Origin of the sequence: Peribacillus sp. RS7, assembly GCF_041956845.1 — a bacterium.
Taxonomy (GTDB): domain Bacteria; phylum Bacillota; class Bacilli; order Bacillales; family DSM-1321; genus Peribacillus.
Map to the genome: position 1 here is coordinate 4,727,736 of NZ_CP168135.1, position 115,343 is coordinate 4,843,078.

Annotated in this window: 108 protein-coding genes, 1 other RNA gene, 2 pseudogenes and 1 riboswitch (1 of these 112 only partly in view); of the genes and pseudogenes, 71 read left to right on the forward strand and 40 right to left on the reverse strand. The window is 38.4% G+C overall.

Features of this window, described 5'->3' with window-relative positions:
• Positions 1-319: 319 nt before the first annotated feature.
• The 5 genes from ACDZ29_RS23560 to ACDZ29_RS23580 all read left to right on the forward strand — a co-directional run bounded on the left by ACDZ29_RS23560 (position 320) and on the right by ACDZ29_RS23580 (position 5,587).
• Positions 320-1,459, forward strand: a complete 1,140-nt coding sequence (locus ACDZ29_RS23560; RefSeq protein WP_375088856.1) for a hypothetical protein — start codon at positions 320-322, stop codon at positions 1,457-1,459.
• Entirely contained in the window at positions 1,449-1,643 is a 195-nt protein-coding gene (locus ACDZ29_RS23565) for an Ig-like domain-containing protein (RefSeq protein WP_375088857.1), read from the forward strand. The genes ACDZ29_RS23560 and ACDZ29_RS23565 overlap by 11 nt, the downstream gene beginning before the upstream one ends.
• Positions 1,644-1,902: 259 nt before the next feature.
• Positions 1,903-2,778 carry a hypothetical protein gene (locus tag ACDZ29_RS23570; protein ID WP_241635997.1) on the forward strand — a complete coding sequence of 292 codons (876 nt, stop codon included), beginning with the start codon at positions 1,903-1,905 and terminating at the stop codon, positions 2,776-2,778.
• Between the two features lie 451 nt (positions 2,779-3,229).
• Positions 3,230-3,829: a hypothetical protein gene (locus tag ACDZ29_RS23575; protein ID WP_375088858.1), complete on the forward strand. Its 600-nt coding sequence runs from the start codon at positions 3,230-3,232 to the stop codon at positions 3,827-3,829.
• A complete protein-coding gene (locus ACDZ29_RS23580; RefSeq protein ID WP_375088859.1) occupies positions 3,830-5,587 on the forward strand; it encodes an ImmA/IrrE family metallo-endopeptidase in 1,758 nt (585 codons plus the stop codon).
• A gap of 365 nt (positions 5,588-5,952) precedes the next feature.
• On the opposite strand, the gene ACDZ29_RS23585 is transcribed toward ACDZ29_RS23580, so the two are convergent.
• A complete protein-coding gene (locus tag ACDZ29_RS23585) occupies positions 5,953-7,014 on the reverse strand; it encodes a DUF3900 domain-containing protein (protein ID WP_375088860.1) in 1,062 nt (353 codons plus the stop codon).
• Positions 7,015-7,560: 546 nt separating this feature from the next.
• On the opposite strand from ACDZ29_RS23585, the gene ACDZ29_RS23590 reads away from it, so the two are divergent.
• Together ACDZ29_RS23590 and ACDZ29_RS23595 are read left to right on the forward strand one after the other, a co-directional pair.
• Positions 7,561-8,967, forward strand: coding sequence for an amino acid transporter (locus tag ACDZ29_RS23590; RefSeq protein ID WP_375088861.1), 1,407 nt, complete (start codon positions 7,561-7,563; stop codon positions 8,965-8,967).
• 486 nt (positions 8,968-9,453) lie between these two features.
• Complete coding sequence (locus ACDZ29_RS23595) at positions 9,454-10,683, forward strand: protoglobin domain-containing protein (RefSeq protein ID WP_375088862.1); 1,230 nt, start codon at positions 9,454-9,456, stop codon at positions 10,681-10,683.
• A 402-nt stretch (positions 10,684-11,085) separates the two neighbouring features.
• On the opposite strand, the gene ACDZ29_RS23600 is transcribed toward ACDZ29_RS23595, so the two are convergent.
• On the reverse strand, positions 11,086-11,292 hold the full coding sequence (locus ACDZ29_RS23600; RefSeq protein WP_289316484.1) for a twin-arginine translocase TatA/TatE family subunit: 207 nt from the start codon (positions 11,290-11,292) through the stop codon (positions 11,086-11,088).
• Between the two features lie 343 nt (positions 11,293-11,635).
• Here ACDZ29_RS23600 and ssrS point away from each other — a divergent pair.
• The 6 genes from ssrS to ACDZ29_RS23630 all read left to right on the forward strand — a co-directional run bounded on the left by ssrS (position 11,636) and on the right by ACDZ29_RS23630 (position 17,652).
• Positions 11,636-11,823, forward strand: a non-coding RNA gene (gene ssrS, locus ACDZ29_RS23605) — 6S RNA.
• A 319-nt stretch (positions 11,824-12,142) separates the two neighbouring features.
• Positions 12,143-13,510: an aromatic acid/H+ symport family MFS transporter gene (locus ACDZ29_RS23610; RefSeq protein WP_289335362.1), complete on the forward strand. Its 1,368-nt coding sequence runs from the start codon at positions 12,143-12,145 to the stop codon at positions 13,508-13,510.
• A gap of 307 nt (positions 13,511-13,817) precedes the next feature.
• Positions 13,818-14,006 (forward strand): hypothetical protein, encoded by a 189-nt coding sequence (locus ACDZ29_RS23615; protein WP_289325029.1) that lies wholly within the window; start codon positions 13,818-13,820, stop codon positions 14,004-14,006.
• 1,036 nt (positions 14,007-15,042) lie between these two features.
• A complete protein-coding gene (locus ACDZ29_RS23620) occupies positions 15,043-16,026 on the forward strand; it encodes a family 43 glycosylhydrolase (RefSeq protein ID WP_370015010.1) in 984 nt (327 codons plus the stop codon).
• 121 nt (positions 16,027-16,147) lie between these two features.
• Complete coding sequence (locus ACDZ29_RS23625; protein WP_375088863.1) at positions 16,148-17,398, forward strand: MFS transporter; 1,251 nt, start codon at positions 16,148-16,150, stop codon at positions 17,396-17,398.
• A gap of 95 nt (positions 17,399-17,493) precedes the next feature.
• On the forward strand, positions 17,494-17,652 hold the full coding sequence (locus ACDZ29_RS23630; protein ID WP_375088864.1) for a hypothetical protein: 159 nt from the start codon (positions 17,494-17,496) through the stop codon (positions 17,650-17,652).
• Positions 17,653-17,764: 112 nt separating this feature from the next.
• On the opposite strand, the gene ACDZ29_RS23635 is transcribed toward ACDZ29_RS23630, so the two are convergent.
• The 3 genes and pseudogenes from ACDZ29_RS23635 to ACDZ29_RS23645 all read right to left on the reverse strand — a co-directional run bounded on the left by ACDZ29_RS23635 (position 17,765) and on the right by ACDZ29_RS23645 (position 19,922).
• Positions 17,765-18,352 (reverse strand): hypothetical protein, encoded by a 588-nt coding sequence (locus ACDZ29_RS23635; RefSeq protein WP_375088865.1) that lies wholly within the window; start codon positions 18,350-18,352, stop codon positions 17,765-17,767.
• 38 nt (positions 18,353-18,390) lie between these two features.
• Positions 18,391-19,419, reverse strand: a pseudogene (locus ACDZ29_RS23640) (IS1595 family transposase).
• Between the two features lie 176 nt (positions 19,420-19,595).
• The gene (locus ACDZ29_RS23645) at positions 19,596-19,922 is read right to left on the reverse strand and encodes a YnfA family protein (protein WP_375088866.1); all 327 of its coding nucleotides are present in this window, start codon (positions 19,920-19,922) and stop codon (positions 19,596-19,598) included.
• A 251-nt stretch (positions 19,923-20,173) separates the two neighbouring features.
• Between ACDZ29_RS23645 and ACDZ29_RS23650 the strand changes: the two genes are divergently transcribed.
• Positions 20,174-21,127 (forward strand): DMT family transporter, encoded by a 954-nt coding sequence (locus ACDZ29_RS23650; RefSeq protein ID WP_370015015.1) that lies wholly within the window; start codon positions 20,174-20,176, stop codon positions 21,125-21,127.
• A gap of 36 nt (positions 21,128-21,163) precedes the next feature.
• On the opposite strand, the gene ACDZ29_RS23655 is transcribed toward ACDZ29_RS23650, so the two are convergent.
• Complete coding sequence (locus ACDZ29_RS23655; protein ID WP_375088867.1) at positions 21,164-22,252, reverse strand: MBL fold metallo-hydrolase; 1,089 nt, start codon at positions 22,250-22,252, stop codon at positions 21,164-21,166.
• 294 nt (positions 22,253-22,546) lie between these two features.
• On the opposite strand from ACDZ29_RS23655, the gene ACDZ29_RS23660 reads away from it, so the two are divergent.
• Entirely contained in the window at positions 22,547-23,290 is a 744-nt protein-coding gene (locus ACDZ29_RS23660; RefSeq protein ID WP_375088868.1) for a type II toxin-antitoxin system SpoIISA family toxin, read from the forward strand.
• A complete protein-coding gene (locus tag ACDZ29_RS23665; protein ID WP_289316477.1) occupies positions 23,291-23,470 on the forward strand; it encodes a hypothetical protein in 180 nt (59 codons plus the stop codon).
• A gap of 281 nt (positions 23,471-23,751) precedes the next feature.
• Here the strand turns inward: ACDZ29_RS23665 and ACDZ29_RS23670 are convergent, their stop codons facing one another.
• Positions 23,752-24,711 (reverse strand): diguanylate cyclase, encoded by a 960-nt coding sequence (locus ACDZ29_RS23670; protein ID WP_375088869.1) that lies wholly within the window; start codon positions 24,709-24,711, stop codon positions 23,752-23,754.
• 611 nt (positions 24,712-25,322) lie between these two features.
• On the opposite strand from ACDZ29_RS23670, the gene ACDZ29_RS23675 reads away from it, so the two are divergent.
• Positions 25,323-27,893 carry a DEAD/DEAH box helicase gene (locus ACDZ29_RS23675; RefSeq protein WP_375088870.1) on the forward strand — a complete coding sequence of 857 codons (2,571 nt, stop codon included), beginning with the start codon at positions 25,323-25,325 and terminating at the stop codon, positions 27,891-27,893.
• Between the two features lie 84 nt (positions 27,894-27,977).
• Here ACDZ29_RS23675 and ACDZ29_RS23680 read toward each other — a convergent pair whose 3' ends face one another.
• Positions 27,978-28,184, reverse strand: a complete 207-nt coding sequence (locus tag ACDZ29_RS23680) for a YqaE/Pmp3 family membrane protein (RefSeq protein ID WP_370017037.1) — start codon at positions 28,182-28,184, stop codon at positions 27,978-27,980.
• A gap of 303 nt (positions 28,185-28,487) precedes the next feature.
• Here ACDZ29_RS23680 and ACDZ29_RS23685 point away from each other — a divergent pair, with 303 nt between their 5' ends.
• Positions 28,488-29,165 (forward strand): hypothetical protein, encoded by a 678-nt coding sequence (locus ACDZ29_RS23685; protein WP_370015021.1) that lies wholly within the window; start codon positions 28,488-28,490, stop codon positions 29,163-29,165.
• Positions 29,166-29,270: 105 nt separating this feature from the next.
• Here the strand turns inward: ACDZ29_RS23685 and ACDZ29_RS23690 are convergent, their stop codons facing one another.
• On the reverse strand, positions 29,271-29,585 hold the full coding sequence (locus tag ACDZ29_RS23690) for a hypothetical protein (protein WP_375088871.1): 315 nt from the start codon (positions 29,583-29,585) through the stop codon (positions 29,271-29,273).
• Between the two features lie 317 nt (positions 29,586-29,902).
• Between ACDZ29_RS23690 and ACDZ29_RS23695 the strand changes: the two genes are divergently transcribed.
• A complete protein-coding gene (locus ACDZ29_RS23695) occupies positions 29,903-30,289 on the forward strand; it encodes a DUF948 domain-containing protein (protein WP_289335355.1) in 387 nt (128 codons plus the stop codon).
• Positions 30,290-30,386: 97 nt separating this feature from the next.
• Positions 30,387-30,752 carry a DUF948 domain-containing protein gene (locus ACDZ29_RS23700; RefSeq protein ID WP_289325043.1) on the forward strand — a complete coding sequence of 122 codons (366 nt, stop codon included), beginning with the start codon at positions 30,387-30,389 and terminating at the stop codon, positions 30,750-30,752.
• A gap of 203 nt (positions 30,753-30,955) precedes the next feature.
• Here the strand turns inward: ACDZ29_RS23700 and ACDZ29_RS23705 are convergent, their stop codons facing one another.
• A complete protein-coding gene (locus tag ACDZ29_RS23705; protein WP_289316470.1) occupies positions 30,956-31,147 on the reverse strand; it encodes a DUF3934 family protein in 192 nt (63 codons plus the stop codon).
• 262 nt (positions 31,148-31,409) lie between these two features.
• Positions 31,410-32,741 (reverse strand): oligosaccharide flippase family protein, encoded by a 1,332-nt coding sequence (locus tag ACDZ29_RS23710; RefSeq protein ID WP_375088872.1) that lies wholly within the window; start codon positions 32,739-32,741, stop codon positions 31,410-31,412.
• A 399-nt stretch (positions 32,742-33,140) separates the two neighbouring features.
• Here ACDZ29_RS23710 and ACDZ29_RS23715 point away from each other — a divergent pair, with 399 nt between their 5' ends.
• Positions 33,141-33,407 (forward strand): hypothetical protein, encoded by a 267-nt coding sequence (locus tag ACDZ29_RS23715; protein WP_289316467.1) that lies wholly within the window; start codon positions 33,141-33,143, stop codon positions 33,405-33,407.
• Positions 33,408-33,783: 376 nt separating this feature from the next.
• Here ACDZ29_RS23715 and ACDZ29_RS23720 read toward each other — a convergent pair whose 3' ends face one another.
• The 4 genes from ACDZ29_RS23720 to ACDZ29_RS23735 all read right to left on the reverse strand — a co-directional run bounded on the left by ACDZ29_RS23720 (position 33,784) and on the right by ACDZ29_RS23735 (position 37,869).
• Entirely contained in the window at positions 33,784-35,220 is a 1,437-nt protein-coding gene (locus ACDZ29_RS23720) for an amino acid permease (RefSeq protein WP_375088873.1), read from the reverse strand.
• A gap of 373 nt (positions 35,221-35,593) precedes the next feature.
• A complete protein-coding gene (gene rocF, locus ACDZ29_RS23725) occupies positions 35,594-36,547 on the reverse strand; it encodes an arginase (RefSeq protein ID WP_289325048.1) in 954 nt (317 codons plus the stop codon).
• A 592-nt stretch (positions 36,548-37,139) separates the two neighbouring features.
• Positions 37,140-37,469, reverse strand: a complete 330-nt coding sequence (locus tag ACDZ29_RS23730; RefSeq protein ID WP_375088874.1) for a hypothetical protein — start codon at positions 37,467-37,469, stop codon at positions 37,140-37,142.
• Positions 37,470-37,626: 157 nt separating this feature from the next.
• Entirely contained in the window at positions 37,627-37,869 is a 243-nt protein-coding gene (locus tag ACDZ29_RS23735; protein ID WP_375088875.1) for a hypothetical protein, read from the reverse strand.
• A 215-nt stretch (positions 37,870-38,084) separates the two neighbouring features.
• Here ACDZ29_RS23735 and ACDZ29_RS23740 point away from each other — a divergent pair, with 215 nt between their 5' ends.
• The 12 genes from ACDZ29_RS23740 to ACDZ29_RS23795 all read left to right on the forward strand — a co-directional run bounded on the left by ACDZ29_RS23740 (position 38,085) and on the right by ACDZ29_RS23795 (position 49,774).
• Positions 38,085-38,969: a hypothetical protein gene (locus ACDZ29_RS23740; protein ID WP_375088876.1), complete on the forward strand. Its 885-nt coding sequence runs from the start codon at positions 38,085-38,087 to the stop codon at positions 38,967-38,969.
• Between the two features lie 329 nt (positions 38,970-39,298).
• Complete coding sequence (locus ACDZ29_RS23745) at positions 39,299-40,918, forward strand: amidohydrolase (RefSeq protein ID WP_375088877.1); 1,620 nt, start codon at positions 39,299-39,301, stop codon at positions 40,916-40,918.
• Positions 40,919-41,021: 103 nt separating this feature from the next.
• Complete coding sequence (locus ACDZ29_RS23750) at positions 41,022-42,254, forward strand: Zn-dependent hydrolase (RefSeq protein ID WP_375088878.1); 1,233 nt, start codon at positions 41,022-41,024, stop codon at positions 42,252-42,254.
• 136 nt (positions 42,255-42,390) lie between these two features.
• Positions 42,391-42,591, forward strand: a complete 201-nt coding sequence (locus ACDZ29_RS23755; RefSeq protein WP_375088879.1) for a DUF3311 domain-containing protein — start codon at positions 42,391-42,393, stop codon at positions 42,589-42,591.
• Entirely contained in the window at positions 42,588-44,072 is a 1,485-nt protein-coding gene (locus tag ACDZ29_RS23760; RefSeq protein WP_375088880.1) for a sodium:solute symporter, read from the forward strand. The genes ACDZ29_RS23755 and ACDZ29_RS23760 overlap by 4 nt, the downstream gene beginning before the upstream one ends.
• A 69-nt stretch (positions 44,073-44,141) precedes the next feature.
• Positions 44,142-44,378 (forward strand): hypothetical protein, encoded by a 237-nt coding sequence (locus ACDZ29_RS23765; protein ID WP_375088881.1) that lies wholly within the window; start codon positions 44,142-44,144, stop codon positions 44,376-44,378.
• Positions 44,379-44,401: 23 nt separating this feature from the next.
• On the forward strand, positions 44,402-44,842 hold the full coding sequence (locus ACDZ29_RS23770) for a hypothetical protein (protein WP_375088882.1): 441 nt from the start codon (positions 44,402-44,404) through the stop codon (positions 44,840-44,842).
• A gap of 18 nt (positions 44,843-44,860) precedes the next feature.
• On the forward strand, positions 44,861-44,998 hold the full coding sequence (locus tag ACDZ29_RS23775; protein ID WP_375088883.1) for a hypothetical protein: 138 nt from the start codon (positions 44,861-44,863) through the stop codon (positions 44,996-44,998).
• A 972-nt stretch (positions 44,999-45,970) separates the two neighbouring features.
• On the forward strand, positions 45,971-46,288 hold the full coding sequence (locus tag ACDZ29_RS23780; protein ID WP_289325054.1) for a DUF3870 domain-containing protein: 318 nt from the start codon (positions 45,971-45,973) through the stop codon (positions 46,286-46,288).
• Between the two features lie 192 nt (positions 46,289-46,480).
• Positions 46,481-47,641, forward strand: coding sequence for a DUF819 domain-containing protein (locus tag ACDZ29_RS23785; RefSeq protein WP_375088884.1), 1,161 nt, complete (start codon positions 46,481-46,483; stop codon positions 47,639-47,641).
• Positions 47,642-47,656: 15 nt separating this feature from the next.
• Positions 47,657-48,739 (forward strand): dipeptide epimerase, encoded by a 1,083-nt coding sequence (locus tag ACDZ29_RS23790; protein WP_375088885.1) that lies wholly within the window; start codon positions 47,657-47,659, stop codon positions 48,737-48,739.
• Positions 48,740-48,763: 24 nt separating this feature from the next.
• Entirely contained in the window at positions 48,764-49,774 is a 1,011-nt protein-coding gene (locus tag ACDZ29_RS23795; RefSeq protein WP_375088886.1) for an NlpC/P60 family protein, read from the forward strand.
• Positions 49,775-50,491: 717 nt separating this feature from the next.
• Here ACDZ29_RS23795 and ACDZ29_RS23800 read toward each other — a convergent pair.
• Positions 50,492-50,866 carry a DUF2294 domain-containing protein gene (locus tag ACDZ29_RS23800; protein WP_289316457.1) on the reverse strand — a complete coding sequence of 125 codons (375 nt, stop codon included), beginning with the start codon at positions 50,864-50,866 and terminating at the stop codon, positions 50,492-50,494.
• Positions 50,867-51,111: 245 nt separating this feature from the next.
• Positions 51,112-51,253: riboswitch (cyclic di-AMP (ydaO/yuaA leader) on the forward strand.
• Positions 51,254-51,922: 669 nt separating this feature from the next.
• Between ACDZ29_RS23800 and kdpA the strand changes: the two genes are divergently transcribed.
• The 5 genes from kdpA to ACDZ29_RS23825 all read left to right on the forward strand — a co-directional run bounded on the left by kdpA (position 51,923) and on the right by ACDZ29_RS23825 (position 60,562).
• Positions 51,923-53,596, forward strand: a complete 1,674-nt coding sequence (gene kdpA / locus ACDZ29_RS23805; RefSeq protein ID WP_375088887.1) for a potassium-transporting ATPase subunit KdpA — start codon at positions 51,923-51,925, stop codon at positions 53,594-53,596.
• A 22-nt stretch (positions 53,597-53,618) separates the two neighbouring features.
• Complete coding sequence (kdpB, locus tag ACDZ29_RS23810) at positions 53,619-55,658, forward strand: potassium-transporting ATPase subunit KdpB (RefSeq protein WP_375088888.1); 2,040 nt, start codon at positions 53,619-53,621, stop codon at positions 55,656-55,658.
• 25 nt (positions 55,659-55,683) lie between these two features.
• Complete coding sequence (gene kdpC, locus ACDZ29_RS23815; RefSeq protein ID WP_375088889.1) at positions 55,684-56,241, forward strand: potassium-transporting ATPase subunit KdpC; 558 nt, start codon at positions 55,684-55,686, stop codon at positions 56,239-56,241.
• A gap of 48 nt (positions 56,242-56,289) precedes the next feature.
• A complete protein-coding gene (locus ACDZ29_RS23820; protein WP_375088890.1) occupies positions 56,290-58,623 on the forward strand; it encodes a histidine kinase in 2,334 nt (777 codons plus the stop codon).
• Between the two features lie 139 nt (positions 58,624-58,762).
• Positions 58,763-60,562 (forward strand): S9 family peptidase, encoded by a 1,800-nt coding sequence (locus ACDZ29_RS23825; protein ID WP_375088891.1) that lies wholly within the window; start codon positions 58,763-58,765, stop codon positions 60,560-60,562.
• 45 nt (positions 60,563-60,607) lie between these two features.
• Here ACDZ29_RS23825 and ACDZ29_RS23830 read toward each other — a convergent pair whose 3' ends face one another.
• Positions 60,608-61,372, reverse strand: coding sequence for a class I SAM-dependent methyltransferase (locus tag ACDZ29_RS23830; protein ID WP_375088892.1), 765 nt, complete (start codon positions 61,370-61,372; stop codon positions 60,608-60,610).
• 175 nt (positions 61,373-61,547) lie between these two features.
• On the opposite strand from ACDZ29_RS23830, the gene ACDZ29_RS23835 reads away from it, so the two are divergent.
• Complete coding sequence (locus ACDZ29_RS23835; RefSeq protein ID WP_289325059.1) at positions 61,548-61,808, forward strand: hypothetical protein; 261 nt, start codon at positions 61,548-61,550, stop codon at positions 61,806-61,808.
• 278 nt (positions 61,809-62,086) lie between these two features.
• On the opposite strand, the gene ACDZ29_RS23840 is transcribed toward ACDZ29_RS23835, so the two are convergent.
• Positions 62,087-62,746, reverse strand: coding sequence for a formylglycine-generating enzyme family protein (locus tag ACDZ29_RS23840; protein WP_375091210.1), 660 nt, complete (start codon positions 62,744-62,746; stop codon positions 62,087-62,089).
• 200 nt (positions 62,747-62,946) lie between these two features.
• Between ACDZ29_RS23840 and ACDZ29_RS23845 the strand changes: the two genes are divergently transcribed.
• The 5 genes from ACDZ29_RS23845 (at position 62,947) to ACDZ29_RS23865 (ending at position 67,157) form a co-directional block, all read left to right on the forward strand.
• Positions 62,947-63,744, forward strand: coding sequence for a DUF2935 domain-containing protein (locus tag ACDZ29_RS23845; RefSeq protein WP_375088893.1), 798 nt, complete (start codon positions 62,947-62,949; stop codon positions 63,742-63,744).
• Positions 63,745-63,978: 234 nt separating this feature from the next.
• On the forward strand, positions 63,979-64,629 hold the full coding sequence (locus ACDZ29_RS23850) for a GntR family transcriptional regulator (protein WP_375088894.1): 651 nt from the start codon (positions 63,979-63,981) through the stop codon (positions 64,627-64,629).
• Positions 64,630-64,745: 116 nt separating this feature from the next.
• The gene (locus ACDZ29_RS23855) at positions 64,746-65,534 is read left to right on the forward strand and encodes an SDR family NAD(P)-dependent oxidoreductase (protein ID WP_370015063.1); all 789 of its coding nucleotides are present in this window, start codon (positions 64,746-64,748) and stop codon (positions 65,532-65,534) included.
• A 33-nt stretch (positions 65,535-65,567) separates the two neighbouring features.
• Positions 65,568-66,320 carry an SDR family NAD(P)-dependent oxidoreductase gene (locus tag ACDZ29_RS23860; RefSeq protein WP_289316447.1) on the forward strand — a complete coding sequence of 251 codons (753 nt, stop codon included), beginning with the start codon at positions 65,568-65,570 and terminating at the stop codon, positions 66,318-66,320.
• A 51-nt stretch (positions 66,321-66,371) separates the two neighbouring features.
• Complete coding sequence (locus ACDZ29_RS23865; protein ID WP_375088895.1) at positions 66,372-67,157, forward strand: glucose 1-dehydrogenase; 786 nt, start codon at positions 66,372-66,374, stop codon at positions 67,155-67,157.
• 249 nt (positions 67,158-67,406) lie between these two features.
• On the opposite strand, the gene ACDZ29_RS23870 is transcribed toward ACDZ29_RS23865, so the two are convergent.
• Positions 67,407-67,562 (reverse strand): DUF4021 domain-containing protein, encoded by a 156-nt coding sequence (locus ACDZ29_RS23870; RefSeq protein ID WP_289325084.1) that lies wholly within the window; start codon positions 67,560-67,562, stop codon positions 67,407-67,409.
• A gap of 220 nt (positions 67,563-67,782) precedes the next feature.
• Here ACDZ29_RS23870 and ACDZ29_RS23875 point away from each other — a divergent pair, with 220 nt between their 5' ends.
• Positions 67,783-68,430, forward strand: coding sequence for a lysozyme family protein (locus tag ACDZ29_RS23875; RefSeq protein WP_375088896.1), 648 nt, complete (start codon positions 67,783-67,785; stop codon positions 68,428-68,430).
• A gap of 89 nt (positions 68,431-68,519) precedes the next feature.
• On the opposite strand, the gene ACDZ29_RS23880 is transcribed toward ACDZ29_RS23875, so the two are convergent.
• From ACDZ29_RS23880 to ACDZ29_RS23895, 4 genes are all read right to left on the reverse strand, one after another.
• The gene (locus ACDZ29_RS23880) at positions 68,520-69,071 is read right to left on the reverse strand and encodes a DUF402 domain-containing protein (RefSeq protein ID WP_375088897.1); all 552 of its coding nucleotides are present in this window, start codon (positions 69,069-69,071) and stop codon (positions 68,520-68,522) included.
• A 220-nt stretch (positions 69,072-69,291) separates the two neighbouring features.
• Positions 69,292-69,792: a VOC family protein gene (locus ACDZ29_RS23885; RefSeq protein WP_375088898.1), complete on the reverse strand. Its 501-nt coding sequence runs from the start codon at positions 69,790-69,792 to the stop codon at positions 69,292-69,294.
• 306 nt (positions 69,793-70,098) lie between these two features.
• On the reverse strand, positions 70,099-70,512 hold the full coding sequence (locus ACDZ29_RS23890; protein WP_375088899.1) for a VOC family protein: 414 nt from the start codon (positions 70,510-70,512) through the stop codon (positions 70,099-70,101).
• A gap of 66 nt (positions 70,513-70,578) precedes the next feature.
• A complete protein-coding gene (locus ACDZ29_RS23895; protein ID WP_375088900.1) occupies positions 70,579-71,046 on the reverse strand; it encodes a DinB family protein in 468 nt (155 codons plus the stop codon).
• 152 nt (positions 71,047-71,198) lie between these two features.
• On the opposite strand from ACDZ29_RS23895, the gene ACDZ29_RS23900 reads away from it, so the two are divergent.
• Together ACDZ29_RS23900 and ACDZ29_RS23905 are read left to right on the forward strand one after the other, a co-directional pair.
• Complete coding sequence (locus ACDZ29_RS23900) at positions 71,199-71,459, forward strand: hypothetical protein (RefSeq protein ID WP_375088901.1); 261 nt, start codon at positions 71,199-71,201, stop codon at positions 71,457-71,459.
• Between the two features lie 438 nt (positions 71,460-71,897).
• Positions 71,898-72,278, forward strand: a complete 381-nt coding sequence (locus ACDZ29_RS23905; RefSeq protein WP_063233829.1) for a VOC family protein — start codon at positions 71,898-71,900, stop codon at positions 72,276-72,278.
• Between the two features lie 100 nt (positions 72,279-72,378).
• Here ACDZ29_RS23905 and ACDZ29_RS23910 read toward each other — a convergent pair whose 3' ends face one another.
• On the reverse strand, positions 72,379-72,699 hold the full coding sequence (locus ACDZ29_RS23910; RefSeq protein WP_289325090.1) for a 2Fe-2S iron-sulfur cluster-binding protein: 321 nt from the start codon (positions 72,697-72,699) through the stop codon (positions 72,379-72,381).
• 267 nt (positions 72,700-72,966) lie between these two features.
• Between ACDZ29_RS23910 and cdaS the strand changes: the two genes are divergently transcribed.
• The 22 genes from cdaS to ACDZ29_RS24020 all read left to right on the forward strand — a co-directional run bounded on the left by cdaS (position 72,967) and on the right by ACDZ29_RS24020 (position 98,279).
• Positions 72,967-73,587: a sporulation-specific diadenylate cyclase CdaS gene (gene cdaS, locus ACDZ29_RS23915; RefSeq protein ID WP_289327315.1), complete on the forward strand. Its 621-nt coding sequence runs from the start codon at positions 72,967-72,969 to the stop codon at positions 73,585-73,587.
• A 254-nt stretch (positions 73,588-73,841) separates the two neighbouring features.
• Complete coding sequence (gene map / locus ACDZ29_RS23920) at positions 73,842-74,588, forward strand: type I methionyl aminopeptidase (protein ID WP_289316415.1); 747 nt, start codon at positions 73,842-73,844, stop codon at positions 74,586-74,588.
• A gap of 246 nt (positions 74,589-74,834) precedes the next feature.
• On the forward strand, positions 74,835-75,587 hold the full coding sequence (locus tag ACDZ29_RS23925) for a helix-turn-helix transcriptional regulator (RefSeq protein ID WP_375088902.1): 753 nt from the start codon (positions 74,835-74,837) through the stop codon (positions 75,585-75,587).
• Positions 75,588-75,705: 118 nt separating this feature from the next.
• A complete protein-coding gene (locus ACDZ29_RS23930) occupies positions 75,706-76,953 on the forward strand; it encodes a GTPase (RefSeq protein ID WP_375088903.1) in 1,248 nt (415 codons plus the stop codon).
• A 116-nt stretch (positions 76,954-77,069) separates the two neighbouring features.
• Positions 77,070-78,212 (forward strand): acyl-CoA dehydrogenase family protein, encoded by a 1,143-nt coding sequence (locus ACDZ29_RS23935; RefSeq protein ID WP_289325093.1) that lies wholly within the window; start codon positions 77,070-77,072, stop codon positions 78,210-78,212.
• 239 nt (positions 78,213-78,451) lie between these two features.
• Positions 78,452-79,714, forward strand: a complete 1,263-nt coding sequence (locus ACDZ29_RS23940; protein WP_375088904.1) for an ATP-binding protein — start codon at positions 78,452-78,454, stop codon at positions 79,712-79,714.
• A 108-nt stretch (positions 79,715-79,822) separates the two neighbouring features.
• Positions 79,823-81,811: an acetoacetate--CoA ligase gene (locus ACDZ29_RS23945; protein WP_289325095.1), complete on the forward strand. Its 1,989-nt coding sequence runs from the start codon at positions 79,823-79,825 to the stop codon at positions 81,809-81,811.
• Between the two features lie 334 nt (positions 81,812-82,145).
• Positions 82,146-82,739 carry a TetR/AcrR family transcriptional regulator gene (locus ACDZ29_RS23950; RefSeq protein WP_375088905.1) on the forward strand — a complete coding sequence of 198 codons (594 nt, stop codon included), beginning with the start codon at positions 82,146-82,148 and terminating at the stop codon, positions 82,737-82,739.
• 110 nt (positions 82,740-82,849) lie between these two features.
• Entirely contained in the window at positions 82,850-83,173 is a 324-nt protein-coding gene (locus tag ACDZ29_RS23955; protein ID WP_289325097.1) for a putative quinol monooxygenase, read from the forward strand.
• 58 nt (positions 83,174-83,231) lie between these two features.
• On the forward strand, positions 83,232-83,774 hold the full coding sequence (locus tag ACDZ29_RS23960) for an NADPH-dependent FMN reductase (RefSeq protein WP_289325098.1): 543 nt from the start codon (positions 83,232-83,234) through the stop codon (positions 83,772-83,774).
• A 263-nt stretch (positions 83,775-84,037) separates the two neighbouring features.
• A complete protein-coding gene (locus ACDZ29_RS23965; protein WP_370015077.1) occupies positions 84,038-85,030 on the forward strand; it encodes a thiamine pyrophosphate-dependent dehydrogenase E1 component subunit alpha in 993 nt (330 codons plus the stop codon).
• Positions 85,031-85,051: 21 nt separating this feature from the next.
• On the forward strand, positions 85,052-86,086 hold the full coding sequence (locus ACDZ29_RS23970) for an alpha-ketoacid dehydrogenase subunit beta (RefSeq protein WP_289325100.1): 1,035 nt from the start codon (positions 85,052-85,054) through the stop codon (positions 86,084-86,086).
• A gap of 107 nt (positions 86,087-86,193) precedes the next feature.
• On the forward strand, positions 86,194-87,414 hold the full coding sequence (locus ACDZ29_RS23975) for a dihydrolipoamide acetyltransferase family protein (protein WP_375088906.1): 1,221 nt from the start codon (positions 86,194-86,196) through the stop codon (positions 87,412-87,414).
• 17 nt (positions 87,415-87,431) lie between these two features.
• Entirely contained in the window at positions 87,432-88,814 is a 1,383-nt protein-coding gene (lpdA, locus tag ACDZ29_RS23980; protein WP_375088907.1) for a dihydrolipoyl dehydrogenase, read from the forward strand.
• 255 nt (positions 88,815-89,069) lie between these two features.
• Complete coding sequence (locus tag ACDZ29_RS23985; protein ID WP_375088908.1) at positions 89,070-90,950, forward strand: sigma-54-dependent Fis family transcriptional regulator; 1,881 nt, start codon at positions 89,070-89,072, stop codon at positions 90,948-90,950.
• Between the two features lie 29 nt (positions 90,951-90,979).
• A complete protein-coding gene (locus tag ACDZ29_RS23990) occupies positions 90,980-91,999 on the forward strand; it encodes an NAD(P)H-dependent flavin oxidoreductase (RefSeq protein ID WP_375088909.1) in 1,020 nt (339 codons plus the stop codon).
• A gap of 1,086 nt (positions 92,000-93,085) precedes the next feature.
• Positions 93,086-93,433: a hypothetical protein gene (locus ACDZ29_RS23995; protein ID WP_375088910.1), complete on the forward strand. Its 348-nt coding sequence runs from the start codon at positions 93,086-93,088 to the stop codon at positions 93,431-93,433.
• 746 nt (positions 93,434-94,179) lie between these two features.
• On the forward strand, positions 94,180-94,503 hold the full coding sequence (locus tag ACDZ29_RS24000; protein WP_375088911.1) for a tyrosine-type recombinase/integrase: 324 nt from the start codon (positions 94,180-94,182) through the stop codon (positions 94,501-94,503).
• Between the two features lie 32 nt (positions 94,504-94,535).
• Positions 94,536-94,724 (forward strand): hypothetical protein, encoded by a 189-nt coding sequence (locus tag ACDZ29_RS24005; protein ID WP_375091211.1) that lies wholly within the window; start codon positions 94,536-94,538, stop codon positions 94,722-94,724.
• Between the two features lie 277 nt (positions 94,725-95,001).
• Positions 95,002-96,033: an acyltransferase family protein gene (locus ACDZ29_RS24010; protein ID WP_375088912.1), complete on the forward strand. Its 1,032-nt coding sequence runs from the start codon at positions 95,002-95,004 to the stop codon at positions 96,031-96,033.
• A 477-nt stretch (positions 96,034-96,510) separates the two neighbouring features.
• Positions 96,511-96,591, forward strand: coding sequence for a hypothetical protein (locus tag ACDZ29_RS24015; protein ID WP_375091212.1), 81 nt, complete (start codon positions 96,511-96,513; stop codon positions 96,589-96,591).
• Between the two features lie 626 nt (positions 96,592-97,217).
• The gene (locus ACDZ29_RS24020) at positions 97,218-98,279 is read left to right on the forward strand and encodes a nitrogen regulation protein NR(II) (RefSeq protein ID WP_370015089.1); all 1,062 of its coding nucleotides are present in this window, start codon (positions 97,218-97,220) and stop codon (positions 98,277-98,279) included.
• A gap of 84 nt (positions 98,280-98,363) precedes the next feature.
• Here the strand turns inward: ACDZ29_RS24020 and ACDZ29_RS24025 are convergent.
• From ACDZ29_RS24025 to ACDZ29_RS24090, 14 genes and pseudogenes are all read right to left on the reverse strand, one after another.
• Positions 98,364-98,507 (reverse strand): annotated as a pseudogene (locus ACDZ29_RS24025) (spermidine synthase); the annotation flags it as partial.
• A 269-nt stretch (positions 98,508-98,776) separates the two neighbouring features.
• Complete coding sequence (locus tag ACDZ29_RS24030) at positions 98,777-100,105, reverse strand: 6-phospho-beta-glucosidase (RefSeq protein ID WP_375088913.1); 1,329 nt, start codon at positions 100,103-100,105, stop codon at positions 98,777-98,779.
• Positions 100,102-100,437: a PTS lactose/cellobiose transporter subunit IIA gene (locus tag ACDZ29_RS24035; RefSeq protein ID WP_375088914.1), complete on the reverse strand. Its 336-nt coding sequence runs from the start codon at positions 100,435-100,437 to the stop codon at positions 100,102-100,104. The genes ACDZ29_RS24030 and ACDZ29_RS24035 overlap by 4 nt, the downstream gene beginning before the upstream one ends.
• Before the next feature lie 2 nt (positions 100,438-100,439).
• On the reverse strand, positions 100,440-101,342 hold the full coding sequence (locus ACDZ29_RS24040; protein ID WP_375088915.1) for an ROK family protein: 903 nt from the start codon (positions 101,340-101,342) through the stop codon (positions 100,440-100,442).
• A 16-nt stretch (positions 101,343-101,358) separates the two neighbouring features.
• Positions 101,359-101,595 carry a hypothetical protein gene (locus ACDZ29_RS24045; RefSeq protein ID WP_375088916.1) on the reverse strand — a complete coding sequence of 79 codons (237 nt, stop codon included), beginning with the start codon at positions 101,593-101,595 and terminating at the stop codon, positions 101,359-101,361.
• Between the two features lie 12 nt (positions 101,596-101,607).
• Positions 101,608-102,954 (reverse strand): PTS sugar transporter subunit IIC, encoded by a 1,347-nt coding sequence (locus ACDZ29_RS24050; protein ID WP_375088917.1) that lies wholly within the window; start codon positions 102,952-102,954, stop codon positions 101,608-101,610.
• A 32-nt stretch (positions 102,955-102,986) separates the two neighbouring features.
• Complete coding sequence (locus ACDZ29_RS24055; protein ID WP_375088918.1) at positions 102,987-103,298, reverse strand: PTS sugar transporter subunit IIB; 312 nt, start codon at positions 103,296-103,298, stop codon at positions 102,987-102,989.
• Positions 103,299-103,301: 3 nt separating this feature from the next.
• Entirely contained in the window at positions 103,302-104,771 is a 1,470-nt protein-coding gene (locus ACDZ29_RS24060) for a glycoside hydrolase family 1 protein (RefSeq protein WP_370015098.1), read from the reverse strand.
• Between the two features lie 121 nt (positions 104,772-104,892).
• On the reverse strand, positions 104,893-105,612 hold the full coding sequence (locus ACDZ29_RS24065; protein WP_289325119.1) for a MurR/RpiR family transcriptional regulator: 720 nt from the start codon (positions 105,610-105,612) through the stop codon (positions 104,893-104,895).
• Between the two features lie 390 nt (positions 105,613-106,002).
• Positions 106,003-106,920: a DMT family transporter gene (locus ACDZ29_RS24070; RefSeq protein ID WP_375088919.1), complete on the reverse strand. Its 918-nt coding sequence runs from the start codon at positions 106,918-106,920 to the stop codon at positions 106,003-106,005.
• Entirely contained in the window at positions 106,913-107,608 is a 696-nt protein-coding gene (locus ACDZ29_RS24075) for a GntR family transcriptional regulator (RefSeq protein WP_289325121.1), read from the reverse strand. The genes ACDZ29_RS24070 and ACDZ29_RS24075 overlap by 8 nt, the downstream gene beginning before the upstream one ends.
• Positions 107,609-108,357: 749 nt before the next feature.
• Entirely contained in the window at positions 108,358-109,170 is an 813-nt protein-coding gene (locus ACDZ29_RS24080) for a methyltransferase domain-containing protein (protein WP_375088920.1), read from the reverse strand.
• Positions 109,171-109,365: 195 nt separating this feature from the next.
• A complete protein-coding gene (locus ACDZ29_RS24085) occupies positions 109,366-109,821 on the reverse strand; it encodes a HEAT repeat domain-containing protein (protein ID WP_375088921.1) in 456 nt (151 codons plus the stop codon).
• Positions 109,822-110,148: 327 nt separating this feature from the next.
• Positions 110,149-110,976 carry a TrmB family transcriptional regulator gene (locus tag ACDZ29_RS24090; protein WP_375088922.1) on the reverse strand — a complete coding sequence of 276 codons (828 nt, stop codon included), beginning with the start codon at positions 110,974-110,976 and terminating at the stop codon, positions 110,149-110,151.
• A 140-nt stretch (positions 110,977-111,116) separates the two neighbouring features.
• Between ACDZ29_RS24090 and ACDZ29_RS24095 the strand changes: the two genes are divergently transcribed.
• Positions 111,117-111,746: a homoserine/threonine efflux transporter gene (locus ACDZ29_RS24095; RefSeq protein ID WP_370015101.1), complete on the forward strand. Its 630-nt coding sequence runs from the start codon at positions 111,117-111,119 to the stop codon at positions 111,744-111,746.
• Positions 111,747-112,096: 350 nt separating this feature from the next.
• Here the strand turns inward: ACDZ29_RS24095 and ACDZ29_RS24100 are convergent, their stop codons facing one another.
• Both ACDZ29_RS24100 and ACDZ29_RS24105 read right to left on the reverse strand, forming a co-directional pair.
• Positions 112,097-113,410, reverse strand: coding sequence for a (Fe-S)-binding protein (locus tag ACDZ29_RS24100; RefSeq protein ID WP_375088923.1), 1,314 nt, complete (start codon positions 113,408-113,410; stop codon positions 112,097-112,099).
• A 14-nt stretch (positions 113,411-113,424) separates the two neighbouring features.
• Positions 113,425-114,831: an FAD-binding oxidoreductase gene (locus ACDZ29_RS24105; RefSeq protein WP_375088924.1), complete on the reverse strand. Its 1,407-nt coding sequence runs from the start codon at positions 114,829-114,831 to the stop codon at positions 113,425-113,427.
• A gap of 115 nt (positions 114,832-114,946) precedes the next feature.
• On the opposite strand from ACDZ29_RS24105, the gene ACDZ29_RS24110 reads away from it, so the two are divergent.
• Positions 114,947-115,343, forward strand: partial view of a hypothetical protein gene (locus tag ACDZ29_RS24110; protein ID WP_370015104.1) — the 5' portion only. It continues 245 nt past the right edge of the window; the window shows 397 of its 642 coding nt (coding positions 1-397); its start codon is at positions 114,947-114,949; its stop codon lies beyond the right edge, outside the window.

Consider the following 115,343-nt stretch of genomic DNA (forward strand, 5'->3'; position numbering starts at 1 on the left):
TATCTATCGGGTACTTATCACTAATTTAATATTTTAGAGTAGAGCGGAATGTCTAAATTCCACCGCTTCAATGCTCTGAATGAAATTTTGATAGTGATAGATGAAATACCAAAGGTCGATTAATAATTTTTAGGTACTTATATCCATAATGGTAAAATAGTTGTAAAATGGATTTTAGATTAGAAAGAAATTACGGTTCGGAAATCTTATGCAAAGGATATGAATAACATAAACCATAATAATTATGAAATTCAAAAGAGAAAAGAAGAAAAATTTTAAATTCGAAAAGTAAAACAAGGAATGTAGGGAGGAGGTTTGTATGCTTAATATTTGTAACGGAAGCTCAAAAGGTTTTACTAAAATAATACATAATCTTTTGGACATAATTGTCCAGCATTTTCTTGAGGTAGGTAGTAACCTTGAATACGAAGAAATTTTGGGTTCTGTTTTTCCTCCTCATAGACAAGAAAATGAAGAGTTTGGAATGAAAGTATTAAATAAAATTTATAGAGATATTAATGATGATTTTGTTCATGAACTTACTCCTTTTGAGGAATACGTTCTATATCATATATTGCATTTTGTTTATGACAGCTCAGAAGATGGATTTTGTTTAAAGGATTCAGTTAAAACATTTTATTCAAAAATTGGTGACGGACAATTGGATTTTGACGAGTTAAAAGTATTATTGATAATTAAAACGCCTGAGGACTTAAAAGGAATATGTTTTGAAGACATTGATTTTCTTGATATAGGTAAAATTTTTGAACTTTATAAAACTAATCAAGAATTTGTGAATGACTTTTTGCATATTGACTTAGAGTATTTTACAGATTTAATGCCAGAAGACATTTTACTGGAGTATGAGAACATTAAGAAGGATTTGCAAGAAGTAGAAACAGAAATTAGGAAAGTTAAAGGAAGCATAAATGATAAAGAAACCTTCTATGAAATAGTTGATAAACTTATTAAAAGGTTTAATCATTATGTTGTACATAATAAGGTAAACACTGCATTAAATAATAAACTTGGAGAGATGGACGAAAAAGGTGTACAAGTGATTTTTCATATGTATGCCAATGAATTTCTAAAACCTTACAATATAGTTATACAACGTGAGTTAGATACTGGAAGAGGTATAGTTGATTTTCATCTATCTCAAGGGAGAGAGTATCAAGCCTTACTTGAGTTTAAGCTAGATAGTAACAGAAATATAGTCGAAGGTATTAATTATCAATTGCCAATTTACCTTATCAGTCAAGAAATTGAGTATGGTATTTTTGTTCTCATTTGTTATTCTGAATCATCTTATAATGACTCAAAGAAATTCCATGAAGAAGCTAAAAAGGTTAGTGAGAATTATCAAAAGATAATTCGCTTTTTTAGTATAGACACTAGTGGAAATGCAAAAACTGGTTCGAAGATAAAAACTGAAAATGAAATGAGACTTGGAGATTGATAGAGAAGGGTATACCTCCGTTCGTGTTTACAAGGGAAGTAAGAAGATAGGGCAAGGAATAGCGGATAGTCAAGGAAACTATAAAGTGAAAATCAAGGCACAAAAGAAGGGTTCAACATTAAAGTTATACGCTCAAGATAAATCAGGCAACAAGAGTAAGAGTGAAATGGTAAAAGTGAGTTAGGTTTATATGATAAAGTTGAAAATGAATGAGTAATATGACGTTTTTAATCCAGCGGTAATATTGAACCAAGTATTACCGTTTATTTTATAATAAAGATTAAATCTATATAAGGGGAAAAGATTGAAATTATAAGTTCACTTAGGTAGACGACAGAAAGGTCAGATTGGATATATGGATAATAAGGGGAATAATCATTAGTGGTGAATATTCCTTTTTAATATCTGTTACTTCTCTAATAAGTAATGAAAGGCTGATATTTGTGTACGATGTATTTAAAAAATGGGTACAGACTAAGTTAAATGATATTGGAAAGAACCTGAAAGAAAGATGGATTATTAAGGATGGAGAGATTAGTAGAAAAAGGGAATTAGTTTGGAATTTAGTTAAAAAGGATTTAATTTCAGGTTTTCAAAAAGGCTACATAGAGAGAATTTTTAAAATTAAATACAAATATTGGAAAATAAATGTATTTGGTGACTTACAAGAATTTAAATATGAAATGGCGAAAATAAAAAGCGAAGTATTGAGATTAATCTCTTCAGTTTTATTATCTTTTCTCACTATATATATTCTATTATTGGTTTTATATCAGAATGAATCATTTAATATTAGTGATAAAGTTACTTTTAAAAAGGCAATTATATTCTTTGAAGTAAATGAAACAACAGGAATAAACAAAGAAGAAATTATGAAAGTTTTAGCAGATACATTCACAGCATTAGGAGCAGGATGCTTTGGTTTATTAGGTATTATGATGGGTGCAATAGCTGTAGCAACCAGTGTAATAAATAAGTTTTTAGAGAATAAGTCAATTGATATTAGAGAATTTGATTATGCAATAGAAGAATTTAAACGTGCAAGTAGTTTGTTGGTTTCTAATGTAATAGTATCTCTTTTGTTTTTTTTGTTTACCTTTACAAAAGTTGCTGTCACTCTGAATTTGGATTATGTTTTTTTTGCTTTACTTCTTTTCTTTATTTTATTTTTTATGGCTTTATTTTACACGAAAAAAGTTTTTACCTCTTGTTTTGAGTTTTTGGTTGTTGGAACTCCAATGGAAAAGAAATGGATAGAATATAAGGCGGAGAAAATCAGTGTAAGTAAGATGATGCATCGAAAAATCAAAAAAAAATAAGTGGTAGAAAAGTTGAAAATAGAAGAGATACAGAACATTCTTGACAAATAATCGTAACTATAAAATGAAGGTTTTTTTATAAATTTACAATTGCTTACTTATATTACCTTGATTATTATCAATTTCATTAAAGTGAAATTAGTTCCTGAATTATAGTGTTGAGAGTAAGGTTATGTTTGTGATTTCAAATTTTAATGAAATTAATATAATAAAGGATTCTAGTCAAAGTAGGAAAAAAATTAGGACCCGTTATCAGGCGGGTACATCAAATCTGCTACCAACTGGGAGCAGATTTTTAGAGTTGAAATAAACATATACACTTTTACTTCTAGCGACTAATTGAATAAAAGAAAAAATATATAAACTTGGTAAAATTGTCTAACAAGTAACAAATATATGATACAATTATCATGTTTATAAATGATTAAAGAACGAATGTTCTTATTTGGGGTTGGGTGATATGATGTTTAGATGTTCAAGATGTAAAGAATGGGGAAATCCACCGTCTACACACCTTCATAAAGAAGAAGAAATTGAAGGTATTCTTGAAATAACTGATATTAATAGAGATAGAGAAACTAGATTATCTGAAGATATGCAATTGGAAGATGGTTTGATTGTGTATCGATATTTATTATGGGAATCCGACTTATTTTTAATATCTTCTAGTCAAACTATGGCATCTAAAGCATTATGCCTTTGTAGAGATTGTTTAGAATATAGTTTATCTTTCATACCTCACTATGGTGATGGGGCATACTGTACTTCCAATGATTATCTTAAGAATGAGAATCCAAGAATTTTACATAGTCATGGTATTGATATAAGAGGAATGAATTTTAGAGTAGTAATGAAAGTTAGAGATGCATCTAATTTTAAGAAAGTAAAAAAAACAGCAGGTGTGATTAGAAGTACACCTATTGGGGAAAACCTATATGTGAATAAATTGGTATTTTCTGACAAAGAATCTTTAAAGATAATTTGTTACCAACAATGGAACGGACATAGTTGGGAAGATGTTTTATTGGATGATTTGAAAGGGGTGAGTTAGATGGATATTGATGAGATTGTGTTTAATCCTTACGAAGAAAATAATCTTGATGATGCAATTAACGCAATCGAAAGATATTTTGTTGAATCTCACCCTGAGCATGTGTTGGAAAAATTAGCGAACAGAATTTACCTAGATAATTCAGTTGAATGGAAAAAAATCTTACATATTCTATTTAGAAAGTATTCTCTCATGAATATTATACCTAATCATTATCATAGATTAGTTAATGAAAATAGGTATGATATTATTCCACAGTATACATATCTTATCGTTTCATTAATCTCATCTAAACTTTTAAGGGACGATATATTTAACGAAGATTTGTTAAAAAAACTAACTGATAATGAAGGGAAATATATTCTTTTTTCTTTTCTCTCGTCTTGGAATTTAGAAAAGGCACTAGAATTGGATAATAATTTTACTCTAAATAATTTCGGTCATCTGATAGATGTCAAAAACGTTCCAATAAAAAGTTTAATACTTAGCTCACGAGATGAAGCACTTTATAATGTTGTGCAAAAGGTTTTAGAAGATAGTATAGCACAGTATCATTTCAACCAAGAGATACAAAGGATAATAAAAAATAATCATCCGGAAGAATTAGATACATTAGAGTATTTTATAAATAAATGTAGTTGTGATAAACAGGAAAATGTGTTGGAATTTATTTGCGACCTCTTTGAGTTAACATCGATTCAACATTTTTTAAACAGTAGATGGAAAATTGATTTAACAGAAAGAATATACAAAAATTTCTCTAGAAATCAGAATTTAATGTCACCGATTGCTAAAAGAAACGCTCTCACTGCTGTAAACAGGTTCAAAAGTAGACTGGCACCTAACTTTTCTCTAGTGGCAAGGCATGAAATAAGCAGACTTTCTGAAAATGATAAGAATTTCATTATAAAAAAAGTTGGAAAAATATCTGAAGAAATCATTGGCGAATTTATTAATACACTGGTGCCTGTTGAAAAAAAATGGGATTGGAAAGAATATGCATATTTCTTAGTGAAATGGTATAAAGACTTAAATCCTCTTGAAGACGCAATCAATGTTGTTAAATTGGGTAAAGACTTAGGAATTAAAATAATTGTTAAAGAATTTGAAACTGAGAACTTTGATGCGTGTTTGGTAAGAGATAAAACTTTAAAATCTCCTATAGTGTTTATAAACTCTTTTAAAAAATCACGAGGTAGAATTAACTTTTCGATAGCACATGAATTAGCCCATGCAATATTACCGCATCACGCACAAAGCACTTTTTTTTGTTTTCTTGAAGACGTCACAGAATCGAATAAGTTCGTCATGAATAGAAAATTAGAAAATGAAGCTAATGCCTTTGCTTCTTATGTTTTATTACCGGATAAAATTTTCAAAGAGGAAATATCCAAACTTAACTACACTATCAAAAATGTAAATACACTTAGTAAAAAATATAATTCTTCACTAGTCCTTGTAGCTAAAAAATGGGTGGAACAAAGTAACTTAGAAATTGCAATGATATTTTCAACAAATGGAGTTATTGATTGGGCTACTACGTCAGAAAATTTCCCATTTTCATGGGTAGATTATATTGCCTCTACTTCAACAGTTTTTAAAGTAATTGAGTCTCAAGAAAGAAAAATTAAAAAGCAGAGGGTATCTTCAACTAACTGGTTTAATAAAGATTATCCTATATATAAGATTCACGAAGAATCTTATAAAATTTTTGATGACAAGGTACTAACCTTATTACAAATAATTGAAGATAATTAAAGTTAGGGCAACTAAATTTATGACAAAATATAAAATAAAAACTTTTTATAGCATTGGATGATAGAAAGAATATTGATATATCAACAAAAGACAATCGATATGCTTGAGAACGACGTCCGTCCTAATCGAATATATATTGAAAAAAAGACAGTAGGCTTGTATTTTAAGCCACTGTCTTTTTGTCTTGAAAATAAAATTGTAATTTTAAAGGAAACCTTTCACAGACCAAGAGCAGATTTTTTGGTCACTAATGCGGTCACTAAACGTGTAATAACCCTGTATTATCAGTATCTGTTAACTCCTTAGAGCGGTCACTAATTTGGTCACTAAATAGCGAAAACCCCTCAAATAGCCCCCTAAATCCCTCAAACCTTCCTACTAATCTTCTCCACAATCTCCATCAAATCATCCGGCCTGTGAAATTCAATCGGCGAAACGCCTTTATCGAACTCTATTGTATCGGATTCAATCATTAATACATACTTGCCGTTAATCTTCCCTAAATGGATGCTGTCGCCAAAATCAGCAAGCAATCCTTTAACAGATGTACTGCCTAGCTTCATTCGCAGTTCAGCTTCAGGTGTATGCTCGACAATCTGGGCAGTGGCTTCGACGACCTGGTGGGTTTCAAGACGTTCCTGGATTTCCCGCTTATCGCTTGTTTCCCAGATTTCCAGGTCCTGTTCGAATTTGTGCAGTTCATCACTGTTTTCTTCGAATTGAGCGGATACATGCTCATGGACCATATGGATGACCTGGTTTTTCATGATTTCAGGCATCGATTCGCCATATTCGACGAATTTCAAAAAGTCCTCGAAGTAGCGGGCATGTGAGGCCTGGTGGATTTTCAGTTCGCCTTCTTCGACCATTCCTTCTTCGGGCATGTAGGGATATTGAATCGATTTCATATTTTTAGTGGTGATGGCCATTTCAACGTGTCTGATCAGGGTCCGTTCATCCGAAATGGATGCAACCTTTGGCTCGAAATCACATTTTAATAAGAAAACGAATGGTTCATCGAGATATTTCGATAATTTAGCCGATGCGATTATGAAGACACCGCCGCGGACGGCACTAGTATCAATATATGACCGCGTGAATTGTTCATTTTCCTCTTGGAATTCTTCTTTCGTTTTAGCATATCGAACACGGTCAAATACATTGTAATTAGGGTTGGAATCAAGTGCATGTCCTTCTTCGACAATAAAAGAACCGATTTTCGTCGGTATTTGTTCAGTTTTTGGATGACGGTCCACTTTTCGTTTGGAAATCTTCATCAATTCCCCATCCAAAAAATCCTTTAGAGGACTTTCTTCGTATTCCTGGGTATCAAGAGTTTGAAAATGTTTAAAACGCTTATCAGCCTGATCGCCTTTTCCATCGACTTGGATTAAATAAAAAGACAGATAGGTAATCGTAAAATCCATGAATGTCACCTTCTTCAATTATTAAGCATGATTCCCGTACTTTTTTTAAGACTTAATAAGTATAGAGATGTACTTTGATTCCGTCAAACTATTGGTGCGTGAATGATCAGAATAATATTGATGTATTATTTCATAATAATACATATGGAAAAATGAATGTTAAATCCTTCTAGAATAAATAATGTTAAAACTCAATAAGACCAAAATACAGGATTACAGGGAACACTCCAGCATTTTGCTATTGATAATATTAAGATAATGAACGGTCGATTTAAAAAACTGCATGAACTACAAGGGTTACTACTGAATGTATTGATAATGAAGGATAATTCTGTTTAATGCTAATTCTTACATTCTGTAGAGGAATCAAAAACAGAATTTTACAATAATAATCCATTGACGATGGAAGTGTTAATACGTATAATTTGAAAGTCAGATAATTCAGTCATTGTAGGAATTTGTCGAAATTTCTCCGATATAAATAGCAAGTTAATTTATTCGTCTGCAATTTTCAGAATAGTTTTTAAAATTTATGGAGGAGATAGCATGAGTATTTTTAGAAAGAAGTCCATTGAGGACTTATTGATAAACGCAAGTTCCAGCGGTAAGGGATTGAAAAGGGAACTAGGCGCTTGGGATTTAACGATGCTTGGAATTGGAGCAATCATTGGTACAGGCATTTTTGTATTAACAGGTACTGGTGTAGTAAATGCTGGTCCTGCACTTTCATTATCGTTCGTCATTGCAGGTCTTGCCTGTTTATTTGCTGCACTCGCATATGCGGAATTTGCAGCATCCGTACCGGTTTCCGGTTCGACTTATACGTATGCTTATGCAACTCTAGGTGAATTTGCCGCTTGGATAATCGGCTGGGATTTAATCCTTGAATACTTATTGGCCGTTAGTGCCGTATCGGCAGGCTGGTCAGGCTATTTCCAATCATTTTTAAGTGGATTCGGGATTAACTTTCCAGAGAAATTTACGGCAGCACCGGGTTCGGTTGATGGTGTCACTACTTATATGAATTTGCCAGCCTTTTTGATAGTAATGGCGATTACTTTATTGATCTCCAGAGGCACGAAACAAACGACTAGGATTAATAACATAATGGTCGTCATAAAAGTGTTGGTAGTCTTGCTGTTCATCGTTTCTTCTATTTATTATGTAAAACCGGAAAACTGGCAGCCATTCATGCCATTTGGAATCGATGGGGTATTTTCAACTGCCGCATTAATGTTCTTTGCCTTCATCGGCTTTGATGCGGTTGCTTCTGCTGCTGAAGAAACAAGAAATCCAGGAAAGAATTTACCACGTGGAATACTCGGTTCTCTTGTCATTTGTGTTGTGCTATACATGGTCGTGAGTTTAATAATGACAGGTGTGGTACCGTATGCACAATTCAGCACGGCTCTCGATCACCCGATTTCTTTGGTCTTGCAAAGCGCAGGACAAAATTGGGTTGCAGGGATCATTGATCTAGGTGCGTTCCTCGGTATGACAACGGTGATTTTGGTGATGTTATATGGCCAAACCCGGATCATGTTTGCGATGTCACGTGATGGGCTGATGCCTAAATCCTTATCAAGACTTCATAAGAAATATAAAACACCATATGCTGCTTCATGGATGTTTGGTTTGATAGCGGCCTTACTGGGAGCATTCATACCGCTTGGTGAATTGGCAGAGTTGGTCAACATTGGAACATTGACTGCGTTTACGATGATTTCCGTAGCGGTCATCGTTTTACGGAAAACAAGACCGGATATGAAACGTGCTTTTTATTGTCCGGCTGTACCGCTCGTTCCGGGCTTAGCAATCGTTTTTTGCGTATTCTTGATGATTCAATTGGGAAGTCATACATGGATAAGGTTCTTGATTTGGATGGCTATCGGAGTCGTCATTTACTTCACTTATTCCCGTAAACATTCCAACCTTAACCAGCAGGAAAAATAATCATTGAAAAAGAAACTCTCTGTAGTGTCTCAGTTAGACGACAAAAGGAGGTTCGGAATGCTCTCACCCCGAACCATGATTTTAAATGAAAACTTGATTATCCTTCATGTTTTTTTACTTGATTATCCGGATGAAACCCTCTAGATTGAAGAAATTCGCGACACTCCTGCCGAATAACTGGCTAGGTGAGACCCCACAGTCGCTTGCGGTGAGGAGTCTTGGCTGACAGTCGGCGGAAAGGGAGCGAATTTCTGAAATCAACTGGAACTTTTTTTAAAGAAAAAATTGTAGGTAAACTGGCTCTTCTCTAATTTGTCTACAGTCTGAGACACTCTCTGGAGTGTTTTTTTGTTTTGGTCCATATAGTTCATAAGTCTTGTGTGATATTAGCTTGTTTAGAGGGAAAATTATCAAATTAGTTAAAGATTAACAGGCTTTATGTCGAAATAGTATATATGGGTAGAAAAAATTGGAGGGCAATTCATCATGAAAAGTTTATGGCGAAATAAACAAAAGATAGATTCAATAGACTATTTGCAATTTAAGGAACAAGTCGGTATCAATATCAGGGATTATCCGAGCGTATTGACACAAGTGGAGATGATTCATTTGACGATCGGGGATTTATGCATCATTCGTTCTTTACAAGAAGAAGTGAAAGGACATCTGACCCAAATTGTTGAAAATTTTTATAAAAATCTAGAAAATGAATCCTCTTTATTGAAAATCATTTCGGCCAATAGTTCTATCGATAGGTTGAAAAAGACACTGCATCGTCATATGTTCGAAATGTTTAGCGGTACCATTGATGATGCTTACATTAAACAGCGTTATGTTATCGCACAGGTACATGTGCGAATTGGACTGCAGCCAAAATGGTATATGAGTGCTTTTCAAGATTTACTGCAATCAATAATCATTCATGTGATGGCCAATATAAAGAATATAGAGCAATATCAGGATAACATTCTGGCAGTCACTAAAATTTTTAATTTAGAGCAGCAAATAGTTTTAGAGGCATATGAACTTGAAAATGAGAAGATTCGTCAACAAAACCTTGAAGAAAAAGAAACGATTAAACTACAGGTCAATCAAAATGCCGAAGAATTGGCAGCAATCAGTGAAGAGACAAGTTCAGCAACGCAATTAATGGCAAATAAGGTAGTCGAAATCCATGATTTCACTCAAAAGGGGTCAGAGATTGCGATACATGCAGAGGGGAAATCAAATGAAGGTGTAGAACTGTTACAAGGGTTAGAGAAAAGATTGGTAAAAACACAAGATCAAATGACGATCATCTCAAAAGATATGGAACAGCTATCCAATACATCAAAGGAAATTGAACGAATTGTCACGATTATCACTTCTATTGCCGAACAAACGAATTTGTTGGCATTGAACGCAGCGATTGAAGCCGCAAGAGCGGGTGATAATGGCAAGGGATTTGCGGTTGTTGCAGGTGAAGTAAGGAAGCTTTCGGAAAATACCAAGCAATCAGTTTCGGAAGTAGTGAAACTGGTTAGTGGCATTGCTCATTTTATCAATGTAATGAATACTTCAATTTCAATGGTTAGCGGGGAGATTACTAAAGGCACGAAGCAAGGGAAAGAAACGGGCAAATTTTTTACCGATATAGCAAAGGCCATGCTTTCAGTAAAAGAGCAAAATATTAAAATCACCAAGGAAATGACAGAACTGAATGATATTTTCGATTAAATTAATGAAGCGTTCAATCAAGTTGCCGTTTCATCGGATCAATTGACCCAAATGACGATGAACTTGTAGTGTAGTTCAAGGATTTGTTTGCAGAACGGGCTTAAAGGAGATTATTTGATTTTTTGTATTTTAATAATGAGCTCGATAGAATATATTAATAAAAAAACCTCAAAGCGGTTTATAAAATTTTAATCAACATTCAATTCCAAGGGATGCCGTTAAGCGGCCGTTTAATAAATCTCTTGAAATAAAATAGAATTAATGTTATATTAATAAAGCGATGAGCTAATTTGTGTAAGTCGAAGAACAAGCTTTTAGCTAAACGTCGGGATGTGGCCTGACGGTTCTGCGCCTCAAACGCATCAAAGACGCCTGCTGCGTGCAGGCGTCTTTTTCATTTTTTCATTTTATCGATTCTTTCCTTGCAGCTTGTACGTCTTCCTTGAATTCCTCTTGTATTTCTTCCGTTATTCCCTTGGTTGCATCCTTAAACTCTCTAAGCGAGGTGCCGACGGCCCGTCCGATTTGAGGAAGCTTATTCGGTCCAAAAACAACTAAAGCTAAAAGAAGGATTAAAATTAAGCCTGGAAAACCAATATTTGAAAGCATAACTAGTCACTCCAATCAAATCTGTTAGTTAATATTATAGACTCCTGACAAGTATTTGCAAAGGTTATTTAGTATTTATTGTCAGGTTCAACATCCGAAACTAGACATCCGTCAGATAAACACTTGCTATTCTGTCCTAATTTTATCTTGCACAATATTTCTAAAAATATATCTTACCTACCTTAGGAAACCCAATAAAGGGGGGGAGTAAGTACATGCCGCTTTGGTTCGGCCGTTTGATCATGTAACTAATTTCGATCGAATTATCATGTAACATGATAATTTTTTTGGTGCTTGGGATTATTAAACTTGCAAGATTGATGATATTTAGGTATTATAATTATACAAGCTGCGTTGTTCGTAATGATAATTAAGTTTTAACCTTTAAGCTGTAATAGGGAGTTTTACATCGAAACAGGAATGTTATGCCTCGTCACTGACTTGGACAACAGGATTGTTTCTGCAAACACCCACTTTGAGGAGTGGTGGTTTAAAACTTTCTTACTTGAATACGGCAATGGCGGCTTACCTTTTTTAAATTAGAAACCAGTTCCGTTAAGGGACTGGTTTTTTGTTGTCTATACGGATGTCCAGATACGTTATAGCTAGTTGCATTTAAGGATATTTCAAAAAACATATATCCCTTGTATTGTCTTGGATCATTTTAAAGCTTTAATTTATTATGAAAGTTTTTATTGAAATATCAGATAATTAGCCATTATAATAATAATTAGATAACTCAGTTCACTATTTGTATAAAAGATGAGTGTATCGATGTTTTTTTAAAGTATTACGTAAGCGCTGTCATTTTGAGAGAAGTATTGTAGTCACCTGGAGAGGAGAAAATTTTATGGCAAGAATTAATACGACTGAGGTAATTAGCAACAGTAAGTTCAACCGCTTTCATTTTGGATTGCTGGCATGGTGTTTTATCATTATCCTTTTTGACGGCTATGACCTTGTCGTTTACGGAACGGTCGTCCCGCTATTGACGGAGGAGTGGAACCTTACTTCCGTGGAAGCTGGGGCTATGGGCAGCTACGGTCTATTTGGAATGTTGTTCGGGGCCATCTTCTTTGGTACATTAGCAGATCGGATTGGCAGAAAAAACGTAATAGCGATTACACTGATTTTATTTAGTTTGTTTACGCTTTTATGTGGATTTGCGAATACGCCTACAATGTTTTCGACTTTTAGGTTTTTAGCGGGATTAGGTCTTGGGGGCATTATGCCGAACGTCATTGCCTTATTGACGGATTATGCACCGAAAAGGATGCGGAGCATGGTCGTTTCGATCGTTTTGTGCGGTTATTCATTCGGAGGGATGCTTGCACCGATACTGGGTATCCTGGTTATGCCGACATTAGGTTGGGAATCAATATTCTGGTTTGCAGGAATACCATTGTTATTTTTACCCTTCATGATGAAACGTTTACCAGAGGCTTCGACGCATCTGATCAGAGTTAACAGAAAAGAGGAGTTAATCAGGATATTATCCAGGGTCAGTCCGGAGAGTGAATTCGACATCAAGGACGAAATTGTAGATGTGAAAAAAACGGATACCAATATGCCGATTGTTGGATTGTTTAAGGATTCCCGTGCCCTGAGCACGTTGATGTTCTGGATCGCCTTTTTCATGTGCCTATTGATGGTATATGGATTGAATACATGGCTTCCAAAGCTAATGATCGAGGCAGGGTATGCGCTGAATTCAAGCTTAGGTTTCTTGATCGTTCTTCAAGGGGGAGCTATCATAGGCACGCTTATCATCGCTAAACTTTGTGATCGTTATGGATCCAAGAAAATGCTTGTGCCGATGTATGCGCTTGGGGCAGTCAGTTTGACTCTATTGGGGATGGGTGGAAGTTCCTTCGTGATTTACACATTGGTAGCGATTGCAGGAGCCTGTACCATTGGTGCCCAAAACCTAGTACAAGCCTATGTTTCCCAGTACTATCCACCAAATATTAGATCGACTGCACTAGGAGTGGCATCTGGAATCGGAAGGATCGGCGGTATGCTTGGACCCATTCTTGGCGGATTCTTATTATCCATCTCGCTACCCATCCAATTGAATTTCATTGCCTTCGCCATTCCGGGTCTCATTGCCGCGGTAGCTTTATCATTCGTTCCAGTGAAAATGGCTTATTACAAAAATGATCATAAGGAACAAACTGAAGAAATGGCGGTAGAGTCCAATAAAATGAATATCATGTAAAATCAAATGCATGAAATGTCAGTGAAGGGATACCTAGCTGTCATTTCATGTATAATTACCTTCTATTAGCGGAGTCATGGTTCCTATCAAAATTATGCAAATTGACAAGTCTTGGCGTTTGTCCTGCGCTAGAAGAAATCGATTGTAAGGATATAAATATGGATAACCCATAAATGTTCATAATTTCGCAATACGATTCACTCCATTATATAAAGAATAAATGTTAGAATGATGGTACGGATAATTAATTCCTCCTTAAAGTGGAGCGAAATAGAAATTACCTCATCTTTTGAGAGGAGTCATTACTTTGAAATTTTTAAAACATATTATTTTTTGGTTATGCATTATAGGGACATTATTTTCTATGATTTATTTCTTTGTAGCGGACGTTCCGTTATATATAAAATTAATAGGCGGAGCCATCATCCTTTATCTTGGTTATGATCTAATAACTGAATCAAAGGAAAGAAAGCGTAAAGAAGCCTTGGAAGCTTGATCCTATCTTAGGTAAAAGCCCTCTTTTGATAAGAGGGCTCAGACTGTAGTCAAACTCGATGAAAATCGAGTTTGACTACAGTTTTTTTATGGCTGGTACAATTTGAACGTTGATTGGAACGCAAGGCCTCGCTTTTCGCTGGCGGTCCGGGCACCTCCTCGGCTTGTGCCCGCAGGAGTCTCGTACCTTCCTCTCTAATCAACTTTTAGATAGAAACCCTACCTGAGGAGTTGAAGGTGTTGCTTTGAATCAGTTGTTTCGGGTACATCGCTTGATGAAAGATGCGTTTTCAGGGCCGCTTTCTCCTACAGTCATTTTAAGCGACGCTTTAAAGATACAGACCTGTCCGAAAAGATTTTCTATAGACTCTTAATGATAGCTGCTGGTTCGAAAGGAAACACGAGCGTATCAAGGAATCATGTATAAAAAGGATCCTCATCACCTCAAGTTCTGAACCCCTTTTGTCTACAAACTGAGCCCTCTTTTGATAAGAGGGCTTTTTGGCGTATCAAAAAGGGTGCAATCCTTAGTTTAATAGTATGACCATCGGAATTCGGAGGGGGAAAATTGTATGTCCCGAGTGACAGCAAACTTGTCAATAATGGGAAACTGATTACTGTTCACAAGTGTTTTTATAATTGCTTGGATCGTAGACAAGATAGGTAGCAAAAAGGTTTCGATTTAGAAATGGTAATTCTCAGTGTCATCCATTCACCATTCAAAGCTATACGTACAAATTATTCGATATATTACTCTGAAATTTCAAAATAATAACAAAAGAAAGCGTTGACATCCTCGAAACGACAACTTATTATTTAATTATACGGATGAATATTAAGAAAATTTGATATTTTCTAAAATTAGTCCGTATGAATTGTGAATCTATTTATCATTAAGATTATTGGGTCGGGGCAAAAAATTATTATAAACACAATAGGGGGTGGTGTTTTTTCTCTGCCGGCATGAAAAAATTCCATATCGTAGATAAATACAACTAGATTCAAAGAATAGACGTAAACAAAAAGGAGACTAAAATATGAATACAATGCAAACTTATAAGAACCCAATTGTTGAACAAAGAGCAGATCCTTGGGTATATAAGCATTCGGATAACTATTATTATTTTGTTGCATCCGTACCAGAATATGACCGACTTGAAATCAGGCGATCTAAAACTATTCAAGGAATAGGTAAAGCAGAGGCTATTACTGTCTGGAGAAAAAATGAGACTGGACCGCAAAACTCACTGATTTGGGCTCCAGAACTTCATTTTATAAAGGGAAAGTGGTACATCTACTTCGCTGCGGCGAGAACCGATCAACCAGTAAACGGAACGTTCGACCACCGAATGTTTGTACTTGAGAATGAAAGTCCTGATCCTTTAAAGGGAGAATGGATACATAAGGGACAAGTTAAGACAGAATGGGAAACTTTTTCTTTAGATGCTACCGCTTTTGAACATAATGGTATTTTATATTATGTATGGGCTCAAAGGGATTTGAATATTAAAGGTAATTCCAATATATATATTGCGGAAATGGAAAATCCTTGGACAATTAAGGGTCCGCAGGTAATGCTTTCAAAGCCTGAATTACCTTGGGAGACCATTGGTTTCCATGTTAATGAGGGTCCAGCAATGCTTAAAAGAAATGGAAAGGTTTTTATTACTTATTCATGCAGTGCAACAGATCATAATTATTGCATGGGTTTACTTACGGCTGAGGAAGATAGTGATTTGTTAAACCCTGCTTCTTGGACTAAATCCCCAATTCCCGTTTTTCAAAGTGCACCGGAAAATGGACAATATGGACCAGGTCATAATAGCTTTACCGTTTCAGAGGATGGGAGTGAAGATATTTTAATTTACCATGCTCGTAATTATACCGAAATTGAAGGGGATCCCTTGTATGATCCAAATCGTCATACACGGGCACAAGTATTTAACTGGAACCAGGATGGCTCTCCAAACTTTGGGATCCCAGTACCGGATGAGGTGAATAAAAGTAAAAGTAAAAGCTAGAGATGAAATATTAAAATTCAGCTTGGAATCTTTCTACAATGCCGTGGAAAGATTCGCTTGCATTTTAGTATGGTTAAATTCATTCAAATGCATGTCTTATAATAAGTAAAGGGGACTTTATATGAATGTTTCTAAAGGTTTTTGGAATTTTGGAGGACTATTTTATTTTTACTTTATTATTTGGGCAATCGTTCTTGGTTTCCTCCCATTATGGTTAGAAGATGTTGCCGGACTTAACCCAAGTGAAACAGGCATTGTTTTTTCATCGATGTCATTAATTGCACTATGTTATCAACCTTTTTTAGGAATCATTTCAGATAAATTGGGATTCAAAAAAAACTTATTTTGGGTCGTCGTAATCCTTTTAATGTTCATGGGGCCTTTCTTCAGCTTCCTTTATGCCCCATTACTTAAAGCGAATATAGTTATAGGAGCAATTATAGGAAGCGTATACCTTAGTGCAGTATTCAACGGCGGGGTGGGGGTTGTTGAATCCTATATAGAAAGAGTGAGTCGTAATAATGGTTTTGAATATGGCAGGGTAAGGTTATTCGGATCTATAGCAGGGGCTACGGCCTCATTGATTGGGGGAGTAATGTTTGTAAAAAACCCAAATTCAATTTTTTGGTTTGCATCAGGTGCTGCAGTTTTTTTAGCTGTCTTATTATTTACGGCTAAAATAGAAGGTCAAGACCATATCAAGTCAGGAGGCTCGAAGGTTAAAGGAAATGAAATTAGTAAAAAAGCTGTTCTTTCGATATTTAAAATAAAGAGCTTCTGGTACCTTTCATTCTTAATAATCGGCACGGCCGCCATATATGATGTGTTCGATCAACAGTTTCCTAACTATTATGTACAATTCTTTTCTTCTAAAGAATATGGAACGGATATATTTAGTAAGCTAGTCTCCATTCAAGTTGGACTTGAAGCCATATTAATGATTTTTACCCCTGTGATCGTAAATAAAATGGGTGCTAAAAATGGGCTCATTCTTTTCGGTGTATTAACTTTCGTTCGTATTTTTGGAAGTGCAATAGCTACGGGCCCTGTTCTCTTATCAATATTCAGGTTGATTGCAGCTTTTGAAATGCCCTTACTCTTAGTTTCCATTTTTAAATACATTACAGGAGTATTTGATACTAGACTAAGCGCAACCATTTATTTACTGGCATTTAATTTTGCGAAACAGAGTGCCATTACTATTTTTTCTTCCGTAGCGGGTAGTATGTATTCATTCATGGGTTTCCAAAATACATATTATTGCTTAAGCGCAGTTGTTTTACTTGTTACCCTTATTTCTTACTTTACTCTATCAAATGACAAAAAAATGCAAATGGAAATTAAACCGCCCCTTTATAGTGCTACTAACTAATAAACATGAGTTGTATTTCAATTTGGAACCAGTTAATGAAAAGATTATCATGAATTATGTATGCGTTTTCAAATATATATTTAAAGGAGGGGTTTATGGGAAAGTACAAAACATTTTCAGTATTGATTTTTACTTTATTCATTACTTTTTCAGCAGGTAACGCTGCATCAGCGAGTAATTGGGCATTAATCGGTGGCAGACAGTCGGCGGAAAGGGCGCAGGTTTCTGAAAGGCTGGAACGTTTTTTAAATTAAGGTTCTGTTATATGTTAATGTTGAAATTTGAATATTAAATAGGGGAAACCCCTTTTATCAGGCTTGCCCCTATTATTGTTAAACTACGGGTGCGATTGTTTAACAAGATAACTTAATCTTCTTTCACAACTTTTAACTTTTCAGGAAGAACAGCAATCAATTCATCCATATTTTTCAATTGGTTTGTTACCAAATAGGTAGAGGGGATATCGTATTCCAATTTACAAAAAGTTGTAGATTCATTCATATTCAACTTTACGCCGTCCTCTTGGTCAAACCTTTCACCAAATGTTACATTATTCTGATTTGAAATTATAAAGAGATGATATGGAATAAGGGATTTAAAAATAATTTCAGATAGTTGATTTTTATCTTTAACCTCGACACTAAAAATCAATATATCGAAATGGATTTCTCCATATTTGGTCATTTCATATGCTGTTTTTTGAGGGACGAACTTATGCGTATAAATTACCCCAAGTTTATCTAACTGGTCTCTCATTCCATCAACATCCCAGTCATACCATTCAAAGGTAATAAACAACGGAAACTGATTTAAGCTGGAGAAAAATAGGATAAAGAATTCCTCAATCCCAATGTCTTCTGCATCAATTTCGTATACTGTCTTAGGTGAAGGATTTACCAAAAAGTCGTGTTCTTGATTAAAAGAATACACTTGTTCTCTAATATATATTTCCACTTTACCACTCCAAATGTACTTCGTTAGTCGAATATGGACTACAAATTGAATTTTGACAAGCGTAAACTATCATAAGTATCTGTCATTTCAAATACAAATGATTTTAATAAAAATTCTTTGATATTATGTCTCGTACTTTCGTTACTACGACTATCAATAAACAAGAACCAAGCGAGGTAATTATCGAGGTATTTGGTAGCCACACCTTTAAATCGGTCTATCCATTGTTTCATACGAGAATGGAGACCATTGACATTTTGAATGTGATATAAGCCTGTGAGAACGTACTTACCATCAGTGGATTTAATTCTATAATGTTCTAATCCTTTTTCTTTCGCATACGTTTTATAGGCTCTCCAAGCATCTGTTACAAGTACGTTGTCAGCGGTTAACTTAGAACCAATCATTTTATCTACTTTATCTTTCACAACTCGCCCCATACAAGCAACTTTAGAAACAGTTGCTTTGGTACGGTCTCTGGCAACAAGAACGCAAACTTGCTCGTGGCTGATACCTCTATGTTTAGATTTTCCGCCACGCTTTCGAGGTTTTCGGTCTGTAATGCCTCGTTTTCCTTTTTCAGAGTATAGGAAATAGGTCTCGTCAATTTCAACGATACCTTCAAAATGTTCAAAATCCATTTGTTTGAGAGCGTTTAGCAACTTGTGTCTCCAATAGAAAAGTGTAACCCAAGTAACCCCTACAATTTCAGCCGATTTTCGTAGGGATTAACCTTTAAACATACATTCAACAAATGTAATCCACTCGTCTCCTTTTCGGGTGCGATATAAAACAGTGTTAGTCGTATCAGTAAAGGTTTTACTACAACATTTACAACGATAACGTTGGCGACCATTATATTTTCCGAACCGAACAACGTGTTCAGATGCACAATGAGGGCATTCAAACCCTTCTTTGAAACGAGTTTCTCTCATTTCGTTGATTAGACGACCACCGACAGAGGAAGAAGGCTGAACATAGCGTTTTACCCATTGATATACTTGTTCTTTTTTCGTATGTGGTAATTTATCAATGTGCTTTAGTAAATTGCTAAACGCTTTGCTCATTTTTCGTTACCTCCCGAATATTTGTTCTTATATCCATAATACTAAGAATTCGGGTAAGTATCAAATAATCAACATTTTGCTTTAACAGAGCCTAAATTAAAAAAACTGCAGGCTAACTCGCTTTTCTTTGAGTCTGTCAACAGTCTGATTAAAGGGCATAAGGCCCTTTAATTTTTTTACTGTCTAGGTCCCCATATCATGATTGAAACCCCGGCTAGACAGATTACTGCTCCAATCCAATCATATAAATCAGGAGTTTTCTTATCAATGCCCCATCCCCATAAAACCGATAAAACAATGAAAACCCCGCCATATGCAGCATATACACGTCCAAAAGTAGGGAACGTTTGGAAAGTTGCAATGATACCGTATAATACCAACCCGAAACCTCCGGCTAAACCAAGATAAATGGATTTACCTTCCCTTAACCAAAGCCAAATAAGGTAGCCACCACCAATTTCCGCCAGTCCTGCCATAAGGAATATTACTGTAGTAACTAACATATATGTATACCTCACTTTCTCGTTGAAATTTTACCATATTTGAAACTGTACATGATCATACTTAACGGTGTTCTTAATCTATATCTTTTGAAAAAAAGTGAAAACCGCATGAACGTTAAAAGCAGCACTTTAATTCAAAGGAGGAATTTATGCCAACTTTATCTTTTAACTCTAACTTGGGTTGCAATACAGATGCAAAGGGTACTATACCTAAAAAGGAAATATAGTAATCTAGTTAAGGAGTTGCATCCATGAAATCCCGAACTTTTGCATATATGTTAGCCATCTTTCATGCAAGTATTGTCGGCCTATCTTTCTTATTCACCAAAATGGCCATTGCAGAATCGAATCCGCTTGATACTTTGGCGTTCCGATTCACCGTTTCTTTCGTCATCATTTTATTCCTTGTTGCCGTTAAAGTCATTAAAGTGAACTATTCATGGGAGTCGGTTAAAAATCTGGTCCCGCTATCCTTGTTATTCCCAACTCTTTTCTTTGCCTTTCAAACTTTCGGACTTAAGTATTCACAATCCACAGATGCTGGAATTCTATCTGCAGTCACTCCAATTCTAACATTGATGATAGCTGGATATTTCCTGAAGGAGAAAACATCTTTATATCAAAAGCTTTCGATTATCTTGTCTGTAATTGGGGTCATTTTTATTTTCGTGGTGAAAGGGAGTACGATCAATTTTTCTGACATGCTTGGGATGGTGTTGATCTTGCTATCCTGTATAGCAACCGCATGTTATACAACGATGACCCGTTCACTTGCCAAGGATTTTACACCTGGTGAAATGTCCTTTTTCATGATGGGAACAGGATTTGTCATTTTTAACGTGGCCGCACTTTTCACCCATCTAAAACAAGGAACGATGCCGGAATTTTTTACACCATGGTCGAGCATGGAATTCATCAGTTCCATTTTGTATCTGGGAATATTGGCTTCATTGGTCACTTCGTTATTATCCAATACGATTTTATCAAAGATCAAAGCGTCCCAAATGAGCGTATTTGCAAATCTTTCCACAGTTGTCACGATTGCTGCAGGAGCTCTCATTCTTGATGAAAAGATTACGATCTACGATATATTGGGGTCGATACTAATCATTTTAGGTGTAATAGGCACGAATTATTTTGGCGGGAAGAAAGAGCATTCGATAAAAGTGAATCTTGAATATAAAGGGGAACAAAGTGCGAAATGAATAAAAATGGTCCATCCCATTCGGGAAGGACCATTTTTATTTCCACCATTTTGTTTGAGGGAAATCTGTTGTCCCAATCATTACTGGCTCGCCTAGTTGAGGTGTGCAGACCTGTACGGCATGATCATTGGCCGCTTTTGTTACCCGTTCTATCGGGTCTGTCCAGTCATGAAAAGACAATGTGAAACCTGCCCAATGAATGGGGATCATCAGTTTTCCTTCTACATCGATGTGTGCTTGAACAGTTTCTTCAGGCATCATATGGATGGTTGACCAACGCTCATCATATTGGCCGCATTCCATTAAAGTTAAATCAAAAGGACCGTATTTTTTGCCGATTTCTTTAAAATGGCCACCATATCCACTGTCGCCGCTGAAAAATACCTTTTCTTGTTTGCCATTAATTACCCAAGAACACCAAAGTGTCGTATTGCCATCGTTTAAACTTCTTCCAGAAAAATGCCTTGCAGGCGTACAAACAAATTGCAACTCTTTGAATGAAACTTCATCCCACCAATTATGTTCCTGAATCAGTTCTTTTTTCACGCCCCATCTTTCAAGATGTCCACCGACACCGAGTGGAACAATGAACTGACCGACCTTATCTTTTAATTTCTTTATTGAGAAATAATCCAAATGATCGTAGTGGTCATGTGAGAGTAAGACGGCATCGATAGGAGGCAGCAAATCCAAATCGATAGGCAACTCCCCGCTAAAGCGCTTGTTTCCAAACCAAGGAAAGGGAGTGGGGGCTTTTCCAAACATTGGATCCACTAAAATGGTTTTACCATCCAACTCCAACATGAATGCAGAATGACCAAACCAGGTGATTTTATTGGAATTCACAGATGATGCAGGTTCTTTTGCTCCTATTACGATTGGATGGTCGGGCCTTCTTTTTGGATTGCCTTTTATGTAATCCCTTAAAATGGAACCAGTATGTTTAAGGCTCATCGCTTGACCAGCAGGAATCTGATTGTGGAATTTACCCTTGGCAAAATTCTCTTTTGTAGTGAATGCTCTCACTTTTTCTTTGTTTGTCCGCCTCCCTAGCGGAGGATAGAGGTTAAGGAAAAGTAACAATAATATAAAAAAAGAAATGATGATCTTTATAATTTTCAGCATGAATATGTTCCTCCCATATTAATCAGACCTTTTCGTTAACTTATCATATCACAGAATATATAAGGTTATTTAATGCGATGTCCCACAATGGAAATGATATGGATTTACCCTTCAGGTCTATAGATGTGAACCGATGATTCATTAACTCGAAACTCACTTTGGGAGTCAAGTGAAAACTTGGTTAAGTTTCACACGCCCTAGGCAGGGAATAGAGGTATATATAATGAATAATATAGAGTACGGAATAAGAAATGTAGCAGCAGGATGAAGGGTAGGGTGATAAATCGATTGTTAATGTTTTTCAGAGTCTTTGTATGGGTAGTATTTTTTGCTTTATTGGCCTATGTCATTCTTTCTTGGAAATATAAAGACAAGGTAACTAAAAGGATTGAAGCGATTCGAAAAACCTGGTATGTCATTTTTATACTGGGAGCATTGATTTATTGGAATTTCTATCCGATGAGTATATTTAATGAGTGGAAAAATTTTTTGATTATGGCTATCGTATTTATCCTGATTGATATGTTTGTGTTCTTGAGCATGTATATATCCAAAATTGGCGATAACGAACTGTCCTATGCAACAAAAGCTGTTGCGGAAAGTGACAAACTTTTAACGGATAATAGGGAAAAGGTCAAGAATATGTTTCATCTCCTAAAGAAAGAAGGGATTCCTGAGTATTATCAAACGAATAAGGAATACTTGGCTTATTTGAGCATTCTCCTTCAAGCTTATGCAGCAAAGGAAGGGATGGACGTAAAAATTCTTCCTTTCAAAACGGAACAGGACAAGCAATTGGTGATAAATGGGCATCCGAACTTGAATGGCAGTACCATTCGTGCTACATTGGAAAGAGAAGATACGTATTATAATGATGAAGAGAAAATGGCTCTGCAGCCTGTAAGCATTTTGATGGAACCCTATATCCTTGACGTGAAATCAGAAAGCTTCGTTTCAGAAGTCGATTGTTTATTAATAGCCTTATTAATCATGATGTTCGATATGGTCATAAAACATAACCCAGGTGGTGAAGGATAAATGAGTATTTATGATAAAGCTGGCAGCGAAGTGTCAGTTGCCGTAATCAAACCACAGGTGAAAATACCCGATGTAGGATTAAGTCCCCATACTAAAAAGGTGATGAAACAGAACGAACGCATTATCCTGAAACAAAAAGAAAAAGCTGATCGCTTCAGCCGGTTAAAAAATGTTTTATAAGAAACGGGGCAGGGGTTTTTCCTTTGCCTGATGATATTTAATGGAAAACCCGCATATACTATTCAAAATAAAGAATAGGAAGGGTCTTTCAGAATATGAACAAAAAACCCGAGAGAGTTAACATCCCGGCCCCCTCCGCTTCACCATCCGAGAAACGGATACATAAGGGAAATGCTGATCTGCTCAAGCTTTTGCAAAGGTTGAAAGCTAAACGTTGGATTTTTTTAAGGTAAAAGAAAGCCAGTCTCTAAGGAGAACTGGTTTTTTGAATTTTCGGAAAATCACAGCGGGTGGTAGTATTGAATATTCTTACGACCAGATTCTTTAGCCTTATACATCGTACGATCCGCTTTTGTCAAAAGTGACTCCATTTTCGTACCATTATGAGGATAAAAGCTTATCCCTATGCTAGCCGATACAAAATGATCATTTCCATTAATTTGAATGGGCATGGTGGATAAATGGTTCAATAATAATTCAGCGCTTTGCTGTGTGCTTTTCATTAAATCCTCACAATGGGATGGATGTAATAATACAATGAATTCATCTCCACCGATTCTAGCCACATGACTGTCACCAGGTACGGTTTGCAAAAGACATCCAGCTGCCTGTTTAATAACCTCGTCACCAGCATCATGACCAAAGGAATCATTGAAAAATTTAAAGTGGTCAAGATCGATGTAAAGAATGGCCATTTCATCGTTTTGTTTATTCTTTTGATAATCAAAATAATTATAAATGAAGTGCCTATTATAAAGACCTGTCAAAGGATCCCTGATAATTCCATTTTCAAGAATGATGGTTTGACTAATCAAAGCTGCCAAAGACTTAATGAGTATCAGATCATACTCTTTAAAATCATAGGGTTTAATGTCGAATGCACATAATGTACCAATGATTTCACCCTCATTAATAAGGGGGGCCCCCATAAAACAACCGTTTCCAATAAACTTCGTCGCAGGGTGTCCACTAGTCAAATCATGTTCCTTTAAATTCGGGATAACAAGTGGTTCCAAGCCATTCTCAACAACTAATTTGCAATAAACCATATTATAAGGAATGATGTCACCTTCACAAATTAACTTTGCATTTCTATTGAAGGATTTGATTATAAAACTCTGTATGGGATTCAATATCGAAAGGAAGAATGTATTCACACCAATGCTTTGAGCTAATAGTGTTAATACTTCTTTAGCGATTGAGTCCAAATTTTTAAAATAATTGATATCTTGTTGAATCATTTTAAGGCTCCTCTTTTATCTACAGTCTTTTTAGGTTTCCGGATGTTATTTCTCATATTGAACTAGAAAGACACGAAAGTGGAATCTGAATACCGTGACAGTCGTCCGGATTTCCACTAAACTCAATTAAGAGGTTGGATTCGTTTTATTGGATATTGTAATCGAGAAGTAGCCGATCGTGTAATGGGCTGTTTCTATTTTTCTTGGTTCAGTACGAATGTCAGTCAGTTAAAAATTGCCCTTTACCTTAATATCGGTTTTTTTTAATATCATTAAATTTTCATGCGCCTGATGACCAAATAGCTAAATCGTGGATTGTTTTCTGAATGCGGGATAGACTTCACTTTCTTAAAGTCGATAATCAGTCTATCTAATATCTATTATACTGTACGTGAAATGGTAAGAGTACCTTAAACGTACATACTTGGATTGGAATTAACCCGAGCGCGTCCGGAGGTCATGCAGCTTGGCATTTCTGCTTTTTATCATGATTAACGAAACACATGAATTATATAGATAAAACGAATGTATCTCGCTCATTTAAAACAATGTTTTGGAGAGGATAATAGGTAAGAATTAGTACATAACGGATAATTCAAAAGGGGATCATTATGGGAAAATTAGAAAGTATATATCCTATTGCTATAGAGAATACAAAGGAAAAAATAATCCAGGATATGGATTTTTATTTCGAGAATCAAGAGTCAATGCCTTCATATGCAACATATTTATCTGACAGGATGTCTTTTATTGAGCAAATTTGGATTAATGTTTGGTTAAATAAAGCATCAAACGATGTGCCGAGAAAGGAAAAAAAGGTGTTTCTTAGCGAAAGGGGATTTGTTACGGAAGGCTCAGATCATAAGCTGATCAATAGCATGTTCCGGAATGAATTAAAGAAGTATCGCCCATTTGATGCCTTGTCGTGGATTAAAAAATCCTTTGCTGAAAATCCAGATGATTGGGAGAAGAGATATAAAAATGCGAGGGAAAACTTCTTTAAACGACAAGAAGAACAGCGGATAGCTAAGCAGCGTTGGAAGATACGCGTAAGGCTACAAGAAGAGGCCAATACATTTTTTGAAAAAAACTCACTTCTTTTATATTTACATGTCAGGTATCATATTGCCGGAATTTTGGCAGCGGATCTTAATAATAAACCTAAATTCCAATATGTCGATCCATACTTGCTTGAAGAACAATTGGTTGAAGAAGGTGGATTTCAACCTAACGAATACCTAATGGTCACCGACTTTTTGGAAGAGCTGACAGGGGATATTCACACGTTACTCGATTGGGGAAAAAACCATTATGAATATGAAAATTATTTTTACCGGTATGAAAGGTTAGTTTCGGATTTCATTATGAAATTAGCACCTAAAAAATACTTGAACCATTTACCTGTAGCACTGCATCATGATTTTTTGGAGTCATATGGTGAGAGACTGACGGTTGAAGCCCTTCAAGGTATACTACGGGATGAATTGACTGATTTGTCTCAGGCCTGTTTTGATGAACTTCAGGAAGAATACCTTTCTGATTTAATGAACCTCGAAGGAATACCTTTTGATGAAACATTGCATGAAGAAATATTTGAAAAGGACGAGGCGAACAGAGAAAGAAGAAAAGCTGAAGTATTGGCAGAGGAAGCAAAAAAGCGGGCTGAAGAGCAAAGGATGATTGATGACATCATAGGTAAGGCCTATACTCCATCATTAGGGAAAAAGGTTAGGTATGTTTTGCATATCGGAGAGACTAATACCGGGAAGACTCATAGGGCTCTACAAAAAATGAAGGAAGCGGAGAGCGGTTTGTATCTAGCTCCCCTAAGACTGCTGGCCCTCGAAGTGTTTGATAAATTAAATGCGGATGGTGTTCCTTGCTCATTAAAAACCGGTGAAGAAGAAAAGGCAGTTGCGGGTGCCAATCATGTCTCGAGCACCGTTGAAATGTTTCATGAAAAGGACTACCATGAAGTAATCGTTATAGATGAAGCCCAAATGATAGCCGATAAAGATCGAGGCTTTTCTTGGTTTCGGGCAATCACGCAAGCAAATGCGAGAGAGGTCCATATCATCGGAAGCAAGAATATCAAAATGATGCTTCTGAACCTTTTGAATGAGGCAGATTTAGAACTCCACGAATACAGACGGGAAATACCGCTTGAGGTAGAACAAAAGGAATTTGGATTGAAGTATACCAAAAAAGGAGATGCCCTCATTTGTTTTTCGAGAAGGCAGGTACTGGAAACCGCGTCCCGTCTAAAAGAGAGTGGACATAATGTCAGCATGATATACGGCAGTATGCCTCCAGAAAATAGAAAACGGCAAATAGAGTTATTCAATCGCGGTGAAACATCAGTTGTCGTTGCCACAGATGCGATTGGGATGGGATTGAACTTGCCAATCCGCCGTATCGTCTTTCTTGAAAATGAAAAATTCGACGGGACACGAAGAAGAAGATTGACTTCTCAAGAAATCAAACAGATCGCAGGGCGGGCGGGTAGAAAAGGTATTTACGACACTGGCAAGGTAGCATTTACAGCAGAGATTAGAATCATGAATAAGTTGCTGGAACAAGTGGATGAACCCGTTCAAACCTTCACCATTGCCCCAACCTCTGCTGTATTTGAACGTTTTCAAAAATATTACCGGAACATGGGAACATTTTTCGAAATGTGGGAAAGGTTCGAGCCTCCTAAAGGCACGAAAAAGGCATCTCTATCGGAAGAAAGGGAGCTTTACGAGCTGATACGGGATACTGAAATCGAAGCGCGTTTTTCCTTAATGGATTTATATGGTTTCCTGCATATTCCTTTTTCAGCCAAGGAACCAAGTCTGATCAGGCAGTGGCTGGAAACGGTCGAAGCGATTGCCGAGGGCAGTGATCTTCCTGAACCGATCATCAAGACTAGAAACCTGGAGGAATTGGAGCTTTCTTATAAAGCGATAGGGCTTCATTTATTATTCTTGTATCGGATGGGCAAGAGGACTGAAGCTGTTTATTGGGAGCGTATCCGTGAAGAAATCAGTGATGGCGTTCATGATCAGTTAAAAGATGAAATGTTGAATTATCAAAAAAAATGCAAGCGCTGTGGAAAAAGGTTGCCGAATGACTCACGTTTTCATATATGTGATGCATGTTACCATAGAGGGCCTAGGAAGTCGCACAGGTTCAAGTAACGAATTCTTTCTGATGTTAAATACCCAAATAACGTACACCTTTGGTGTACGTTATTTGGGTTAAAAGTGGTTGTATATATTCACTTAGTCATTTCGTTTCGATTTAGCAATAAGTGCTGCTTGCCGCTTCATTCGTTTATCAGCTTGTTTATCATGCACCACTAAGATGGCATGAATTAAACCGGGAACATAGAAAAATAGTGTGAGGATTAAGTTAAGCACTGCCTGAATAGGTTTACCCACTAATAATACGGCTAAGGGAGGGAAAAGAATCGCGATTAAATATAGAATAATGAACACTCTCCATTTAAAAATTTCATCTGACCATTTCCTTTTTGATCATTCATGATATTCATTTAGATGATCCTTATATTCAAACACTAATACTTGCGTTGGTATCGCCTTGATAAATATATGCTTTAAGTCCCGATTCATACCCAAGCGAGCAGCATTCTGTCTAAAGGGTATATTTTTCATCCGATTATAGCAGGAGTGGGATGGCTAAGAATTAGAAATTATCGTTTTGGCCGGTAGTGGGCAAAGTAACGCCGTTTTTTATGTTAGAATAATCAGAAAACCAAAAGTGAAAGCGGGATGTTTATGAGAAAAAAGATAGGCTGTTTGCATGCACACTACACAAATATAGAATACATAGAAAAAGCATTCTCGAAATTTGATATTGAATGGCTTCATTTTGTAGATCCAGGAATGATGCACCGGGTGGCAACGGATGAAAAGTTTAAGTATTCGGATGCTCAAAAAACGGTTAAAGAAAAAGTTGAATGGATTGCCAATTGTAAAGTGGATGCCATCCTGATAACCTGTACGAACTACATCGCCTTTTTAAACGAAGAACAACTATCCTTACCCATGCCTATCATTAAAATCGATGAACCGTATTTTGAGCAGATTTGCCAATTGCAGCAGCCGCAAGTCATATTATTCACGAACCCTGCTACAGTTGAAGGGACAGTCAAACGTTTAAATGCCCATTCTGAAAAATATGGGGGTGTGGATTTTGAAGTTATCATCATCGACAATACCTTTGAATACATTATGCAGGGATTGGGTGAGAAATATAGCCAGGAAATCGTGAAGTTCCTGCATGACTTTAATAACGAAAATAAACTGCTGTCGGTTGCTCAACTATCAATGGTTGACGCAGCCAAGAGATATGAGTTTCAGACAGGAAGATCAATTTTAAATCCATTGCAAGCATTAGTGGATTCAATGATCGATCAACTAAAACTAAGTTCATTGAACGGTATTTGAATCGAAGGTTCCTGGTGCTTCATGAACGGCATGAACTTTATATTCAATAATATATATATAATGAAAGAAGAATTCCCTGTAGTTAATCCCCATGCAGGGATTTTTTTATTTTTCCTTAGTGCGGATTTGTTCACGGATGGTTTCAAGTTCTTCAAGGGATAGATCTGTCAGGGAATTTTTTATTTCTTCTTCGACCCTTTTTCGATCTAGCTCCCTATATTGGCTCCACCAATCCCGCAACCCTTCTGTGTTTTCAAGAAGATATTCTATATCAATTTCTTCTTGCTCATCATCTGATAAATATCTCATGACCGCACCTAATAATCGGTTGAGTTTGACTATTTCACTTTCCTTATCAGGTGTAGCAAGAGTATCTTTCTCTTCTGAATCATTTTTAGCTGGAACGTTCCGAGGTGTCATGGTATCCTCCTGTTTTTAATAGTAGTGTGCCTAAAAAGGGCGGATTTCAATATAAGATTTTGGTATATTAAAAAATTTCATTTTTTAATACTTTTGTAAGTGAGGACATCAATATGATTAATTATAATTCCAACATATACCTCGTTAGAATATATGTGTATATCGTCACCTTTTAAAAGATTAAAAAAAGAATGGGTAAGTAGGGGTTAAGCCTGATGGGGGAAAAAGTCTGTAAAGTGACCTGACAAGGGACGGACTTTAGGGAATGAATGGAAGGACCAGTGCATAAATTTAAATGAAGGGAGTGGAGAAATGAAATGTTCATGAAATTAAGTGTGGCCAGTGTCTCCGGAGCTGTCGTGTATTTGATATATAATGTCAACCAGACGCTGCGTAAAGGAATGGGGACGCTCGAAGAAACAAATAAGACACTGGAAGAGGTTAGAAACGCAGTACATGGATTGACGCAGGAGTCCAAACAATTGATCCACTCTGCGAATCAAGTTACAGCAGATGTAAAAGGGAAGATGGAAAATGTCGATCCTTTGCTAGAATCCGCCCAAGATGTTGGGGAAATGATTCATAATGTGACCAATTCCATGAAAGAAGCCAGCTTGGATGGCCGCCAAAAAAATGATTTATCCACTCCGACAGCTCCTTCAACTCAAACTGAAGCTGAGGGCATACAAATCAAAATCAAATAGTGCTATTGGTCATCTTTAAAAAAACATGCACCCCGGGATCCACTAACATATTTGGATTAATCGTTTCTACTTTTAAATTTAGAGGGGGAGCTTTAACATGATTATTCAATATAGTGTGGCTGCAATCGCTTTAGCCTTCATTTGGTTGGTCGTTTTTTTGATCAGTACACTGCAAAAGGGAATGGCCACTATAGGAGAAGCCAATCAAACATTGGTTGAAGTGAGAAGTGCCATCCACGATTTATCCGGAGAATCGAAACAACTGTTGCAAACCGCAAATGAAATCACCGACGATGTAAAAACTAAAATGAAAACGGTTGAACCTTTATTGGATTCTGCTCAGGATGTTGGTGAAGCGATACATTCAGTTACAGACTCTGTTAAAAAAGCCACTAACGGCTTCCGGACAGAGTTTACCCCGAAAAAAATCAATGCTATCAAACCCAAAAGCCAATTTAGATAAAAAGAACATAAAAAAAGTGAAAGACACTACCGGGATTGGGAGTGTCTTTTTTGATGGTATGTATAATAATAGCCGCATTCTTAGCTTATTTGGATATCGCCCGTGAATATTATATCTATTAGACCCATCTCTCTCATACAGATTCCTTAACACCCTGTATGAGAATATGGAACAATATTAATTTTTGGATTCAGAACAAGTTATTATTTTTCAGACTTGTCACCTGCAGGTTGGCCTGAAGTTTTTGATTCATTGGAATGTTTGACGCCTTTACTTACATATGGTTTTGCGCTTTTTTTCTTGTTGGCACCCGTTTTCCAACGATTCCAGCCCTTCTTGCCCGTACCTGTGCCCGTACCTTTACCCGTTCCACTCTTAGCCTTAGCTTTACTCATGAAATCACTCCATTACTATTGTATGGTTAGTATAAACCATTTTACTTGATTATTACCCAAGTATGTTGAAATATACAGGAACCAAGCTGATATGTACAGGGAAAGGCTCAAAATTTTTAATCCAAATCATTACAAACCAACAACAGCAAGGGATTTGCTGGATGGAACTTGTATATAATTGGTTTGCTGTGTTTCCTCAAAATAAAAATGAAAGTGAAATAAGGTAACTTGGTGCATCAGGGGGATGAACATGGTCCTTGCTTCACTTTATCGATATGGATCTCGATTTCGTCAGTAAAATGCTTATCCCAATTTTTTTGCAAATGGTCAAGTAGTGCATGAAAGTCAATAATACAGCGCCCGTATTCATTCCTAAAATGATGCCTCCCATATTAAGAGAAGCTTGAGACCCAAGGATATACATCATTAAAAATGCAACGATATGGGACCAAACTGTATGGATGAAGGCATCTTTCACTAAGCCCAGGCCGATGAGGTAGGCTTGCATTGGAATGACAAAAAAGTGAAAAAGGAAATAAGGGCATAATAATTTTAAATAGTATGCGGCAGATGTTGAAGAAAAAAAGAGGGAGGTCAAAGGTTCCGCAAAGAAATAAATGAAGATTACGGCTGGAACTCCATACAATACGGTAAAAGACATCGATTTTTGCAATAAAACCCTCAATTTTTCCTTATCCTGTTTCTTGTAAGCATTCGAAACATTCGGAATGAGCATGATCATTAAGGAATGCGCGATAAAGGCCGGAAAGAAGCCGATTGTCATCGCAACCCCAGTGAGCATCCCAAAATGCTCTGTTGCCACGACAGCACCGAATCCTGCCGAGAGAAGGGCCGTATGGATCAAAAAGGGTTGAATGGCATTTGTTATGGCATGAAAAATCCTTAACCCCATGGTGGGCAGCGAAACAGCCAATAATTTTTGCCGTGCATGTTTACCGGTGGTTCGCGAGTTCGTACCGCGTTTCATGATTCGCATTTGAAGAATCAAAAGGTTGATCAAGTATAGAAAAACGAGGAACTCACTGCCAATTAAAACAAAAAAGGCCATCAAAAGTGACTTTTCCTGGTTAAAATGAAATAAGTTAAAGATGAGGAAAAGCAAACCAAACTGAATGATATCTTTCAAAAAGTTTGAAAAAGCAATCTTCCCCATTTGCTGTACACCCATGAAATAACCTCTTGCAATCGATGAAAATGCAACGATTGGGATTAGTGTGATGAGCAGCCATTTAATATAGGGATGATATTTGTCCATTATGGATGAGAAGGAAAGTATGAAAGGCATGACCACACACATGACCAACACGACGACAGCAGCCATTTTAAGTGCATGAACGATAAGATTATAATGCATGGTCTGTTTATTTTCTGCGACGAATTTTGAAATGGAAATATGTAATTCAAGGCTGGCAATCACATATATTAAAAAGAAAATTGGCAATATGGACATATAAAGCCCCATGCCCTCTTCCTGTAATTCCCTGGCTAGGATCATGTTCACTAAAAATTCGATACATTCACCAAAAAACGCTGCGACAATCAAAATGAGCGTTCCCTTATAAAAAGACTTCATGTTGGCCAACTCCTAACAAGGTGTTTGTATAAAGATATGAGACATGCCATGGAATATTCATAAGGAAGTCCATATTGAGGGGATACATCATGCAGATATGGCTATGGATATACTGATTATGGAAGATGAAAAATTAAATCAAACAAGGATAGGAAATTAGATGAAATCGATTGGTTGAATGAAATTTCTTGTGGAGATCATCATCAAAAGACATCATTCATGTCAAGGTTTGTATTCATTTCTTGATTTTAGGTTTTTGCACTGGTAAAAAGATAAGTCAGGTTCCCATTGGGCAATTGTGTCAGATGAATCATGATCATGAAACATTAGCTGCTGCTTTGATTTTCACTTTGTAATTCATGCTTTATTTTGCTATCCTTTAGCAGAGGGGGGATCAATATGAAATTCACATCTATTAGTCAATCAAATATAGATGAATTGTGCATTGCGTTTGAAAGTTGTCTTACGAAACATGACATTACATTTAAGTATGTAGATATGACCGAAGAGAACGGAATCATATCGTTTATTTTTTGTAATGACCCGGAAAAGGCGAGATCGGTCGAATTGGAAAGTGAACGCTTCATCGGATTGGATACTGATTACATAGCCAAGGAAATTTTAGAGCCAATCCTGCCTAGATTAAAAGAATATGCACAAAAATAAAATCATCGATTAAGATGATTTTATTTTGTGATGCTTGTTAAATGTCATAAGATTCATTCTATAGCTTAATTCGAGCTGAATTATCCAGGCGTTAAAACTGAAATGTAACTTCCTATTATATGCTTTTTATCATGGACAGAGAGTAAATATTTCTTTGATCAGAAAGTGTATATTTTAGGGGATCTAAAAAAGCTGGAAGGGAAAAAGAAGAATTTATAAAGCGGTTTACCATTGGATAGGTAGGCAGGAAATGGTGATTAAATAAAAGAAAAACCCTAGGTGTGAAAACATCCAGGGTTTTTCTTCTTTGAAAAGCAATCTTTATGGATTGTAAAGATCGCTTTTCACTACTTACTCTACTCCGCAGCGTTCAGGATCAAATGACCATTTTTTTACCGGCAGTTAATTCAACTTCCTGCATTGGAGATTCGACTTTCTTGTTTTTCTTCACTCTAAAGTGATAAACCGCATAACATCCAATGAAGAATGTCCCCCCGCAATAAAGGGCCATTCGCTGCTCAGGAACAAAAGCTAGACTGATCATGACGATGCAGTTTGCTATCAAGGCAAGAATGGGGATGAATGGATATAGCGGTACTTTGAATTTCAAGTTTTCCACCTGTCCACCTTTGCGGATATATGATCTTCTGAAAGCAAGAAGACAAGCCGCGATGGCAATCCAGCCAATTTGTGCTCCTAATCCTGCAAGGGAAAGAAGAAAGACAAACACTGTTTTGGCGGCTACTACACTTGAAAGTAAAGACAAACCAGCTATTGCAAGGGTGATAAGCAAGGCATTAAGCGGAATTCCTCGCTTATTTACCATACCGAGCTTTGGACTTGCCATGCCTTCCTTAGAAAGCGAGTAAAGCATACGTGTTGCCGCATAAAGGCCGGAGTTTGCAACGGACAAAAGCGCTATTAGAATGATGAAGTTCATAATGTCAGCCGCATAAGGAACTCCGATACTATCCAGTACAACAACGAATGGACTTTCAACGATTCCTGCCTGTTCCCTTGGAATCATCGCTGAAAGAACAGAGACAGAGAGAACGAAGAAGAAAAGGGTACGCCAAACGGTTTGTTTGATCGATTTAGGTATGACCTTTTCCGGGTTTTCACTTTCACCAGCGGCAATTCCGATTAGCTCTGTGCCCTGGAAGGAAAAGTTCACTGTAATCATTGTGATAAGCAAGGCCGATATTCCATTCGGGAAGAGGCCCTCACTGAAAAAGTTGGAGAAAAATGGTGCTTCTTGTCCACCTTTCATATCAATAAGCCCAAACATGGCAGCACCGCCAACTCCGATAAACAGGATTATGGCCAATACTTTTATGCTTGAAAAAACAAACTCAGATTCGCCAAATGCCTTTGCTGATAATGCGTTCAGTAAAAATATGAGTAAAGCAAAGATTGCACACCACATCCAAACAGGTGATTCAGGGAACCATCTTTGCATAAGCTGTCCAGCTGCCAAAAACTCCAAGGCAACCGTAACAGCCCAACCTAACCAGTAAAGCCATCCTATGGCAAAGCCAGTTCCAGGACCGATGAATTTAGTCGCATATGTCTGAAACGAACCGGAAACAGGCATGGCAACCGATAGCTCCCCGAGACAAAGCATCGTTAAATACATGATAAAACCGCCGACTATGTAAGAGAGGATAGCCCCGATGGCCCCAGCTTCATGAATGGTGTAGCCTGAACCAATGAAAAAGCCTGTACCAATACATCCCCCTATCGAAATCATAAATAAATGTCTTGCTTTCATGCTCCGTTTTAATTCATTTGGTTGATTTTCTATTGTCTTCATTGAAAAACTCCTTTACCTGATGGGTGCAAACGGTTTCATTTATGTCTGGACGTTATTAGGGAATTTGTGTATTTTACTCACAAATGTAAAAGATTTGATTTGAATCTTAGATGTTGTTGAATTCCCTAGAATAAGAGATTATTTCTGCATTTAGATATATATAGGTTCCAATGCAGAATTAATTTCAGGTAGCGCCGCTTATAAAGAAAAGGAAGCCAAGCGTCAGGAAACTAGGGATGAATGGATTCATGTGGACCATCCTTCAATGGGTATAAAGCACCCTGTTGAAGTAGGGGCTATTTCCACTGGGCCATCTATTTAACGAAATCTCTCATAATTTCTTACAATACCAGTTTTCTAAAAAGATGTACAACTATTTAACATCAACCAGTAAATCAGCAGTATTAAATTGGTCTTCCGCTCCATAAAGTAATTTTTCACCAAGCAATGAGCCCATTAATGCGACAGCAACTTCAGCCGTTTTATTATGCTCGTCCAATATTGGGTTTATCTCTACAAACTCAGCAGATGTAATGATATTAGCTTCGGCTAGCATTTCCATGGCAAGATGGCTTTCACGGTAACTAATACCTCCCATTACAGGTGTTCCAACCCCAGGTGCGTCATCTGGATCAAGACCATCAAGATCAAGTGATAAATGTACAAGATCCGTACGTTCTTTCAGATAAGCAATCGATTCTTCCATCACTCTTGTCATACCCATTCTATCAATCTCATGCATCGTAAAAACTTTAATTCCTTTTTCCCTGATTAACTCTTTCTCACCTTGGTCTAAGGAACGGGCACCAATAATGACAACATTCTCTGGTTTGATTTTTGGAGAATATCCGCCAATGTTAGTCAGTGCAGGGTGGCCAAGGCCCAAACTAACTGCTAGAGACATACCATGTATATTTCCTGATGGGGAAGTTTCGGCTGTGTTTAAATCGCCATGTGCATCATACCAGATTACCCCTAAGTTATCAGAATGCTTCGCTAAACCAGCTAATGTGCCGATTGCTATGCTGTGATCTCCCCCTAATACTAAAGGAAACCGATTTGATTGGATGACTTCATCCACTTTTTGACTCAATTTTTCATTACCTTCTGCTACATCCTGCAGATTCTTTAAATTTGTGTCGCTATCACTTTGTGCTCTTTCTTGTATTTCTACTTTAATATCACCTTCATCACGGACAGTATAGCCAATGTTTTCAAGTCTTTCACTCAATCCTGCATATCTGATGGCACTAGGCCCCATATCCACTCCTCTTCTAGTTTGACCAAGATCCATTGGAACACCAATGATTGAAATTTCCTTCTTCATGTATAATTCTCCCCTTTCAATTTTTCTTCCCTAGTATAAGGGTAAAAGTATAGATGACTCAACTCGACATTTTTTTGAATATTTATACGATTGGGAAAAGGGAAAAAGTCTTGGGTTAATATTCCTATTTTTAATTTTGTGAAAATGCCGAATTTTTTACCGGATAGGGTATATTTTATGATTAAAAAGTGCGTTAAATACAATAAAACCCCCACTCCTATTGATCTTGAAAATTCAATAGGAGTGGGGAGGATTCTTCCATTTAACGTTTATCGTTAACGGTATTAAGAGTTAGTGAATATATTTCACTAGGTACATTTATTCATAAAATGAGGCTGTAACTCAGATGCTAGGATTAATAATTTTCATAATGAATAATAAGGAAGACTAAAAATAGATGATTTTACACTTCATTTCACTTTGTTAGCATAATATATTTTCTGAAATATAATGTACTTTTTACAAGTAAGGATGAAAACAGTGGGAAAACGGCCCAAAGGATTGAAATTATTCAGTATTTATCGAACAGCTGGTCTAGAAAAAATTGATGGAAATTTTTGCTGTGTATTTTATTTAAAAAAATCTCAAACCTTTAAAATGATTTACTCCATTCCTCATCTTCGAGAAGCACACCATTGTTGCTGATATATTCTACAATCATATTTCCATTTTTAAGCACCCTATCTTTTTTTAGGGAAGTGATAATTTCAGTAAATCGGTCTTCATCTGCATCCTGTTTTTTACGTGAAAGGGTAATCCGAATGGTTGGGGCAACTTCGTAATCTTTATAGCTAGCAGCTTTATTTGGATCAATCTTTAATTCTTTCCCGATCCTCTCATCAAAAACCAAGAGTAATTGATTCGAATCGCCTATTTCTTCTTGAATCTCTTCCCAATCATCACTTTCAGCAATATCTCCCATATCCTTGGATATCAATACGTCCCCCAGTTCATTTTCTATATAAGGCCTTATTTCTTTTTAGCATCATTTTGCCATTTATCAGATATGAATGTGTCCTCCATTTCCCCTGTTTCCTCATTAAAGAAAACTAAAAATTGAGTACCATATTTTTCATGTTTCACTTTAGCTGCATAGTCAAAATAGCCCCAGTTACCCATATTATCGTGTAGGACATCATATATTTCCGTTCATCTTCAAAGTTTTTCTCTAAGTATCGTTCAGCTTGATGTTTAACCTTCTTTTCTTCATCCAGATCTGCTTTCATGCTCTGTGTGAATGAAAACACAAGTATCACGACACCGGTCAAGATAATTAAAAAAACACCAAGTAAAGTCAGTAAAATCTTTTTTGTTTTGCTCAAGGAACACCCTCCTGTTATCTCTGCTTTCTTTCAATATTTCCCATATTTATTCTAACATTTGCCTAGCTTATTTAACTATTGAAATTTAGAAATCTGGCTTTAATCTAAGTAGCGAACCTTATCCAGCTGCGAAATCAAAATGACCTGCCCTCTACAATATCGGGATACTTTGTTACAATAATTAAATGGATAGTACCCTAAAGGGAGAGATTTACTTGGAAACCTTTCAAAGAGAAATCAATCATAATCGAGAAGAATTCAGAAAGATGAGGTGGAAACAGCATCGTTTAAAAGTTACAGGGTTATTCGATGCCGCTTTTTCGAAAAGAGAGAATGTTGATAAAGTGGCGATTGTTGGTGCAGGCAATTGCGATGATTTGGATATTGAGTATCTGGCAACTAAATGCAACTCCATATATTTATTTGATATTGATATGGAAAGCATGGAAAAGGGTACCGAGAATTTGCCTGAACGGACTCGGAAAAAAATTCAACTTGTTGAAATCGATGTAACAGGCCTCGATAAAATGGGTTTTGATCACCACCTAACTTCCATGCTGAAGCGTGGTGAAAAGGCAGAGGGAATCATTCAGTATATAAAGGATACCGAGAATCGGTTAAGTCAGCTTTCTGATAGAATTTTTGCTGATTATCATAATGGTTTTGATATCGTGGCAACCTCCGCCATTTATACCCAACTTTTTTATAATTGGGCCAAGGAACTGCTTTCTGATTATGGTAAACAATATCAGAAAAAAGACGCAGAAGAGATAAAGAATGGATTTTTAGATCTTAGGGATGAGATAGTATGTACGTTGAATCACTCTATATCTAAATGTATCAAGCAAAATGGATTGTATATTACATGGACTGATATCTTAAAAATGGAACCCGAGTATATGGATACCATTAATGAAGGGCTGAATGCCATCTTTGCCTTAGCTTCAAACGTGGGTTATGGGGCAGCATTGATTGGGATAAAAACTTTTATTGAAGAAGTGGATAAAAGTGAATTGTCCCTTCGATACTGGCTATGGGAATTTAATGCCAATAAACAGTATTTGACCATTGGCATTATAGGGAGATTGAATGGGTTGTAAAATAATTGAAAAATGGAAAGGATAGGTAGGCATATCAGCGGCTGTACCTATCCTTTTTTTGATTGGTGAAATTCCCCCTAAATTCTATCAATCCATATCTAAAACGTGAGTAAATGGGGACTAAAAGTCATAAGAAGATAGACATAATCATATGAAAGGTATAAAAAAACGATAAAATTTTTGACTATTTGTCTAATGAATTCATAATCTGGGGTGGATATAATGAATCTATTAAAAACGGAATATTCAAATAAGTGAAAGTGGGAGTCAGCAAAAGAAAAGGAAGTGGTACGAGTAATGAGGGTAAACAATAAGGAAGGTGTGAGTGTTTGAAAGCTGATATCGTGTTCATAAACGGCGAGGTCATAACAGTTGATCAAAAAAATTCAGTTGCAGAATCCTTGGCGATTAAAAGAAATAGAATCTCGGCAGTCGGAACGAATCAGGAAATCAAGGTTTTTATCGGAGAAGAAACAAATGTGATTGATTTGCAGGGAAAGTCATTACTTCCTGGGTTCATAGATTCTCATATTCACCTTATATTGTATGGTGTAAACCAGTTGGCAGTAAGTTGTAAAGCTGAACATATCGAATCTGTAGAAGATTTGTTAATCGATCTGAAGAAGCAAGCTTCGACAATCCCTAAGGGTGAATGGATCCGCGCTTGGGGCTTCAATGAAACAGCTGTGAAAGAAAAACGTTATCCTACATTAGCAGAGTTGGATGCCATTTCAACGGACCATCCCATTATGGTAACCCGTACATGCAGCCATATAAGTGTGGTGAACAGAAGGGCGTTAGAAATTGCCCGAATTGATGAAAGCACAGAGGATCCTACTGGAGGGATTATTGAAAAGGATAAGGCTGGGAGGATTACAGGAAAACTCATTGAAACAGCAAATATGATGATGGCCGATATCGCAAGTTATACGGAAGGTGAACTATTGAAAGCAGTGAAAATTGCGTCGGAGCATTTCATCGCCGCAGGCATAACAAGCATTCATGAAGCTGGTGCTTATGGTCCAGAAAGTTTCCTTTTAATGCAGCAAGCCGTTAAAAGTAAGGATATACGTGTCCGCATCTATGCGATGATCGGTTCATTGAATAATTCGCATGAATTTGTAAATGAAATGGTGGATTCAGGAGTCGTAACCGGAACTGGGGACGAAAGGTTTAAAATCGGACCAGCTAAATTGTTTACGGATGGCAGCAGTACCGGTCCGACAATTGCTACCCGTGAGCCCTATTCGAGTGATCGCGGCTATTCCGGCATTCTTTATTATAAAGAAGAGGAAATCTATCAAGTATTAGGTCAAGCACATGAAAAGGGCTATCAGATCACAGTACACGCCCAAGGTGATAGGGCGATAGAGATGTATTTAAATTGTGTGGAAAAGGCTTTGGATGAAACGCCAAGAAAAGATCATAGACATAGGATTGAACATGCTGGAATATCTTCGCCGGATTTACAAATGAGGATGAAAGAACTGGGGATCATCCCAATCCCCAACCCCCCATTTCCTTATGAATTCGGTGATATATATATCGAACACTACGGCAATAGGGTCAACCACATGTACGCCGCCCGTGATTATATTGATAATGGCATCTTGGCTGCAGGTGGGTCTGATGCTCCCGTTACCGATCATGACCCATTATTGGGCATACATGTTGCTGTTAATAGAAGAAGCAGGTCTGGTACGAAAATAGGGACGGTTCAATCGATAAGCGTAATGGAAGCCATTAAACTATACACTTGGAATGGCGCGTTTGCGAGTTTCGATGAGGATGTCAAAGGCAGCATAGAGGAAGGGAAGCTGGCCGACCTAGTAATATTGAATGATAGTATTTTGAAGGTGGATCCTCAAAATATTAAAGACTTAAAGGTTGAATCAACGATTCTGAATGGAGAGATTCTCTATCATAGGGAATCATTAGTGGAAATATAATCTAGAGTATCTAGTAAACAACCAAGACTTTCACTATGATTTTTTTGGCTTAAGCGAACAATGTAGAATTTTTAGCAGGTTATCTAAAAGGGGGATTTTCGCTATGAAAAAGCAAAAATTATTAATTAATGGTGAGAGGCTGAGTCGTACACTCGAGAAATTCGCGGATTATGGACGCACAGAAAACAACGGAGTCACACGGTTATCCCTTTCCGAAGAAGATCGATTAGTCCGTGATTACTTTTGCGCTTGTTGTAAAGAATTGGGGATGACCATTAAGGTTGATGATATGGGGAATATTTACGCTACTTTAGCGGGACTTGAAAACAAACCGCCCATTGTAATGGGATCACATATGGATACCGTAAAAAAGGGCGGACGATTTGATGGTATCTTGGGTGTAGCTGCCGGCTTAGAAGTCGTGCGGACTCTGGTGGAAAATAATATCCAACCGAAAATTCCGGTGATGATCGTCAATTTTACGAACGAAGAAGGAGCCAGGTTCGAACCTTCCATGATGTCATCGGGAGTTCTTTCAGGGAAATTCGAAAAATCAATCATGCTGCAAAAGACGGATAGTGAAGGAACCACTTTCGAAAGCGCCTTGAATGCCATTGGATATGCAGGGGATAAAGAGTTCCGTTTAAAAGAAGCGACTGCATTTCTAGAGTTGCATATTGAACAAGGGCCCATTCTTGAACGTGAATCATTGACGATCGGTGTCGTTGAATGTGTCCTTGGAATGGTTTGCTATGAGATAGAAGTTACTGGAGAATCCGATCATGCGGGAACTACCCCGATGAATATGAGAAAGGATGCTTTTTTCACGGCGAATAGTTTGATTATGGAGGCCCGTCAGAAACTAGGCATGCTTGATGAAGATTTAGTTTTTACGATGGGAAGGGTAAATGTGTTTCCTAATATCCATACGGTCATCCCTAATAAAGTGGTTTTTTCGCTAGAAGCGAGACATAAAGATTCCAAGGTCATCGAAATGGTGGAGGAAGTCATTGAAGGCCTTACAACCACAGGTTCAGAAAGTGGCTGTGACATCCAAGTGAAAAAATTATGGGACAGGGATACCGTTTGGTTCGACAAATCGATTTGCAATTTGCTTGAGCAATCGACCCATTCATTGGGTTTACCATATAAAAGAATGGTAAGCGGCGCAGGTCATGATGCTCAGTTTATAGCTAGTTATATACCGACTGCCATGGTTTTCGTCCCAAGCATCAACGGTAAAAGTCATTGTGAAGAGGAACTTACTACTTGGGAAGATTGTGAAAAAGGCGTCAATGTAATATTGGAAACGGTTATTGCCATACAGTCCAATTAAGATGAATATATGGTTGGTTGAAAGCAGGAAATGACTGGGACCGACGGATGCTATCAAACCATCGGCTTAGTATGAAAGTCAGCTAAACTGATGGTAATGCATCCATGTTAAGAAGCTAAATAGGGGAGGGTATAAATTGAATGCTATTAAGCTATTGCTTTTGGTTCCGTTTATAGGGTTCTTAGGTTTATTGCCCTATGCAAATAAAATAGAACCGTACATATTGGGAATGCCTTTTTTGTTATTTTGGGTTGCATTTTGGATGGTGATGGCTTCGGTCATCTTAATGATTGTCTATAAGTTCGATCCTGATAATAAAGAGAGTGATCTTGAATGAATACCTCATTACTCATCATTTCCATCTTCTTGGTTCTAGCACTATATTTAGGGATAAAAGCAAGAAAAGGGAAGGATATGGATATGGAGCAATTTGCCGTAGGGGGCAGGGGCTTCGGTACATTCTTCATTTTTCTGCTGATAGCAGGTGAAATTTATACAACTTTCACATTTCTAGGCGGAAGTGGGTGGGCTTACTCAAAAGGTGCCGCCGCTTATTATGTTCCAGCCTATATATTCTTAGCCTACGTCCTTTCATATTGGCTTGTTCCAAAAATATGGAGGTATTCAAAACGCCATTCCATTATCTCTCAGCCGGAGTATTTTGCATCTAAATACAAGAGCAGGACAATGGGGATGATCGTGGCTGTATTGGGAAGCTTAGCCCTCGTGCCGTACATAGTCATACAGCTCAAAGGATTAGGCATCATTGTTTCAGAAGCATCTTATGGAGCCATTTCACCAGTTGTAGCGAGTGTGATCGGTGCTGTGGTCGTAACTACTTATGTAATGATTTCAGGCATTCATGGGTCAGCATGGACAGCCATACTGAAAGATTTCATGATTTTGGTAGTCGTTATCTTTTTAGGGATTTACATTCCATTTTATTACTTCGGGGGCATTCAGCCGATGTTCGAGACAGTACAAGCCGCTAAACCGGAAATGTTAGTTTTAGCAGATCAGGGATTGAGTCTATCCTGGTTTGTGTCCACCGTTTTGCTGAATGCATTAGGATTTTATTTACTTCCCCAAACATTCATGGTCGTTTTATCGTCGAATGGCGAAAGAAACCTTCGCAAAAATGCCATTGCTTTACCTTTATACACACTGTTACTGCTTTTCGTCTTTTTCATAGGATTTGCAGCCATCATGGAAATCCCGGGTTTGCAAGGAGCTGATGGTGATCTCTCTCTTTTAAGACTGGCGATTCAAACATTCGATCCATGGGTAATAGGGGTGATCGGAGCTGCCGGTTTATTGACGGCCCTTGTACCGGCTTCAGTCATGCTAATGGCTGCATCGGTAGGTCTGACAAATAGCTTTTTCAAAGTTCTGGTCCCCGCTGCGACTGAAACACATCAATTGATCGTCTCAAGATTAATAATCATTGGTATCTCAATCATCGCTTTAATTGTAACGGTAACAGGCGGCGAAGCTTTGGCCATCTTGAATATCATGTCATATAGTTTAATAACCCAACTGGCACCGTCATTGTTTTGCAGTTTACCAAAAAACAATATAATCAATAAATATGGTGCGATGGCAGGAATACTGGCAGGTGTGCTAATCGTTTTATATGCAACGATTTGGGAAGTGAAGGTTGCTACATTCCTACCGGGTACCCCACATGTAATTAATGATATCAGTACAGGTGTCATCGCTTTGTTAATTAATATACTAGTAACATTCATTGTAAGTGCAATGACTAAACATATCACAATACAAGAGACCGAAATGAATGATCTGGATAAGATATCCTGATTTCGTTTAATCAAAGCCATTGGAATACTGACTGGAAAAACGGATTAAGCATGATTTGGGAGGACTTTTGTGAAAATTAATATAACCGCTTGTCAATTCCGTGTGGAAAAAGTGTCAACTTTCGATGAATTTCAGAAACAAGTGGAAGAATTAATCACCCTAGTACCCGAAAACTCGGATTATATCATTTTTCCAGAACTGTTAACTATCGGGTTATCAGCGACTTTTGGAGAACAGGATGCTTCGTCCGTTACCAGGATTGATGAATATACCAATCAATATAAAGAACTTTTCAGGTCAATCTAAAGAAAAAAAAGCAGGTCATCATTGTGGGCGCGCATCTGGAACGCCGTGAAAATGCTTCAACATTGCATACATTTTTGATAAAGACGGATCATTCGTTGAGCATAAAAAAACTCATATCTTTCCTGCTGAAGCGAATTGGCATACTACTGAAGGTGGATGATCTGGAGGTTTATTCATTAGGTCCAGTTAAGATTGAAATAGCGGTATGTTATGAAGCTGAGATACCTGAAATTTCAAGAATATTATCAGTGAAAGGGGCGACATCATTTTTTGCCCATCATACACGTTTACGGAGGCTAGTTTTTGGCGAGTTTGCCATTGTGCACAGGCACGTGCAATCGAGAATCAGGTATATTTTGTTCATTGACCCACTGTTGGTGAACCAGGGGCACCCCTACCGAACGGATACGGTCGTGCCAGTATACTTAGCCCTTGTGACAGCGCTTGGCCAGCAAATGGAATAGTAGCCGAGGCGGAAATGAATGAAAATACAACTATTATCGGAACTGTTGATATCGACGAACTTTATGAAAATCGAAAAAGTGGTGCTGCAACCACTTTCGGGGATCGCAATCGACGAAAAGATATGTAGGCGAAATATGAGCCTAATGAGGGGCTGAATTAGGATTGGAAAAAATATTATTAATTTAATAGTGTCCCAGACTGTAGGCAAACTCGAAGAAAAGCGAGTTTGCCTACAGTTTTTTAAAAAAAATACCGTTCCAGTTGATTTCAGAAATCCGCTCCCTTTCCGCCACTGTCTGCCAAGCCGCATCAAAGCAAGCGTAAGTAGGGTCTCGGCTATCCAGTTATTCAGAAGGAGTGTCGCATATTACTTCAATCTAATCAGGATGTCATTCCATATAAAAAGGTAAAAATTCATGAAGGAAAACCATATCTCCCTTTATTTTCTAAAAAATATTCCAGTTGATTGGAACGGAAGGTACGAGACTCCTGCGGGAAAAGCGCGTCCAAGGGAGACCCCACAGGCAAAGAGCGCCGAGGAGGCTCCCGGACCGCCCGCGGAAAGCGAGTGCCTGGAGTGGAAATCAACGTTCCTATTTAACAAACCCTCAAAAAACATTCAGTTGATTTCAGAAATCCGCTCCCTTTCCGCCGACTGTCTGCCAAGCCGCATCAAAGCAAGCGTCTGTAGGGTCTCGACTATCCAGTTATTTGGCAGGAGTGTCCCATATTTCTTAAATCATGGTAATTATCCTCGATGTGACCACTATGCTTTCGGAAAATGGAAACTAACATTGTAGTGGGCACTCAAGTCCAATAAAACATGGAACGGAAGGAATCATGCTAATCTTCTTTAAGATTGGCAGCATAACCTTCCGTATAATAGTGTGTAGATGGGTATTTATCAGTTAATGACATGTGTTTAAAAGGACTTGGGCTGCGTATTGGCCAGAACTTTTCAAGTCTCTTGCCGAAGGAATTGGTAATTAACTTAATATACTAAATATATTGTCAAATGCATGTTATATATATTAGAATATAAATAACCATTTCATATTGTAATAATATAGATAGTCACCCTATTTATACCTGTTATGATGTCTGTAATGGCAGGAGGCACAAATATAATGTTTCATCAGAATACAGTATATATCGTTGGCGAATCGAAGGCGGCTTCTAATAACCCAATTACGCAGCAATTCAACTGCTTTTTTATCGGGTTCGTCATTGATAATGATACACATGAAATAGTGGATGTGGAATGCTCGACTACGATATCGCTTACATCGCGGTTCATTCATTCCATGTTAGTAGGTAAATCCATACTTCAACCCGATGAATTGGAGAAAGTAATTGAGAAACGGTACTTTGGTTCATCTCAGAAAGCACTGACCGTCGCTCTAAGGAATGCGAGCATTAAATATCAACAACTTTATAATTTATAGCTGCTTCTTTTGTTATTCGCAATTGAAATCCAGCTGTTAAAGAGTGTATACGCGCTCTTTGGCAGCTGGATTTTTTTATGTGGGGCTATGTTAGACTCTGTCGAATTTGAATTCTTCTTATTGGCTTTTTACTGAAGTTGAAAATCACATTTTAGTTTAACGGAACCCCCTAAATACAAGGAGGAATGGGAAATGATTCAGGATGGTGTGATGTTTGTCTGTTTTTTATTGGCATTTACTGCCGTTATTGCAGTAGCGGAAAAAAAGATAGGAGGAAAGTTCTTCAAGTATGTACCTGGTATTGTCCTAATTTATATTGGAGCTGCTTTGATGAAAACTTTTGGGGTCTTTTCAGACAGTGAGTCAGTCGAAAGTGCATATGGCACCATACGGGGACTCCTGCTTCCTGCCATGCTGATGCTCATGCTTTTGCAATGCGATATGCGTAAAATAATCAGACTTGGACCAAAGATGCTTTTAACTTTTTTTGCCGCTTCATTCAGCATCATTGGAGGGTTCACCCTTACTTACGTTTTAATGAATGGCTTTTATGCGGAAGGAACATGGAAGGCATTCTCGGCTTTAAGCGCCAGCTGGACGGGGGGATCTGCCAATATGGTGATCTTACAAGGAATACTCGATGTTCCTGAAAATATTTTTGGTTATGCGTTGATCATGGATACAGTCAATTATTCCATTTGGGTCATGTTCTTGTTTTGGCTGGTGCCTCTTGCTGAAAAATTCAATATTTGGACTAAAGCGGATACATCGTTCATTGATCAAATGACTTCCGAGCTTGAAGCGGGGGAAACCACAAAAACGGAATTTGGATTTGTGGAATTGATCGGTTTCCTGGCGCTGGCTTTAATTGTATCAGCAGGGGCAACCAAAATGGGGGAAAGGCTGCCAGTACTGGGTGCCGCAGTGAATGCGACCACTTGGACGATCATCATTGCATCGACAATAGGTTTAATTCTGGCTGTCACAAAGGTTGGCCGTATTGCCGGTTCCATGGAAATTTCCAAAGTTATGCTTTATATAGTCATTGGTTTAATTGCTTCCCATGCCGATTTTTCACAGCTGTTTCAGGCGCCTGTGTATATTTTATCCGGATTTATGATTCTATTCTTTCATGGGTTGATCATGGTCATTTTAGCTAAAATCTTTAAGTTGGATCTATTCACTATGGGAGTTGCCTCATTGGCGAATATAGGAGGGGTGGCATCAGCCCCAATATTGGCTGGTGCATTCAATCGTGCCCTAATACCGGTCGGAATTTTGATGGCTGTACTTGGCAGTCTTCTGGGTACCTATTTTGGAATTCTTACATCATATATACTCTCAAGCTTTTAAGGAAGGGTTGTTAATATGAAGATTGAAAGTTTACAAGTATCAGTGGAAACTTTGCCACTTGTCAAGCCGTTCAAGACTGCATTACGTACAGCTATGGAAATTGAAAATATCATGGTTTCCGTGAGGTTGGAGGATGGAACGGAAGGTTTGGGAGCTGCAGCCCCCACGGTTGCCATCACAGGTGATTCTACAAAAGGAATCATGACTGTCATTGAAGAAGTGATCACGCCACATCTAATCGGCCGCGACATCGAGAATATCAATGCATTGTCTCAACTAATCCAACGATCCTGTGTAGGCAACACAAGTGCAAAAGCTGCTGTTGAAATAGCTTTATATGACGCAGTCAGCAAACGATGGCGGCTTCCTTTATATCAATATCTGGGTGGTAAATCGAATGTCTTGAAAAATGATATGACAATCAGCGTTGATGAACCTGAAGAAATGGCAAAGGCGGCATTGTCCCTCATCGATGGCGGATTCTCAACAATGAAGATAAAGCTGGGGAAAGACTGGAAGAGTGACGTGGAGCGGGTTGCCTGCATTCGTGCTGCTGTTGGCGACCAGGTCATTATCAGGATTGACGCAAATCAAGGGTGGACAACAAAACAAGCGATTTCCATCATTCATGAACTCGAGGAAAGAAAGCTGAACGTTGATTTGGTGGAACAGCCAGTGCAAGCCCATGATATCGAAGGATTGAAAGAAATAAAGAGGTCTGTCCAAGTGCCGATAATGGCAGATGAAAGTTTGTTTTCCCCTCGTGATGCCATGAGACTCCTGAATGAACATGCTGTTGATTTCCTTAATATTAAATTAATGAAAACAGGAGGAATTCGACGGGCACTTCAAATCGCGGATATGTCAGAAGCAGCAGGGGTGGAATGCATGATCGGCAGTATGATGGAATCATCCGTGAGCGTAGCCGCCGCTGCACATCTGGCAACCGCTCATCCAAATATAACGAAAATCGATTTAGATGCACCATTATGGATTAAGAATGAACCATTTGAAGGCATTGAATTTAGGAAAGATCAACTCCTCATTGCCGATAAACCTGGACTCGGAGTCAAGAGGAAATCCTCTTTTACTCAATAAAACTATTTTGAAAGGGTGATTATTTTGATTAGACGAAAAAGGTTAACCGTTTTAGTGCTATCTTTCTTTGCGCTCAGTATTTTAGTATTAAATCCCAACGAAACCGGCGCAAGTGAAAAGGAGAGAATTGCCTATGTGGATGTAACTGCTGCAACTCTTTGGACGGAGCCGGGTCTATTAAGGGAATTGGATGCCCCTTCAGCATCGAACCCCGTTGATTTGAATGCATGGATCAAATCCATGAATTATGAAGACAAACTGTGGCTTGTGGGTAACCTGGAGACACAAGCGTTATATGGTTCTAAAGTGACCATTCTAGAAGAACGGGGTGAATGGGTGAAAGTAGCTGCTGCCAATCAGCCTACGCCCCGTAATGAAGCAGGTTATCCAGGCTGGATGCCGAAGGGGCAATTGAAATTAGGAAAATCCTTCGAGAAGCAGTTCAATAGAGGATTTGCCCTTGTAAATGCTCCAAAGACTTGGCTTTATTCGGAAACGAAACATCGGTCGAAATTCATGGAGATCAGCTTCAATACACGCCTTCCGTTATTACAGGTGAAAAAGGATAAAGTGAAGGTGATGACACCAAGGAACGGAGCAAAATGGATAGAAAAGAAAGACGTGTCGGTCTACCAAGACGAAAGTCAAATTCCAGTTCCAACCGGTAAGGACATCGTAGAAACAGGAAAGGGATTTTTAGGGCTTCCTTACCTATGGGCTGGAATGTCCGGTTTTGGATTTGATTGCTCTGGTTTTACCTATACGATGTACCATGCTAATGGAATAACGATTCCAAGGGACTCCTCCATTCAGGCGCAACATGGTAAAAAGGTGGAACCAGAAGATCTTCAACCAGGTGATTTACTATTTTTTGCCCATGATAAAGGGAAAGGAAGGGTCCATCATGTGGGAATGTATATTGGCGACGGCAAAATGATCCATTCGCCAAACAGCTCAACACATGTAAGGATAGATGAAATAAAAACATCGGGATACGGAGAGGAATATGCCGGAGCAAGAAGATATATCGAATGATTCTTAATGATACACAAACTCTGGTAAAAATGTTTTGAAGATAGATTATTATTTTGATGGTAAGAATGATCGGAAAATCACTATTGAAGTCTATGAACAAGTTGGTTTAATAAAGATGCATCACTAGTGTTCCAAGTGCCGTAGTGTTGAATAAAGGCCTGTTGAGCAGTTTGATTGAGATGCAGTAAAAAACCTCTCAATAAAAAAACTCTTTTTTATTGTCTACTTGACAGGATTAAGTTAAGATTATTCCCAAAAAGCATGAATGTTGTTAAAACATCATTCGTGCTTTTTTTTAGCGATTTACACTTCGGAAGGGGCAGGATTAATATACTGAAATCATTTATCAGTACTTTTGTTGTGTGAATAGTTACCAAAAATACATTGGGCATCATTCATAGAGTAATATATATATGGAACAGAGCCACCAACAACACCTGCAGCTGCATAAGCTCCACTGTAAGGGGCTTTTTGTAATAATAGATAAAATATGCTGCAACACCTATTTTAGGAACCGCTGTTATATGTTTTCTAGCAGGTGGTTTAATTGGAGAATGTATAATGATAAAAAAGTGGTTAAAAGAAAAGTGAACCTTAAAAAAACATCAGTGGGGTGGCAATAATTATTGTCACCCACTGATGTTTTCTAATATAAAGTTTTTTTAAAAATTATTTTACTATAATATAAGGATGGTAGAATCGTTACTTTTTGCCTACCTACTTGATGGTATCAAAAAGCCGTTCCAAATCCTTATCCATAATGAAAACTTCAATTCTTTCGCCAGTTTTAGTGCTTATATCACTGTGAGAAGAAAGAACCTTACAACCAGTATGATCTTCAACTATTTTTTCATAATCCTTAGTGTACATTTCACGAAGTAGTGAACGCATTTTTTTTACAAGTTTTTTGCCGGAATTGTGACTCACAAGGTGCTTTTCCTCAACAGTAAGGACACCCTTGAAACGGGTTATCAACATATCATTGATTATATAAGTTTTAGTTTCCTGAGGTCCTCTTCCTATCAATTCACGCTGGAACTTAATGAACGCTTCGCTTATTTCAGCCTCAATCCTTTTTTTTGTATTTATCATAATGCCTCCAGTTTATCTGACGAATTTATGGGATTTATCATAATGCCACGTCTAAGTTCCTGTCAATAACAGTTTGTAAAACTTTAGAAAAAAAGTGAAAAATTTAGTATATTTGAGAAATATAGCATTTTTGCTGATGAAATGGGTAAATATCGTCTTAAATGATCAGAAATGGAGGTTTTTAAAGATTAATATGAGTTTACAAACCTTGAATGAGGGGCGTACAATAATCCTCATGAAAAACAATTTGATATCGGCCAAATCTCAAGTGATTGAGAACGGAGGACCCACTATTCATGGGGTTAATTCTGCATTTGCAGAAGGGATGAGATACTCTTTCGCCATCCTACCCGTCAGCTAACTTCGTCGGCTAAAGCGAAGGAGGTCATAAGACCACCTTGATTCAGGAGGCTTTTTTGTTATGTTATAGCAAAATGGCAACTTGACATTTCCGTAGGTCTTTTTATTATGCCTATAATTGAAAAGGTTTCTTGGAAGACGGATCGTGGAGTAAGCTCTATGGCTTGCTGGGCGTTAAGTAGACCAATGATTACTTTTTCTCCAACAAAATGTTTGTTTCTGTATATCTTTCTTTTTCTGATGCGTTCATGACGCTGTAGGACGGAGATTGGATTTGTGCAGGGCTGCAAACTAGGGGAAAAGTAACCATTGGTCTATTTTTTTATGCCTTAACCGACGTCTGCCTGAGAAAAGGAACAGTGTTAAAGGTCCAATATCATAATCCAAAGGTGAACGCTAGGAACCACGATTTTAGCCAGTAACTATAAGAAACCAATCTTTTAGGAGGTGATGGGGAATAAAGGCATTTAATGGCTGGGCGGGAAGGGAGAAGAAAAATGGATATTATAGTACTTTCATTAATGGCTACACCGTTTATCCTCTTTTTAGGATTCATTCATTTCTGTAATAAAGTCATTGCAAAGGGAGAGTAGAGAAATGTTTTTAATGATCATCGTCGGAGCGGTTACGTTGTATTTAATACATGCCTTAATATACCCGGAAAAATACTAAGGGAAACTAACGGAGGAGAAGGAAATGGATCTAGTGCAAATCGTTGCGGTACTGGCAGTTGCGATTATCTTAGCCATACCATTGGCTAAATATTTAACGAATGTTTATTCCCTTGAATTAACGAAACAAGATCGGGTGTTTGGAAGGATGGAACGGTATATCTTTAAACTATCCGGCATTAACACGGTGGATATGAAATGGCAGCAGTACGCCAAGGCACTGCTAATGAGTAATTTAGTGATGTTCTTAGTCTCTTATATTATCATTCGCTTCCAAGGGGGGTTACCAGGCAACCCCAGCAAGATAGACAACATGGAACCATTGTTGGCATTAAATACCGCTGCAAGCTTTCTTACGAATACCAATTTACAGCATTATAGTGGAGAATCGGGACTTTCTTATTTATCTCAAATGGCAGTAATCATATTCTTGATGTTCACGACCCCAGCTACCGGCATTGCTTTATGTATGGCTTTTTTTAGAGGATTGACAGGTCAGCGGAGCCTAGGAAACTTCTATGTGGATTTAATCCGTACGATTACTCGAGTGCTGCTACCATTATCGATTTTAATTGGTTTAGTCTTAGTGTCCCAGGGGGTTCCGCAAACATTTAGCCCTACGGCAGTCGCTACAACATTAGAAGGAGCCACCCAAAATATAGCAAGGGGACCTGTAGCGGCACTAGAATCCATTAAGCACATAGGAACAAACGGAGGAGGATTCTTTGGGGTCAACTCAGCCCATCCGTTTGAAAATCCTAATGGTTTCACGAATGTCTTAGAAATATTATCTATGTTCCTAATACCCGCTGCCCTTCCGCTGACGTTTGGGTATATGGCGAGGAATAAGAAGCAAGGCTGGATCCTATTTTCAGCAATGGGATTCATGTTACTTCTCTTCTTTAGCATTACTTATTTTAATGAGAAAAATGGCAATCCAGCATTAGAGGAAATAGGCCTTTCGCAAGAGGATGGGAGTATGGAGGGGAAAGAGGTTCGTTTCGGGGTGGCCCAGAGTGCATTATTCACTAGTATAACTACAGCTGCCACCACAGGGTCGGTAAATAATATGCATGATACCCTAACACCGCTAGGAAGTGTAGCACCACTTGCAATGATGATGGTGAATTGTGTATTTGGCGGAGATGGTGTGGGTACGGTCAATATTCTCATGTATTCCATATTGGCCGTATTTCTTGCCGGACTGATGGTGGGACGTACACCTGAGTTTTTGGGTAAGAAAATTGAAGGCCAGGAGATGAAGTTAATAGCTATAGCGATTCTTCTCCACCCGTTGATCATATTAGTTCCATCGGCCATTGCTTTAGCGACACAAATGGGTTCAGCAGCTATTTCAAACCCGGGCTTTCATGGCATTACTCAAGTCGTTTATGAGTTTACTTCTTCAGCAGCCAATAATGGTTCCGGTTTTGAAGGTTTAGGCGACAATACCCCTTTTTGGAATGTTTCCACTGGTTTAGTCATGTTGTTCGGACGTTATTTTTCCATGATCGCCATGATTGCCGTCGCAGGATCATTACTTGTAAAGAAGCCTGTTCCTGAGACAATAGGAACTTTCAAAACGGATAATGGTACGTTCCTTGTCATTCTTTTAGCCTCGGTTTTAATTATTGGAGCTTTGACTTTCTTTCCAATAATTTCACTTGGACCGGTTGCAGAATGGCTTACGATTAGATAAATGTTGAAAAGGGGCATTTCAAATGAGAATAGAGCGAATAGCAAGTTTAAATAAGAACCTTGTTTATGAGGCAGGTAAAGATGCACTCAAGAAATTGAATCCAAAAGTTATGGCTCGCAATCCAGTCATGTTTGTAGTTGAAGTGGGGTTTGCCATTACACTTCTTCTGTCTATATTTCCTGCGCTTTTTGGTGGAGTGGCTGATAGGGGGTATAACATTGCAGTATCCATCATTTTATTCGTAACGATCATTTTTTCTAATTTTGCCGAAGCTCTTGCAGAGGGACGCGGAAAAGCGCAAGCCAATAGTCTCAAAAAGACAAAGCAGGATACTAAAGCAAGGTTAATCCAGAAAGATGGATCAGTAATAATAGTCGATGCCTTGCAATTACGTAAAGGCGATATGGTTTTAGTGAACGCAAACGATTTAATACCGACGGATGGAGAAATCATCGAAGGAGTGGCAGCCATAGATGAATCAGCGATCACGGGTGAATCAGCTTCTGTAATAAAAGAACCTGGTGGGGATTTCAGTTCTGTAACAGGAGGTACAAAAGTCATCAGTGATTATATCAAAGTTAAAGTCAGTGCAGACCCTGGTGAATCTTTCCTAGATCGGATGATCAATTTGGTCGAAGGAGCTAAAAGGCAAAAAACACCGAATGAAATCGCACTTGGCACTCTGCTGGTTAGCTTGACCATTATCTTTTTACTTGTTTGCACCACACTGGTACCGATTGCGTCATATATTCAAGTTACCCTTCCAATCGCGACCTTGGTAGCATTACTGGTTTGCCTGATCCCCACAACAATCGGGGGCTTACTCTCAGCCATAGGAATAGCGGGTATGGATAGGGTAACACAATTCAATGTAATTGCGAAGTCTGGAAAATCGGTCGAAGCAGCTGGTGATATCAATACGATCATCCTTGATAAAACAGGAACCATAACACATGGTAACCGCATGGCTTCAGCCTTAATACCGGCTAGCGGTATATGTCAGGAGGAGCTTAACCAATATGCCGTATACGCATCTTTACATGATGAAACCCCTGAGGGCCGCTCTGTATTGGAATTCGCCAAAAAAAATGGGTTACCTGAAAAAATGCTGGATAAAAACGGTACCGAAGGAATTGAATTTACGGCGGAAACCAGAATGAGCGGAACGGACTTTCCTGATGGGAAAAGGGTAAGAAAGGGTGCAGTTGATACGATAATGAAATATATAGTGCATCAGGGAGGGAAAGTGCCTATCGGATTAAAAGACACTTGTGATGAAGTGGCTAAAAAAGGAGGTACTCCACTGGTTGTCACAGAAGGAAACCGTATACTTGGCACAATATACTTGAAAGATACTGTGAAACCAGGCATGAAGGAACGATTTGGTGAATTAAGGAAAATGGGTATTAAAACCATAATGTGCACCGGGGATAACCCGTTAACAGCTGAAACCATCGCGAAAGAAGCTGGTGTCGATGATTTTATTGCCGAGGCCAAGCCTGAAGATAAAATATCTGTCATCAAGCGGGAACAAGAGGAGGGAAAGCTTGTTGCAATGACTGGAGACGGAACAAACGATGCTCCTGCATTGGCACAGGCAGATGTAGGGTTGGCGATGAATACAGGGACAAACGCGGCGAAGGAAGCAGCAAATATGGTGGATTTAGATTCAGATCCCACAAAAATCATCGAAGTGGTAGCGATTGGGAAACAGTTGCTCATGACTAGGGGAGCATTGACAACCTTTAGCATCGCTAATGATGTAGCTAAATATTTTGCGATAATACCGGCCATGTTCATGTTGGCGATACCTCAAATGAAAGCCCTGAACATTATGGGATTGGCGACACCCCAAAGCGCCGTATTATCAGCTTTAATATTTAATGCCATCATCATTCCTTTGCTAATACCTTTGGCGATGAAAGGGGTTAAATATGTTCCTATGAGCGCTACAAGATTGCTGACGAGGAATTTGACCCTGTATGGATTAGGGGGAGTGTTAGTTCCCTTCATTGGTATTAAATTGATCGATTTGCTACTAGTTGTGTTAAGCATGTCTTAAAAATATAAATTAAGGATGGTAATCCATGTTAAAAAACTTACGTTTGGTTTTGGTGCTTCTAGTCATATCTGGAGTGGCCTATCCGTTACTTATGACAGGGCTAGCACAGTTGATGATGCCTGCGAAAGCAGAGGGCAGTTTAATTAAAAATGAATCGGGTGAATTGATAGGTTCCGCAATGATCGGCCAATCCTTTAAAGAACCCGGTTACTTTCAAGGCCGTGTTTCTTCTATTGAATATGATGCGGCGGGTTCAGGTTCGCCAAACTTTTCTCCTTCAAATGAGAAGATGATAGATCGGACAAGAAAAGACATTTCGAACTTTTTAAAAGAAAACCCTACTATCGATAAAGCAGACATTCCATCTGACTTGATGACGAATTCGGGATCAGGGCTTGATCCCAATATTTCCCGTAATGGAGCGAAGGTACAGGTTCCTCGTATAGCTCAAGAAAGGGAATTATCTGAAAAAACAGTATATCTACTCGTGGAAAAATATACAAGCAGCCGGTCACTTGGAATTTTTGGTGAACCCCGAATTAATGTTTTGGAGTTGAATATGGCATTGGACGAATTAAAATAATTATATTTTGGAGGGTTTAGACGACTCTCCTTTTGAAATAGAACAATAATGGAGGTGTTAATTCTGTCGGAACAATTTCGAAGGAGAACACCAGATGAAATTCTAGAGTCGATTTCCAATATCAAAAGGGGAAAGCTGAAAATCATACTTGGAGCTGTAAGCGGTTCAGGCAAGACCTACCAGTTGCTTCTTGAAGGAAATGAAATGAAGAAACGTGGGATTGATGTAGTTGTCGGGGTAGTCAACAATTCCTGCAGTCCTGGGACAATTAAACAATTAGGGAGTCTTGAACTTATATCAACTATAGAATGGGAGCGAAATGAACACGTAGAACAGGATCTTGATTTAGATAAGATTTACAAACGGAATCCGGAGGTTGTTTTAGTTGATCGATTGGCTCATGAAAATCATATAAATTCAAAAAACGCCACCCGATTGGACGACGTTATGGAATTAATCAGGAATGAAATCAGTGTCATTACGACGATAAATATTTATGAGTTGAAAGGGGTGAAGAAAGTCGCAGAACAATTACTGAATCTTCCACTTCACGTAGACGTTACACTTCCAGAAGATACTTTGACAAAGGCTGATGAAGTACGTTTATTGGATGTCACCCCTGAAGCCATATTAAAACGTCTGCAAAAAGGGGAAATCGGTAAAAAAGACGACGAAGGGCCGTTACAGTTTTACAACAACGGAAATCTAGCCACTCTTAGGGAATTGTCACTTCGGTTTTTAGCGGAAGAAGTTGAAGAGGACCTGACTGAACACAGGGAACTAGAAGGGTTAATGGGGCCTTCAGGTGCCACGGAACGAATATTGGTCTGTGTCCAATATCATTGGAATGGCTCCATATTAATAAGAAGAGGAGATCAGATTGCCAAGCGGTTGGGCGGTGAGCTTATAATCGGCAGCTTTATCCCACTATCAAAAAAACTATCAAAAGAGGAAGAAATCTTTAAAAGCTCCATGCAAAAACTGATCAATAAATTAAATGGAAGTTTTATTGAGATTACAATGAAGGGAGACGAAATAGCAGAAGAAATAGTTGGATTCTCCATGCACCATTATATAACTCGAATTATCCTGGGCCAATCCAAAAAGCCAGTGTGGGAAGAAATGGTCAAAGGTTCCATAGTCAATAAAATATTGAGAAAATCCAAGGGCATTGATGTTTATATTGTGGCAGACCGAGTAAAAGCAATTGGTGAGAGAATCATTCCCGCAATCAAGACGGAAAAAAGGAGGGAAAATCCTTATCGCAGGCTCTCGCCCGATGAAATGCATGATAAAGTCGAAAGGGTGAAAAAAGGGACATTTAAGATTTATATCGGAGCTGCTCCTGGTGTTGGGAAAACATATACAATGCTAAGGGAAGCAAATCACCTGAAGGAAAATGAAATTGATGTAGTGATTGGATTATTGGAGACACACGGGCGTAAAGAGACAGCTGCCCAAGTGGGAAATTTAGAAATCATGCCAAAAAAAATTGTTCCATATAAAAACGTATTATTGGAGGAAATGGATCTAGATTCAATTATCATTCGGAATCCTGAAGTAGTCCTGATAGATGAATTAGCACATACGAATGTACCGGGAAGCAAGAATCAAAAAAGATATCAAAATGTAATGACCATTTTGGAAGCCGGAATTTCGGTTATTTCCACCATGAATATTCAACATATAGAAAGTTTGAAAGATAATGTCAAGCAAATTACAGGTGTGTCCGTAAGAGAAACAGTACCCGACAGCATTCTTCAATTATCGGATGAACTTGAGTTGATCGATATCTCACCACATGCGCTCAGAAAAAGGATGGAGGAAGGTAATATATATGCCATGGATAAAGTGGAACAGTCCCTTAGCCATTTCTTCAAGACACAAAACCTTATAGCGTTGAGAGAACTTGCGCTCCGTGAATTAGCAGATGATGTGGATGACAGGTTAGAGTCAATGAAACGTAAGGAAGGAGTTAGAGGACCATGGAGAAAAGATGAAGTGATTTTTGTCAGTGTCAATCTTAGAGCAAATGCTGAGCGTTTAATTAGAAGGGGGTTTCGCATAGCCTATCGTCTTAAAGCGGATTGGTATGTTATTTTCGTAAAACATCAAAATGAACTGCAAACTGATGAAAAGGTGATACTAGATAAACTGGTAAGCCTTACACAACGCTTAGGAGGCGTTTTTGAATTATATACAACGAGGGATAGACGATCTGTGGTCAATGAAATCAAGAAACAATTACATGACAAAAAAGCATCACAAGTCATTTTAGGACAATCAGCAAGAACGAGATGGCAAGAAATGATGGGTGGATCTATTGCAGCTCGTCTACTAAGAGAAGCTAGACACCTGGATGTTTTGATCGTAGCTGATTAAATCTCCAGGAGGTAGTTATTTTTTTAGAACTGATGATCATGAATTTCATGAAATTCATTTTATCTATAGCTATAAGGAAAAATATGGTACAATTAATTACAGAATTTTCATTATATAATAAAAATAAGGGGTTGCCATGATGATCACTTTTCCCAAACCTGATGTTGAGCAATTTTTACGAACTTTTTCCATTACTGATTTTGTAGTAAGTCCAAATGAAAAACATCTGGTCTTCAGTACGAATTTGAGTGGCAAGTATAATTTATGGGGAATGGATTTGCCGAACTGCTTTCCTTATCCACTTACATCCATTGATCAAAGCTGCCATGAGCTGTTATTTGATAAACAGAGCCGGTTTATAATTGCTGGTTTCGATCAAGATGGTAACGAAAATACCCAGTTTTACGGAGTTCCCTTGAAGGGCGGGCAAATGAAGGAAATCGTCCACCATGAAAATACACGTAATTTCATGCCAATTCTATCGAATGATGGCAAAAAACTCTATTATACGACATCAAGGGGAAATCCTTCCTTTCTAAATTCCTATTGTTTAGATTTAGAATCAGGACAGGAAACACAGGTCTTGGAGGGGAAAAATGCAGCGACCTATATCCTTGGTTTTAGTCCCGATGAAAAAACCTTTCTTTATCACAAACACTATGCAAATACATATTCCCTTCTCTATGCAAAAAGCGGGCACGAACATGTCCTGCTCACGCCGCCTACCGAGAAACAACACACAGTGAATGATGGTGTTTTTGTTTCAAATTCGATGATATATTTATTAACTGATTATGATTCGGATTTTACCTATTTGGCTTCATACAACCTTGAAACAAACCGATTCATTAAAGTTAAAGAATTGGAGAATGAGAGTTTTACTGCGATGAAATATAGTAAAGAGAATCAACTATTATATGTAACCAGTCAAAAGGGTGTAGAGGATCAGTTATATGAATTCAATCTGCAAAATGAAGATTGGAGAAATATCCCTGTGCCATGCAGCGTCATTAATAAACTTGAGGTCGCTGCATCAGGCACGCTTTACTTATTCGGCATGAGCGCAACCAAGCCTCATAATATTTATAAAAGATCAGGTGACGAGTGGGTGTCATTAACTAAATATACGGTTCCTGGCGTCGATTCTAATGAATTGGTCGAACCGGACATCATTACATACCCATCCTTTGATGGCTTGGAGATCGAATCGTTATTTTTTAGGCCAAACAAGGAAAATGATAATGGTGAAGTCATTTTTTGGCCTCATGGAGGACCTCAAGCAGCAGAACGGAAATTCTTTAGAGCTTCATTTCAATTTTTCCTGAATCACGGTTACAGTATTTTTGCGCCAAACTTTCGGGGTTCTACTGGCTATGGGTTGGAATTCATGAAAATGGTAGAGGGAGATTGGGGAAATGGGCCACGACTTGATAATGTAGCCGGCCTTGATTGGCTGATTGAACAAGGACATGCACAAAAAGGGAACATTCTATTGATGGGTGGAAGCTTCGGCGGGTATATGGCACTGCTGCTACACGGACGCCATGCGGATTATTTTAAGGCCGTTGTCGATATTTTCGGGCCATCCAACCTATTCTCATTTATCAATTCCGTTCCAGAAGACTGGAAGCCCGTTATGGATCAGTGGGTAGGAAATCCGGAAAAAGATAAGGAAAAACTAATCGAGTATTCGCCTATCACCTATTTGGAATCCATGATAAAACCAATGCTTGTCATTCAAGGAGCAAACGATCCCCGTGTCGTCAAAGAGGAATCAGATCAAATCGTTCAAGCATTGAAGGACAAAGGAAGAGATGTCGAGTATATGCTTCTAACAGATGAAGGACATGGTTTTTCCAAAAAAGAAAATGAAATTGCCGTCTATCGAAAAATACTCTCATTCTTAAATCGATTCGCTGGAGTGACGGAGAAGGGATAACCCGCGTTACAATTGAATTGGAAACCCTGCCACTCACATTCACTTTCAAAGTGATGAGCAGGGTTTTTCATGTTGGAGAGCTGGATGTTCTTTTTTGGATGATTTACTTGCTCTGTATACTCTATAACCGAGGCTGTTTCCGTAAGACAAAATTAGGCGGTAATGTTCGTCCATGACTCGTTTCAAGGATTCATTCAAAGGCTGAATGGGGCTACTTGATGCTGAAGAATTCAATAATCCCTCTAATACGGTACTCGATCTCAAGATTTTTAGATCTGTAAATCCGTTTTGTTGGAAGGCCTTTAACCATTCGGATTGCGTCAATACTTCTCTTAAATTATAAAAGTTCATGATTTCTTTTTTTGAGGCAGAATCAAGGCTGGTTTCTGCTGTCATATCAATGGATAACAAAGTTCCTTCTAGTTTAAGGACCCTATAGAATTCACGGAGTGATTTTTGTATATCAGTGAATGCAGTCGTAGATTCGGCTATGATAAAATCAAAAGAATTATTGTCAAAAGGCAGTTCTTCTATTGAAGACTTATATAGGTCAATGCTTAAGTTAGCTTGTTGGAATCTTTTTTTTGCATGATTGACCATCTCAGGGTGATTATCAAGCGCGGATACTTGGCAAAGAAACGTTTTTGCCAAGTAAGATGAGGTTTGCCCTGTCCCGCATCCGGCATCAAGGATTATTGACGTATGATCGATTTTTTCATTTTTCAAGAGTTGCTTAGTCAGTTCAAATCCACCAGGGTGTGCCCCTTCAATTCCAAATATGGCTAGTGCGTCTTGGTATGAATGGTTCATGGCATAATCTCCTTTGGTACATGTATAAAAGTATTTTATGCTTTGGTTTCAAAGAGTGTTTTACTATTGACAAGGAATACGGGAAAGACTTTTAAAGGATTGGTGGGTATTTAATCCATGCAGGCTAGTCCCCGAATGCATACGATGTAGAATCGACTAACAAGGGGAGTGCAAAATGGGATATCATAATTATTATCACAAATGCAGGCAAGGTGTTGGAAGACCGGTTGAAATTCGGACAAGTAGAGGAACCGTACATCGGGGAATCATACACCGGGTTACGCCAAACCGTGTATATATTCGTCCATTTGACGGTAGCGGAAACTTTGGGGGTTTTGGTTATGGAGGTTTTAATGCAGGATATGGGTGGGGTGCCGCAAATGGATTTGCCTTTGGTGCAATTGCATCTTTAGTCTTTCTCGCATTTCTCTGGTAATCGAATGATGAAAATTATAAAAAATCTGATAAATTATCAGGTTTTTTTATTTTGTACCCATCGGAACCTTTACAAAAAATGGAAATAAATATGGATGGATGTACGACTAGGATACATGTAAGAAGAGTCATTTTTCTGGACTTAAACTTTGATGCGATTCTTTTTGGAATGAACCCAGTTCATTTTTGGGTGCATACAGCTGGTCTTTCTCTGTTTCCCCACCTGTTATCCGTTAGTAAAACTGTAAAGCCTTGAATGAATTTGGCTTGTTGCTGAAGTTAAAAAGACCGGGCAAGACGGAATCCTAGGTCGTCTATGCAAAATGTCGGATGGCTGCGCCGACGACATGAAGCTCCACAACCCCTGGCATCCTCAGCCCAGCTACCTCCTCGAAAAATACGGTAGGTGCCATACACTTGTTCATCATATAGATCCCAACACCATTCCCAAACATTCCCTAACATATCATGCAGCCCCCATGGATTTGGTTCCTTTGTTCCTACTTCATGGATTATGCCCCCTGAATTTTCGTTATACCAGGCAATCTTATTCAGCTCTCCGTATCTATAACCAGCAGTCCCGGCTTTACATGCATATTGCCATTCTGCTTCTGAAGGAAGTCGAAAACCGTTTGATTCCCAATCACAAACAATGTTTTCACCATTAATAGAATAAGACTCTCCCAGTCCAGCTTTCTGTGAAAGTAGATTACAAAAAGAAATTGCATCATTCCAAGAAATATTCACAACAGGTTTTAAATCTCGATCAAAAGAATTAGGTGATTTATTTGTAATAGCATAGTAGAGATCCGTAGTAACAGGATAACGGGCAAGAAGGAACGGGCTTATTTCAGCTTTCCATTTGCTTTTTATTCTATCGTCCCTTAATTCTATTTCTCCCCCTGGAATTTTCACCATTGGATAGTCAATGTAATTCATTATTTCCTTTGACAATCTACCTTCCTCCAAATGATCATAATTTTACGGATTTTACCACAATCTGAACCGTTACATCAATACAAATATTATGTTTGCTTTTGCAGATAACTTCCAGGGAATTAAATAACAGCTAAAACAATTAGTTATAAACAGAGTATATATAAGTGGGGATTCGTTACTTTTAATATGGGGGAGAGCAAATGAACGAGTTTTTGGAGAAAACAGCAAGATTCGAGCATCGTTTTTGGCTGCAAATCTTAGGTGACCATGCCAGGTTCATCCATGAGTCTTTAGCTCCGGTTGAAGTGGAAAACATTGAAATGGCCTCAGAATTCATTCGAGTTTTTGATACTCTCCTTGGTAAAGCCAATTCGGAGGAGATTTCGCAACTTACTGCCATTGCAGAATCTGAGGCGTTAAGACTTCGTGAGTTTAAGCTATGCCTTTTAAAAGAGCATCTGGTAGGTAAAATTAAAATACATCTTTCACCTACATTCCTAAATCATATGGTGAACGAATTAGAAGAATATTTAAGATTATTGAAATACTTCAATTCAAATCAAATGCCGCCGGTTTTTCATGAACTCCATCATCATTTGATTTGGTTGTTAGATGCGGCAGGGCATGCAGGTGCAATATCATCCAATATGGATGAAGTTGAAAAAAGATTAAAGGAGAAAAGTGAACAATATAAAAAACATTTTAATGATTTTTATATTAAAGCTGTTGAGATGGCTGGATATTTACGAACCAATTTGTCAACATTCCCAGCATTGGAAAAAATGAATGCGGACGTCACATTGGAGATTAAACTCTTTCAGCACTTTCTGCTTGAATTGGAGGAACTTGAGCTTAGTGCACAGGCTCTTGGAACGCTTTCCCCATTAATGGCAGATCATATGTGGCGTGAAGAATGTTATTATTTAACCAAACTCGCTGAGTCGACAAACACAGAAAAGCCAAACTGCGATCCAGCAAAACCGAGGCTCGTGGATTAATATAGTGCATATGGAGCCCTTCTATTAGTCGGGCTCTCAGTTTGTCGACAAAATGGAGGGATTACTGAAAAAAACTTTGTCAACAGCCTGGGTTTTACCCATAGGACATGGTTTAAGACGTTTTGGTTGTTTCCATTACGGGTGCTGTAAATTTATAAGGAAGATAATTCCTATCAATATGATATACTAAAATGACTAAAATTAATTATTATAGAAGTATAGGAGTGCTGAAAGATGTTTGGAAATACTTCCAATTTGACAGATGGCATTTATTTTGGAGAATCGCTGCCACAACAAATCGCTAAACACATTTTAAAAAAAATCATTGAAGGGGAAATAGAAGCTGGAGAGAAAATCGTCGAAGAAGACATTTCCAAAGAATTGAATACGAGCCGTGCACCAGTTCGCGAAGCCCTGTATCTATTGCAGGTTGACGGTATTGTTGAGAGAATACCGAGGCGGGGAACGATCGTCAAGCCATTTTCACAAAAGGAAATCATTGAATATAATGATGTTGCGATTGGGCTGATCCAAATGGGGATTGAATTTTCCCAAGGGAATTGGCACGAAGAAAATAAGCAATCATTAAGAAAGCATTTGGAAAGTGCAACCGATGTGTGTGAAAAAAGTAATGTAATCGAGTATCAAAAAAGGGCTACACAGATATTTCGATATATTTTTTCAATCGCTAAAAACAAAGCTTTATCAAGATTTTTTGAAGAGGCCAGTCATATTCTCATGGTTTTTGCCCAAAGTCAATGGAGTATTGAAACAATGGAAAATTTCCATTTTAGTTTAAAAATGTCCATTGAGGCCATTCTCGAAGACGATGTCATTAGAGCAAAAAGTGAAATTCATGAAGCCTTGAATCGTGGAGTGATGTAGAGTCTTTGACGACTCTAAAGTTAAATTGTCGACAATCGACAAAAATAATGTTATGATGTAACCGTATTCAATAAAGAATATCATCACGAAGATCAAAGGGAGAAAGGGAGAATACTATGCAAACATTTGATTTTATAGAAAAAGTAGCAATCGTTACCGGTGGCGGCGGGGGTATCGGCCGGGCAGCGTCTATTACACTTTCAGAAAATGGAGCCAAAGTGGTTGTTGTAGACCTTTCCGAAGAGGCTGGCATGCTAACGGTAAATAAAATCAAAGAAAAAGGCGGCGAAGCGAAATTCGTTAAAGCCGATGTTACAAAGGAAGACGATATAAAAAATTATGTTCAAAAAACGATAGATTTCTATGGGAAAATCGATATTTTCCTGAATAATGCAGGGTGGGAAGGCAAAATAATGCCGCTTATTGACTATCCTGCTGAGGTTTTCGATCAATTAATGTCAATAAATGTACGCGGCGTTTTCTTGGGCTTGAAACATGTATTGCCCCATATGATCGAACAAAAAAGCGGGGCGGTCGTGAATACTGCTTCTGGAGCTGGTTTACTGGCAACGCCAAACATGGTGGCATATGGCGCAAGTAAACATGCGGTTCTTGGAATGACGAAAACAGCTGGTGTCGAAGTTGCTCCCCATGGTGTCCGGGTGAATGCCGTTTGCCCCGGTGTGGTCAATACCGCTATGATGCGTTCGATTGAAAGCGGATTTGGTCAAGGTGATTCCGCGGCAGCTGAAAAGGCTAGAAAACAGCTGGAAGCAACAACTCCGGATGGCCGTTATGCCGAACCGCAGGAAATTGCAAATCTAATGATGTACTTAGTATCCGATCTTTCCAGCCACATTACGGGTCAAGAACTTGTAATCGACGGCGGGGCCATTTTAATCTGATAAGCAAAAACTTTATTATTGGGGGACGAATAGATGAGTTTAAAAGGAAAGGTCATAATAATTACAGGAGCAGGCAGCGGAATTGGAAAGGAAACGGCATATAAATTAGCTGAACAGGGAGCTATTGTCGTAGCGGCTGATTACAATGATGTTGCGGCTAAGGAAACTGCGGAGATCATTCAACAAAAGGGAGGCACGGCATCTTTTGTGAAAGTGGATGTAGCTAAAGCGGAAGAAGTGGAAGCGATGGTCGAAGCTGCAATCGCCAATCATGGCACCATCAATGGCATTTTCAACAACGCTGGAATTGGACTAGTAAAACCATTTTTGGAGATGGATCCAGAGTCATACCACAGAGTCGTGGATGTTGACCAACACGGCGTTTATTATGGCATGTATTATGCAGCAAGGAAAATGGTGGAGCTTGGTGTAACAGGCGCCACAATCGTTAATACAGCCTCAATATATGGGACGATGGTTTCTATTGGCAGCTTTAATTACCATGCTGCAAAAGCTGCAGTCATCGCCATGACCAAATCTGGAGCAATTGAACTTGCGCAATATGGGATTCGTGTTGTCGGTGTGGCACCAGGTTTTATCGAAACACCGATCATTGGTGACGATCAAGAGTTCCTGGACAGTTTGGCACAACTCCATATGAGGAAAAAATTGATTCAGCCAGAAAAAGTTGCAGAAGTAGTAACCTTCTTGTTCTCTGAAAAAGCGGATGCCATTAATGGACAAGTCATTCCGGTTGATGATGGATTCCTAAGCTTTAAGGGGTAATCAGTATAATCAAATAGATTTTCGATAACTTAAAAAAGGGAGTTTTGACATATGAGCAATCGATTCGATGGCAAAGTTGTAATCATTACTGGGGCAGGATCAGGCTTAGGACAAGCGGCCGCATTGGAAATGGCTAAAGAAGGGGCTAAACTTTCATTAATTGATTTAAACGATGCAACTTTGGAAGTGACAAAAAAATTAATCTTAGAAATTGCACCAAAATCCGACGTGATTCTGATTACTGCAGATGTATCGGATGAAGAAGCAGTAAAGAACTATGTAGACCAAACAGTCAGCAAATATGGTAGAGTCGATGGATTCTATAATAATGCGGGTATCGAAGGTAAACAGGCCCCAATGGCGGAATACGATAGCAAAGTTTTCAACAAAGTAACCGACATCAATATCAATGGTGTATTCTATGGTATGAAATACATTCTGCCAATCATGAAAGAACAAGGATCAGGGGCAGTGGTGAACGTGGCCTCCGTAGGTGGAATTCGTGCTGTGCTTAACCAAAGTGCGTACGTTGCAAGTAAACATGCTGTAGCAGGCTTAACAAAAACAGCTGCCATAGAATATGGTCAATATGGAATCAGCATAAATGCCATTGCACCAGGAGTAATCTTAACAGCGATGGTAGAAGGTTCATTCAGGCAAATAGGCGGAGAGAATTGGGAGGAAGCAATGGCGGATTTCGTCAGTGTGAATCCTAAGAAACGCTTCGGTAAACCTGAAGAAGTCGGCCGTTTAGTCGCGTTCCTATTATCAGGGGAATCAGAGTTCATCAACGGGGTAGTCATTCCGATTGATGGCGGACAATCTTCACAATACTAATTAAGCAAAGGGAGTGACTGTATTAGGTCACTCCCTTTTTAATGGTATCCTTAATAGTTAGTGACCAAACGGATTCAAATTTGGAAAAAACGAAGACTTTCTGGGTTTTCGATTTATTGCACATTCAAAAATCTGTTCATATGAAACAAAATACGACCCTTTAGAATAGATTCAATAAGCTCCTAACAGATGAACACATAAAAAAAAACGCCATATAAGGCGCTTAACATATATTAAAGAAACCAATCTTTACTTTTCTTTATCGTGAAGCTTATCTTCATATTCTGTTTCCAACATACCATACAGACCATTCATTTCTTGTTCATCAGGATCTGCCCCAAACTCTTTTCTATATTTTTTCTTTTTATCATCATGGATTTCTTCTTTTTCATTCTCCTTGTCCATACATATCACCTCCAACCAATAGGGTGTCTCATTGTCCGAATAAATATACGTGAGTGAGCTTAGGTGCATTAGGGTTTGACACTAAGGTCAGAAATTGAAGATTGATTACTAATTTCATTAAGCTCATTTTATTGAACTATTAATTGGTATTCTAAATAGTTATTACTCTTACTATTTGTTAAGATATAAATATATAACTTAGAGATAACGGAGAGAGAATTTGAAGAAGAAACGTAAGAAATCAAAGAATTTTTTTGTGATTTTTATCCTGATTTTCGTATTTTTGCTCATAAAGGAAATCATGCAAACCCCCTATTCCGAAAATGTTTCCACATCAGTAAATACGCTTGATTCTTTTGCGAACGTGAAAAGGTATAGTTCACTTCTACGTGAGGAGTTGGCTAAGTACGGACTTGAGGAGCATACTTCGACATTGATTGCTTTGATGCAGCAGGAAAGCCGAGGGCGGGGCGGTGACCCAATGCAGGCATCTGAGTCAGCGGGGCTTGATCCAAATACAATCACAGATCCAACGGAGAGCATTAAGTATGGGGTAAAACATTTTAAGAGAATCAATGAATATGGCAATGAAAAGGGCGTGGATTTTGCCACGATCATTCAAGCATATAACATGGGAATTGGTTATATTGATTTCGTTGCGAATGAAGGGGGCAAGCATAATGAAGAGCTTGCGAAGAGGTTCTCCATGCTTCAGGTAGAAAAAAACCCCACGCTCTATGATTGCGGCGGAGACAAAGAGAATTTCCGATATCCATATTGCTACGGTGACTACTCATACAGTGCGAAGGTATCCAAGAACATTGAGGATCTTTCCGACAGTCTATCGGCTCAAGCTGATGGTGAGTGAGGGAGAACAAAAAGCCTACTTACTGAAGTAGGCTTTTTGTTTATGGTAATGGTTTTCGTGTTGTGAAATTTAAAGAATCGAAACCAATGTCATCTCTTGTTCAACCATGGAAGAATGTCTTTATGTTTATAGAGTTTCCCGGATTCTGAAATGGTTTGTGATAGAAGACTATCAATGGAATTAAGTAAAGAGTTTAGGGCTTGTTTAACAGAACCGTTCTCAAATTGGTCTAATGGCACAGGTAACTCATCTTCGTCCAAAATAAAGTAATCCCCATTAGGAAGAACCAAAATATCAATGATCAAATCTTCAAAGGATACCAATCTATCCGTCATATATGTATTTTTTACAATATTGAAATAGGAACCTAGATAATTCCCTTCATTATCCCTCCAAATGTAGAGATTATAAGGGCGATCCTTCCAATAATAAGCAATCGTATAACTGCCTATAGGAATGGTTAATTTTATAGAACCTGCTTTCATCGTGAACGAATCCATGATTTCATGAAAAAGCACGACATGTTGATTTTGTGCTTTTATCAGCATACAGATGTGATCAACAACTATGGAGTCGTAGCGGATTTTTCTTTCTATTATTTCATCGCCACGTTGAAGTGCCTGTGTAAATATATTGTCCATCGTTTCTATTTCTCCCTTAAAAACTATGCCATTATACTTAAGAAGATTTTACTTTTCTAATAGGGTATCGCCAGAAAAATGCGGATTTTAAATTTTAGGAAATTCAAATATCAAAACCTACTTTCACGCCTGCAATACCGAGAAACTAGGCTTTAGTCACTTCAAAATCGTACACTTTTCTGGAATAAACACAACTTGCTAGATAGTAGTTTCTTGGATCCTATCCTATATACGCCTGCTTTAAAGTTTTAATGTCAATTTTCTTCATTTGGAGCAGCGCTTTCATAACTCTTTCCGATATTTCAGGATTGGAGTCGTTGACCATCTCGGATAGATTCGCAGGGACAATTTGCCATGACACACCAAATTGATCTTTCAGCCAACCGCACACTTGTGCCTTTTTGTCTCCGCCTTCGGAAAGTTTTTCCCAATAATAATCCACCTCTTCTTGATCATCGCAATTGATGATAAATGATATTGCCTCGGTGAATTTGTATTGCGGACCGCCATTTAATGCTACGAATGTTTGTCCTTCCAGTTCAAATTCCACGGTCATCACTGATCCCTCTAGCATCCCGTGGATTTGATTTCCTTCATTTCCATAGCGGGTGATTCTTCCAATCTTAGAATTTTCGAAGATGGAAGTGTAGAACTTCGCCGCCTCTTCAGCTTGTCTATCAAACCACAAGTTGGTTGTGATTTTTTGAATTTTATTTTTCATGATTTTTTCTCCTTTATTGTCTTCATGTTTAGCCGGTTTTCGATACATATTATCAGGGAAATGCGAATTTATTCGATAAGATTAAATATCTTGAAGGTACCCCATTACTATACACCATTTATCATGACCCAAAAAAATCATGTTAGGGTTAGGGTGAAGTCAACAGCCGTTTTGTGTATTCATTTTTCCCTATCATTTAACTATTTCCCTATGCTAGTTACAATATCTTTGCCTCCTGGTGATGGAAATACAAAAGGATATAGAAACTTTTCACCATTGAAAAGTCCTATATCCAAATTTCATTTCTCAGCCCTCGAAGTTGAATTGCCATTTGATTCCGAATTTATCGGTTAACTGACCGTAAATTTTACTCCAGAATGTTTCTTGGAGCTCTAGACCAACAGTGCCGCCTTCACTTAGTTTGTTAAAGATCGATTTAATTTCATCCAAATCATTACTGACATATGCCAGGCTGATATTGTTTCCTTCAACAAAAGGCATACCAGGAAAAGTATCTGAAAACATGATATTGCTTCCATTAATATTTAGCCTTGTATGCATGACTAAATCTTTCGCTTCTTCTGGAAGAGTAAATTCCGGATTAGGCGGTGTTTCCCCAAAGGTCATGATATTTGGTTGTTCCGTTCCAAAAACCTCTGCGTAAAACTCTACAGCTTCTCGACAATTTCCATCAAAATTAAGATATGCATCAACTGACATTTATCTCACTCCTATTTTTTTATTTCTTTTTCGTTGCTACAAGTTTAATGACATTATGTTTCATTATTACCTGACGAAAAATTCCGGTGGTTCAATACCGAGCGTTCTAAGATAGATATAACCCTGTCCCCTATGATGGATCTCGTTTTCCAAGGCATATTGAAGTCTATCAAAGTGGCTTTGTGAGGGACCGAAAAAGGGATCCTTTTCCACCACTCCAAGTGTTTCCTCGGTCATTTCCTCCCACAGTTTCCTAGTATCATCCCTTATTGCTTCGCATGCTGATAACAGTGCCTCTTTTGTAGTAATTTCAGCAAATGAATCTGGATACTCCCATTTACCAAGTGCAATTCCACGAATATATCCAGTCTCAATGTTCATGATTTCTTTAACCATCTCTGCGAAAGGGCGAAGCTTCCCGGCCGGTGTATAGTGGAATAATTCCTCTTCAGGAAAGGCTTCCACCACCCGCAACGTCAATCTCCTGTTGCCTTCCAATATATTAAACAAACCCTCTTTTGATAGAACCACCATTTCACTCTCCTTTAGAAATACTCTGTATAGAAGTTCTGGGAAAAATCGAAAAGTCCTGCAAAATTCTGTATATAAAGATTGCATAACCTTTCTTAACTATCGGGGGAGACTTATAATTAACACTTAGATAATTAATAAAGGGGAAATGACATATGTTCGGTTCCTTAAATAGAACAAAATTAATAAAAAATGATTTAAAAGGCATTGCGAAATTAATGTATCAGGATGTGTCAGAAGATACTTGGGATCAAGAGAACTTAACAAAGAGAAATTTAGATTTCACCATTGAAAGTATTCGCTATATAGATGCCTATACGGAAAGATTAAGTACTACTCAAATGGGTAGTGAACTTTTAAAGTTTCATTTTGATAATTTTGTGAAAAGGATAGGTGCCTATATCGGTAAGTTATAAGAAGGCATATAAATCAAGATTATAAATGGTATGAATATGATTCTGTACATCATTTTTCTTCTACACTTGATGGGGTGCATAGGGGCATTAAATCAGAGACGGTTCTTTATTCCAAAAAGAGAGATTGAGTTATAGTACCATTAACTGTGGTAGCGCAATTTCTGGAAGGGAATACACATACAGATTTTTTGGAATATGTAGAAGAAATAATAAAGCAAAATTCGTAAGAGATATCTGCTTTTTTTTAAGCAATTGTCGAGATTCAAAAAATGTTGATTTATTTGACTTCCCAAAAGACGGGAATTTGAATTTTGGTAAATATTGATTAAATCTTGCATTTATAATACGATTAAATCAGTTATATATTTCCAACCAACATCATGCTTATACGTAAATGATATCTTTAATAACGGAACCAGCAGAAAGGAAGAGAAGCAAATGATTAATAAAGTCGGTCAAATTATGTTATATGTAAATAACCAAGATGAGTCATTGAAATTTTGGACGGAAAAATTCGGTTTTAGCGTAATTTCTGAAGAAGATAACGGCCAAGGACTAAGATGGATTGAAATAGCCCCAACAAAGGAAGCACAAACGAGCATCATCCTGCATAATAAGGAGTTCATTGCTAAAATGCAGCCTGAATTAAATCTTAATACACCTTCGTTAATGTTTTACTCGGATAATCTTGATGAATTATATAAAGACTTTTCGGAGAAGAATATCAAAGTGGGAGAACTTGTAAATATGCCATCTGGAAGAGTCTTCAATTTTGCTGATAATGAAGATAATTACTTTGCGGTCATGGAAAAGAAGTAACTCTTTTGGCTAAAGATTAAAAAAACATCAAAACGACTACAAAAACTATTTTTAGTCGTTTTGATGTTTTTTGATTAAACTACGGCACTTATGAAACTATTTAGTCAGCAGGCCTTGGCCCAGCAGGAATTCCAGAGTTTTCTACCGTCTTGATCGGCCGAATGGTTATGTCTCCATTCACGTAAATTTGACAAGATAAACGCAAATGATCTTCCATTCCTTTTTCTTCAAAGCTCTTTTTTTCTTTATGTGTGTCCTCCAAAAAATCACCTGCCAATATTTCAACTCTGCAAGTTGTGCATTTAGCCTTCCCTCCGCATCGGTGGAGAATATTTATACCGTTGTCTTCCAATGCCAATACTAACTTTTTTCCCATTTCAACTTCAAACGTTCCTTGATCAAATACTGATACATAAGGCATCTAATACCACCTCTTATTATAGGATATCTTTCAACAGGTCATTAACATATCTATTCTCTTACCTTGTCCATATGACATAAAAAAATGTGAAGTCATAGTAAAGATGAATAATTAATTATCGTGAAGACAAACTTTAAGTACATTCAAAATTATAAATTTAACAAGGCATAAATAGAGCTAGGGAAAATAAGAATGGTCTTTTAGAGGCCCATTGAGATTTATTGAAAAAAAGAAAGTGAAATAATAAAAGGAGGGAGGTGCATGCCTGTGAATAATGGCAATTGTGATTTTTCACCAATGAAACAAATGTTAAAAGAGGATTTACGTCAAGTAATATCGGCATTACAGGATAACTTAGACGCAATGGGTGACGAAAGTTATTGTCTTCTTGGAAATTTCGAGAAAATAAAGGATAAATTCATATACATCGATATGAAAGCAGCAACGTTTTATTTGAACTGTTATTTGTCACCGTTTACGGACAAATATCCCGAATTATCAATTTGCGTACAAAATTTGTCGAATTTGAGACATGGCGGGTTGATTGTGATTCAACGGGGAGATCCTCTTGATTCATTGATTCAACCCGGTATTTCAATAGGAGCGGAGTTAACCCATTCTTTATTGGAATCAATTTTTTTCCCTGGAAATCCGCTACATGATGGTGCCGTTTTGGTTAGTCAAAATCAGATTGTTTCCGCAGCAAATGTCCTCCCGCTTTCAGACAGATCAACAGGGGGAAAAAAACTTGGAACACGCCACCGCTCAGCATTAGGTTTATCTGAACGAAGTGATGCCCTTGTATTGGTAGTATCAGAGGAAACAGGAAGAGTTTCATTTGCGTTAAATGGGAATCTGTACCCAATTAATGCACATGGGCCGATATAGAATTTTTGAGAATTAAGTCCCAGGGTGATTATAATGTTCTAGGTAATTCACACCTGTAATATTCATTTGTGTAAAAACGTAAACGCTAGCCTCCATTGTTAGCACTTTCGTAATTCAAATGCATATTTTTCTCAGTATTACAGGTAACCCGGTGAATTTTTACCGGGTTTTTGGTTGCTTTTTATATAAAAAAAGGCATATGATAACTAAGGAGATTAAATCAGAAAAGATATAAAACGAAAGAGGATTTTTAAATGATAACTATTAAAAGTGAACGAGAAATACATTTGATGCATGAAGCTGGCAAACTTCTTGCTGCGACGCATAGAGAAATCGCTAAAATGATAAAACCGGGCATCACGACTTGGGAAATCGAAGAGTTTGTCGATAAATACTTGGCAGAGCACGGTGCTACACCTGAACAAAAGGGTTATAACGGCTACAAATATGCAACATGCGCATCGGTGAATGATGTAATTTGCCACGGCTTCCCGCAAAAGAAAGCCCTGAAAGAGGGAGACATCGTAACGATTGATATGGTGGTGAACCTAAACGGCGGTTTGGCGGATTCAGCTTGGACATATGCAGTCGGTGAAGTTTCAGATGAAGCTCAGCGTTTAATGGATGTAACTAAGAATGCTCTATATAGAGGCATCGAAGTTGCACGTGCAGGCAATCGTCTTGGGGACATTGGGCATGCAATCCAGTCATATGCAGAAGGTGAAAAGTTTTCAGTTGTCCGCGATTTTACAGGACACGGAATCGGAAAAACCATGCACGAAGACCCTACCGTTTTACATTATGGTAAACCAGGTAAAGGTGCCCGTCTTAAAGAAGGTATGGTCATCACGATTGAGCCTATGTTGAATGCAGGAACATGGCATATGAAAATGGACCAAGACGGATGGACGGCGAGAACGGCAGATGGAAAGATTTCTGCCCAATATGAACATACTCTCGTTATTACAAAAGAAAATCCAATCATTTTAACGGAACAATAAACAAAAAGAAGAAATGGCCTAATCGCGGACCGTTTCTTCTTTTTTTGTTTTAAACTATTTTACAATAAACCTCGACAGAATATTCTGAATCCCCTCATCCCCCAATAGATTAAATACGAAAAATCAGTACTAAGTACTTAGGTAATAAAAACTTTACTATTATGTGGCAGCACAGGATAATAAGGGATAAGGAAGAAATATTTAATTGATGAGTTTTATAAAAAGGATATAAAGGGGGGGTTGACAGTGAAGAAAGGGGAAAAACTGTCTACAACGGTTGAATCGGTTGGGTTGAGCCAGCGGGAATTTTTAACGATTTTCTTACTGCATTCTTTGAAATTAAAAGCGGATTATCCAAGGGCGATCCATCAGGACCTAAAAAATACGTTTACTGGAAAAGTGCATAGCTATGACTATTTATGTAAAATATCCAATATGCTTGTCGAATCCAACCATTTATCATTATATACGAATAAAGGAAGAAATTATTATCAGATAACTGAAAAAGGAAAAGAGCTTTACATATGGTACCAAGAGAATTTCCTGGAACGGTTTTCCGAAGTGAAGAAGGTCATTGATCGGTTCATGTTCGACTTAAGGGGATCTGGTGAAAACCCTCCGGTTCTTAATGAACTTCCTGAAGAATACAGGTCGTATTTCTCAAAAATAATATCTGTGAAGGACCTTGTCCGTTATGTTACTTTAAAAACCGCTTTCACTAAGAAGCCTATTTACATGGGTGAAATTGGCGACCTGCTTAAAAATCAGTTCGGTTGGATCGCGTCTAACGGCTATTTATACGATTTATCTCATGAAATGGAAGAGAACGGGCTTCTTGTCGGCAGATGGGAAAGTGAAAAGCGAACAAAACGATATTTACGAATCACCGATGAAGGACAGCATCATTATAAACAGATTGCGGATTCGGCCGCTTTTCAAGTACAGGAAATTCAAAAATACATGGCAAGTGTCGTTATGTTCTTAAAAGAAAAAACTTAAATAAATTATTAGAAATGGAGCCCCTTAAGTTTGTAAGGAGATTCGAGTTACATGCTTAAATTGAATCGTTAAAGGGTAAATGTTACTTAAAACACTTCTTAACAAGGGGGAATGCGTGATGGTGGAAAGACACGATGAAATGGGAAGCATATTCAGTTTCATTAAAGGCCAGGTAGATAAGCTGCCCATTTCACAATCGAAAAAGAACAAAATGCTCGACCAGCTATTGAAGCTCAAAACGATGACGGTTGATGCAAGGGAACCGCGAATTGCTCTTGTCGGAAGGCGTGGGTCTGGAAAATCATCACTGATCAACGCGATGTTTGGTCAGGAAAAGCAATATGTCAGTTCCGTTAAATCTGGAACGGGTAAGGGAAAATGGCTTTGGTACCCAAGTGATGCTGAGCCCAAAATTCGTTTGCTTGACTCCCGCGGGTTGGGTGAGAGTGAAACTCCCACGGAAGAATTTGAAGAAGAAACACCAATGGATGAATTGATAAAAGCGGTAACCGAAGAACAGCCTGATGTGTTTCTTTTCTTGATTAAAGCTAAAGAAACGGATTCACGGGTTGAAGAGGATTTGAAAGAGTTGAACAAGCTGCGCAAGATCGTTAAAGAGAATCACCATTATGATGTACCCGTCATCTGTGTGGTCACCCAGGTGGATGAGTTAGATCCTCCACATTATAAACAAGCACCTTTTGATGCCAATCCAAAGAAAAAACAAAATATTGATGAAGCGATTGCTTTGATGGCTAAGCGATTTAACGAAAGTGAAATCCCACTATTGAACATCATTCCGATTTGTTCGTATATTGATTTCGATGAAAGCGGAAATATTGAATATGATATGCGTTGGAACATCGATTTGCTTTCTGATTACTTGATCGAGGCCTTACCCAGTGAAGCGAAGCTGAAGACGGCCAAAGCCATGCAAAGCCAAATCGTTAAGAAGAAATTCGCGAGGACGATCGTGGGAACATTTACCGCAATTGCCGGATTAATCGGTGCAGAGCCAATACCTTTTGCCGATTTTCCCATTTTGACCGGCATTCAAGGGTTGATGATTGTAGTGATTGGTTTTATCGCGGATAAGGACATCAATACAAAAACGGCAGGTGAATTCATAACAGCATTAGGCATCAATGCTGGAATCGGTCTCCTTGTCAGGGAGGGTGTCAGGGCTGCAGTTCGTTTCATACCAGGGGCTGGTCTAGCCGTTTCCGGTGCGGTAGCGGGTGCTGTTACGTATGGAATCGGGCAAGCCGCGATAGCTTACTTTATCGAAAACAAAGATATTGATCAGGCGAAGAAAGCTTATAAGAATGCTAACAAAGAATATAAAAATGAAGACCTTGACTCTTAAATGGCAGATTCAAACCATAAACTACACTAAGGTGATAAGATAAAGTGGTGTTCGCAGTTGCTGTTTCTGCTGCTGGATGGTTCAGGAATTTGTTTATTATAGGAGGAATGATCTTCATGTCGTTTTTTCAGTCACAGGAGCAAAAAGAATATATACAAAAATTAGAGGAAGCGATTCAGTCCTTTTCCGCCCGATCTGAAGTTCTTGATGATACAAAGGGTTTTCCTTTTGAAAACATTCAGGAGTTAAAGGAATTCGGATATCCTAAATTGACCTTAGCCAAAGAAGATGGGGGAAATGGCGGTTCCTTATATGATTTTCTCCTATGCCAAGAAAAAATAGCTCAGTATTGTGGTCCAACAGCTTTAGGAATAGGCTGGCATGTCGGAACGGTCCTATCTTTAACCGAGAAAAGACCCTGGGAAAAAGGGGCCATGAATGAATTGTTTTCTGAAGTGTCGAAAGGCGCCCTCATCAACACGGCAGCATCTGAGGCTGGAACAGGAAGCCCGACGCGTGGCGGCCGTCCGGAAACGATCGCTATCAAAAAGGGTGAACGATGGAATTTGAATGGAAGAAAGACTTTTACTACACTCTCACCCGTCCTTGATATTTTTCTTGTAACGGCATGGGTACCCGAGGATGAGTGTTTAGGCACATTTTTAGTCCATCGTGATGTAATCGGTGTAAGTATAGAAGAAACTTGGGATATGATTTCCATGCAGGGAACAGGAAGTCATGATTTGGTGTTAAATGACGTCAGCCTGCCTAAAAAGCATTTAGTCATGAAAAGCAATCCTGGTGGAAACAGGAAACCCGAAGCGTGGCTCTTACATATACCGGCTTGCTACTTGGGAATTGCAGTGGCTGCCAGAAATTATGCAGTTGAATTTGCGAAAACCTATTCTCCCAATAGCTTACCAGGACCAATCAGGGATCTTCCGAATGTTCAACGGACAATTGGGGAGATGGAACTGGAATTGAGCGAGGCACACCATTTTCTTTACTCTGTCGCAGAAAAATGGGAGCAGCACCCTGAAGATCATGATGAACTATCGAAACAATTGGGTGCTGTTAAGTTATCGGTCGTCAATAAATCGATTTCGATTGTCGATAAAGCGATGAGAGTCGTCGGAGCCAAAAGTTTACAACGGACAAATCCCCTGCAACGCTATTATAGGGATGTACGCGCAGGACTTCATAATCCTCCGATGGATGATGCGACAATCACCATGCTAGCAAAATCAGCTCTTTATTAAGTGCGTATTCGGAAATTATTTGATGGCACTGAAATGACCTCGTCGTTTCAGTGCTTTTTCCTGTTCATTCTCTCCCCCCTATTCATCCGTTTTCATTGTTGGTACCTCTATGCTTCAGCTGCCTCATTTTAATTCCAACAATATAATTTTACTAGCTAATCATTCTCTATCTTGTTATGATTTATATACCTGTCTAAATCTTCGAAAAATATCGAAAGTTCGGTGTAAAAATGAATCTTATGACAAAAGATTTACTGATTAACTTTTTAATTATCCTTTTTCCGATTTTTTTATTGCAAATGAGCTATCTAGTAAAGTACGTATACCGTTTAGATGCATTAAAAGGATCGTTCTTATCCATTTTCCCTATTCTCTCACTTGTTCTATGCATGCTATTCCCCGTTGTCACAGAAAAGGATTTTGTTTGGGATCTTCGATGGATTCCATTTCTATTAGGCGGTTTATATGGAGGGTACCGGTTAGGAATCATATTAATTGTCATCACTCTACTTATTCGCTATTTAACAGGGGGGGAAAATGGATTTTATATATCATGCATCACTTTTCCGCTAATTGGTGTTTCCCTGTTTTTTATATCAAAATACTATTTAAAAATGTCAGTCAGTAAAAAAATCTTCATCGGTATTTCATTAATCTTTATTGTTCACAGTCTCACACAGTTTATTTCAACAGAAGTATTTGAACTTACTATAGGCATAAGTATATGGAAACAATACTTCACGATCCAAGTCATAGGAATTGTTGTTGTAATATTACTATGGGAGGTCATTCTCACTAATTTTCAGGTTCTCGAAAAATTAGTGAAAGCGGAAAAATTGCAAATCGTTAGTCATCTGGCTGCAAGCATCTCTCATGAAGTCAGAAATCCCCTTACAGTTACTAGGGGATATATTCAAATGTTAAGCGAAGACGTTTCTCCCAATACAAAGGTTAAGTATGCAAATATTGCGTTGAAGGAATTAGATCGGGCTACGGATGTCATAAATGATTATTTGACGTTTGCTGCCATAAGCCCTGAAAATAAAGAGCGATTAAGGGTATCCGAGGAAATTCAGCATGTCGTGAACAGTATAAATCCCTTGGCAAACGATAATGGAATCGAATTGAAATTATCCCTATTCGAAGATGAAGCTTATTATATCATGGGGGAAAGGAAGAAATTCCAACAGTGCTTGTTCAATATCTTAAAGAATGGCATAGAATCGATGCAAGATGATGGCGAAATATACATACATTTAATTCATGCTGCCCCCACCATCCAAATTAAGATTCAAGATCAAGGAAGTGGAATGACACAGGAACAAATATACCGTTTAGGTGAACCATACTTTACGACAAAAAATAAAGGAACGGGATTAGGCATGATGGTTTCATATAGCGTTATAAAAAGCATGGATGGATCGATACATGTGTCAAGTGTACAAGGGAAAGGTACATGCTTCTCTATTAACCTGCCCATTCATAGAAACGAGCCAATTTGAATTTAGTGTAAATTGACGGTTTTATTCTCATATATTACAATTTAAGTTAACTACCAATTATTATGAAATGATTTAATGATGAATTCGATACCTAATGGAGATGATTAAATGAAATCGCTTACAGATGGACAAATCATTTGGGAACCTACAAACGAACAAATCGAGCAAACGGTATTGACTCAATATATGAAATGGTTAAACGAAAAGAAAGGTTTATCATTTCAAGATTATCATGAATTATGGAAATGGTCGGTTGCTGAACTGGAGGATTTTTGGGCTTCGGTTTGGGATTATTGTGATGTAAAAGCTGACAGGAAATATGACAGGGTTTTAGCGGAGCATTCAATGCCAGGGGCGAAATGGTTCGAAGGGGCAAGGCTTAATTATGCTGAAAATGCATTATTGAATGATCAAGAAGATAAAACGGCGATCTTTTTTCGTTCCGAACATATCAGGCAGCAAGAGGTAAGCTGGAAAGAGCTGAAAGAAAAAGTAGCTTCTGTTGCCCATTCGTTAAGGGGACTTGGTGTGAAATCCGGTGATCGTGTTGTAGCTTATATGCCAAATATCCCTGAAGCGGTCATAGCTTTCTTGGCGACAGTAAGTATAGGTGCCATCTGGTCCAGCTGTTCACCTGACTTTGGGGCAAGAAGCGTCATTGATCGTTTCAAACAGATTGAACCGGTTGTATTACTTGCGGTTGATGGGTACCAGTACAATGGAAAAGCATATGATAAAACATCCGTTGTTGCACAGCTTAAACAGGAATTGGTTACTGTCAAGCATACTGTAATGGTTCCTTACATAGAAAAGAAGATTTTGGAAGAGAATCTGGCAGATACGATTCCATGGGATGATCTAGTAAAAGAAAAAGCCGAATTATCTTTTGAAAGTGTTCCGTTTGATCATCCGCTTTGGATTCTCTATTCATCAGGTACAACCGGAATGCCAAAACCTATTGTACAAGGCCATGGCGGAATATTATTGGAGCATTTTAAATCAACAAGAATGCATCAAGGCATGACTTCTGAGGATACGGTATTCTGGTTTACGACGACAGGGTGGATGATGTGGAATCTCCTAATGGGTGGTTTGCTTAATGAAGGGACGATCGTTCTTTATGACGGCAGTCCTTCTTTCCCGGATATGGATGCCCTTTGGCAATTGGCTGAAGATACAGGCATGACTTTCTTTGGAACAAGTGCACCATTCCTTACGAATTCCATGAAGTTAGGAATCAAGCCAATGGGAAAATATGATTTATCGAAATTGAAGGCCCTTTTTTCCACTGGAGCACCTTTGTCGGGTGACGGGTACAAATGGGTGTATGAGAATGTCAAGAAGGATATCTGGCTTAGTTCATCCAGTGGCGGAACCGATGTTTGTGCCGGATTTGTAGGTGGCGTTCCCACATTACCTGTAAGAATCGGGGAGATACAAGGAAGGGCATTAGGTGTTCGTGCAGAGGCCTTTGATGAACAAGGCCGAACATTGATTAATGAAGTCGGTGAATTGGTCATTACCAAACCCATGCCGTCCATGCCGCTTTATTTCTGGAATGATCAAGACGGGACAAGATACTACGAGAGTTATTTCGATACGTATCCCGGCATTTGGAAACATGGTGATTGGATAAAAATCGACGACAAGGGCAGTTGTATCATTTATGGTCGTTCCGACTCGACCATCAACCGTTCTGGTGTACGGATGGGAACCAGCGATATCTACCGGGTCGTCGAAGCGATCGACGAGGTTATGGAAAGCCTTGTCATTGATAGGGAAGTGCTTGGCCGCGGTTCTTCCTTGCTCCTGTTCGTTGTCCTTAAGCCCGGTAATAGCCTGGATGCAGCATTGACAGCAAAAATCAAGGAACAAATCAGAGGACATGTGTCCCCTCGCTTTATTCCTGACCAAATCCATGTCGTTGAACAAATACCTAAAACTTTGAACGGAAAGAAAATGGAAGTCCCGATACGTAAAGTGTTGTTAGGTTTCGAGTTTGATAAAGTCGTGAATCCAGACTCCATGGGAAACCCTGATTCGCTTCAGTTCTTTAAAGAATTAGCCATTGAGTTGAATGAGAAAAAAATATTCTAGCAAACAGGCGGAGCATAAAAGCTCCGTCTTTTTTCTTCTTAAAAGAATTCTGCCGGTAAAACCAAGATTGCACGTTCAAACATTTTTTAATAAATAACCCTGATTTTCTACGATAAGGAAAGGAACGGGAAAATATAAAGAGGGATCACTTCCTCATTTATCTTCAATATGTGCATAACAAGATGAATTACTTCATCCAGCACCTTAAACATCTACTCAGTATAATGACAAACTTACCTTATGATGGAATTTTTGTCGACAAATTTAAAACTGATGAATAGAATAAAATCAAAAGACAGTAAGTACTGACAGTCTGGAAGGAAGAGTTGAGAGTATGAGTAACAGTCATAATCTAAGTAACGATGATAAGCTACTTTTGGCTGCGATCGATCTAATAGCAGAGAAAGGCTACAATGGTGTTACTACTCTGGAAATCGCTGGTGCGGCAGGTTTGAGTGAAAAGACACTGTTTCGTCGCTTCGGAAGTAAGCAAAATCTTTTAGAAACGGCATTTGAACGATATCACTATGCCGAAGAAATGACAAAACTTTTTAATGAAAGGCAAATCGTTTGGGATTTACATTCAGACTTACAACTGATAAGTCGAACATATCATGAAATCATGAATCGTAACCGGAAAATGATTATGATAAGTATCAAGGAAGAAGGCAATTTACCTGGATTTCGAGAAAGAACACAAAAGCATCCTCAGAAGTTACTGGAAATTTTGACAAACTATTTTAACACGATGTATGAAAAAGGAAAACTTATTCACACAGATTCAGAGCTGCAAGCGTGGTCGTTCATGATGATGAATTTTGGTGCCTTTATGAACAACCTGGATGCCGATGAGAACTATCCGACCGTGTCCCTTGAGGCATTTATAATGGAAAGTGTGCAAACATTCACTAGGGCATTAACTCCCTAGTTTTTCCTGAAATATCATGACAGTTAGTACTGACACCCAATAATGAAAAAGAAAGTGCAGATTTATTATGCATTGAGAAAAATAAATTTAAATGACAGGAGATTATGTATATGAATTCAAGTAAATCAATAGTATGGATTAATGTATTTACAGCTAAACCTGGCAAACTAGATGAATTAGTTGCGATACAGTCTGAAGAACTTCTCAATTTTAAGAGGGGATCTCAAGGTGTTCCTGGTTGGATTAATAGTCGTTGGCATCGTTCTGTTGATAAAAATAAGGCTATTATGATAACTACCTTTGAAAGTGTTGATCATCATAAAAATTGGTTAGAAAAAAGTGAATTTACTGAACACCTTAACAAGATAAAACATCTCATTGAAGATGCAGAAGGTGGGTACTACACATTAGTGGAAGTCATTGAAAACATGTAAATCAATTAAAATTATAACTTCTTTATTTTAAACAAACCTTAACGAGGAGGAAAAACCATTGGGGAAATTAAACATTGGAATTATCTTAGGAAGCACACGTCAAGGACGCGTAAGTCCACAAGTAGGAAATTGGGTAAAAGAAATAGCTGATAAACGCGGAGATGCAAATTATGAAATCGTAGATATTGCAGACTTTAAATTGCCTTTTTTGGGTGAAGGCACTGGTAAAGAACCGGGGTTAACAGCTTGGGCAGAAAAACTTTCCAGCTTAGATGGATTTGTTTTTATCGTACAGGAATACAATCACAGTATTACAGGAGCATTAAAAAATGCGCTTGATTCCGCACGCGATGAATGGAACAACAAGGCGGCGGGCATTGTGAGCTATGGTTCAACAGGCGGAGCTCGTGCAGCTGAACATTTGCGTGGCATCTTAGGTGAATTACTTGTTGCGGACGTTCGAGTAAATCCAACATTTTCACTATTTACAGACTTTGAAAACTACAAGACATTTAAACCAGCTGATTTACACCTTGGTAATGTCCACGCTATGTTAGATCAAACGATCGCATGGAGCAGTGCATTAAAAAAATTACGTTAAGCTGGATTGATACTGTCCAGAACCTCAACTCCCCTTGTTTTTTAACCACAAAAATGTCATATAATATCCGCGAAATGCAGGTTCTATCCCATAATGAGATAGTATATTTTTTGAAAAACGAGACAAAACGAGACAACAATCTCATTTTGTCTCGTTTTGTTTCGATTGAAAATAGAAAAAGTCCTAATTTGCCAACCTTCCATTTTGGCACAATATTTGCAATATAAATCATTGACTCATTATTAATGATTGGGGGATGAAATATGGAAACGGTTCAACCTAATGAAATTAAGTTATCACAGGAGAAGGCTTATTGGATGTACAAAAAAATGCTGGAGATCAGAAAATTCGAAGACCAAGTTCATGAATCATTTGCAAAGGGGATTTTACCAGGGTTTGTCCATTTGTATGCTGGGGAAGAAGCGGTGGCTGTCGGAGTATGTGCCCACTTATCCGATAAAGACAGCATTACCAGCACTCACCGGGGGCATGGCCACTGTATTGCAAAAGAATGCGATTTAAATGGGATGATGGCTGAAATATATGGAAAAGTGACAGGGCTTTGTAAAGGAAAAGGCGGTTCCATGCATATTGCCGATCTGGATAAAGGGATGTTAGGTGCGAACGGGATAGTCGGTGGAGGCTTTCCGCTCGCATGCGGTGCAGCTTTAACTGCCAAATATAAAAAGACGGATCATGTTAGTGTTTGTTTTTTTGGTGATGGTGCCAATAATCATGGGACCTTCCATGAAGGGATAAATCTGGCGGCAATCTGGAAGCTACCCGTTATTTTCATTGCTGAAAATAATGGGTATGGGGAAGCCACGCCATTCAACTATGCTTCTAGTTGTAAAACGATAGCCGATCGTGCGATTAGCTACAATATTCCGGGTGTCCGGGTGGATGGGAAAGATGTTATGGCTGTGTATAAGGCTGCTGAAGAAGCCGTTCAGAGAGCTCGCAGGGGAGAAGGCCCTTCATTAATAGAATGCGTTACTTATCGTAATTATGGACACTTCGAGGGAGATGCACAGAAATATAAAAAAGAACAAGACAAAAAGGAGCATAAACAAGAGAAAGATGCGATTGCTCTCTTTAGGAATTACTTACTGAATCAGAATCTGCTGGGAGAAAAAGATCTGGTTTCTCTAGAGAGTGCCGTGGAGGAATCTATTAAACAGGCAGTAAAGTTCAGTGAAGAAAGCCCGTATCCAGAGGCATCTGATTTATTAAACGATGTTTATGTATCTTATTAAACCATAATAGGAGGAATTGAGATGAGTAGAAAAATCAGTATGTCACAAGCAATAAATGAAGCAATGGCCATGGCAATGAGAAAAGATGAAAATGTCATCCTTATGGGAGAAGATGTAGCCGGCGGTGCAGAGGTTGATCATTTGCAGGATGACGAAGCATGGGGTGGTGTTTTAGGTGTCACAAAAGGATTGGTTCAAGAGTTTGGCCGGGACAGGATCCTTGATACGCCCATTGCTGAAGCAGGTTATATGGGAGCGGCCATGGCAGCCGCTTCGACAGGTTTACGACCGATTGCCGAGTTAATGTTCAATGATTTCATTGGCAGCTGTTTGGATGAAGTATTGAATCAAGGTGCGAAGTTCCGCTATATGTTTGGGGGGAAAGCACAAGTTCCCGTGACGATCCGTACGATGCATGGTGCAGGATTCAGGGCGGCAGCTCAGCATTCACAAAGCCTTTATGCCTTATTTACAAGCATTCCTGGATTGAAGGTGGTCGTCCCTTCTTCCCCGTACGATGCAAAAGGGCTATTACTTTCAGCCATTGAAGATAATGACCCAGTCATCTTTTTTGAAGATAAAACGCTATATAACATGGTAGGAGAGGTCCCGGAAGACTACTATACAATTCCGATTGGCAAAGCCGAAATTAAAAGGAATGGCTCGGATTTGACGGTCGTTGCCATCGGTAAGCAAGTTCACACAGCAATGGAGGCAGCTGAAAAACTTGCAGTGAAGGGCATTGAAATTGAGATTGTAGATCCAAGGAGCTTGTCACCACTGGATGAGGAATCCATTCTCTCCTCTGTGGCAAAAACAAATCGTTTAATCGTGATAGATGAAGCGAATCCAAGATGCAGCATGGCAACGGATATTGCCGCATTGGTTGCGGATAAGGGATTTGACACTCTCGATGCGCCAATAAAAAGGATTACTGCTCCACATACACCAGTACCTTTTTCACCTCCCCTAGAAGATATTTACCTTCCAACATCAGAAAAAGTGATAAAAGTCGTTTCGGAATTATTGGGGGAACCATCCATTCTTGGGGTGTAATTAAATCAGTATGATACTCCAGCTTTTTCGTATATGTCCGCAAAAGTTGGTGCAAGCAAAAACAAAAAATGACCACAGAAAACAAATTCTGAAGGGAGGAAATTGATATGGCGGTCGAAGTGGTAATGCCGAAATTGGGCATGGCAATGAAAGAAGGCACTGTTTCGTTATGGAGTAAGGAGGTTGGCGATCCGGTCGAAAAAGGTGAAGCAATAGCCAGCATCAATTCGGAGAAAATAGAAATGGATATTGAATCTCCAGCGGATGGTACCATCCTGAACATAGCTGTTCAAGAAGGACAAGGTGTACCCCCAGGAACCGTTATCTGTCATATCGGAAATCCGAATGAAAAAATTATTAGCAATGAACCTGTTACTGAAGAAACCGAGCCGGAAATTCATGAACAAGTAACGCCGAATACCAAAGAGTCACCCATTTTGCCAATGGGAGATCGATTGATGATCACCCCGGTTGCGCGAAAAATGGCACAGGCAGCCAATCTTGACATTGAGAAGGTCCAAGGCACAGGACCAGGCGGGAGAATTACTAAAGAAGATGTACAGAAAGTAATTGAGAAAAGGGATGCCAAGTCTGTAAATAGCGAAGAAAGAATAACGGATCCCCAACATCCTTTAGATAGTCCCCAGCGGGTTCCTGTGACCGGAATGAGGAATATCATTGCCAAACGTATGATGGAGAGCTTGCAAAGCAGTGCCCAATTAACTCTCACGATGAAAGTTGATGTCACCGATTTAGTCATATTGCAAAAACAAGCTGCTGGTGTACTACAAAAACATGAATCAACTAAACTTACGATAACAGACTTTGTTGCCAAAGCTGTCGTACTTTCACTAAAAGAACATCCTAAAATGAATAGTGCTTATATTGAAGATAACATCCATTTGTATGAGCATGTACATCTTGGATTAGCAGTGGCCTTGGAGAAAGGGCTCGTTGTTCCAGTCATAAGAAATGCCGAAAGTTGTACACTAAGGCAGTTATCGAAAAAGGGTAAGGAACTGGCTAGGCAGGCACGTGACGGTCAATTGCCTAGTGAAGACATGCAAGGGTCGACTTTTACCATCAGTAACCTGGGGGCATACGGAGTTGAGCACTTTACACCGATTCTGAATACACCGGAAACAGGGATACTTGGAATTGGATCTGCTTATGATACCCCCCTCTATATTGGCGATGAATTGGAAAGGAGAACGATCTTGCCGCTCAGTTTAACTTTTGATCACCGTGTACTCGACGGAGCTCCCGCTTCTGCCTTTTTACAGACACTAAAACGGTATTTAGAAGAGCCGATCACCGTGATTTTATAGAATGGGAGGGAAAACACTTGAATCGTATAGCCATTATAGGTGGAGGTCCTGCTGGGTATGTAGCGGCAATCACTGCTGCCCAGCAGGATAAGGAGGTCATATTGATAGTCGACGGTCCATTGGGGGGAACCTGTTTAAACGAAGGGTGCATGCCAACGAAGTCATTATTAGAAAGTGCGGATACGTATGAATTGGTGAAAAGTGCTGGTCAAATGGGAATTCGCATACCTTCCAATTCAATTGAAGTCGATTGGGAAGCCGTTCAAGAACGAAAGAATGATGTCATTTCTAAACTAGTGAACGGCATTCAATATTTAATGAGTAAGAATAAAATAAAAGTCATTCAGGGAAGAGCGTCTTTCCTAACGAGCAATCGATTACAGATCAAGAACGGAAATGAACATCAAGAGATTGATGCTAGTAAGGTCATCATTTCAACTGGGTCTGAACCGATTCCATTGCCTTTTGCCCCGTTTGATGGTCAATGGATCATCCACAGTGGACAGGCCATGGCACTTCCAGCCCTCCCCGATTCACTGCTAATTATCGGAGGCGGCGTCATCGGATGTGAATTTGCCAGTATTTACAGTAGGATGGGTACCAAGGTAACCGTTATCGAGATGGGGGAAAAGCTACTTCCAGGCGAAGATGATGATATCTCGGGCTTCCTGCATAAAGAATTGAAAAGCCAGGGCGTAACAGTCCATACCTCTACATCTGTAAAGAATATCAATTTTACCAGTAGGACGGTATTTTTGGAGAAAAGCGATGGCAAATCGGAAGAACTTCAAGCTGATTACATACTGGTGTCAATAGGGAGAAAACCAAGAGTGAACGGGATGGGACTAGAGGGAAACGGTATTGATTTTTCCCGACATGGTATCTCGGTGGATGATCGAATGCAAACAGGCAATCCATCGATTTATGCCTGTGGTGATGTGATAGGGGGCATACAACTTGCCCATGTTGCTTTTCATGAAGGGCGAGTGGCGGCTCTGAATGCCTGTGGTCAATTTGCACAAGTGAATTACCAGGCAATCCCCCGCTGCATTTATACCTCCCCAGAGATTGCTAGTGTAGGCTTGACTGAAAAAGAAGCTCGTAAAAAATATGGGGAAATTAAAGTTGGTGAATTCTCTTTTTCGGCAAATGGGAAAGCTATCCTTTCCAATAAACCGGTAGGAAAGGTCAAAGTCCTAGTGAACCCACAATATAATGAAATTCTAGGTTTTTCCATTGTCGGCCAACATGCAACAGAATTGATCGGTCAAGGAACGGTCATGCTGCATGCAGAAATAACGGTAGATATGATAGAAGAGTTAGTAGCGGCGCATCCAACCTTGTCGGAATCCATACATGAGGCACTACTAAATGTTGTAGGTCAAGCTGTCCATTCTTAAAACTATTATTGGATATATACTAACTTTTTTCATAAACCAGCCAATATATATTGATAGAGAAGCTTCATGTGATTATACACATGAAGCTTTTTTGGTAAACTCAATCTATATATTGTAAGCGGATACATAATCTACTATAATTAAATGGACCTCGATTAAAATCCTTTTATATTACTCCTTGGTATTTTCCCTGTAGATTGACTAGATATATTTTCACTTTTGAAGGTTCAAACCAAATGATTAGAGGAGGATTATATGCTATCCACTAGTTGTTATCTTCGTACATGGGAACGCTTTGTCAGTGAAGGGGTTCTCGATTCAAATCGCCTGAACAAGCGAATCATGGAATCTTGGTATCGCTGCAAAAAAGATCAAGTCAACCCGTACCTTAATAAAGGGAAGCACATTTTGACGAATGAATCATTGGAAATTCAAAGAGAAAAAAACTCATTCCTGTTGGAAGTGGCATCACCCCAATTATCAAGGATGGATAAATCGATAAAAGAATCGGGAATGATGGCTTTGTTAGTCGATCCCGATGGATATGTCCTATCACTTTCCGGAAACGAGAAAATCCTAAATGAGGCAGGCAAAATAAATTTTGTGGAAGGCGTACGATGGACGGAGGGTGAGGTCGGAACGAACGCAATTGGAACAGCTTTGAAAACGGGTGAAGCCGTTATGATCCAAGGTACTGAACACTATTCCATTGCCTCACATAAATGGAGTTGCTCTGCTAAGCCCATTTTAAATGAAGACGGTAAGATATTGGGCGTTTTGGATATATCTTGTCCAGTGGAATATTTCCATCCATCCATGCTGGGTATGGTAGCCAATTTGGCTTATACGATCGAACAGGAAATGGGAGTGCGTTCCTATAAAAAGGAGCTCGCACTGACCCAGCACTCGATAGAACTTGCAGAAACCTATCCAGATCTGCCTTTTATCGTTTGTAATCAAAAAGAAATGATCATATCAGCCAGCAAACAGGTTCGCAAAAAAATTCCTCAATCCCTTGGCATGGCATTGGCCGACCTATTAAATCATGGATATCGAATCGTTAAGGAAAACCCGCTTCCCTCTAAAGAAGATAATAGGATTTCCGGTAAGTGTATATTCTTGTCAGAGAATCATGGTCATAAAACCATTTTTCCTGCTTCATTCCGATCAGAAGTGTTTGACTTCAAAGGGGAAAGAGGGATTAGTGAATCCTTTCAAAACACATTACATAAAGTGAAGCTTGTTGCACCGGCAGAAGCTAATGTATATATACATGGTGAAACCGGGGTCGGAAAAGAGCTAATTGCCATGGCTATCCATGAAAATGGCTCTCGTAAAAATAGTCCGTTCGTCACGATAAATTGCGGAGCCATCCCTAAAGATTTAATGGAGAGTGAATTATTCGGGTATGTTGATGGCGCTTTTACAGGGGCTAAACGGCAAGGGCACAAAGGGAAGTTCGAGCAGGCAAATGGAGGGACCATTTTTCTCGATGAAATCGGTGAAATCCCTCTAGCGATGCAAGTTGCCTTACTGCGTGTACTTCAGGAAAGAAAAATCGTTCCAATCGGTGGCACAAAAAGCATTTCATTGGATATTCGCATCATCACTGCAACGCACCGTAATCTTGAAGAGCTTGTCAATGAAGGGTCCTTTCGTAAAGATTTATACTATAGGTTGAACGTTTACCCCATTCATGTACCTCCCTTAAGGGATAGGATTGAAGACATTCCTTATATAGTGAACTACTTGTGTTCGAAGAATAAATGGAATATTCCATTAACGGAAGAATTATTTAATCATTTAAAGGATTATAATTGGCCAGGCAATATAAGAGAACTGCAAAATGTACTTCAGCGATTGACCATCTTACTTGCAGAAGGACCTCTGGATTATGTTAATGTGTTGAATTCCATGCCTTCACAGCCCGTTACCCGGCATGAGGATTTCCCTCCATTTGAGGAAGGCAATAAAAAAGGCTTCAAGGAAAATGAACTGACGATCCGTGAAAAAATTCAACGGGATCTAATGTTAGAGGCATTACAAAAATCAAGAGGAAATGTCACTGCTGCAGCAAAGTTGATGGATATACCAAGAAGTACATTTTACAAGCGGCTCCATAAGTATGGTTTATAGTCCGGGCAACGTACATTATCTAAAAACGAATGATTAATAGAAATCCAGGAAAATCGAAAGGGGTATGGCAATTGAAAACGAGAATTACTGAATTATTGGGGATTGAATATCCGATTATTTGCGGCGGGATGTTTCAAGTTGGACGAGCCCCGCTCGCAGCCGCTGTTTCAGAAGCGGGGGGACTAGGCATCATCACTTCGAAAACACAGGTGACACCAGAAGGTCTTCGTGATGAAATACGTAAAGTGAAAACTTTGACTAAGAAACCCTTTGCTGTCAACCTGAACCTGTTTCCAAGTCAAACGGCAACCCCGAATGATCAGTTCATCGATATTTTGATTGACGAAGATGTAAAAATTGTTGAAACGAGTGGCCGAAGCCCAGAGAGTTTAATGCCCAAACTTAAAGAGCACGGCTTTACCGTGATACATAAGGTAGCGAACGTCAAAAACGCAATATCGGCAGAGAAATTAGGTGTCGATGCCATTATTATTGTAGGGAATGAAACAGGCGGGCATCCTGGCATGGGGGATGTAGGTACGCTTGTCATGCTCCCTAGAGTCGTTGACTCTGTTACTATACCTGTGATAGCAGGCGGGGGATTTTCAGATGGCAGAGGCCTCATTAGTGCATTGTCACTCGGTGCTGAAGGTATCGTCATGGGGACTCGCTTCATGGCAACCAAAGAAGCGCCCATTCATGATAACGTGAAGAACTGGATGGTATCAGCCAATGAAATGGATACGGTTGTCATCCAACGGAATATAGGGAGCCCATCGCGTGTAGCATTAAATGCCGTCAGTAAAGAAGTGGAAAAACTTGAAAGTGAAGGGGCCACTATAGAGGAATTAATTCCTCTAATTACGGGACAAAGAAGCAAAAAAGTATACTTTGAAGGAAATTTAGACGGAGGCATCTGGTCGTGTGGTCAATCCGTAGGACTCATAAAAGAAGTATTGACTGTCAATGATTTATTAAAACAAATCGTCCAAGAAGCAAAAACCTCGTTCGAATTCATCCAAAACCGAGTCGAATCCATTCGAACATGAAAAAACCATCTTTCATTTTTATCTCGGGATATCTGGTTTCATATGTGTCAAGTCATAGGCTTATTCAAAATTAAGGGTACGAACTAAAGGGAGCAAAATCATTGTTTAATACAGAAAGTGGAAGGACCGTCTGGTTTATTCACCACACTAAGGCAAAAAGCCAATACAAGAAGGAAATCGGGTACTTAAATCAACATTTATCATACTTGCTAACCAACTTTCAGGAATTTCTTAAAAAAGATTGACCGATTATTTTTATTGGCAATTATTATTTATGAAGTAATCAAATGTAAATGAACCAAATAAATAGGCTGTGAAAGTTGCGCGAATAGAGTTTACTATATTACTCCCTTTAATCTGACTATACCTTAGTGCTTTATACAATTCTTATGACATCTGGCATGTGCCTATAAGCTGCTTTGATTCCTGAACTTTGCTTCACTTTGAATCATTTTTTATAAAATGTAAAAAGCGAAGTTAATCTTTACGATTTATATATAATTGAATTCTACTCAAGATACCAGAGAACTTATTTGCTAAAAGTGGATAGTGTTTCAAAACAACGATTTGAAGGTTTACCTTATAACACATGGCAGTTTCATATTGATTCATTGCATGTTGGACTTATGAAAGCTGTCAAAACTTGTTTTTGTCCTTAATATCGCAATACTTTCCATTTTTTTTTAAAAAATAGATTTCACAACAGAGCAGATTGATCATCATTGAATTAAGGTTTTTAATCATTTATAAATGGTATTAATTCGTGCTATAGCTATAAGTTAAATTAAGAAGTCTTTTAGGGGATATTGTGGCTAAATAGCGGATCCCATCATCACTTTCAGTAATAAAGCGGAATTTAAAGTAAAAAAGCTATTGAGTCGTCATTAGAACAAACTATATTTATATAACTTTTTATAAGTGTTAACCCGTGATATTTCTCATTTTACCATTTAATTTATATATCAGAATAATAAAATAGGCAGATTAGGTCTGTTGGAGAGGTTAATTTAGATCAATATAGAATTTGTAGATAACGATTCTTATAGTCTCGTCTAAAAATATGTCTTAAGGAAAGGAATCTGCAAATTGAAGAAAAAGATTAATTGGGCACTCGCCATAGCAGTGTTATTGATAGGTGGGGGAATCATTTATTACTTCATAACTATGTCACAATACAATACTACTGAGGATTTATACGGATTTCCTGTACCTAGAAATGCTGAATTGGTTCATATAAATGAACAAGGGAAAAGGTATAATTGGTCAAGAGCAACAGAAGAAAACGGCATTCCATATCGATATGAATTAGCCCTTAAAGCGGATGGATGGAAAAAGGGGGAAAGTGAAGGAGCTTCGGTTTTTTACAAGAAGGGTAATAATACAATAGATTTAATTACTACAACAAGTCAATTAGAGATCCTGAGAGTAAATTGACTAAGTATCGTAAATAATAAATGAACTAAAGTGTATTAATTAAATAATGGCACACATAACTAAAAATGGCGCAGAATATGTTAGCAATTAACAGAGAATTAAGGTTCATAAAAAACAGGGAATTAAATGACATTAGGCATAACTGATTGTAATTAACTTATATCCTAGAAATCTGTATGCCAATGTTTATCTTTACTATAAAATATGAAGATTAATCATTTTTTCACTAAACTGTATTGATACTTACTAAAAGTTTTAAAAGTATTAATTTGCAATTAGATAAAAAGATTATAGATAAAAATAATAGCAATGATTAAATATAAAAATTTGTATCTTGTCTCACTAAGTTAAGTATTCTTAAGATATGAGACAAGATTAACATTAAAAATATTACTTCCTATAATATATATTATGTAAACTAGAAACAAACATAATAGTATCAAGTGGTCTCAACTTCAAGTTCCCATAAGATTGATTATTGTCCCCTAACTTGGCTCAAGTTGACTATAATATTTCAATACTGCTTCCGATAACTATCAGGGTTCTTCCTATAAGTCGTTTATTTCTCATAATAAATGGTTTCGAACATAATTCCTTGGGTTGGACCGAATAATTCCCAGGAGGTCTGATAATTATGAATAACGTTCAATCTTCGGATGATTATCTCATGTACTTAGAAGTTGAGAAAAATTACTCCTTGAACACCTTAGCTCTACGGTGAGTTTTTAACGGCTAACAACCGATCATTGGACTTAGATGAACTCACATTGTCCAGTGTGCGGCGTTTTGTGCAAGATCAGGTCATTAATCATAGTATTAAGCCAAGAACGCTACAACGCCGCATTTCGTGCTTAAAATCATTTAGTAAATATTGTTTAAAAGAAAATTACATGAAGTCTGACTTCACAGCAGGTATTCAAGCACCTGAAGCCGATAAGTATTTACCTAAATATATGACCTTACAGGAGCTACACAAATTATTTACCTGTTTAGAACATGATCTGCGCCCCCAAAGAATTAGAAATGAATTAATGTTTAAACTACTCGCAACAACAGGAATGAGACGTTAACATGGGAGCAAGTTAATTTAGAAAATCAAACCATTTTAGTTCGAGGAAAAGGGAAAAAAGAACGCCTCCTCCCCCTTCATCCCATTGTCTTACCGATATTTCATGACTATAAAGAAACTCTTTTAGAGCAGCAAAAACATTATAGTGAACCGATCTTTTATAATCAAAAAAATAAGCCTTTAAATCCTGTAGGTATCCCTTTTCCCACTTATTATTCTTAGTTAGAGCAGCCCCCTTTTCTACTGAATGGTTAAAGCTTCACGTTTAATATCCTAAGTTGTTATGATACGCCTGGTAACTATTACTACGAAAAAGAAGTTGACTGCCTTTTTGGCATACATATGACTATCCGCAAGGTGATGCACTACTACTTGATGAACAGACCACCCTCCTTGAAGTCTCTTACAGCATCTCGTAATTGGATTCAGAAAGAGAAAAATAAAAATCTCTTGGGTGTACATAATATAGGGGATAACCAATGATAGTAAGGGTGAGCAAATGGAAAGAAATAACGCGATTGACTTTATTAAATTTTTTGCAATATTTTCCGTTGTAGTCATTCATGTATTCCCAAGGGATAGCCAGATTGGTCTATTTATTCTCGATAACTTCTCAAGGTTTGCCGTCCCATTTTTCTTTACTGCATCTGGTTATTTGTTCGGTAAAAAGATCATGCATACAAGGGATTCCATAGATTATTTTAAAAGGTATATTATAAAAATCTTAAAACTGTATGTATGCTGGCTCTTCTTTTATATGATGTATGATGTTCTTATTCTTTATAAAGTTGCTACAGATGCACCAAAGGAATTTGAGCAATACATTAATCATTTTAAATTTCTTGACCTTATATATTATGGAACTGGGACTAGCGGATACCAATTGTGGTTTTTAACCGCATTAATTTGGAGTGTTTTCATTCTATTCAGTTTTTTTAAGTTTAAAAAAGTAAGGCTTCTTTTAATCATCAGCTTAATATTAAACTTTTTAGGTCTTTTCGGACAATCGTTTTCGGTGTTCTACGATTTTCCTCTAAGTACACGGGATGCTTTATTCATCGGCCTTTTTTATACAACTTTGGGATTCTTCTTTGCGAATGATAATTTCTTTAAAAAGTCCAGAGCAATAACAGCCAAAACCTACCTATTATTAATTTTTATCTTCTTTACTGTCCAAGTGTTAGAAGGATACTTATTAGAAAAGGTATTATCTGGAAGTCACGGAGAATATTTTATATCTACTATCTTTTTAACTACATCCCTTTTTTTATTTGCATTAAATAATTCTACATTGGGGAAAGATTTGTTCATTACTAAAGTAGGAGGAAGAGCCCTAGGTATATACATTGTTCATGTTGTCTTCATCAGTATTTTTGATTTGATTTTATCGGCATTAAAAATGGATCATATATCTGACAATTTATTATTAAAACTATTTGAGACACTCATTATAATTTCTATGTCGTACATATCTTATGACCTACTTCAATATTTCAAAAGGCGTTTAAGCGGACTGATAAAAACCAGTTAGTGGAAATAACGTCTGAATTCAAACCAGGTATTCAAAGACTTAAGCCAATATCAATTCACCTAATTAGATAACCATACAGGAGGCTTAACAAACTATTTACCTTACCTAAACATGATCCGCGACCTCAAAGAATTAGTAATGAGATAATGTTTAAATTACTCGCAATATCAGGTATGGGACGCCAAGAATTAGTGAGTTAAAACGGGAGCAAGTAAATGTATAAAATCAAATGGTTTTAGTTCGAGAAAAGGGAAAAATGAACGCCTCCTCCCCCCTTCATCGCATTGTCTTGCCGTTATTTCAAACTATAAAGAAACTCTTTTTATTTAAGGTGATTTTTGAACGGCTGGTCTATCCGCTCACTGATTTTCTCAGCAATATTCTTATTGAAGTAAGCACCCGATAGTTGAAAAAGAATATTCATTACGAGATGAATGTATAGAGCTATTGCATAACTTTGATATTGAACATCTCTCTTTGGACCATGATTTATTAAATAAAACTAGAAATGGTTTTATGCTTGTTCAAAAGATGGTTAAAGAAAAAACTATTTGCTAAGCGCATTACCATTCACTCAGCCAATTCAGTTGGCGGTAAAGCTATGTACAACTGTTTAAAACAAGCCCAACGAGATTTTACAATGCCCCCTGCCATTATTGTATCCTTAAGACCACGGCCCCTCAAATTCTTCCCGTCAAGGGTTCTACAACATTATATTGAAATTCGGTAAACTCTTCTCAATTACTTTTCATCAATTCATCACTTTCTCGATATATCCAGGATTAATGACCATTGATCTAAGGCTTCCTTCAGATTCCGTGTCACCGCGTACCCCCTTATCTTTGACTAATGGTTCCTCATCCCATCTCTAAAGCATTTTATCAACAAGCAAATGTTCATGCATGGCACACAAAAAGTCGAGACTTCATTATATTGAGGTCTCTACTTTTCGTGTTTTAAATAATTTTTAAAGTTCTTCCTTATGTCATAATTCCCTGTAGTTTCTTATGACAATTCTAACAACTTGTGCTTTTAATAAATTCTTGCCTTCTTCAACATTGAGGAATGATTTACATTCTTGAATAAATGTAACAAAATAATTAAAAAACAGCTCAAAAAATTTGTATTTCAGTTAGGGATGTTTCCTGATATACTATTGGGAATAAGAAAACGGAGTGATTTACTTGGAATTAAAAATTGGATCACATGACATAGACTTCCACCAATTGATAGAATACTCCCTAAATTCAATTTGGATTGTTGGAGAAGAAGGGAAAATCTTATTCTGTAATAGAGCTTGTTTGGAATTGCTAAAGTTAGATTCTCCTGAGGACATTTTATATAAAGACTTGTACGCTTTTCTTCCACCAGAAATCCATGCTGGTTGTAAAGAACGATTAAATAGGGTTCTCGAAAATCAAGAAATAGTTGAACTGGCAGAACAAAAAATGATTTGTGGTGATGGAGAGATCATCAATATTGAAGTTACAGCTGCCCCTTTTTATTTAAAAGACATGGCCTTGGCTCAAGTCATTATTCGAAACATTACAGATCGTAAAAGAGCAGAAAGAGCAGAGATTCTTTTGAAAGAAAGAGTGAAATTAGCATCAATCGGTCAAATAGCTGCAGGGATTGTTCATGAAGTTAAAAACCCTCTTACAACAGTAAAGGGATTTTTACAGCTATTAAAAGAATCCCAGCCTCATCCTTATTTTGATACGATTGAAACTGAATTAGAAAAAGCGTTAGAAACTCTGCAAAATTTATTACAAGTTTCTAAACCAGATTTACATGAGGAACCTATTGTTCCCATTGATTTATGTAAGGAGTTAGCTTCTATTTTGTTTTTATTCCAAGAACAACTTTATAAGGTGGAAATAGAATGGGCTTTAAGGGATACAGAGAGAAAAGTTGTTGGAAAGAGAAATTTATTTCTAAAAGCCTTTTTTAACCTGTTGAAGAATGCAATTGAGGCAATGGATGAGATTCAAGGCAAGCGGAAAATAAGAATTGAACATTATTATAAAAATGGACAAATTCATATAAAAGTGAGTGATACAGGAGTAGGGATATCTGAAGATAAATTAAATATGCTAGGAACACCTTTCTATTCCACCAAAAGCGAAGGAACAGGTTTAGGTCTAACTCAAGTATTTACAACGATACACAAACATGGAGGAAATATCTCAGTTCAAAGTGTAATTGGAAAAGGAACTACCTTTCATGTTCAGCTTCCTGTTAAATAAAAAAGGTTTTCTATATAATTAATAACGATAGTTTTTCCATGCGTTTCGCCTTGAATTACTTTGCTGCCATATGAAAGCCTTGTCACCAAAAGAAGGAATGATTGTGTGGTAACTCATGACTTCGAACCCAACACTCCCGATAGTCCGTCCTATACTCCAATAAATGAGCGGGGCATCGTCCGGTGAATTGGATTGACAAACAAGTACGCCATCATTTTCAAGGAAACTGTAGTCATTTAGTAAACAGATATTACTGCTGTTAATCTGGTTATCCATTGTATATAAAACAGAACAAGCAAAGAATCAAACCACAGAAGGTTATTTGTTCTAAAAAAATAGATGACTTCCTGATCAGAATCGAACAGGAAGTCATCTATTTTGAATTATTAATTTAGAATGTAATAACTTGTAATTCCGAGGTCATCCTTTCCTGCTAAAAAACTTTTCAGAATCATCCTCTGTAAAGATTACCTTTAAAAACATCCCATTGATTCAATTCAAGATTTCACTTCATTAAAAAATTGTGGCAGGTCTTCCTTATGCGCTTCGAGCATTTCATCCAATATTTTTTTGGCGATGGTATCTGATGGTACCAAAGGATTTATGGTCATCGCCACCAAAGCTGTATGATAATCTCCTGTGACAGCCGCTTCAGCAGCCATTCTTTCAAAAGATTTAATTTGCTGGACCAATCCCCGGACTGCCACTGGCAGGTCGCCGATGGCAATCGGTCTTGGCCCCTCTTTGGTGATCACACAGTTAATCTCAATGGCCGATTCATCTGGAATACTCGCTATCGCTCCGTTATTGCGTGTATTGACTGGCTGTATATCCCGTTTATCATTATAAATCGAATTGATGAGGCTGCAGGCAGCTTCGCTGTAATACGCTCCACCGCGTTTTTCCAGTTGAGGTGGTTTAACATTAAGTTCAGGATCCTTATACAACTCGAAAAGTTCTTTTTCCAGTTGTTGAACGACCTCTGCCCGCGTTCCATTTGTTGCTGAAGATTCCTTTTCTTCGGCGAGCATTTCATCGGTCTTGTAATAATAACGATGGTATCCGCAAGGAATAATGCCCATCCCTTTAATGAAATCACGATCCCAGGCAAAGCCCGCAATGTTTTTCATCGTCATTTCATTTTCCGGATTCCCAAGAGCCGTTATTACTTTATCCTTCACGCTTTTTCCGTCCACATATACATCTAATCCGAATACCATATGATTCAATCCGGCAAAATCTACTTGGACCCTGTCTGGCTCTACATTCAGAGCTTTTGCTATACCCATTTTCATCCCGATGGGAACGTTGCATAAACCCACAACCTTTTTGATATTGCTATATCTTAAGACTGCCTCCGTAACCATTCCAGCTGGATTGGTGAAGTTCACAAGCCAGGCATCCGGACAAAGCTCCTCCATATCCCTGCAGATTTCAAGTATGACTGGTATGGTCCTAAGTCCTTTGAAGAGACCTCCTGGCCCATTTGTCTCCTGTCCGATTACATCATATTTTAACGGAATCCTTTCATCCTTAGCTCTTGCGTCAAGTAATCCGACCCGGAATTGGGTCGTTACAAAATCTGCATCCTTCAATGCTTCGCGCCTGTTAAGCGTTAAGTGGATATCAATTGGCAGACCTGCCTTTTCAACCATTCTTCTTGCAAGATTCCCTACGATTTCCAGTTTTTCATTTCCTTTGTTAATATCAACGAGCCAGATTTCACTAACGGGAAGTTCGCCATACCGTTTGATAAAACCTTCAATTAGTTCCGGCGTGTAGCTGGAACCCCCGCCTATTGTCACGATTTTTATACCATTCTTCAAAATGACACCCCACCATTCTTATTTTGTCTCATTTCCCGATACATTCTGATCATTTCCGCTACTAGGTCACTTATCGTCTCGGCACTCATCATTTGATCCTCTGCATGCATAAGAAGAAGGGAGATTTCCACCTTTTGACCTGATGCCTCCTGCTGGATAAGCCCTGCATGGGCATGTTGGCCTTCAAGCATATGAGTCCGGGATTCTTTCAGTTTTTTCTCGGCCGATTCATACCTTCCATCTCTTGCCTCATACAAAGCTTCCATGATCAAGCTCTTTGCGGTTCCTACATTGCTGATAATTTGAAATGCTACAGCTTCCATTCCTTCCATGTCTATTCCCTTCTTCCTTGTTGTACATATGTTTGCAGATGATGAAACAGGGCACCAATCATGCCTGCATCGTTGTTCAAATGGCATGATTCAATACACGATCCATTTATATAACGATTTAATGATTCAACTCTTCTTCTGAGCTCTGGTATCAATCCTTCCCTTGCACTTACAGCCCCGCCAATCAAGATCTTGCTAGGATTGAACATGAAATACAGATTATGGATGCCGATTGCAAGGCTATCATAGAAGCGTTCAACTTCTTCCAGAGCTATAGGGTCACGAGTTTCATAAGCTTGAAAAACATCCTCGCCCGTTACATCTGCAGCCAATATCCCTTTATATTTGGCATACCGTTCCCTCATGCCTGATATGGATCCATTCCAGCTCAATGTATTTTTAAAAGCTGAGTCATTTTTAGTACCATGGGTAATCATGAATCCAAATTCACCGGCACCAAAGGAAATGCCTCGATATAATTGATTATTAAGGAAAACCGCTCCGCCAACCCCTGTACCGACCGTCATGCAGATAAAGTGTTCAATATCCTGTGCGTTACCCTTCCATTTCTCGGCGAGAGCCACACAATTCACATCATTCTCCACCGTGACAGGGAGATTCGTCAGTTCTTCTATATATGTTTTAATGTTGAAACCATCAAAATCCTTGATGGCTCCTCCCATTTCGATAAAACCAGTCTGGTTATTTACAAAGCCTGGAGCACTGATGGCGATTCCTCTTAAACTAGGAAAAATGGAGACTTTAGTTAAGATCGCTTGAAGGATGGCCCCCCCGTTGTTACGGACCGTTGGAAATCTTCCTTTTTCCAAAATATCTCCTGATTCGGTCAGTAATCCGTATTTTATTTCTGTTCCCCCTATGTCATAGGCAAGGTAGTTGGACATGATATACTGTCTCCCTCTACTGAATTTTTTTAATTGAATAATATAGACCAGGGCCGAACTTGGATTGCTGAAAGACCTGTTTAAGGTGCTTCACCGCTTCCTCCCCCGGGAGGGCAGTCATTGCTTCAAATACAGCCTGAACCCGATTTGAGGATAGAAGGGTTGTTTTTATGCGTTCGTCTTTATATTCCGAGAAGAAATCACAAAGATATGATATCTGTCCGGAATTCATTTGAATTTGATAAGTATTCATGCATTCTCCTTTCTAAGCAGGTAAATCGTTATTGCCGGCATCCGTTGATTGCTGTATGGCTGCAGCCTTATTCGAAGCGAGCACAAACGGAAGATAGACAACGGTTGAAACAGCCAGACAGACGAACCCGAGAATCAGGGCCATCCAGTTTCCGCCAGTACCGAAGAATGCAATAAGTGGACCAGGCGTCGTCCACGGCACAGTATAGGCTATCGGCGGTATCAGCTCTGTTGTGATCGCGATATACCCGATCAAGATGTTTACTGCCGGCACCAGGATGAATGGGAAGATCAAAATTGGATTAAGTACGACCGGCAATCCAAAAATGATCGGTTCATTGATATTGAAGATGCCTGGTGCAATGGAAAGCTTTCCGATATCGCGATAATCCTTTCTTCTTGATGCGATGAAAATGGCAATGATCAATCCCAGGGTCATGCCTGATCCACCGTAATTGGCGAAAGCATCATTGATAGACCACGTAACAGGGTATGGAGCTCCCCATGCCGATCCATGTGCAGCGACATAGTTCAGGTTCTCAAGCGTTGCCTCCGCAAACATCCCTTCCCTGATTGCGGCAACTGTATTAGGACCATGAATCCCGAAGACCCAGAGGAGGTTCGATACTATGGCCAGGATAATTAACGAGAATATATTGGTTCCCAAGTTTTTCAATGGGGTCTGGATCATTGCATAAATCAATTCATGGATCCCATTTGGGTAGATAGCTAGAATGATTGCATTACCAACTGAGAATAATACTGTAATGATGACGATTGGAAAAAGAACCTTGAATGTTCTCGAGATGGCTGGCGGTACGGACGCAGGCATCGTGATTTGAAGGCGTTTCGATTTGGACAATCGGCTGAAGATTTCGCCCACGAGCAAACCAATGATCATGGCTACGAAGAGGCCTTGTGCCCCCACCCATTGAGTGGAAAGGAAATTCGTCCCATCAACCACCGTATAAGCGGGATATACAATGAAGAAAGTGGAAAGGGCAGTTAATCCGCATAGAAGGTCATCCGCCTTCATGGCTAAGGCTATATTCCTGGCAATTAGAAAGACAATGAAAATGGATAAAATACTGGTTGAACCATTCAATACGGGTGCAAATACCTGCTGGAAATCCGCTAAATTAGGAAATAGCTTATTCAAGAACAGCAACCTTGCAATAAAGCCATCCGGAGCCAGCACAGCAAAATTCAATAGAACGATCAATGATCCCGCCAATGTGATGGGAAATGCTAAAATAAACGCATCACGAATAGCGACAATATGCCTTTGAGAGTTCAGTTTAGCCGCTACAGGAACAAGGGCTTTTTCCATTACACGCTCAAAACTAGCCATGAATCCCATAATATACCCCCTAAATCTATTGTTTTTTTGTTTTATTGATTTTGGTCAATTAGCTCTAAAGCCCGATCGAGGATTGCACTTCCGTTCATTGTTCCATATGCTCTCATTTCTATGACTTCTACAGGAACCCTTCCGTCTACAATGGAGTCCACCTGTGCTTTTTGATACCTGACCTGAGGACCCAATAACACGACGTCCACTTCCTCCGCGGCTTTGCTGCATTCCGAAATGGGCAAGGCAACAATATCGATGGCTATGCCCCTAGCCTTTGCAGCGTCATTCATTTTATTAACCAGCAAGCTGGTGGACATTCCAGCTGCGCATACCAATAGGATTTTTTTCATTCATTATTCCTCCTTTTGTATAATAGATTGAATATTCCGTAAACTATCACCATTCGTTTCTATCAATTCTTTATACCAATAGAAACTTTTTTTCTTTATACGCCTCAGATCTTTTTCACTATGTTCATCCCTGTTTACATAAACAAAGCCGTAGCGTTTCTTATAGCCATTCAGCCAGCTTAGTATATCCGTGAATGACCAAGTGCAATATCCAATTAGGTCCACACCGTCACTGATGGCGTCCTGGCAGGCTGCTACGTGACTTTTCAAATACTGAATACGGTACTCATCATTCACAACATCCCCTTCCAGGAGCGAATCATATTCACCTAAACCATTTTCAGTAATGAGGATTGGAAGCCTGTATCTGCTGGTCAATCTGCGGAGGCCGATGCGAAGGCCAGTCGGGTCGATTTCCCAATCCCAATTCGTTGCATCCAAGTGAGGATTTCTCTTCGACTTGAATAGTCCAGGAACTCCGCTTTCCTCTGATGTCCCTTTCTTTCCGGTCGTATTCATGGCTCCCAGTTTAATTCCGTCGAGCGGATTCATTTCGACTGTTCCCGTTCGGTAGTAATTGACTCCGATGAAGTCAGGCCTTCCAAAGGCAAGAAGTTCCATGTCCCCATCCATGATGGTCGGAGCCAGACCATTTCTCTGTAAATACTTCATGCTTATCTTAGGGTAAGTCCCCCAGCAATAAACATCCAGCCACCAATGGTTATTGAGATCCTCGGCATTTTCATATGCAAGGATATTATCTGGAGCACAAGTAAATGGATATGTCGGTCCAAAGGCAAAACTGGGCCCGATCTTGCCATCAGGTACGAACCTTCTGAATGATTGGATGGATTTAGCATTTGCCAAGTTTGCAATATGATTGGCTTCATACATCCTTTTTGAATCTTTCACCCCCGGCGGGTGCAGCCCTGTACGGTACCCCAATCCGATAAAAACATTCTGCTCATTCAATGTGACCCAATACTTAACACGGGACCCAAAGCGTTTGAACAGTGTTATGCAATATTCGTTGAAGTCATTGATGATCTCCCTTGATTCCCAGGCACCATATTCCTCCATTAATGCTTGGGGAACATCCCAGTGGTAGACCGTTAAAATGGGTTCAATGCCGTGTTCTAGCAGTCCATCAATAAGGTCATCGTAAAATCTCAGTCCCGCTTCGTTGATTTCCCCTTTCCCTTCAGGATAAATCCGGCTCCAGGCCACAGAAAAGCGATAAGCCTTCAATCCCATTTCAGCCATCAGGGCAATGTCTTCCTTGTATCGATGATAATGGTCAACCGCCACATCACCGTTCGTCCCGTCATAAGTCGTACCAGTCAATTTCGCGTAAATATCCCAGACGGAAAGACCTTTACCATCCTCATTCCACGCTCCCTCCACTTGGTATGCTGCTGATGCGGAGCCCCATAAAAAGCCATCTGGGAAGCGTTCACTCTTTTGATGAATCATTATTTCACCTCTTTCTAAAGAAATTGTATCCGCTTTCACCGGCGTGGTAAATACGATTCACCCTTTCTGTTTTTTGTGACGTCAGTTGTCATCTGTTACATAAAAGAAACAGGATGTTACTCTATATTTTGTATATTTCCTTTGCAATCGCCTCTAAAAGATAAACGACCGGAATTTGAGTCGTTATATTAGATTTACCGCTGTATTCCTCTGTTACGAAATAGGATATATTCAAATCGGAAATCCTTGCAATCGTACTGACTTTATTATTTGTTATGCTGACAATGGTACTGCCCTCTTCTTTTAAACATTTGATAAGCTCAATGATCTCGGACGTTTCTCCAGATACGCTCAAAGCAATGGTTACACTGTTACTTGAATACTTCGAATGGATTGGAAAGAAAGGATCCTTTATGTATAAGGAGGATTTCCCAAGACTGGAAACATAGCGCGATCCATATTCAGCCATAATACCCGAGCTCCCAATTCCAAGAAAAATGACACTATCCGCTTTGGAAATCAACCTCGCCGTTTCTTGGATATAGGATTCGAAGCTTCCCTTTAGCGTCCTCTCTACAAATTCCGACAGAGAATGCTGGGTACTCTTTAGCTTGACATGCTGTTTCTCGCTTATATACATCTTAAGCTTCACTTTAAATTCCGAGTAACCAGCGCAATCAACCTTCCTGCAAAAACGAAGGATGGTGGAGGTAGAAACATGTGTCTCATCTGCAAGCTCCCTTATCCTCATATATGTGACCTTTTCTGCGTTTTTGGTAATATAACCATACAACGAGCATTCCAATTCATTAAAAGATGCAATGGCTTCTCTAGTAAACATATAAAATCTCCTTTTGAGTGTCAGTTAACGACCAAAGTCTCATTTTCATTTTCCATACTTTTATCTATATTTCGATTCCTATGCCATTTCTCCTTTTATTACTTTGAATACATAGTTATTAGGGAGATGATCCTGCTGGATTGTTGAAAAAGCTAACTATCGATTTGAATGGCGTGGTCTAAATGCCCTGCGCTCACTCGTAAAATACAAAAAAAGCAATTCACATGTTGTGTAATTGCTTTTTCAAAAACCTGCTATTACCTAAAACCCCCAAAACCGGTTAAGCATTTCGTGAATGTTTTTGCTCCATTCACCTACATGGTAGTTTATTAGTCTAGTATTAAATAACTACAGATAGGTTGAATTATTTTGCCCGTTTTACAACTGGCACTACTTGTTTTTTACTATCGATAAAATCGTAATGGTGCTTATAATGCAAAACGTGCCAAACCACTCGGCAAAACCGAATGTTACATTCAGCCAGATCACGGATATTAAGGTTGCGGATAATGGCTCAACAGAAGCAAATAAACTTACCTCTGCAGCCGTGATGTATTTTGTACTTTCCAAATAAAAGTAAAAGGCAATGATCGTACCGAAAATGATGATGAACAAAATCGCTGAAAAAGAAGATAAAGTCCAATTGCCTTCAACTGCCCACGGAGGATGGATCATACTAAAACAAATACCTCCAATCAACATGCCCCATCCCACAACAATCATTGAACCCCATCTTGAAAGGAGTTTATAAGGTTGCAATGTATAGAAAGCCAGTGCAAATGCTGATGTTACTCCCCAAAATACTGCCCACCCGGAAATGGAGAGGGTACGTATGCTTCCTCCCGTCACAAGCAAAAAAGTGCCTAAAATCGCTATGATTACTGCTACACTCACAGTAATGGTGGGAAAACGTTTGGAACGAATGGCTAAATAACAAGTGATCAGGGCCGGCGCTAAGTATTGTAGGACAGTGGCAGTCGCTGCATTGCCATGTTCAATTGCTGCAAAATAGGTGTATTGAACAGCGAGCATTCCCAGAATAGCAAAAAGGATAATTTGAAGCGCATCGTTTTTCGTTTTCCAGATTCCAAAAACCTTCTGTCTATCTTTATTATAAGCGACCCCCAACAGGATTAAGCCTGAAAGCAATAAGCGTACCACCGTGAGCCACTCAGGACTGAACCCTTGCCGTTGAAATAGATATTGAGCTGCCGTTCCAGATATTCCCCATAACGCAGCGCCGGTAAGTACCAGGGAAATCCCTCTTTTTCTTGAAGGTGATACCTCAACTAAACCATCATTACTCATTTTTTTCTTCCTCGCTTTTTACACACTCCGTATGGGCTTGAATTCTTAAAAAGCTTTCTTTCCAATTCTTTTCTATCACTTCAAGCACCTTGGTGAGATTTTTTTGCCTTAAAGCCTGAATGATCTGATTATGCTCATCAATGGAATGATGAACATCACTTACCTGATCGAAATAATACAGTTCTATCCGTATAAGTTTTTGTTTTAATCCCGATAGAATCCGCTTTAATTCATCATTTGTAGTAAGATTGATGTAAATGGAGTGAAAGTCATTATCTTTCTGGACGGCTACTATTTGATTTCCCTCGTCAATTGCTTTTTTCACTTCATGATTGATGGCTTCCATCTCCATTAAGTGTTTATCTTCAAAGTTTTCAAAAGCCTGTTTCATAGCTAATTTTTCCAGTGTCCAAACAATGGAATATACATTTAATACCCCATCGAATCGAATGGGGGAAACAATAGTTGAACGGCTCGGCTTGGTCTCTACAAAACCCTCATCCTCTAGCCTTAATAGTGCTTCTCTAATAGGGGTACGGCTTACTCCTAATTGTTCGGCTAATTCTTTGTCTCGTAATTGTCGACCTGGCGTGAGTATCCCTTGGACAATCCAATCCCGCAAGATTATGTAAGCTTCTTCACGTACAGAAGTACGCTTGATTTTTTGTGTTGAATCCGAATGTATCAACGGCTTTGTCCTCCTCAAAATACCAATATCTAATATGCAATATATCACATATTGCATGCCGTTGAAATGAAGATCTGTTCATTATATTTTTAAATGATTGTCTTTATTAACATTGGAGTCCCAAGTTAAACATAAGCAAAGATCATTTTCGCGTGATAAAAAAGACCCCCTACTTATGCAAATAGCATTTCGACTTTAATCCCGATTCGTCGGAAATCTCATGATTTCAACAGTTCCCCTGTAGAAATTAAGCTCAATTTTCTCTTTTTTATATCCGTAGTATGTAGGAATGCCTATTGATTTGTTTTATTTCGAAAGTCCCCTTGAACCCTTCTAGACTAAGTCTTACGTCATTTATAGTAAGCAACTCCTGAAACTTCCCTGAATTTTAAAAATCTAATAAGTGGAATTGTTTCCTTTAATTCAAACCTTTCCACTTAAAGAACATTCCTTTCCAAGTCGAATACTTTCTAAAAAAATGTCTTGAAAACCTCTTGGTGACGACTGCACTCATTGCAGGAATATTCTATTTCTAATGCATCTTCCGTTACTGTATGAACTGTCTCTTTTTTACAATTTTCACAAAATCTCTTTTCGGATATTTCTTTCATTTTTTATTCACTCTCCGTTTTCCTATTGGTTTTTAGTCGCGTGTTCAGTATATTTTGCGAATATCCAACAGAAAAATACCTTTTTTCCTGAAGGACCTCAAAAAGAATTCAGGAAAAAAGGTACTAGAGTATTTAATTTCACCTTGGATTCCAATACATCAAAGCTGCATGAAACGGATATTCGTATTCGAAAACTCCTTCTTTTTCCACTACATATTTATTAAGGATGGTTTTTACTTCATCATGGGAATATTGTTCATCGAGAATTTTTGTAGTGTTATCGCGAATCATTTCTTCATATGTTGAATATATTTTTTTACTTTTCAATTTCACGATCTTACAGTCCGCCAGTATTCCAAGTTGATACAATACATTCAAGATGTGTATGTAATCCCGCTTTCTTAAGTTGATGTTATATCCTCGTTCCTTCAATTCCATATAATGAGGTTTTTCTGGTCCTGTTGTCATACCGACTATAACTAAACGGGTTGCTGACTCATTCATTTTTAATAAGGTATGACCGATTTCTTGCATACGGTAATAACAATTAAAACCAAATACCACATCATATTTGTCCCTTTTCGTTTCACTTTCCCACTTATCATGGATCAAATCCATGTTTTCGAAACCTTTTTCGTTCGCCTGAGATTTCAAAAAACTGATAATGCTTTTTGAACTATCAATACAAGTCATCTTCCTGACTTCTTTTGCAATATCAAATGTATAATTGCCCCAGCCAGGGCCGATTTCCAATACATGATCATCTGAATTTAATAAAGCCAGTAACTCTTGTTGCACAAGTTTTGCATAAGGGTCCGCTTTATGATGTTTTTTCCCTTCAACCCTGGAAGACCAAAAGGCTTCTTCTGCTGCATCATCTTTAAGCCTGTTAGGTATTTTTCCGGTATGATCTACCATGGCTTCTTTCCAAAGTTCTATATAATCAGTCATCATTTCTCCCCTAAATTCGTATGTATTTATCGTTGTCCACCGTGGTCACAAATGTTAGTCAAATAGCCAAATGCTTCCTCTTTTAAACATATTATCATACCCCAGCTACAATTTTAGTTTTTACACATAAGAAAAAGGAGCAAAAATTTTGCTCCCAGATCCAATATTACTTGTTTTCATTTTTGGTATGGAGTTTTATCTTTTTGATAAAGTTGACCAAGTGTTTTCAAGCCACTTATCAAAGTCTGCTCCTTTTTCACCCTCATAGGTATCATATATATCCATTCTCATCTTCTGAAGCTTCTCTTTGAATTCAGTATATGTGTGATTTTCTGGTAAACTCTTCTTGATCCTTACCAAAATTTTGGTTAATCCCTTAACCAATTCGCCCTTTTTCCTTGCAGGCAATTGAACATCTTCGCCTAATCTTTTCAATTGACGGTAGGCGGCCTCTTGAACTTTATATACAGAATCACTATCCATAATATGTGTGAGAATATCGATTACTTGTTTATTTTTTGACTGGCCTAACTCTTCGATCGCATCTAAACGTTCTCTCCAATTAGATTTGCGATTGGCAGATTTTTTTAATTCCTCATAGTTGGCAGGTAACTCGATACCTTTTGTTTCTTTGTTATTCAAACGAATCATTTCTCCTTCTGTCTTTATGTATATATCCGGAAATTCATAAATGTAAATCCGATACTACAATAATCCCATTACAAGAATGGTTTATTACATTACTTATTATACCCTTTTCCATATCTTAATATAGTTAAATTTCTTACACAGCTGCTATATCTTCAATAGTCGGGTGCTGGGGGCACATGCTTTTCTTCTTCAACTTACCTGCACCCTATGGCTCAATAAGTAATTTCAGCATTAAAAGGCATAAATCCCGCCTGGATTCATGCCCCTATAGTTGACTGTGAAGTATCTTTTCTTTTGTTGTAAAAAACAGACAAAAATAGCAGAAATCTAGTCCACATAATGTTTTTTGTAATCTGGATGGATAGAAAATTTTTTGCGTAAATTGGCGAGGTTTTCACCAAAACTTTCTTCTAAAAGTTCTCTATGTTTTTCCATGATTTCCATGAGATACAAATCATGAATCATGACTTCTGTAATGGGCATTACTAAACCTACATGCATTGTCCATGCTGCACGGCTATCTTTACCAAGCGAGACAATACCTGCTACTACTTCTGAGTCATCTCCACTAATAACAAGCCATCGCCCACCATACTCTTCTGTAATTTCATAACCCATATAATGGAGGTAAACATTAGCAAAATCACAGACGATCTCCCCATAGGCAATAATTGTTACATTGACCCCTCTATTTGCTGCCTGTCTTAGTTCAGATTCTAATACTTCGAATTCGTCTTCCCATATCTCTAAGAGTATTCTTTTTTTAGCAGATAATATACAGGCTTTTACCTTATCGAGTATTTCGTTGCGTCCCATGATATTCCAGATATTTTCACGGTCATTTGCAGAACGTTCAAACTCCGCCAATGATTTTTCTGCCAGTTCAAAATTCTCTTCTGCTTTCATTCGACGGTTTTTTATTAGCTCCTTTGCAGGAACAGGAGTATACTGTGGTGTGTTTCCAGGACTAACCAGAATATCCCCTCTTATTGCGAGACTGTCCAGAATTTCATATACTCTTGAACGTGGAACACCAGAGTTTTTTGCTACTGCATATCCTGTTAATGGCGATTCTTCCAATAAGGTAAGATATGCTTTCGCTTCATATTCGGTAAAATTTAGGTTTTTTAATGTTTCTAAAATGTTTTCTTTCATAAACCCTCCAACACAACCTTAGTTGCTACCTTTGTAACTGATATTTTAGCAAAATCTGTTGACGTTTTCCATAATCATCTAATATACTTACATAAGTAGTTACTTGAGTAGTCACTATAAAAAGGGGAGGGAGAAATAGTATGGATAGCTTACTTACATACATATCAATAGTTGCAATGATGGTTATTATACCAGGAGCAGATACTATGCTCTTAGTGAAAAATACGCTTAGCTATGGTCCAAAAGCGGGACGTTATACTGTTCTCGGAATGGCAACGGGACTTTCTTTTTGGACGCTTATTGCTATTCTTGGATTATCTGTTGTCATTGCAAAGTCTGTGATTCTTTTCAGTACAATCAAATATTTGGGAGCTGCCTACTTAATTTATTTAGGGATAAAAAGTTTTTTTGCTAAAAGCGTTTTTTCTTTAAAAGAAATTCAAGCACAGGCAAATACACCTACAAAGTATTCAAATCGGCATAATAAAGATTCCTTTATGCAAGCATTACTTAATAATATTCTTAATCCAAAGACTGTTTTAGTTTATATAACAATCATGCCGCAATTTATCAATTTGACCGGAAATGTAAACCAGCAATTGATTATCTTAGCCTTCATCTTAACCTTACTCGCGGTATTGTGGTTTCTATTTCTTGTTTATCTAATTGATTACGCAAAAAAATGGATGAACAACTCCAAATTCCAGAAAGCATTCCAAAAATCAACTGGCTTAATTTTAATAGGTTTTGGCATAAAGACAGGAATTTAAGTTCATTTACTAACACATCTAATTTGATTCTATCCGTTCAATAAATTGAACGGTTTTTTTTTTCATATGTATCTAACGCAACTAACATACTGTTTACTAACCTGCCCCGATAAGGATAAAGAAAAATCTGCCTTAATCATTTTAGTCAATAATGTTAATCAATCTTTCATCCGTACATATTGCACTTCATCATTGCTCTCCAAAGGCTTTTTCCACCTACATCTTTAATGGAGTAAGATCAAGTTTCTAACATGGTCATTATTAAATGAAAAATAAAAACGTCTGTATTTTCGCATAAGAGCAGGAAATACTGACGTTTAATGTCCAATGAAGTTTCTGTATTCTTTTTATCAATCCAGGCCGCATGCCTTGGCGAGTATTTCAACAAGGTGCATACTTTTCATTTGGTTTGTTGCTCCCTCCCTTTGAATGCCAATGCTCATTTGCATTTGACAGCCAGGGTTGACGGTCACTACGGTAGTGGCTTTCGTTTCTTTTAGGTTCTTCATTTTTTCATCAAGAATTTTCATGGATTCATCAAAGTGGAGAAGATTGTATATGCCTCCTGATGCACAGCAGCGGTCAAACCCTTCCATTTCCACATAGGAAATTCCTGGTATGGATTGCAATAATAAACGAGGTTCCTTTTGGACCTTTTGAACATTGCGTAAATGACAGGAATCTTGATAAGAAACGATGCCTTGCCATTCTTCAGTATAGGGAAGTGGACCCAATTGATAAAGGATTTGACTGATATCTTTTGATTTTTTTGAGAATTCCCTTGCTGTTCCAGCCCATTCGTGATCATCTGTCAATAGATGTCCATATTCAAGAAGCGAAGCACCGCAGCCTCCTGCGTTATTTACAATTACATCAGCATCTGCCTCCATGAAAGCAAGGATATTCCTCTTCGCTAATGCTTTCGCTTGTTTTGTTTCGCCTTGATGGGAATGCAGGGCACCGCAGCAATTCTGATTTTCAGGGAGGATGACCTCACATCCCACCAAGGTGAGCAGCTCGATGGTTAGACGGTTGATTCGTGACATCATGGAATCCATGATACACCCTGCAAAAAATGCCACCCTTAATTTCGTTTCCCCTTTTGCGGGTATTATCGTACCTGTCCGGATTCGTTTGGAGGACGACTCGATAGCAGGGAGTGCTTGTTCTAAATGTCCAAGGGCAGGTGAAACTTTATGCAGTACATTGGATGTCCGGATAAGTTTGGATAACCCTGTTTTTTGATAAAGATGGACTGCACTCCCAATCCTATTCATTCGTTTTGGATATGGGAAAAGATGAACCAATGCCAGTTTTTTGATCTTCGTCATTTTAGTTTTTTGGTTTGTTGGCGCGGAGTTTTCAATGGCTTCTTTTGCCGCTTCCAGTATATGTCCGTATGGCACACCAACAGGACATGCGGTTTCACAAGCACGACAGCCTAAGCATAGGTCGATCGGTTCAGCTAAATCTTTTTGGAAATCTATTTTCCCTTCGGCCGCCATTTTCACTAGATTGATTCGACCGCGTGGAGAGGCTGATTCTACACCCATTGATTCGTATGTAGGACATGCTGGTAAACAGTAACCGCATTTTACGCATTGGTTTGTCCAATCATAGGCATCTGAATATAAATTTTGGACCGCTGCATTTGTCTCGTTCACTTTGACGGGTAGGTTCATGTAACCAACACGACCCTTGTCTGGCCCTTATCAGGAAAAATCTTTCCTGGATTAAGGATATTATTGGGATCCCATGCTTCTTTAATTTTTTTCATCATATTCACCCCTGTTATACCTAATTCCATTTCCATATATGGTGACTTTAATGTACCGATTCCATGTTCACCGGAAAGTGTTCCGCCTAGTTCAATTGCGGCTTCAAAAATTTCACTGACTGCAAGCTCCACTTTTTTCATTTCCGTAATATTTCGTTTATCAGTAATGATGTTCGGATGCAAATTCCCATCTCCTGCATGACCAAAAACAACCAAGTTCAACCCGTATTTCTCCCGGATTCGGTTTAATCTCTGCATCATCGCCGGAATTTGACTGCGTGGAACAGTCGCGTCTTCAGAAATCTTTGTAGGACCCATTTGTGTAATGGCCGGGGAAACCAATTTACGCGCACTCCAAATAGTTTGGCGTTCTTCCTCTGTCTCCGCTATCTTGACGTAGGAAGCACCCTTTGCCCTGCATAAATCGGCGCATTTAATTATTTCTTCCTCAATCGCCAAAGGGTGACCATCTATTTCTATGATAAGGATGGCTTCTGCTTGAAGCGGCAAGCCAGAAGGTCGATAGCTTTCAACAGCACGGATACACGCATTATCCATCAATTCCAGGGCTGATGGTAGAATTCCTGACGATAATATGCTGGTAATGGCATGGCCGGAGTCAATCAAATGATTGAAGTGGGCAACAAAGGTTTGTTTAGCTTGCGGTTTTGGGATTAAACGAATGATTGCCTCTGTAACGATGCCCAAGGTACCTTCCGATCCTACGATCAATCGGGTCAAATCATACCCTGTTACATTTTTCACGGTCTTTCCGCCAGTACGGATGATTTCTCCCGTTGGGGTGACCACCTCAAGGCCTATCACATATTCTTTGGTCGTTCCGTATTTCAATCCCTTTGGACCGCTGGAGTTTTCCAATAGATTCCCGCCTATTGTGGCAACATTTGAACTGCTTGGATCTGGAGGATAGAACAAGCCGGCTTCTTCCGCCTTTTTATGGATATTTGCCGTAATCACACCCGGAGAGACAATGGCAAGCATATTTTCCCGATCGATGATCAATTTATCTCGTAAAAGGGTCATATCAAGAACCATCCCCCCTTTAACTGGTAAAGGGCCGCCACTTAGCGAAGTACCAGATCCTCTAGGGTAAACAGGTATTTTGTGTATATTAGCCAATTTAACCACTTCACTGATTTCTTCGGCGTTTTTGGGCTGTATCACGACTTCAGGTAAAAATTCCCCAAATGAAGCGTCATAGCTATAACAATACCTTTCTGCTAAATCAAGGAACATTCTATCACCTGGAATTACCTGACTAAGGTCATGTAAGGCTTCTTTCTCCATGCTTCTCACTTCCGTTCATGATTATAGTAAATGGGAAAAGCATCATTTGCATGTAATATAATGGAATTTTATGATTCAGCTAGATATAATGATGAAGAATAAAGGAGGGTTTTTATTGAAAATCGCATTGATTCACGCAACCACAACTGCACTAAAACCAATAGAAAGGGCCTTTCAGACAGTTGCTCCAAACATTGAACTCCTTCATTTCATGGACACGGGACTTCTCGCCTTGATGGAAAAGAGCGGCAAGTTAACTCCGGAAATCATTCGCCGCTTTTCTGCATTAGTGAATTTAGCCTATGATTCTCGCGTTTCATGCATCCAACTTACTTGCTCTGCTTTTAATGGAATCACTTCAATTTTACAACCTCTTTACCCTGTAAAGTTATTTCGTTCAGACGAGGCCATGCTTGATGAAGCACTTCGCTATACTACCATCGGCCTGATTTCAACCGTAAAAGAAACACCCATCGCCCTTCAAAATTATTTATTAGATAAGAATCCGGACT

Coding starts and splice junctions, on each gene's coding strand:
- ACDZ29_RS23560 (WP_375088856.1), top strand. CDS start 320: ATGCTTAATATTTGTAACGGAAGCTCAAAAGGTTTTACTAAAATAATA.
- ACDZ29_RS23580 (WP_375088859.1), top strand. CDS start 3,830: ATGGATATTGATGAGATTGTGTTTAATCCTTACGAAGAAAATAATCTT.
- ACDZ29_RS23585 (WP_375088860.1), bottom strand. CDS start 7,014: ATGGATTTTACGATTACCTATCTGTCTTTTTATTTAATCCAAGTCGAT.
- ACDZ29_RS23590 (WP_375088861.1), top strand. CDS start 7,561: ATGAGTATTTTTAGAAAGAAGTCCATTGAGGACTTATTGATAAACGCA.
- ACDZ29_RS23595 (WP_375088862.1), top strand. CDS start 9,454: ATGAAAAGTTTATGGCGAAATAAACAAAAGATAGATTCAATAGACTAT.
- ACDZ29_RS23600 (WP_289316484.1), bottom strand. CDS start 11,292: ATGCTTTCAAATATTGGTTTTCCAGGCTTAATTTTAATCCTTCTTTTA.
- ACDZ29_RS23610 (WP_289335362.1), top strand. CDS start 12,143: ATGGCAAGAATTAATACGACTGAGGTAATTAGCAACAGTAAGTTCAAC.
- ACDZ29_RS23620 (WP_370015010.1), top strand. CDS start 15,043: ATGAATACAATGCAAACTTATAAGAACCCAATTGTTGAACAAAGAGCA.
- ACDZ29_RS23625 (WP_375088863.1), top strand. CDS start 16,148: ATGAATGTTTCTAAAGGTTTTTGGAATTTTGGAGGACTATTTTATTTT.
- ACDZ29_RS23630 (WP_375088864.1), top strand. CDS start 17,494: ATGGGAAAGTACAAAACATTTTCAGTATTGATTTTTACTTTATTCATT.
- ACDZ29_RS23645 (WP_375088866.1), bottom strand. CDS start 19,922: ATGTTAGTTACTACAGTAATATTCCTTATGGCAGGACTGGCGGAAATT.
- ACDZ29_RS23650 (WP_370015015.1), top strand. CDS start 20,174: ATGAAATCCCGAACTTTTGCATATATGTTAGCCATCTTTCATGCAAGT.
- ACDZ29_RS23655 (WP_375088867.1), bottom strand. CDS start 22,252: ATGCTGAAAATTATAAAGATCATCATTTCTTTTTTTATATTATTGTTA.
- ACDZ29_RS23660 (WP_375088868.1), top strand. CDS start 22,547: ATGTTTTTCAGAGTCTTTGTATGGGTAGTATTTTTTGCTTTATTGGCC.
- ACDZ29_RS23665 (WP_289316477.1), top strand. CDS start 23,291: ATGAGTATTTATGATAAAGCTGGCAGCGAAGTGTCAGTTGCCGTAATC.
- ACDZ29_RS23670 (WP_375088869.1), bottom strand. CDS start 24,711: ATGATTCAACAAGATATCAATTATTTTAAAAATTTGGACTCAATCGCT.
- ACDZ29_RS23675 (WP_375088870.1), top strand. CDS start 25,323: ATGGGAAAATTAGAAAGTATATATCCTATTGCTATAGAGAATACAAAG.
- ACDZ29_RS23685 (WP_370015021.1), top strand. CDS start 28,488: ATGTTTATGAGAAAAAAGATAGGCTGTTTGCATGCACACTACACAAAT.
- ACDZ29_RS23690 (WP_375088871.1), bottom strand. CDS start 29,585: ATGACACCTCGGAACGTTCCAGCTAAAAATGATTCAGAAGAGAAAGAT.
- ACDZ29_RS23695 (WP_289335355.1), top strand. CDS start 29,903: ATGTTCATGAAATTAAGTGTGGCCAGTGTCTCCGGAGCTGTCGTGTAT.
- ACDZ29_RS23700 (WP_289325043.1), top strand. CDS start 30,387: ATGATTATTCAATATAGTGTGGCTGCAATCGCTTTAGCCTTCATTTGG.
- ACDZ29_RS23705 (WP_289316470.1), bottom strand. CDS start 31,147: ATGAGTAAAGCTAAGGCTAAGAGTGGAACGGGTAAAGGTACGGGCACA.
- ACDZ29_RS23710 (WP_375088872.1), bottom strand. CDS start 32,741: ATGAAGTCTTTTTATAAGGGAACGCTCATTTTGATTGTCGCAGCGTTT.
- ACDZ29_RS23715 (WP_289316467.1), top strand. CDS start 33,141: ATGAAATTCACATCTATTAGTCAATCAAATATAGATGAATTGTGCATT.
- ACDZ29_RS23720 (WP_375088873.1), bottom strand. CDS start 35,220: ATGAAGACAATAGAAAATCAACCAAATGAATTAAAACGGAGCATGAAA.
- rocF (WP_289325048.1), bottom strand. CDS start 36,547: ATGAAGAAGGAAATTTCAATCATTGGTGTTCCAATGGATCTTGGTCAA.
- ACDZ29_RS23730 (WP_375088874.1), bottom strand. CDS start 37,469: ATGGGAGATATTGCTGAAAGTGATGATTGGGAAGAGATTCAAGAAGAA.
- ACDZ29_RS23750 (WP_375088878.1), top strand. CDS start 41,022: ATGAAAAAGCAAAAATTATTAATTAATGGTGAGAGGCTGAGTCGTACA.
- ACDZ29_RS23760 (WP_375088880.1), top strand. CDS start 42,588: ATGAATACCTCATTACTCATCATTTCCATCTTCTTGGTTCTAGCACTA.
- ACDZ29_RS23775 (WP_375088883.1), top strand. CDS start 44,861: ATGAAAATACAACTATTATCGGAACTGTTGATATCGACGAACTTTATG.
- ACDZ29_RS23780 (WP_289325054.1), top strand. CDS start 45,971: ATGTTTCATCAGAATACAGTATATATCGTTGGCGAATCGAAGGCGGCT.
- ACDZ29_RS23785 (WP_375088884.1), top strand. CDS start 46,481: ATGATTCAGGATGGTGTGATGTTTGTCTGTTTTTTATTGGCATTTACT.
- ACDZ29_RS23790 (WP_375088885.1), top strand. CDS start 47,657: ATGAAGATTGAAAGTTTACAAGTATCAGTGGAAACTTTGCCACTTGTC.
- ACDZ29_RS23800 (WP_289316457.1), bottom strand. CDS start 50,866: ATGATAAATACAAAAAAAAGGATTGAGGCTGAAATAAGCGAAGCGTTC.
- kdpA (WP_375088887.1), top strand. CDS start 51,923: ATGGATCTAGTGCAAATCGTTGCGGTACTGGCAGTTGCGATTATCTTA.
- kdpB (WP_375088888.1), top strand. CDS start 53,619: ATGAGAATAGAGCGAATAGCAAGTTTAAATAAGAACCTTGTTTATGAG.
- kdpC (WP_375088889.1), top strand. CDS start 55,684: ATGTTAAAAAACTTACGTTTGGTTTTGGTGCTTCTAGTCATATCTGGA.
- ACDZ29_RS23820 (WP_375088890.1), top strand. CDS start 56,290: ATGGAGGTGTTAATTCTGTCGGAACAATTTCGAAGGAGAACACCAGAT.
- ACDZ29_RS23825 (WP_375088891.1), top strand. CDS start 58,763: ATGATCACTTTTCCCAAACCTGATGTTGAGCAATTTTTACGAACTTTT.
- ACDZ29_RS23830 (WP_375088892.1), bottom strand. CDS start 61,372: ATGAACCATTCATACCAAGACGCACTAGCCATATTTGGAATTGAAGGG.
- ACDZ29_RS23835 (WP_289325059.1), top strand. CDS start 61,548: ATGGGATATCATAATTATTATCACAAATGCAGGCAAGGTGTTGGAAGA.
- ACDZ29_RS23840 (WP_375091210.1), bottom strand. CDS start 62,746: ATGAATTACATTGACTATCCAATGGTGAAAATTCCAGGGGGAGAAATA.
- ACDZ29_RS23845 (WP_375088893.1), top strand. CDS start 62,947: ATGAACGAGTTTTTGGAGAAAACAGCAAGATTCGAGCATCGTTTTTGG.
- ACDZ29_RS23850 (WP_375088894.1), top strand. CDS start 63,979: ATGTTTGGAAATACTTCCAATTTGACAGATGGCATTTATTTTGGAGAA.
- ACDZ29_RS23855 (WP_370015063.1), top strand. CDS start 64,746: ATGCAAACATTTGATTTTATAGAAAAAGTAGCAATCGTTACCGGTGGC.
- ACDZ29_RS23860 (WP_289316447.1), top strand. CDS start 65,568: ATGAGTTTAAAAGGAAAGGTCATAATAATTACAGGAGCAGGCAGCGGA.
- ACDZ29_RS23865 (WP_375088895.1), top strand. CDS start 66,372: ATGAGCAATCGATTCGATGGCAAAGTTGTAATCATTACTGGGGCAGGA.
- ACDZ29_RS23870 (WP_289325084.1), bottom strand. CDS start 67,562: ATGGACAAGGAGAATGAAAAAGAAGAAATCCATGATGATAAAAAGAAA.
- ACDZ29_RS23880 (WP_375088897.1), bottom strand. CDS start 69,071: ATGGACAATATATTTACACAGGCACTTCAACGTGGCGATGAAATAATA.
- ACDZ29_RS23885 (WP_375088898.1), bottom strand. CDS start 69,792: ATGAAAAATAAAATTCAAAAAATCACAACCAACTTGTGGTTTGATAGA.
- ACDZ29_RS23890 (WP_375088899.1), bottom strand. CDS start 70,512: ATGTCAGTTGATGCATATCTTAATTTTGATGGAAATTGTCGAGAAGCT.
- ACDZ29_RS23895 (WP_375088900.1), bottom strand. CDS start 71,046: ATGGTGGTTCTATCAAAAGAGGGTTTGTTTAATATATTGGAAGGCAAC.
- ACDZ29_RS23900 (WP_375088901.1), top strand. CDS start 71,199: ATGTTCGGTTCCTTAAATAGAACAAAATTAATAAAAAATGATTTAAAA.
- ACDZ29_RS23905 (WP_063233829.1), top strand. CDS start 71,898: ATGATTAATAAAGTCGGTCAAATTATGTTATATGTAAATAACCAAGAT.
- ACDZ29_RS23910 (WP_289325090.1), bottom strand. CDS start 72,699: ATGCCTTATGTATCAGTATTTGATCAAGGAACGTTTGAAGTTGAAATG.
- map (WP_289316415.1), top strand. CDS start 73,842: ATGATAACTATTAAAAGTGAACGAGAAATACATTTGATGCATGAAGCT.
- ACDZ29_RS23930 (WP_375088903.1), top strand. CDS start 75,706: ATGGTGGAAAGACACGATGAAATGGGAAGCATATTCAGTTTCATTAAA.
- ACDZ29_RS23935 (WP_289325093.1), top strand. CDS start 77,070: ATGTCGTTTTTTCAGTCACAGGAGCAAAAAGAATATATACAAAAATTA.
- ACDZ29_RS23940 (WP_375088904.1), top strand. CDS start 78,452: ATGACAAAAGATTTACTGATTAACTTTTTAATTATCCTTTTTCCGATT.
- ACDZ29_RS23945 (WP_289325095.1), top strand. CDS start 79,823: ATGAAATCGCTTACAGATGGACAAATCATTTGGGAACCTACAAACGAA.
- ACDZ29_RS23950 (WP_375088905.1), top strand. CDS start 82,146: ATGAGTAACAGTCATAATCTAAGTAACGATGATAAGCTACTTTTGGCT.
- ACDZ29_RS23955 (WP_289325097.1), top strand. CDS start 82,850: ATGAATTCAAGTAAATCAATAGTATGGATTAATGTATTTACAGCTAAA.
- ACDZ29_RS23965 (WP_370015077.1), top strand. CDS start 84,038: ATGGAAACGGTTCAACCTAATGAAATTAAGTTATCACAGGAGAAGGCT.
- ACDZ29_RS23970 (WP_289325100.1), top strand. CDS start 85,052: ATGAGTAGAAAAATCAGTATGTCACAAGCAATAAATGAAGCAATGGCC.
- ACDZ29_RS23975 (WP_375088906.1), top strand. CDS start 86,194: ATGGCGGTCGAAGTGGTAATGCCGAAATTGGGCATGGCAATGAAAGAA.
- ACDZ29_RS23985 (WP_375088908.1), top strand. CDS start 89,070: ATGCTATCCACTAGTTGTTATCTTCGTACATGGGAACGCTTTGTCAGT.
- ACDZ29_RS23990 (WP_375088909.1), top strand. CDS start 90,980: ATGATTAATAGAAATCCAGGAAAATCGAAAGGGGTATGGCAATTGAAA.
- ACDZ29_RS24010 (WP_375088912.1), top strand. CDS start 95,002: ATGGAAAGAAATAACGCGATTGACTTTATTAAATTTTTTGCAATATTT.
- ACDZ29_RS24035 (WP_375088914.1), bottom strand. CDS start 100,437: ATGGAAGGAATGGAAGCTGTAGCATTTCAAATTATCAGCAATGTAGGA.
- ACDZ29_RS24040 (WP_375088915.1), bottom strand. CDS start 101,342: ATGTCCAACTACCTTGCCTATGACATAGGGGGAACAGAAATAAAATAC.
- ACDZ29_RS24045 (WP_375088916.1), bottom strand. CDS start 101,595: ATGAATACTTATCAAATTCAAATGAATTCCGGACAGATATCATATCTT.
- ACDZ29_RS24050 (WP_375088917.1), bottom strand. CDS start 102,954: ATGGGATTCATGGCTAGTTTTGAGCGTGTAATGGAAAAAGCCCTTGTT.
- ACDZ29_RS24055 (WP_375088918.1), bottom strand. CDS start 103,298: ATGAAAAAAATCCTATTGGTATGCGCAGCTGGAATGTCCACCAGCTTG.
- ACDZ29_RS24060 (WP_370015098.1), bottom strand. CDS start 104,771: ATGATTCATCAAAAGAGTGAACGCTTCCCAGATGGCTTTTTATGGGGC.
- ACDZ29_RS24065 (WP_289325119.1), bottom strand. CDS start 105,612: ATGTTTACTAGAGAAGCCATTGCATCTTTTAATGAATTGGAATGCTCG.
- ACDZ29_RS24070 (WP_375088919.1), bottom strand. CDS start 106,920: ATGAGTAATGATGGTTTAGTTGAGGTATCACCTTCAAGAAAAAGAGGG.
- ACDZ29_RS24080 (WP_375088920.1), bottom strand. CDS start 109,170: ATGACTGATTATATAGAACTTTGGAAAGAAGCCATGGTAGATCATACC.
- ACDZ29_RS24085 (WP_375088921.1), bottom strand. CDS start 109,821: ATGATTCGTTTGAATAACAAAGAAACAAAAGGTATCGAGTTACCTGCC.
- ACDZ29_RS24090 (WP_375088922.1), bottom strand. CDS start 110,976: ATGAAAGAAAACATTTTAGAAACATTAAAAAACCTAAATTTTACCGAA.
- ACDZ29_RS24095 (WP_370015101.1), top strand. CDS start 111,117: ATGGATAGCTTACTTACATACATATCAATAGTTGCAATGATGGTTATT.
- ACDZ29_RS24105 (WP_375088924.1), bottom strand. CDS start 114,831: ATGGAGAAAGAAGCCTTACATGACCTTAGTCAGGTAATTCCAGGTGAT.